Annotated in this window: 79 protein-coding genes, 16 tRNA genes and 1 pseudogene (1 of these 96 running past the window's edge); 12 read left to right on the top strand and 84 right to left on the bottom strand. The window is 50.0% G+C overall.

Annotation, left to right across the window (positions count from 1 at the left end):
- The 4 genes from AC0YNW_RS21110 to AC0YNW_RS21095 form a co-directional block, all read right to left on the bottom strand.
- Positions 1-159, bottom strand: the beginning of a protein-coding gene (locus tag AC0YNW_RS21110; protein ID WP_475833639.1) for a disulfide oxidoreductase. Its footprint begins 294 nt before the window's first position; 159 of the gene's 453 nt are visible here — the first part of the coding sequence; its start codon is at positions 157-159; its stop codon lies beyond the left edge, outside the window.
- A 9-nt stretch (positions 160-168) separates the two neighbouring features.
- Positions 169-489 (bottom strand): c-type cytochrome, encoded by a 321-nt coding sequence (locus tag AC0YNW_RS21105; protein ID WP_475833638.1) that lies wholly within the window; start codon positions 487-489, stop codon positions 169-171.
- A 169-nt stretch (positions 490-658) separates the two neighbouring features.
- Positions 659-1,993 carry a sensor histidine kinase gene (locus AC0YNW_RS21100; RefSeq protein ID WP_475833637.1) on the bottom strand — a complete coding sequence of 445 codons (1,335 nt, stop codon included), beginning with the start codon at positions 1,991-1,993 and terminating at the stop codon, positions 659-661.
- Between the two features lies 1 nt (position 1,994).
- The gene (locus tag AC0YNW_RS21095) at positions 1,995-2,681 is read right to left on the bottom strand and encodes a response regulator transcription factor (protein ID WP_475833636.1); all 687 of its coding nucleotides are present in this window, start codon (positions 2,679-2,681) and stop codon (positions 1,995-1,997) included.
- Positions 2,682-2,858: 177 nt separating this feature from the next.
- Between AC0YNW_RS21095 and AC0YNW_RS21090 the strand changes: the two genes are divergently transcribed.
- Both AC0YNW_RS21090 and AC0YNW_RS21085 read left to right on the top strand, forming a co-directional pair.
- Positions 2,859-3,890: a DJ-1/PfpI family protein gene (locus AC0YNW_RS21090; protein ID WP_475833635.1), complete on the top strand. Its 1,032-nt coding sequence runs from the start codon at positions 2,859-2,861 to the stop codon at positions 3,888-3,890.
- A gap of 43 nt (positions 3,891-3,933) precedes the next feature.
- Positions 3,934-4,599 (top strand): DUF2306 domain-containing protein, encoded by a 666-nt coding sequence (locus tag AC0YNW_RS21085; RefSeq protein WP_475833634.1) that lies wholly within the window; start codon positions 3,934-3,936, stop codon positions 4,597-4,599.
- 68 nt (positions 4,600-4,667) lie between these two features.
- Here the strand turns inward: AC0YNW_RS21085 and AC0YNW_RS21080 are convergent, their stop codons facing one another.
- On the bottom strand, positions 4,668-4,973 hold the full coding sequence (locus AC0YNW_RS21080) for a Dabb family protein (protein ID WP_475833633.1): 306 nt from the start codon (positions 4,971-4,973) through the stop codon (positions 4,668-4,670).
- Between the two features lie 175 nt (positions 4,974-5,148).
- On the opposite strand from AC0YNW_RS21080, the gene AC0YNW_RS21075 reads away from it, so the two are divergent.
- From AC0YNW_RS21075 to AC0YNW_RS21060, 4 genes are all read left to right on the top strand, one after another.
- Positions 5,149-6,060: an SDR family oxidoreductase gene (locus tag AC0YNW_RS21075; protein ID WP_475833632.1), complete on the top strand. Its 912-nt coding sequence runs from the start codon at positions 5,149-5,151 to the stop codon at positions 6,058-6,060.
- Between the two features lie 125 nt (positions 6,061-6,185).
- A complete protein-coding gene (locus AC0YNW_RS21070; RefSeq protein WP_475833631.1) occupies positions 6,186-6,611 on the top strand; it encodes a MarR family winged helix-turn-helix transcriptional regulator in 426 nt (141 codons plus the stop codon).
- Positions 6,612-6,801: 190 nt separating this feature from the next.
- Positions 6,802-8,178 (top strand): MFS transporter, encoded by a 1,377-nt coding sequence (locus AC0YNW_RS21065; RefSeq protein WP_475833630.1) that lies wholly within the window; start codon positions 6,802-6,804, stop codon positions 8,176-8,178.
- Between the two features lie 285 nt (positions 8,179-8,463).
- Positions 8,464-9,450, top strand: coding sequence for a helix-turn-helix transcriptional regulator (locus AC0YNW_RS21060; RefSeq protein ID WP_475833629.1), 987 nt, complete (start codon positions 8,464-8,466; stop codon positions 9,448-9,450).
- Positions 9,451-9,520: 70 nt separating this feature from the next.
- Here the strand turns inward: AC0YNW_RS21060 and AC0YNW_RS21055 are convergent, their stop codons facing one another.
- From AC0YNW_RS21055 to AC0YNW_RS21030, 6 genes are all read right to left on the bottom strand, one after another.
- Positions 9,521-10,303, bottom strand: coding sequence for an ABC transporter ATP-binding protein (locus tag AC0YNW_RS21055; RefSeq protein ID WP_475833628.1), 783 nt, complete (start codon positions 10,301-10,303; stop codon positions 9,521-9,523).
- Between the two features lies 1 nt (position 10,304).
- Positions 10,305-11,396, bottom strand: coding sequence for a FecCD family ABC transporter permease (locus tag AC0YNW_RS21050; RefSeq protein ID WP_475833627.1), 1,092 nt, complete (start codon positions 11,394-11,396; stop codon positions 10,305-10,307).
- On the bottom strand, positions 11,365-12,399 hold the full coding sequence (locus AC0YNW_RS21045; RefSeq protein ID WP_475833626.1) for an ABC transporter substrate-binding protein: 1,035 nt from the start codon (positions 12,397-12,399) through the stop codon (positions 11,365-11,367). Before AC0YNW_RS21045 ends, AC0YNW_RS21050 begins: the two co-directional genes overlap by 32 nt.
- 206 nt (positions 12,400-12,605) lie before the next feature.
- Positions 12,606-14,045, bottom strand: coding sequence for an MFS transporter (locus AC0YNW_RS21040; protein WP_475833625.1), 1,440 nt, complete (start codon positions 14,043-14,045; stop codon positions 12,606-12,608).
- A 326-nt stretch (positions 14,046-14,371) separates the two neighbouring features.
- Positions 14,372-15,874, bottom strand: a complete 1,503-nt coding sequence (locus AC0YNW_RS21035) for a sensor histidine kinase (protein ID WP_475833624.1) — start codon at positions 15,872-15,874, stop codon at positions 14,372-14,374.
- On the bottom strand, positions 15,871-16,542 hold the full coding sequence (locus AC0YNW_RS21030; RefSeq protein WP_475833623.1) for a response regulator transcription factor: 672 nt from the start codon (positions 16,540-16,542) through the stop codon (positions 15,871-15,873). The genes AC0YNW_RS21035 and AC0YNW_RS21030 overlap by 4 nt, the downstream gene beginning before the upstream one ends.
- Positions 16,543-16,692: 150 nt before the next feature.
- Here AC0YNW_RS21030 and AC0YNW_RS21025 point away from each other — a divergent pair, with 150 nt between their 5' ends.
- The 4 genes from AC0YNW_RS21025 to AC0YNW_RS21010 all read left to right on the top strand — a co-directional run bounded on the left by AC0YNW_RS21025 (position 16,693) and on the right by AC0YNW_RS21010 (position 21,131).
- Positions 16,693-17,562: a carbohydrate ABC transporter permease gene (locus AC0YNW_RS21025; RefSeq protein ID WP_387476831.1), complete on the top strand. Its 870-nt coding sequence runs from the start codon at positions 16,693-16,695 to the stop codon at positions 17,560-17,562.
- A gap of 148 nt (positions 17,563-17,710) precedes the next feature.
- Positions 17,711-18,499, top strand: a complete 789-nt coding sequence (locus tag AC0YNW_RS21020; RefSeq protein WP_475833743.1) for a carbohydrate ABC transporter permease — start codon at positions 17,711-17,713, stop codon at positions 18,497-18,499.
- An 86-nt stretch (positions 18,500-18,585) separates the two neighbouring features.
- Positions 18,586-19,710, top strand: a complete 1,125-nt coding sequence (locus tag AC0YNW_RS21015; RefSeq protein ID WP_475833622.1) for an efflux RND transporter periplasmic adaptor subunit — start codon at positions 18,586-18,588, stop codon at positions 19,708-19,710.
- A gap of 44 nt (positions 19,711-19,754) precedes the next feature.
- A complete protein-coding gene (locus AC0YNW_RS21010; protein ID WP_475833621.1) occupies positions 19,755-21,131 on the top strand; it encodes an ABC transporter substrate-binding protein in 1,377 nt (458 codons plus the stop codon).
- A 75-nt stretch (positions 21,132-21,206) separates the two neighbouring features.
- Here AC0YNW_RS21010 and AC0YNW_RS21005 read toward each other — a convergent pair whose 3' ends face one another.
- The 35 genes from AC0YNW_RS21005 to AC0YNW_RS20835 all read right to left on the bottom strand — a co-directional run bounded on the left by AC0YNW_RS21005 (position 21,207) and on the right by AC0YNW_RS20835 (position 79,513).
- Positions 21,207-26,495 carry an endo-1,4-beta-xylanase gene (locus AC0YNW_RS21005; RefSeq protein WP_475833620.1) on the bottom strand — a complete coding sequence of 1,763 codons (5,289 nt, stop codon included), beginning with the start codon at positions 26,493-26,495 and terminating at the stop codon, positions 21,207-21,209.
- A gap of 146 nt (positions 26,496-26,641) precedes the next feature.
- Positions 26,642-28,294, bottom strand: coding sequence for an extracellular solute-binding protein (locus tag AC0YNW_RS21000; RefSeq protein ID WP_475833619.1), 1,653 nt, complete (start codon positions 28,292-28,294; stop codon positions 26,642-26,644).
- Between the two features lie 32 nt (positions 28,295-28,326).
- Complete coding sequence (locus tag AC0YNW_RS20995) at positions 28,327-29,217, bottom strand: carbohydrate ABC transporter permease (protein WP_475833618.1); 891 nt, start codon at positions 29,215-29,217, stop codon at positions 28,327-28,329.
- A gap of 34 nt (positions 29,218-29,251) precedes the next feature.
- Positions 29,252-30,178, bottom strand: coding sequence for an ABC transporter permease (locus AC0YNW_RS20990; protein ID WP_475833617.1), 927 nt, complete (start codon positions 30,176-30,178; stop codon positions 29,252-29,254).
- A gap of 138 nt (positions 30,179-30,316) precedes the next feature.
- Positions 30,317-31,312: an N-acetylglucosamine kinase gene (locus tag AC0YNW_RS20985; RefSeq protein ID WP_475833616.1), complete on the bottom strand. Its 996-nt coding sequence runs from the start codon at positions 31,310-31,312 to the stop codon at positions 30,317-30,319.
- A 26-nt stretch (positions 31,313-31,338) separates the two neighbouring features.
- A complete protein-coding gene (locus AC0YNW_RS20980; RefSeq protein ID WP_475833615.1) occupies positions 31,339-32,334 on the bottom strand; it encodes a LacI family DNA-binding transcriptional regulator in 996 nt (331 codons plus the stop codon).
- Positions 32,335-32,824: 490 nt separating this feature from the next.
- Complete coding sequence (locus tag AC0YNW_RS20975; RefSeq protein ID WP_475833614.1) at positions 32,825-33,154, bottom strand: metal-sensitive transcriptional regulator; 330 nt, start codon at positions 33,152-33,154, stop codon at positions 32,825-32,827.
- Positions 33,155-33,334: 180 nt separating this feature from the next.
- Entirely contained in the window at positions 33,335-33,439 is a 105-nt protein-coding gene (locus tag AC0YNW_RS20970) for a thioredoxin domain-containing protein (RefSeq protein ID WP_475833613.1), read from the bottom strand.
- A gap of 48 nt (positions 33,440-33,487) precedes the next feature.
- The gene (locus AC0YNW_RS20965; protein ID WP_475833612.1) at positions 33,488-34,108 is read right to left on the bottom strand and encodes a nitrite reductase; all 621 of its coding nucleotides are present in this window, start codon (positions 34,106-34,108) and stop codon (positions 33,488-33,490) included.
- Between the two features lie 185 nt (positions 34,109-34,293).
- Positions 34,294-35,025 (bottom strand): glutamine amidotransferase, encoded by a 732-nt coding sequence (locus AC0YNW_RS20960; protein WP_475833611.1) that lies wholly within the window; start codon positions 35,023-35,025, stop codon positions 34,294-34,296.
- Between the two features lie 67 nt (positions 35,026-35,092).
- On the bottom strand, positions 35,093-36,403 hold the full coding sequence (locus AC0YNW_RS20955; protein ID WP_475833610.1) for an ArgE/DapE family deacylase: 1,311 nt from the start codon (positions 36,401-36,403) through the stop codon (positions 35,093-35,095).
- Between the two features lie 90 nt (positions 36,404-36,493).
- A complete protein-coding gene (locus AC0YNW_RS20950) occupies positions 36,494-37,003 on the bottom strand; it encodes an ureidoglycolate lyase (protein ID WP_475833609.1) in 510 nt (169 codons plus the stop codon).
- A gap of 28 nt (positions 37,004-37,031) precedes the next feature.
- A complete protein-coding gene (locus tag AC0YNW_RS20945) occupies positions 37,032-38,063 on the bottom strand; it encodes an autoinducer 2 ABC transporter substrate-binding protein (RefSeq protein ID WP_475833608.1) in 1,032 nt (343 codons plus the stop codon).
- A 5-nt stretch (positions 38,064-38,068) separates the two neighbouring features.
- Positions 38,069-39,013, bottom strand: coding sequence for an ABC transporter permease (locus tag AC0YNW_RS20940; RefSeq protein ID WP_387476858.1), 945 nt, complete (start codon positions 39,011-39,013; stop codon positions 38,069-38,071).
- Entirely contained in the window at positions 39,010-39,972 is a 963-nt protein-coding gene (locus tag AC0YNW_RS20935) for an ABC transporter permease (RefSeq protein ID WP_475833607.1), read from the bottom strand. The genes AC0YNW_RS20940 and AC0YNW_RS20935 overlap by 4 nt, the downstream gene beginning before the upstream one ends.
- On the bottom strand, positions 39,969-41,480 hold the full coding sequence (locus tag AC0YNW_RS20930; protein WP_475833606.1) for a sugar ABC transporter ATP-binding protein: 1,512 nt from the start codon (positions 41,478-41,480) through the stop codon (positions 39,969-39,971). The genes AC0YNW_RS20935 and AC0YNW_RS20930 overlap by 4 nt, the downstream gene beginning before the upstream one ends.
- A 155-nt stretch (positions 41,481-41,635) precedes the next feature.
- Positions 41,636-42,544 carry a ribokinase gene (rbsK, locus tag AC0YNW_RS20925; RefSeq protein WP_475833605.1) on the bottom strand — a complete coding sequence of 303 codons (909 nt, stop codon included), beginning with the start codon at positions 42,542-42,544 and terminating at the stop codon, positions 41,636-41,638.
- 16 nt (positions 42,545-42,560) lie between these two features.
- Entirely contained in the window at positions 42,561-43,583 is a 1,023-nt protein-coding gene (locus tag AC0YNW_RS20920; RefSeq protein ID WP_387476866.1) for a LacI family DNA-binding transcriptional regulator, read from the bottom strand.
- A 551-nt stretch (positions 43,584-44,134) separates the two neighbouring features.
- Entirely contained in the window at positions 44,135-44,761 is a 627-nt protein-coding gene (locus AC0YNW_RS20915; RefSeq protein ID WP_475833604.1) for a suppressor of fused domain protein, read from the bottom strand.
- Positions 44,761-45,048 carry a hypothetical protein gene (locus AC0YNW_RS20910; RefSeq protein WP_475833603.1) on the bottom strand — a complete coding sequence of 96 codons (288 nt, stop codon included), beginning with the start codon at positions 45,046-45,048 and terminating at the stop codon, positions 44,761-44,763. The genes AC0YNW_RS20915 and AC0YNW_RS20910 overlap by 1 nt, the downstream gene beginning before the upstream one ends.
- 301 nt (positions 45,049-45,349) lie before the next feature.
- A complete protein-coding gene (locus tag AC0YNW_RS20905; RefSeq protein ID WP_475833602.1) occupies positions 45,350-46,744 on the bottom strand; it encodes a hypothetical protein in 1,395 nt (464 codons plus the stop codon).
- A gap of 401 nt (positions 46,745-47,145) precedes the next feature.
- Entirely contained in the window at positions 47,146-48,036 is an 891-nt protein-coding gene (locus tag AC0YNW_RS20900; protein ID WP_475833601.1) for an alpha/beta fold hydrolase, read from the bottom strand.
- Positions 48,037-48,255: 219 nt separating this feature from the next.
- Complete coding sequence (locus tag AC0YNW_RS20895) at positions 48,256-48,864, bottom strand: DUF2239 family protein (protein WP_475833600.1); 609 nt, start codon at positions 48,862-48,864, stop codon at positions 48,256-48,258.
- Positions 48,865-49,430: 566 nt separating this feature from the next.
- Positions 49,431-55,121: an amino acid adenylation domain-containing protein gene (locus tag AC0YNW_RS20890; RefSeq protein WP_475833599.1), complete on the bottom strand. Its 5,691-nt coding sequence runs from the start codon at positions 55,119-55,121 to the stop codon at positions 49,431-49,433.
- Between the two features lie 29 nt (positions 55,122-55,150).
- Complete coding sequence (locus tag AC0YNW_RS20885; protein ID WP_475833598.1) at positions 55,151-55,897, bottom strand: VOC family protein; 747 nt, start codon at positions 55,895-55,897, stop codon at positions 55,151-55,153.
- Entirely contained in the window at positions 55,860-58,247 is a 2,388-nt protein-coding gene (locus AC0YNW_RS20880) for a Gfo/Idh/MocA family oxidoreductase (protein ID WP_475833597.1), read from the bottom strand. The genes AC0YNW_RS20885 and AC0YNW_RS20880 overlap by 38 nt, the downstream gene beginning before the upstream one ends.
- Positions 58,228-59,391 (bottom strand): saccharopine dehydrogenase family protein, encoded by a 1,164-nt coding sequence (locus AC0YNW_RS20875; RefSeq protein ID WP_475833596.1) that lies wholly within the window; start codon positions 59,389-59,391, stop codon positions 58,228-58,230. Before AC0YNW_RS20875 ends, AC0YNW_RS20880 begins: the two co-directional genes overlap by 20 nt.
- 20 nt (positions 59,392-59,411) lie before the next feature.
- Positions 59,412-68,702 (bottom strand): amino acid adenylation domain-containing protein, encoded by a 9,291-nt coding sequence (locus AC0YNW_RS20870; protein WP_475833595.1) that lies wholly within the window; start codon positions 68,700-68,702, stop codon positions 59,412-59,414.
- Positions 68,703-68,738: 36 nt separating this feature from the next.
- Entirely contained in the window at positions 68,739-71,744 is a 3,006-nt protein-coding gene (locus AC0YNW_RS20865; protein WP_475833594.1) for a salicylate synthase, read from the bottom strand.
- A gap of 71 nt (positions 71,745-71,815) precedes the next feature.
- A complete protein-coding gene (locus tag AC0YNW_RS20860) occupies positions 71,816-73,228 on the bottom strand; it encodes an MATE family efflux transporter (protein ID WP_475833593.1) in 1,413 nt (470 codons plus the stop codon).
- Positions 73,225-74,979, bottom strand: a complete 1,755-nt coding sequence (locus AC0YNW_RS20855) for an ABC transporter ATP-binding protein (protein WP_475833592.1) — start codon at positions 74,977-74,979, stop codon at positions 73,225-73,227. Before AC0YNW_RS20855 ends, AC0YNW_RS20860 begins: the two co-directional genes overlap by 4 nt.
- Positions 74,976-76,685 carry an ABC transporter ATP-binding protein gene (locus tag AC0YNW_RS20850; RefSeq protein ID WP_475833742.1) on the bottom strand — a complete coding sequence of 570 codons (1,710 nt, stop codon included), beginning with the start codon at positions 76,683-76,685 and terminating at the stop codon, positions 74,976-74,978. Before AC0YNW_RS20850 ends, AC0YNW_RS20855 begins: the two co-directional genes overlap by 4 nt.
- A gap of 55 nt (positions 76,686-76,740) precedes the next feature.
- On the bottom strand, positions 76,741-78,222 hold the full coding sequence (locus tag AC0YNW_RS20845; protein WP_475833591.1) for an ABC transporter ATP-binding protein: 1,482 nt from the start codon (positions 78,220-78,222) through the stop codon (positions 76,741-76,743).
- Positions 78,219-78,896 carry an energy-coupling factor transporter transmembrane component T family protein gene (locus tag AC0YNW_RS20840; protein ID WP_475833590.1) on the bottom strand — a complete coding sequence of 226 codons (678 nt, stop codon included), beginning with the start codon at positions 78,894-78,896 and terminating at the stop codon, positions 78,219-78,221. Before AC0YNW_RS20840 ends, AC0YNW_RS20845 begins: the two co-directional genes overlap by 4 nt.
- The gene (locus tag AC0YNW_RS20835) at positions 78,896-79,513 is read right to left on the bottom strand and encodes an MptD family putative ECF transporter S component (RefSeq protein WP_475833589.1); all 618 of its coding nucleotides are present in this window, start codon (positions 79,511-79,513) and stop codon (positions 78,896-78,898) included. Before AC0YNW_RS20835 ends, AC0YNW_RS20840 begins: the two co-directional genes overlap by 1 nt.
- 246 nt (positions 79,514-79,759) lie before the next feature.
- Here AC0YNW_RS20835 and AC0YNW_RS20830 point away from each other — a divergent pair, with 246 nt between their 5' ends.
- Positions 79,760-80,758 (top strand): AraC family transcriptional regulator, encoded by a 999-nt coding sequence (locus AC0YNW_RS20830; RefSeq protein WP_475833588.1) that lies wholly within the window; start codon positions 79,760-79,762, stop codon positions 80,756-80,758.
- Positions 80,758-81,528, top strand: coding sequence for a thioesterase II family protein (locus AC0YNW_RS20825; RefSeq protein ID WP_475833587.1), 771 nt, complete (start codon positions 80,758-80,760; stop codon positions 81,526-81,528). Before AC0YNW_RS20830 ends, AC0YNW_RS20825 begins: the two co-directional genes overlap by 1 nt.
- A 143-nt stretch (positions 81,529-81,671) precedes the next feature.
- On the opposite strand, the gene AC0YNW_RS20820 is transcribed toward AC0YNW_RS20825, so the two are convergent.
- From AC0YNW_RS20820 to AC0YNW_RS20635, 38 genes and pseudogenes are all read right to left on the bottom strand, one after another.
- Positions 81,672-83,114 (bottom strand): DHA2 family efflux MFS transporter permease subunit, encoded by a 1,443-nt coding sequence (locus AC0YNW_RS20820; protein ID WP_475833586.1) that lies wholly within the window; start codon positions 83,112-83,114, stop codon positions 81,672-81,674.
- A 421-nt stretch (positions 83,115-83,535) separates the two neighbouring features.
- The gene (locus AC0YNW_RS20815) at positions 83,536-85,272 is read right to left on the bottom strand and encodes an ABC transporter ATP-binding protein (protein ID WP_475833585.1); all 1,737 of its coding nucleotides are present in this window, start codon (positions 85,270-85,272) and stop codon (positions 83,536-83,538) included.
- Positions 85,241-87,076 (bottom strand): ABC transporter ATP-binding protein, encoded by a 1,836-nt coding sequence (locus AC0YNW_RS20810; RefSeq protein WP_475833584.1) that lies wholly within the window; start codon positions 87,074-87,076, stop codon positions 85,241-85,243. The genes AC0YNW_RS20815 and AC0YNW_RS20810 overlap by 32 nt, the downstream gene beginning before the upstream one ends.
- Positions 87,077-87,098: 22 nt before the next feature.
- Positions 87,099-88,088 (bottom strand): ABC transporter substrate-binding protein, encoded by a 990-nt coding sequence (locus AC0YNW_RS20805; protein ID WP_475833583.1) that lies wholly within the window; start codon positions 88,086-88,088, stop codon positions 87,099-87,101.
- Positions 88,089-88,135: 47 nt separating this feature from the next.
- Positions 88,136-89,101, bottom strand: a complete 966-nt coding sequence (locus tag AC0YNW_RS20800; protein ID WP_475833582.1) for an ABC transporter substrate-binding protein — start codon at positions 89,099-89,101, stop codon at positions 88,136-88,138.
- A 241-nt stretch (positions 89,102-89,342) separates the two neighbouring features.
- Entirely contained in the window at positions 89,343-90,296 is a 954-nt protein-coding gene (locus AC0YNW_RS20795; RefSeq protein WP_475833581.1) for a helix-turn-helix transcriptional regulator, read from the bottom strand.
- 208 nt (positions 90,297-90,504) lie between these two features.
- A complete protein-coding gene (gene glf / locus AC0YNW_RS20790) occupies positions 90,505-91,614 on the bottom strand; it encodes a UDP-galactopyranose mutase (RefSeq protein WP_475833580.1) in 1,110 nt (369 codons plus the stop codon).
- Positions 91,614-92,630: a glycosyltransferase family 2 protein gene (locus tag AC0YNW_RS20785; RefSeq protein WP_475833579.1), complete on the bottom strand. Its 1,017-nt coding sequence runs from the start codon at positions 92,628-92,630 to the stop codon at positions 91,614-91,616. The genes glf and AC0YNW_RS20785 overlap by 1 nt, the downstream gene beginning before the upstream one ends.
- A 17-nt stretch (positions 92,631-92,647) precedes the next feature.
- On the bottom strand, positions 92,648-93,280 hold the full coding sequence (locus tag AC0YNW_RS20780) for a hypothetical protein (RefSeq protein WP_475833578.1): 633 nt from the start codon (positions 93,278-93,280) through the stop codon (positions 92,648-92,650).
- A gap of 5 nt (positions 93,281-93,285) precedes the next feature.
- A complete protein-coding gene (locus tag AC0YNW_RS20775; protein ID WP_475833741.1) occupies positions 93,286-95,703 on the bottom strand; it encodes a beta-glucosidase in 2,418 nt (805 codons plus the stop codon).
- A gap of 148 nt (positions 95,704-95,851) precedes the next feature.
- A complete protein-coding gene (locus AC0YNW_RS20770; RefSeq protein ID WP_475833577.1) occupies positions 95,852-98,740 on the bottom strand; it encodes a glycoside hydrolase family 3 protein in 2,889 nt (962 codons plus the stop codon).
- 294 nt (positions 98,741-99,034) lie between these two features.
- A complete protein-coding gene (locus AC0YNW_RS20765) occupies positions 99,035-100,357 on the bottom strand; it encodes an ATP-binding protein (protein ID WP_475833576.1) in 1,323 nt (440 codons plus the stop codon).
- A complete protein-coding gene (locus AC0YNW_RS20760) occupies positions 100,354-101,064 on the bottom strand; it encodes a LytR/AlgR family response regulator transcription factor (protein WP_475833575.1) in 711 nt (236 codons plus the stop codon). The genes AC0YNW_RS20765 and AC0YNW_RS20760 overlap by 4 nt, the downstream gene beginning before the upstream one ends.
- A 565-nt stretch (positions 101,065-101,629) precedes the next feature.
- Positions 101,630-102,079: an SHOCT domain-containing protein gene (locus tag AC0YNW_RS20755; RefSeq protein ID WP_387476891.1), complete on the bottom strand. Its 450-nt coding sequence runs from the start codon at positions 102,077-102,079 to the stop codon at positions 101,630-101,632.
- A 942-nt stretch (positions 102,080-103,021) separates the two neighbouring features.
- Positions 103,022-104,746 (bottom strand): ABC transporter ATP-binding protein, encoded by a 1,725-nt coding sequence (locus AC0YNW_RS20750; RefSeq protein ID WP_475833574.1) that lies wholly within the window; start codon positions 104,744-104,746, stop codon positions 103,022-103,024.
- Entirely contained in the window at positions 104,743-105,600 is an 858-nt protein-coding gene (locus tag AC0YNW_RS20745) for an ABC transporter ATP-binding protein (RefSeq protein WP_475833573.1), read from the bottom strand. Before AC0YNW_RS20745 ends, AC0YNW_RS20750 begins: the two co-directional genes overlap by 4 nt.
- Before the next feature lie 9 nt (positions 105,601-105,609).
- Positions 105,610-106,623 carry a FecCD family ABC transporter permease gene (locus AC0YNW_RS20740; protein WP_475833572.1) on the bottom strand — a complete coding sequence of 338 codons (1,014 nt, stop codon included), beginning with the start codon at positions 106,621-106,623 and terminating at the stop codon, positions 105,610-105,612.
- Positions 106,620-107,645: a FecCD family ABC transporter permease gene (locus AC0YNW_RS20735; protein WP_475833571.1), complete on the bottom strand. Its 1,026-nt coding sequence runs from the start codon at positions 107,643-107,645 to the stop codon at positions 106,620-106,622. The genes AC0YNW_RS20740 and AC0YNW_RS20735 overlap by 4 nt, the downstream gene beginning before the upstream one ends.
- Before the next feature lie 25 nt (positions 107,646-107,670).
- The gene (locus tag AC0YNW_RS20730) at positions 107,671-109,638 is read right to left on the bottom strand and encodes a helix-turn-helix domain-containing protein (RefSeq protein ID WP_475833570.1); all 1,968 of its coding nucleotides are present in this window, start codon (positions 109,636-109,638) and stop codon (positions 107,671-107,673) included.
- Positions 109,639-109,912: 274 nt separating this feature from the next.
- Complete coding sequence (locus AC0YNW_RS20725; RefSeq protein ID WP_475833569.1) at positions 109,913-111,520, bottom strand: helix-turn-helix domain-containing protein; 1,608 nt, start codon at positions 111,518-111,520, stop codon at positions 109,913-109,915.
- A 22-nt stretch (positions 111,521-111,542) separates the two neighbouring features.
- Complete coding sequence (locus AC0YNW_RS20720) at positions 111,543-112,517, bottom strand: ABC transporter substrate-binding protein (RefSeq protein WP_475833568.1); 975 nt, start codon at positions 112,515-112,517, stop codon at positions 111,543-111,545.
- A gap of 332 nt (positions 112,518-112,849) precedes the next feature.
- Positions 112,850-113,004, bottom strand: a pseudogene (locus AC0YNW_RS20715) (IS256 family transposase); the annotation flags it as partial.
- A gap of 638 nt (positions 113,005-113,642) precedes the next feature.
- Positions 113,643-113,724 (bottom strand) — tRNA-Leu (locus AC0YNW_RS20710).
- 35 nt (positions 113,725-113,759) lie between these two features.
- A tRNA-Arg gene (locus AC0YNW_RS20705) sits at positions 113,760-113,836 on the bottom strand.
- A 14-nt stretch (positions 113,837-113,850) separates the two neighbouring features.
- Positions 113,851-113,924: transfer RNA gene (locus AC0YNW_RS20700), tRNA-Cys, on the bottom strand.
- Positions 113,925-113,932: 8 nt separating this feature from the next.
- Positions 113,933-114,007: transfer RNA gene (locus AC0YNW_RS20695), tRNA-Gly, on the bottom strand.
- A 6-nt stretch (positions 114,008-114,013) separates the two neighbouring features.
- Positions 114,014-114,088 (bottom strand) — tRNA-Gln (locus AC0YNW_RS20690).
- A 31-nt stretch (positions 114,089-114,119) separates the two neighbouring features.
- Positions 114,120-114,195 (bottom strand) — tRNA-His (locus AC0YNW_RS20685).
- Between the two features lie 20 nt (positions 114,196-114,215).
- Positions 114,216-114,289 (bottom strand) — tRNA-Trp (locus AC0YNW_RS20680).
- 7 nt (positions 114,290-114,296) lie between these two features.
- Positions 114,297-114,380: transfer RNA gene (locus tag AC0YNW_RS20675), tRNA-Tyr, on the bottom strand.
- Positions 114,381-114,383: 3 nt separating this feature from the next.
- Positions 114,384-114,459 (bottom strand) — tRNA-Thr (locus tag AC0YNW_RS20670).
- Between the two features lie 19 nt (positions 114,460-114,478).
- Positions 114,479-114,554: transfer RNA gene (locus AC0YNW_RS20665), tRNA-Phe, on the bottom strand.
- A gap of 14 nt (positions 114,555-114,568) precedes the next feature.
- A tRNA-Asp gene (locus AC0YNW_RS20660) sits at positions 114,569-114,645 on the bottom strand.
- Between the two features lie 35 nt (positions 114,646-114,680).
- Positions 114,681-114,757 (bottom strand) — tRNA-Met (locus AC0YNW_RS20655).
- Between the two features lie 16 nt (positions 114,758-114,773).
- Positions 114,774-114,849 (bottom strand) — tRNA-Val (locus AC0YNW_RS20650).
- Between the two features lie 66 nt (positions 114,850-114,915).
- Positions 114,916-114,990, bottom strand: a tRNA-Glu gene (locus AC0YNW_RS20645).
- 4 nt (positions 114,991-114,994) lie between these two features.
- Positions 114,995-115,085: transfer RNA gene (locus AC0YNW_RS20640), tRNA-Ser, on the bottom strand.
- A gap of 3 nt (positions 115,086-115,088) precedes the next feature.
- A tRNA-Asn gene (locus tag AC0YNW_RS20635) sits at positions 115,089-115,164 on the bottom strand.
- Between the last annotated feature and the right edge of the window lie 179 nt (positions 115,165-115,343).

The following is a 115,343-nucleotide window of genomic DNA, read 5'->3' as shown; positions in this document are numbered from 1 at the left end:
CAAAAAAAGCGGATACATAAAGATGCGCTGATACCAACACAGCTCGCAAGGCACAAAATGCCACACCTCACTCAAAAACAGGCTCCCGCTGGTGGCAAACGCAGACACCAGCCAAGCGAAAAACAGCCATGCACCCGTCTTGCTTAATCCCAAGCTCATTCCTCCCTTCTACCGCTGCCCGGACAGCCATAATGCGATAGAGGCAATCTCCTCCTCGGTGAGCCGCTTGCCGTAAGCCGGCATGCCGCCCTTCCCATCATGAATGACTTGAATCAGCTCATCCTGGCTCAGCCGGCTCCCTACTTTCTGCAGATTAGGACCAACTCTGCCTTGCAGCTGATCGCCGTGGCAAGACAAGCAATTTTGTTTGTAGATGGCCGGAACAGCCATCTCACGGGACGCTCCTTCTGGCTTGGCGCTTGTGCAACCTGCCAGACAGACCGCCGCTGCCAGCAGTCCGAACAGCCACCCTGACCTATGAAGTTTCATCGCTTCCTCCTGCGCTGTATTTTGCCTATACGGCTTACTTTCTACCTCTTATTTTCACTCACTTGTTCTTAATTTGATATAGCTCCTTGTAGCTATGAGAGCTTCTCCCATCCAGATAAAAAAACCGTCACGCCAGATCAAGGCGTAACGGGATGCTGAATTAAACTTCTTATAAACTCGTAGCATATGCTGGAAGCCAGCCTGTCAACTGTGCTCCGCCGTCTGTGTGGTTACTGACCGCAAGCTCGCCTCCATGCCTCCTGACAATACGCTGAGCGATCGTTAATCCTAGTCCGCTGCCCCCTGTGGAACGACTTCTGGACGTTTCTCCCCGGTAGAGAGGCTCGAAAGCGCGCTGCAACTCATCCTCTGAGAATCCTGGACCTGTATCGCGAATAGCGAAGATCACGCGATGCTCCTCTTGGCCGCAATGAACAGCAATATGGCCCCCGGAGAGCGTGTGTCTGACGGCATTGTCCAGCAGATTACTGATCGCACGCTCCAGCAAGTGCGCATCTCCGCTTACGATACATCCCTCCGGCAATTCACTGGTGAAGGAAATATCCTTATGCCGGGCCGCCGGACTTACGCTATCCAACGACTTCTGAATGACAGACGCCAGATCAGCAGATTCCCGCTTCAGCGACGTCTCCGCATACTCCATCTTCGTAAAGGTAAACAGATCCTCCACCAGCCGGTCCAGCTGCGCCGACTTATCCTTGCAGACCGCCAAATAATGCGCTGCTTTCTCCGGCGACTTGGCAATTCCCTGCTCCAATCCTTCAAGATATCCCCGCAAGGCGAACAAGGGCGTTCGCAAATCATGCGCAACCGCGGCTATGACAAATCGTCTTTCTTCCTCCAGCTCCGCTTGCTTCCGGTAAGCAGCCTGCATGCCCTTCACCATCACGTCAAAGCCGTCGCGGACCTCGGCGATTTCCGTCATTCTCGTCCGCGGCAGCCGAACATCCCAATTCCCGTCCGCAATTTGTCTGGCGGCAGCGCTCATCTTCTCCAGCGGCCTTAAGAGAAATCTTCTCATCTCTATGCCGATGATGAAAAATGCGAGCAGCAAGCCCGCCACGGCTGACATCGCCGGTATCTGGTTCGTTCTTGGGAGATAGATAATAGCTTTGCCAATGGGCAGCCCGTCCTCCATGATCGTGTACCGTTCTGTCGAAGCCAGCGAGCCTCGGCGCTCCGGGTTCGAGCGGTAGATGTCGCTGCCAGTTGCTGCTTGAAGGGTCACATCCATTCTCGTATCCTTCAACTGATTAGTAAGCCGGCTTTGCCAGTCGGCATCCGTCCACTTGGCTGAGCCTGCTTCGATGAAGGCCACTACTTCGCCCAGCTGTCTTTGCAGCGCTTCATCCTGCTGGCGGCTATTCATGAAGCTGAGCGACTGATTTTCCAGGAAATAAGCTGTTACATATAAGATCCAAGGCAATAAGAGCAGGAGGAAAAAGCACAGCACCAGGAATGAGCGAATGCGAAGTGTCTTCATATTACCCTCCTTCAAAGCGGTACCCTATTCCCCATACGTTGACCAGCAGCTGAGGCTGATTCGGATCAGCCTCAATCTTCTCGCGCAGCCGGCTGAGATGCACCCGGATCGTATGCTTGTCGCCTACCCCGTCCCAAAACTTGTCGAGCAACTGTTCATACGAAAAAACTTGACGGGGATGCTCGGCGAACAATCGAAGCAATTCGTACTCCTTGGGGGTAAGCACCGCTTTCTCCCCCTCTATGATCACTTCTCTTGCCGTCAAATTCATGCGGAGCCGCCCATACTCCAGGATGCTCTCGGCCGCTGATGGCCGGGATGCCGTTCGCCGCAGCACCGCTTTCACCCTGGCGACAATTTCGCCGGGCGAAGCAGTCTTGACGATATAATCGTCCCCGCCCAGCGTAAGCCCCCGAATCTTGTCCACGTCGTCGCTGCGGGCGCTCAGGAACAGAATCGGCACATCGCTGTCCTTTCTGAGCCGGCGGCATAGCTCGAATCCGTTTTCGCCCGGCATCATAATATCAAGAACGATGCAATCAACCGCATGCTGCTGAAACAAGCCCCAGGCTTGATCAGCATCGCAAGCGGTCAACACATGGAATTCTTCATTTTCCAAAAAATCTCTAAGCAATTCTACGATACTCCGGTCATCATCTACGACGAGAATCGTCTGCGCCTCAGCCATGCATATCCCACCTTCTTCACTTAGTTTAACATCTTTACGAACCGCGCAATCCACTCACCGCATATTGTGATGCTTTGTTGATCATTTCGTGACCTTTTTGACGCTTGGATTGAGAGAATCATTTGGTAAGTTATTAGCAGCAATAACGGAAGTGAAGTTCAAAAGGAGGTTTTGTGCATGAAAAATGTTCAAATTGTCTTATTCGATGGATTCGATTTGCTGGATGCTCTGGCTCCTTATGAGGTATTTTACGCGGCTGCTATGTATGCCGATAATGCGATTCGCGTAGAGCTGGTTACGGCCGAGGGAGCAAGAATGGTAGCCAGCGGCACCAATGGGCTGCGGATAGAAGCGACCGGGGTCTTGAACCCGGAGCAAGCGGATATCATTCTTGTTCCTGGCGCCTCGGGCCAGGTAGAAGGGGACGGTCCCGATACGATCCCAGCCATCTTGAATCGGGCTATGCAGACAGGCCTGACAAGTAAAGTCGAGCAGGCGCTCCGGCAGCCGGACACCATCGTCGTTACCGTTTGCGGCGGCTCGCTCCTCCTAGCGATGGGCGGCTTGCTGGAGGGCAGAATGGCAGTAACCCACCATATGGGCATGGAGGTGCTGGGTGCGACAGGCGCCGTTCCTGTTCAGGCCCGTGTCGTGGATGACGGCAATCTGATTACTGGCGGCGGCGTGACTTCCGGGCTCGATGTTGCGCTGTATACAGTAGAGCGGGAGCTTGGGCCGCGCATCGCGCATGCGGTTGAGCAGCTGTTCGAATATGAACGCCGGGGAACGGCATGGAGGAATACCGGAATGTCGCCAGCAAAGCAAGCCCCAAGCGAGGAGAACGCGAGCATTCAAGAGTCTGATATGGCGGTACAGAAAGAAGTGATCGATCAAGAGCCCTCGCAAGCCTCTTCGTTCGACGGAGAATGGGATACGACGATTGCCACTCCGGTAGGCAAGCTTCAGGTCAGACTATCTATTGCCTCTAGCAACGACTTCATCCGGGGAAAGGCAATCCAAGGCGATGAGACAGTGGAATTTATCGACCCTGTGCTGCACGGCAACAAGCTGGCGTGGTCGCTTCGCATTACGAAGCCTATGCGCTTAAATCTCAGGTTCGAAGTCGAGACGGCCGGCAACCAGATGACCGGGGTCGCCAAGGCTGGCATTCTGCCCGCTTCCAAACTAACAGGAGAGCGAATTTCTTAGTCTCGACCATGATTGGATTTGCTAGGGGGGTTATGAATCGAATATGAAAAAACGACTATCGCTATACGGCCTATTGGCTGCCGTCAGCATCGTATTTATCCTTTATGCGCTGGCCAAAAATTATTGGATCGACCCTGAGGCGGGCAGCTTTCTCAGCTATAAAACCGAGCTTAAGCGCGAGCTGAATCTTCCCGTCTGGCTGAACGTGATGTACTTTCATGTCGCCTTTGCATGTATCGCCATGGCTTCGGGTCTCATCAACTTTTCTGCGCGCTTTCTGCTGCTTTACCGCAAGCTTCACCGCATGAACGGCTACCTGTACATCGTATCCGTCCTGATCGTTGTAATTACTTCCGGTTATATGGCTCCTTACGCCACGGGAGGGAAAATAAGCAGCATGGGCTTCAATCTGCTCAATATCATATGGCCGATTATTACGATTACTGCGCTCGTACAAATTAAGAAAAAACAAATGATCAAGCATCGGAACTGGATGATTCGCAGTTATGCCTTCTGTTTTACCAACATGCTGATTCATCTTATTGCCGTACTGTTCCATCAAGGATTCGGGTTCTTGTACCCGGAAAGCTACATCATTGGCGTATACGGCTCTATCGCGCTTCTGCTGATTATCCCGGAAGTCATCATTCGAATCATAGGCCAGCACATCCCTGGCAAGCCGTCCCGTCCGAACATCGCCAAGAGATGACGAATGCCGCGCGTGCTGGCATTAAAATAAATCAGCCCTTCACCAGTCTAGGTGGAGGGCTGCATTCGTTATTTCTGGTGAAGCACGAGGTCGATCTCCTGGAAGCGGTTAACCTGCTTCAACCATCGCTCCTGCACATATTGAACATGGACCGGATGATTATTATAGCGCTCATAGGCTTGTCCATCTGCAAATACCATAGAGAAGCCGTAATCGAAATCAGCTTTCGGACTCACCTGGCGAAAAACTTCAAACTGCTCTACACCAGGGATCGCAGCCAGTTCTTCCTTGCTCGTTCGCAAAAACAGCTCTGCCTCTTCATTGTCCTTGCCCGAATGCAGCGAAAACACAACCATATGCTTAATCGCACTCATGATTCTTCTCCTCCCTATTTACCCTAGGTACTGCCTGCTTGATTGCATCATTGTACCATCCCACCAAGCATCCCCATAAGCGCTGATTATGCAAAATAATTATGCATATATGACATAAGCTGTCGTATTACCGGCTTTATAATGAGGCAGTATACGAAGAAAGGAGCTGAAGAATATGAAACCTTTATCTGGAAAAGTAGCTCTCGTGGCCGGAGGAACACGCGGCGCGGGCAGAGGTATTGCCATTGAACTGGGTGCCGCTGGTGCAACAGTCTACGTTACGGGCCGAACCACACGGGCGGAGCGCTCGGAATACAATCGGCATGAGACTATTGAAGAAACGGCGGAGCTGATCGAACAGGCTGGCGGCACCGGCATCGCTGTACGGGTCGATCATCTTGACCCGCTTCAGGTAGAAGCATTAGTCGCTCGGATTGAACGCGAGCAAGGTCAGCTGGACATCTTGGTCAATGATATCTGGGGCGGCGAATATATGGTGGAATGGAATGTTCCTGTCTGGGAGCATTCGTTGGAAGGCGGCATGCGCATGCTGCGGCTGTCGATCGACACCCATATTATTACGAGCCGTTACGCGCTGCCCCTCTTGATCCGCAAGCCGGGCGGGTTGGTCGTCGAGGTGACAGACGGTACTCAATCCTATAACGATGCCAATTACCGGCTGTCCCTCTATTATGATCTAGCCAAGACATCGATTCTGCGGCTGGCTAAGTCTTTGGCACATGAGCTCGCTCCGCATCAATGTACAGCGCTTGCCGTTACACCCGGCTGGCTGCGCTCCGAAATTATGCTTGAGGTCTATGGCGTTACCGAAGACAGTTGGCAGGCTGCGCTTGAACGGGAGCCGCACTTCGCCATCTCGGAAACGCCTCGCTATATCGGCCGCGGCATCGCCGCCTTAGCGGGCGACCCGGATGTATCTCGCTGGAATGGGCTATCGACATCCAGCGGCGAGCTTGCCAAGCTATACGGTATTCATGATCTGGACGGCTCGCAGCCTGATGCCTGGCGCTACATTACAGAAGTGCAGGACGCCGGTAAACCGGCGAATGTAACGGGATACCGTTAAATCTTTAATGGTCGGCAGCAGGCTTGGAGACATGACGAACACTTTGAGCCTGTTGACAGCCATCATAATCATAAATATAATAGTCGCAACAACTATAATCATGTCTATTATAAAGGAGCTTCCCCTTGGAATTAGAAAAGTATATCGGCGTCAATGTGCAGCGTGCGGCCCTGAAGCTGAATAACTATTATCAGAAAGTCGTCAATCCATTCGATATTACCGTGGATCAATGGGAGATCCTTGTCGTTCTGTGGGAGAAGGAAGGCATTACCCAGAAGGAGCTTGCGGAGCGGCTCCATAAGGATCAGACCAATGTGGCTCGCATGCTGTTCAAGCTGGAGAAGAAAAGCTTTATTTATCGGGTGACGCATGAAACGGATCGCAGGTCCCTGCGTGTCTACCTGACCGCCAAAGGCAAGGAAGTGAAAGAAGCCATCCTCGCACCTTCCATTGAGGCATACCAAAAAACAATTGAAGGCTTGACGGAGGAAGAAGTTGAGACGTTCCGAAGGGTTCTCTCCGTCATGTACAACAATGTGAAAGACCTATGAATCGGGCTTAAAGGGAGGAGGTAAGCATGCCGAGCGGATACGCAACCATTAGAGGGACAGATCAAATAGTTGCTTCGACCATTATCATCAAAACAAGTTATTCACTTGTTCATTATCTAAGGGCTTATTACACAGCCCACATACTTGCTAGAACAATTAATGTCATAGCAAGTAAGAAGGAGGAAACAAAATGACTGCCGCAAAAAAAGAAAACGGGATTTTTGATGCCCCGTACCGAGCTTTAACCATTGGCATTATACTTGCTGTCATGACCGTCGCTTTTGAGGGTTTGGCTATTACGACGATTGCGCCTAGCATAGCCCAGAAGCTGGAGGGCCTTCACTTGTACGGCTGGATATTCAGCGCCTTTCTGCTGGCGCAAATCGTGGGAACGATGATGATCGGACAGCGAATCAGCAGCAACGGCGTGTTTGCCTCATTTGTCATATCGATTCTCATCTTCTTAGTCGGCCTTATTATTGCAGCTGTATCTATGAGTATGTTCATGCTTATTGCAGGGAGAGTGCTGCAGGGATTCGGCGCAGGCGCAATTGTTACTTGCGTCTATTACATCATCACATTAAGGTATCCGGATCATCTGAGAACTAAAATTTTGGCTATGTTTTCCGCTGCCTATATTTTGCCCGCGCTTATAGGGCCTTATATTGCCGGATTGCTCACAGAGTATTTCTCCTGGAGAGTGGTGTTTTGGCTGGTGCTGCCTTTCATTGGACTCGCTGTCATTCTCACGCTTCCCGCTTTCCGCAAATTCTCGACAAAAGAAAAAGGCAGCGCAAGCAAATTCAGCCGTAAAGAAGGTCTCGCTATTCTGCTTGCAATCGGAACCGGAATGCTGCTTAGCGGACTTGGCATGATTACGGAATGGAAAGGAATTGCGCTGACCTTAGCCGGTATTCTGATCATGATTATCCCCCTGCGGACACTGCTGCCTGAAGGAACATTTCACGCAAGAAAAGGTCTTCCTGCCACGATATTGTCCAGAGGATTATTTGTCGCCTGTTATAACGCTACCGAGAGCTACGTCGTACTCGCGTTAACGGATGTGAAGAAGCTGCCTGCCGACCTGGCAGGACTCATCGTCGCTGCTGGCGCATTAAGCTGGTCAGCGGCAGCCTGGCTCCAGTCGAAGCTCGATGCCAAGGATCAAGGCCAAGGACGTCAAAGACGTGTGATGGCCGGAATCGGCTTTATGATCATCGGGGTTGTTGCAGTCATCCTGTCAGTCAGTCTGCCCGGAGGCGGAATTGTATTTGCGGTGCTGTCCCAAATCTTCACTGGATTCGGCATCGGCCTCGCACACCCGACTACAGGGGCAATTGCCTTGCAGCATGCGAAGGCGGGCAAAGAAGGGGAGGTATCGGCCAGCCTTCAATTCACAGATGCCTTCAGTCCCGGCTTGAGCATCGGAATCGGCGGTGCTTTCATTGCCATCAGCCATACGCTGAATTGGGGACTGCTGACCGGTATTATCCTCGCCTTGTCGCTGCAGCTGCTCTTTGCTGTCATCAGCTTTTTGATTTCTTTTCGCATCAAGCAAGCCGTATAGCATTAACATCGTGTCGGGGCTTCTCTGTCCCATCAACGGAAAGGCCGGTCCGCGCTTGGACCGGCCTTTCCGTCTAATTCAATTACTTGGAAGCAATTCCCCAATCGCTTGTTTCCTGCTGCAGCGACCACATCCGGCATACAGGCCGCCCACCACCATTAACTGACTTCAGTCCTTATTATTTGTCATCATACCTTAATTGAGAATAGTTATCAATAGATGCCATTTTTATATGCTAGAATATGAGACAAGCTAATCAAGTACGGCTCTTGGAGGGATTGCACCATGAACTTAAACGTGACTAAGATCCACGATCTATTTGATCAATTTACAACCATGATAGATGGGAACGTTCAACAAAATAAGTGGGATCAGCATCTTGCTATTCCTTCGCATATAGGCAAAGGAATGATAACAAGAACCCAGATTCGTCCAGGGATGGAGATTATGATAACGGATATTACATTCGAGCAAGATATGATCCTCCATATCCAAGAATCCTGTCAGTTATTTGAATTAAGTTATTGTGTAAGCGGCGAGATCAATTGCGAGTGGAGCGGTAAAACAAGTCAGACCATTACGCATACAGGCAATGTTCTCTTTCTTGAGGATGTTCAAGTTTGTGAAGCGAAAAAGGCCGGCATTCGCAATCACCTTCTGGAAGTAAGATTCTCGCCTGAAGAATTACTGCGCTACGCTGAGGATATAACGGAAGAACGAAAAATGGAAACATGGCTTAAACATCACCGTGGAAATATTGATCCTTATCCGAACACTCCAGCTATCTTTAAATGTGTCTCTGACATGCTTCATTGTGCGCATCTTGGAGCGATGAAAAGGTTATACATGGAAAGCAAGGCGCTTGAATTTATCGCCTTGTTCGGTGAATCGGACGGGTACGGTTCTGTTGGCGGAAACATGCTGCTTCGTCACAGTGATATTTCCAAGCTGCAACATGCTCATGAGTTAGTTCAAATCCACTTCGAACAGCCTTTATCTATACGAGAGTTGTCCAAGCAAATTGGAATGAATGAATTTAAGCTCAAAAAGGGCTTTCGCGAATTGTTTGGCATGACCATTTTTGAACTCGTGCGTAAAAAAAGAATGGAGAAAGCGATTTGGTACCTGGAAGTGGCGCATTTGAATATCGGTGAAACTGCTGCTTCGGTTGGCTACAGCAACGCCAGCAATTTTACAACGAACTTCCGCAAACATTATGGTTGTAATCCAAGCGATTATATCAATCGCATGAGTCGATATAACCGAATTTAAGGCATAACAGAGAAAAACGACTTGCCATGTAATGCTCCCATGTCAAGTCGTTCCTCTAACACGTTCCGTTTTACTTGATCATTGCCTCGGGCGATTGCAGATAAGCAATGGCCAAATCCCCCGTAACGGGATTGGAGTAAACCTCGCAATCAATTTCATAAACCTGTCGAATAAGCTCATTCGTTAAAATGTCCTTAGGTTTTCCAGAGGCCAGGACTTTCCCTTGCTTGACCACATAGAGAATATCGCAATACACGGATGCCATAGAAAGATCATGCAGAGCTGCAAGAACGCCAATGTTTAGCGATTTCACTACAGTAAGGATTTGAAGCTGATATTTAATATCCAAATGGTTGGTCGGCTCGTCCAGAATTAAAAATCTGGGCTGCTGCGCGATTGCTCTAGCCAGTATCACTCGCTGTTTTTCACCGCCCGATAACGTCAAGTAGCTCCTGTCGGCATACTCCGTCAAATGAACCCTTGCCAATGCATCTGCGACAATCTGATAATCCTGCTCATTGTCTGATTCCATCAGGTGCTTATGCGGCGTTCGTCCCATCATTACCATCTCATGAACGGTAAAATCAAAGCTTAATTCATTGAATTGACCCACCACGCCCATATCCTTGGAGATCATACGCGCCGACGATTTCAAAACATCCTTGTCCCCCAAGAAGACAAACCCCTTTTGAGGCTTAATGACTTTATACATACTTTTCAACAAAGTAGACTTTCCGCATCCATTGGGACCAATGATTCCGACAAACTGTCCCTGCTTCACTTTAATACTAATGTCTTTCACAATATCCGTACCCGAAAAGGTGACTGAGATGTGATCTGCTGTCAGATTCAATTTATTTCCCTCCGAATCCGTAGCTTTTTTTAATCAACATATACATAAACACCGGTGCGCCCAAAAGTGAGGTTACGATTCCAATTGGCAGCTCTCCATTGGGAATGATAATTCGAGCGAATACATCTGTCCATATCATGAATAAGGAGCCAAAGAGAATCGAAACAGGTACAAGCCGCTTATGGTTCGAGCCCACAACACTACGCACCATATGAGGAACAATCAGTCCCACAAAACCGATAATTCCGCAAGTGGAAACAAGAACACCGGTAACAATGGCTGAGATGATCATATACATTCGTCTATAATGATTTAAGTTAATCCCTAGCGTAACCGCTGTTTCCTCTCCCATTAGCATCGTATTCATAGTCCGATGTTGAAATAGAAAGAAGATCACGGACGCAAGAACGATTGCCGCAACAATCGGGAGTGTCTTCCACTCCGCAGCTGCCAGACTTCCCATTGTCCAGAAGGAAATGGAGCGAATGCCTTCAGCATTTTTGGCAAAATAAATAATGAAGTTAGACAAAGCGCCGCACAGGGCATTAATGACCGTCCCTGCTAAAATCAATTTAACAGAAGCTGCTTTTCCACCCATACTTGCAAGACCCAGAACAAGTGCTGACGCCACTAATGCACCGATAAATGCCCAAGAAGCAACGCCAAGTTCTCCAATCATCCCCCCGACGCCAAAACCTATCAAAATGGCGAACGTCGCTCCCAATGCAGCGCCGGAAGATATGCCGAGTATAAAGGGATCAGCAAGAGGGTTTTGAACAGATGCCTGCATAACGGTTCCACAAAGCGCCAATCCCGCACCGACGATCATCGCCAGCAATACTCTTGGAAAACGAATCTGCCAAATGACATCCAGAAACATTCCGTTTGCGTCAGCGGTACTACGTTCGGTTTGCATTCCTGTAATTTGCTCGACCAAAATCCAAAACGATTGTCTGAACGGGATGGATACTTGTCCGATGGATACCGATATGACAACGGATGCTCCTACCGCAACAACCAACGCAAACACCAATGCAGAGAATAGGGAACGTTTTTGCATATTATTCGCCTGTAAACCATTCAGGTTGAACATAATTAGCAACATCCCAATACAGCTCAGAAAGTCCAAGACTTCCCCGAACAGCAGTTGTATATTCGACGACCTTCACGTTTCCAGTCTTAATCGCTGTCGCATTTTTCAACTTTGGATTGAGCAGATATTTGTTAATCAATGCTTCACTGTCTGATTTCTGGAACCCGGTAATAATAATTTTATCGGGATTAATGGAAAGAATAGATTCCTCGGACATCTCTACATACGTTTCCTCTGATACCTTGATATACTCACCACCTGCACCTTCAATCATTTCATCTATGAGACAAAGAGTTGGACCATAGTAATAAGTGGTTTCTCCGCTGGTACCAAGCAGCAACACTTTAGGCTTATCCTTCACCTGTGCTGCCTTTTTCTGAATTTCACGGATCTGATCCTTCTGTGTATTCACAAAAGCACTCGTCTTTTCTTCAATATCGAGTAGGTTCCCGAGGTTCGTAATATCATCGAAAAAACTGTCGATCGTACGCCCGATGGTATAGTTAATACCGCTTAACACCGGAATCCCTCGTTCATTCCAAAAAGAAATATTTCCAATACGTTCCTTCTGGAAGGCGGAAGACATTGAAATAATCAAATCCGGCTCCAGCTCCAGAATGGATTCCTTTGAAGGCCACATATCCGTAATGATTGGAAGCTGTTTGATTTGTTCTTCATATTCAGAGAATGATTTGTCCAGATAAGCGACTCCCACTATTCGTTTTTCTTCTCCAAAGGCTAGCATCCACTCCGCAAAACCTTGGCCGATCACAACGATGCGTTGCGGTTCTTTTTCAATGGTCTGCTGCATTTCATTCCCTTCGTCATCATAAATCGATAGGGTCAGCGGGTAATGACTATCCTTCATAACGTTGCTCTGAGTTGCCTCAGGACGATTCTGATTCGTGGCTTTTGGTTCAACTGTTTTTTGAGAGCAAGCAGATAACACCAATAAACATAGGATTACGTTCATAAAAGCAAAGCCATTTTTCTTAAACCACATAAAATCTTCCTCCTATTTTCGGACCACTATATTTTTAAATGTTTTGTCGTTTACCTAGGGCGTGTCTGAGAACTCAGAGGGCAGCAAATTTTGCCGAATTTTCGTTCCATGCAAGGCGCGTTTGTGAAGGCGTACCGGGGGTACGTCAAGCAAACGGAACGAAGCAGGGGGCGAAAAGGCGGTGAAAGGTGCCACTGAACGGGTTTTCAGACACGACCTAGAAAGCTAAGGCAAACAAAAGCAGCCAGAGCCAGTCCCCCGCATGCTAATAATGAGACGGCAAATGCTCTTACATAATCGGACAGGATAGCGCTATCCAAAGACTGCCGCAGCGCAGCAGAAAACAAAATACTGATCAACGTTACGCCAAGCGAATTGGCCAAGTACATTACGGTATTAAACAATCCCGATCCTGTTCCTGCATCCTTCACCGGCAACGCACCAAGCACAACGTGGGTAAGAGGTGTTGTGACCAATCCGAGCCCCATTCCATATGCAAGAAAAAGTGCAATGTAGGGAATGTGCAGGAGATGAACCGCATCGATTTGCAACAAGAAAATAAATAAAAAGCAGCAGCTTGCCACTACCAATGCGCCCATTTTCAGTACAACCATTCCCCATTTTCCAACAACTCGCGATGAGACCAGAGACATTAGGAAGAAACCAATGCCAAGAGGCAGAAAAGCGTAACTCGTCGCTTGAGCATCAAAGTGCAAGCCGAACTGCAAATAGTACGTCAAAATAAAAAAGAAAGAGAACATGCTAAGATAAATCAAGATCGCGGAAAAAATCCCCATTCGAAATACACGTTGTTTGAAAATCGTCAAATCGATAAGCTGTGTGCTATTACGCTTTTTTAGGTGCAATTCAATTGCCATGAATCCCAAAAGGAACAGCAACGAAAGAACCAGACACCCCCAAATCCAAGGCGGCCATCCGTGTTTTTGTCCTTCCGACAATGGATACACAAGCAGGAACAGCCCACTCATAAGAAGGATTGTTCCTAGCCAATCGATCTTCTGTGCCCGATTGCCTCGCGATTCCGAAAGCAGCGGCAAGCACAGAAGGACAAGAATGCCGAAGGGAACGTTAAAAAAGAATACCGTTCTCCATCCCAGGTCCAATACGTTCCAATTAACGAGAAGACCCCCCAGTGTAAGTCCGAAAGCAAATCCGAATCCTAGCAATGAGCCATAAATACTGAAGACGATCCCCTTTTCCTGTGGCAAAAAATTAATCTGCATCATGGACAGCACCTGCGGCTGTATAAGCGCAGCGGCAAACCCTTGCACGATCCGAATCGCAATTAGAAAAGTGGGACTCGTAGTCAAGCCTGCCAGTATAGCCATAAGAGTAAATCCACTCACGCCAATCAAGAGTATCCGTTTTCTTCCATAGATATCACCAAGTTTCCCACTGAAAACAAGCGCGACAGCCAAACTGAGTGAAAAGCTAGTTACAATAAGTTGAGCATCAGAAAAACTGGCATTCAGACTATACTGTATCGATGGCAACGCAACTTGAATCATGTAGGTGTTCAATGAATTAAGCAATATGGGAAGAAGAATGACCCCCAGCGCATACCAACGGCGCGGATCTGCCTGATGCTCCAATCTTTCGTCTGTTTTTAACGCATGATTAGGCATTCTTATCTCCTCCTTTACCGCTGCTGCGATTAACTCGCCTTAATTCTCCTGATTGGATATACTCTTTTCTTTTATAATCACTCCTCTGCTCGTCTGTCTCATCCGGATTACAGCTATGCTTAACCGAAGTGTTATTGATAATTATTATCAATGATAACTATTATCAATAATTTCGTTTTTTTTATCTACCTGCTGCGGGATATCTACTCCCTATTAAGGGAATAAACCGCATGATGTACACATCGGGAACGAAGAGCTTTAATAAGTATTAAAAATAAAAAAAGCTCATTAGATAATTATCTAATGAACCCTAATCAGCATAGCTTTTATTCGCTTGGCGACGCGATAGGCAACGTAAAAGCCAGCATAACGCCGCCGTCTATATTGGAAATCAAGTAGCGGCTCCCATGCCGATCGAGTAAATGCTTGACAATGGACAGGCCAATGCCGTTGCCGTCATCCACACGGCTGCCAGAGGCATCTGCGCGATAAAAAGCATCCCACACATGGCGTATATGCTCTTTTTCAATTGGAGCTCCTTCATTCAACACTTCAATCAGAACGCAATTGGATTCAGCCCCGCTGCGCACCCGAAGCTCAATACTCCCTCCCTCCGGCGTGTGGCGGATCGCATTGGTCAGTAAGTTGGTCATGATTTGCTCCAGGCGGTGCGGATCGGAACGCACCATGACCTCATTCTCCGCCAACCACTCCAATTTCAGCATCCGGTCTGAAGCAAGCGGTTCTACCGATTGCAGCACATATTCCAATGAGGAGCGGAGCGGTACTTTACTCCACCGGAAATTGAAGTGACCGCTCTCGAGCTGGGACAAATCCAATAAATCCTTCACAAGGCGGGTAAGCCGCTCCGCCTCATTCATAATAACCGAGGCGTATTTGTTCCGTTTCGCTTCTTGGCCTACATTGTCACGAAGCATCTCCGCATAACCATGAATCAGACTGACAGGCGTCTTCAGCTCATGGGACACGTTGGCGACGAACCGCTTTCGCAGCAGCTCCAGCCCCTTTTCCTTATCAATATCTTGCTGCAGCTGTTCGTTAGCCGCTTGCAGCTCGCCCATTGTGCCGTTCAGCTTGGTGGCTAAATAATCAAAGGTGGTCGCCAGTTCTCCAATTTCATCATTGCGCTTGATCTTGGTGCGTGCGGAGAAATCCAGACGCACAAGCCTCTTCGCCATCTCGTTCAACTGCACGAGCGGACGAGAAATGACGCGTGTGAACAGCAATGCAAAACCGAGCAGCGGGATAACCGCAGCAAGGAAAAAATAGATGTAGAACGTTCCCAGCAAAGAAGCTGCATCGGTCACAGGCTGCGGCGAAGAGAAGGTATACATGTACTGCTGCACACCTCCTGCCTCGGAAAGTGGCGCCAATGCTGCCCAACAATTGTCGTGGCCTTCATCGCCCTCCACCTTCAGAAACATGACAGCCGTACCGTCCCGAGATTGCTGCTCCTTCAATTCACTCAGTTGAGGAGTAAAACAATTCATATTAGGAGGAGCGGTTCCATCAGGCCAATTGCTCAGCACTACGGATGCCCTGTCAACCTGGGTTTCGATGACCGTCCATGAATAGTGATCCCCGTCAAACTTGGCCATGCGCTTCAGCATATCATTGGGAGACTTCATCTCCATAATCTCCTTATACATGCTTGCAAAGTCCCGCTCCAGCTTCGCCGCCCTCATCTTCAGCGAATAGTCCTCGAAAAAAAACAATTGCAAGACCATGAACAACGCTGTGAATGCCAGAAAACCGCCGGCCGTAATCCAATATACTTTTTTCGCCAGACTCGAACGATGTGTTTTCATCGATATTTATACCCGTTTCCTCTCACGGTGACGATACGGCCCGCATCTTCGCCTAACTTGCGGCGCAGCCGCTTAATATGCGTGTCTACCGTTCGCGCGTCCCCGAAGTAGTCCATCCCCCATACCCGATCTAAAATCGTGTCGCGAGTAAGCACCTGATTAGGATGGACGGCCAAGCAGCGAAACAGCTCAAATTCTTTTGAAGTTAACGGGAACGCTCTTCCATTCTTATACACTTCACGCGCAATTTCGTCCATAACCAATTCGTCGCTGACGCTCTGCCCGTCCTCCATTTCATGTCTCCGGCGGTTGAGCAGCACGCGGATTTTGGCCGACAGAACCTTCAGACTGAACGGTTTCGTCACGTAATCATCAGCGCCGTAGCTGTAACCAGTCAGTTCGTCCTCTTCCTCCGCCTTGGCTGTCAGCATGACAATCACAACATCGGATAAGGTCCGAATTTCCTCGCAGACTTCAAATCCGTTTTTTCCCGGCATCATCACATCAAGGATAACCAAATCTATCGGCTTGCTTTCTATCATTTGAACTGCGTCCTCTCCTGTCGCAGCATGAACGATAACGTAGCCTTCGCACTCCAAATAATCGGCAATCATTTCACGCAGCAGCCGTTCATCATCAACAACAAGTATTGTGTGGTTTATCCTCACCCTCCACCTTTCCTGTTACCTGTTCTTAGATCGTACTCATCTGCTTCCCCTGTCAATTATGCGCTCCGCAAGTTGTCACATGGATGACACAAAGGAGAAGTAAGATTATTCTGCGCGCTGGAATTTATCAATCATTATGGAGGATGCGATATGAGATTGCAACATATGCTGCGCCGCGATGGGGCTGTCGCATTAGGTTTTTTGGCGCCTAGTCTACTTGGCTTTTCGCTCTTCTATCTCATCCCTTTTGCGATCGGAGCCGTCTACTCTGTCCAAGACGGATCACAGGGCGGTCACTTTGTAGGACTGGCCAATTATGCCGATTTGCTGAGCAGCGGATCGTTCCGCAAAGCGACATGGAATACGCTCTGGTTCACAGCAGTCAGCGTTCCTGTCATGATCATCTGCTCGCTGCTAATCGCTATGGCGCTGAATCGGCATGTATACTTTCGAAGCGGACTTCGGATGTCCTATGTTTTGCCGCTTGTCGTGCCGGTCGCCTCTGTGGTTCTCGTCTGGCAAATCCTGTTCGACTGGAACGGAGGACTTAATCAACTGCTTGCCTTTTTCGGTGTAGATCGCGTGGATTGGCTCAATTCAGGCTGGGCCAGAGGAGTTGTGCTGTTTCTCTATATTTGGAAAAACACTGGTTACAATGTGATCTTATTCCTCGCCGGCTTGCAGCAAATTCCTGCAGACTACTATGAAGTTGCCAGTTTGGAGGGCGCGTCCAAAATGCGCCAGTTTTCGATTACACTGGTCTATCTCGTTCCCACCATGTTTTTTGTGGTTATTATGTCGATTATGCAATCTTTCAAAGTTTTCCGCGAGGTCTACCTGCTCTCGGGCGATTATCCGCATGACAGCATCTATATGCTGCAGCACTATATGAACAATATGTTTTTCTCGTTGGATATCCAGAAGCTGACCTCTGCAGCAATATTGATGGTCGCTGCCATCTGGCTCATCGTCGCTGTGTTGTTCCGGGGAGAGAAATGGTTCCGCAGCTTCATGGAATAAGAAATCAGCAGACATGCAAAGGAGGTGAGAAACATTGAATGCCATTCAAGTGCAATCCAGTGATGCCGCTCAGACAGAAGGAAAGAGGCTTCAGCTCAAAACCGTAGCGAACACGGTCATTCTTGCTCTGTTCGCCCTCCTCTTCCTGATGCCGGTCATCTTGACAGCTATCAATTCCATCATGACCGAGCAGGAGATTCAACAAAATAACGCTGCACTTGGCGTATTGGATGCCCATGCTTTCGTCAATTTGAAATGGATTCCGGACATGGTCTCTCTGGAGCAATACAAAACCATTCTGCTGGGCAGCCCGCACTTTTTGCGTATGTTCTGGAATTCAGTACTGCTGGTTGTGCCCATGATTATCGGACAAGCCATCGTGGCCAGCCTGGCGGCATACGCCTTCACCAAGCTGCGCTTCCGGGGACGAGACGCATTGTTCTACGTGTATCTGCTGACTATGCTGATGCCGTTCCAGGTGACGATGGTTCCCAACTATATCGTGGCCGACTGGTTGGGGTGGATTAATTCCCCCGCCTCGATTATTGGGCCGGGCATCTTTGCCGCGTTCGGGGTTTTTCTGATGAGACAATTCCTGATGAACATTCCGTACGCCTATATCGAAGCAGGGAAAATAGACGGAGCCGGACATCTCCGCATTTTCATATCCATCCTTCTGCCCATGATCAAGCCTGGCGTGGCTGCCTTGCTGCTGCTCTTATTCGTCGATTACTGGAACATGGTCGAGCAGCCGCTTATTTTTTTGCATGACGCGGTCAAACAACCGCTCTCCGTATACTTGTCCCGCTTGCGGGGCGACTTTATCGGCATCGCCTTTGCTGCTTCCATGATCTATATGGCGCCGATGATTCTTATCTTTCTAAATGCGGAGCCCTACTTTATCAGAGGCGTGCAATTGTCCGGCATAAAGGGCTGACGGACTTAACCGGCAGGAAACGGACGACTTATTGCACATAGAGCTGATCATCATTAAATCATAACCTTGCCGAGGAGGGAACGTCATTGGATAGCAAAGCGATTGAGGGGCGCATGCGGCGGATTTTGCTTATCTTGTTTGTCATCGCCCTCATTTTGCTGACATTATTCAGCAATACCCTTCTGAGCTTCAGACTCCCCGCTGTCGTAACTGCCGCACCTAGCACAGAGCGGCTGAAGATATCCATTGAGGGGGAAGGGAAGCTTCGTATCGCGGACCCGATCGAAGTGAAAAACAAAAACGGCTTGAAGCTTGCACGCCTTGCGGTGAAAGAAGGAGCCCGCGTCCAAAAAGGAGACATTATCGCAGAATATAACACCGAGACGCTGGAGCGCCAGATCAGAGATGCAGAAACCCAATTGCAAAAGAGCAAACTTCAAGCCGGCCAACTGGAGGAACAATTTATACAAGCCAATATCAGCGGGGATGAGCTGCAGTTACGCGAAGCGAAACGGGCTATGGAGCTCGACCGCATCGACCAACAGCTTCAAAGCCAGAAGCTTGCGGATATGAGACAGGATTTAAACGAGCAGAGATATGAACGGGCATCTACTGAGGGGATTGTTGCTGAGGTGAAGGCTTCCACCGAGGATATGCCGTCCCCCGGTGCGACGGTTGTCGTACTGATGAAAGAAGATGAGGGCTATGAGTTTTCCTTTACAATTCCTGAGCACAAAGCCGGCTGGCTGGAAGAAGGAGAGTCCGTTGATGTGCAGCTAGGCGGAGAGAAGAACAGCAGCATTAGCGGTGTCATTCACTCACTGGACATTGGAGACTCAGGGACTCCTTCACCGGGGACAAGCCCAGCAGAAGCGGCTGTTGCTGTCACGATTCGGGTCCCAGCGGCAGCGCAGGACATTAAACTGGAATCGGGCTTGAAAGCCAAGGTCTCCATTGAAAAGACATCGGAACAATCAGGTTTTCTGGTTCAGACCAAGTGGCTGAATCAAGACATGGAGGGCACTTTCCTTTACCTGGTCAAAGAGACGCTTGGAGCCTTCGGCAATGAATACATCGTCTATAAGACAACCGTCAACGTGCTGGCCGATTCCGGAGACTATTCACTCGTCCAGGGCCTTACCTCCAAGGACAACATCATTATTGAAACGAGCGAGCCTCTGAAAGAAGGCAATCGAGTCCGCGTCAAATAGCAGTTGACGCAATGATCACATATGCAGGAGGAGAATCCATAAGTATGAGAATGAATAAGAGAACCTTCACCCTTAGTGTTATAAGTGTATTTACGATCTTGACGTTAATACTGTCTGCTTGCGACGGAGATGCCAAGGAAACCGGCGAAAAAACCTCAGGCAAAAAGCAAGTCGTAATGGCGACCATGAGTGAAAACCGCTTCCTCGAATTCGCCAAGGAGAAATACGAAGCACTGCATCCCGATATTGAAATTGTCTACAAGGTATATCAAGAGCTGGATTTTAGAGATCAGGGAAACACCGGAGTCGTATCCATGCCGACGAAAGAAGACCAGGAGAAATATATATCAACCATCAATACGGAGCTAATGTCGGGGGCTGGTCCGGATATCCTGGATACATCAGATTTGCCCGTCAACAGGTACAAGGATAAAAAGATGCTCGTCAACTTCTACGACATGATGGATCAGGATCAAAGCTTCAAAAAAGCGGATTACTTCCAAAATATATGGAGCAGCACAGAGCTGGATAGCGGCCTCTATTCCTTTCCTATCGATTTTCATTTGGAAATGCTTAATGCCAACAGCGAGTTGCTGGAGCAGGGCGGAGTACAGCTTCAAGAGCCGCTGTCATGGGACGATGTCCTGGCTGCAACGGAGAAGGTAAGGGAGGCTGTGAGCAACGATGTTTCCGCCATTAGCGGCAGCTTTGCCCCTGAGCACTTGGCAAGTGAACTGGTCAGTCAATATTATTCTCAATTGGTGGATGCCAAAAATAAAAAAGCCCACTTCGATTCCGAAGACTCCCGCCGCTTAATCCTTAAAGTTAAGGAGATGTTCGATAAAGGCCTCACATGGACGGGTATATCCGACAGTGGAGATATGGGGGACATTCAAAAACGGATCGAACTTACCATTTTTACGAGACACTTTTTTATGAGCCCGGTAGACTTCGCTACAAGCGATACCTTGTACAGACAGCCCTCTCTTGATGGCAACAATGATGAGCTATCCTTTGGGACATCGCTGAACCTGGGGCTTAACGCGAACTCCGCCAATAAACAAGAAGCTTGGGATTTCTTGAAATTCCTCGTTTCCGAGGAAATGCAGCAATCGCCCGCAAGAATGGGCCTGCCAATCAACAAGCTGGTATATAACGAAATGTTCGATGGAATGGTAGATGAAGTCAAGAAAAGCGGAAGTGTAACAACACCTCATGGAGAACGGCAAGTTACCATGACAGCGGAGCAATTGGAGAGCTTACGCTCTCTGGGCGAGAAAGCAAATCAGAAATCGTCGGGAGATCCTAAAATATTGGATATCTTCCGAACGGAAATCCAACCTTATTTTGTCGGTCAGAAGTCACTGGAGAGTGCCCTCAGCAGTATCCAGAGCAAAGTGACCACTTACCTGAACGAATAACCACTTAAGCTATTAACCAGCTGGCGCCGATACTCTATCAGCGTCAGCTGGTTTAATATTGTTCATGATAGAAGATTAAATAATCGATAAGATAACTTTTACGGCATCGGCCCTTGTAGCCGCATCAAGAGGTGCGAAGCGTTTATTCGTCTTACCGGTCATAACCTCTGCTTTTTGCAGAGCTGCAGCGTACTCCTTTGCCCAGCCTGGGATTTGTGCATCATCCGCAAACTCCATTTGACTCTGAGCTCCGGGAAGCTTCAACACCCTAACGACAATAGCGGCTAGCTCTATTCTTGTCAACGGATCATTCGGCCGCAAATTGCCATCCCTATATCCCGTAATCCAACCTTGTTTAACGGCGATCGCTATGGAAGCCTGCGCCCACTTGCCTATTGATGCTTGATCCGCAAATACAACGCTATTACCGCTTCCCTCACTGGCATTATGGATACCAACAGCTTCCTTTGTTCCAGCAACCTCAACAGCTCCAACAGCCGCATTAGTCTTCGCAGCTCCGTTTAGCGCCTGAACAAGCATATGAATAAACTCTGCGCGGCTTACATTGCGGTCCGGCTGAAAGCTGCCGTCCTCATACCCTTTTACGAATCCTTTTCTGACAGCAAGTTCGATCTCTTGTTTAGCCCAATGGTTATGGATATCTGTAAATTCGACCGTCGGAGCACGATCCTCCGCCAATACGGCAAAATATCCCCATTGCTCCGTATGTGCGGTCACATAGCCGTCTACAAGCTGCGAGCCTGCAAGCTTTTCCCAGCTGCCGCTAGTTTGATTATAAAAGTAAATAGCAGCTTCCTGTCCTTCCTTCAGTCGTTTGACATCTCCCTTTATTTTAATGGCAGTCGGCTTGGCGAATGGCTTTGCTGCAAGATGCGCCAGTTCAAATACAGGCGATAAGCTGCCGCCCTTCCAATTAGCCAGCAGCTGCTTCGCTTCCGCCTCAGGCACCTCTCTTAATTTTAAGCTCCAATTGGATGGCTGTGCGTTGTCGGATACAACCGCTTCAAAACGGTCCCCAAGCTTCAATTCTCCTCCTTCATTAGAAGAAAAGCTTCGCTCTGCCGACATTTCATTTGCGTTGTTGCCATTGTTATTCCCCGATCCGCCCGGATTTGGATGAGGATGAACGGGCGGCTTCGGCTCCTTAAGCGACTCTACTAAGGCATCATAGGCTGGCTTTGCCGCATAATTCTCATCAAAAATAAGTCCGTTGCCATAATCGCCATACGAATGATGAGGCTGCAGGGACGAATACCGGTCTGTAAAGCCCCACATCGATAATGCGCCAAACTTCACGCCTCCGACATTAAACTTTTTCACCATATCCGCGATGGAGCCAAAATATTCGCCTTGCTCTTGAAGCGTTTCCTCATTCACCGCTTTATGAATATTCATATCCAGCTCGGATACGCGAACCTCGATTCCCAAATGAGCAAATTTAGTCGCTGTTGCTTTAAATTCCTCCGCACTGACCGGATCCCACTCATCCGTCAAATCCTCATGCATCTGGAAGCCAACGCCATGAATCGGTACGCCGCGCTGCTTCAGTCCCTTCACCAATTCGTATACAGCGTTGCTTTTAATATTATTTTCTTCAATCCAATATTCATTAATATAAAGCTTAGCAGCCGGATTGGCGGCATGCGCGGCGCGCAGCGCAATCTCGATATATTCCTCGCCGAGCCTGTCATACCAGATCGAAGGACGGATGGAAGGATCGTCATTCATGCCGGCAAGCGGTTCATTAATAATGTCCCAGCTCATAATTTTCGGATAGCGGCCTACAACTGTTGCGATATGCTCCTCCAAAATCGTTTTCAGCTCGCTATCGCTGAAATCCCCTTCTGTCACCCATCTCGGCACAGCTTCGCTCCATGCCATTGTATGTCCGTGAACCTTCATATTGTTCAGCTCGGCATATTCCATCAAAGCATCCATCTCGGCAAAAGCATACTGATTCCGCTGCGGATGTATAAATTGAAATTTCATGTCATTTTCCGGAGTAATCATATTGAACTCGCGGCCCAATAGTTCGGCATATTGCGGATCGCTTATTAGCGCATTGACAGATACTGCCGTACCAATCGATAAGTGCGGGTAGTTTTGCTCTGCCAAGCTGCGCAGTGATTGCGCTTTGCTTTCGGATTTTTTAAACTGCTGATCCATCACCTCGACGGTTGAGGACTCGTTTGAAGCCTTTACATAAATCGCTTGAATGATAAATGACTTGCCGACGGCAGCATTTGCGCCAAAATACGCTTTTCCGCTTTCAAATACACCCGGATCATCAAGCTGGCCCATTTTATTTTTATTGAGGTAAAATTCCAGCTTGCCCTTGTTTCTCGCCAGGGAAACCATAACCTCTCCCGACCCGCCATAGTTGAACTGGACGGTTTCCGGAATAGAGGATTCGCCGTCATATACGCTTACGTTCAGCTTGCCATTGTAAAGCTCCATGCTGACATATTTGCCTTCTTCCCGCCATTCATCCTGAATGACCGGCAATGTTCCATACAGCTGTACGGATGCCTGCGCCTGTTGCGAGGCTAGCAGCGAAAAATCTACAATAAAATCACCGTCAACGCTCAGCTGAGGTCCTTTCAAATGAATAGGAGGGTTGGCGACGGCAGGCTGTGACGGATGATTGCCAAGCGGAACGATGCCACGGCCCATTCCCTGTATAATGACTTGATTGCCAGACGCGACAGCGCCGGAAAATAGATTCCAATTGTGACCTTTTAGCACGTTATAACCCTCAGTTCTACCCGAGACTTCGGCTTTATCTGAACGATTGCCCGCCAAATCTACTGCTCTAATTTCAAAGTGATAGGAGGTGTTCGACGCAAGTCCCTCCAGAACAGCCCTTGTACCGGGAATAAACACTGTGGTTTGCCCATATGTCACTTCGTAACCTTTTACCGCGATATTATCGCTCGATGCCGACCAGGTCAGAACAATGGAATCGCCTGTTACTTCTTCGACCTGCAGCAAGCCCGGAACGGTAGGCTTCTCGGTATCACTTCCTTCATACACCTCAACCCGATCGATAATCGTTTGATTCGCATCCGATGACCCTGGGTTGCTTAATGCAAGACCTGCAAGCACCTTATCCGCCATCTCTATTTCCCGTTCGCTAACTTTCGTCCATTCGGTTCCGTTGTCGGATATAAATCCGATAAACAGATCGCCTGAGCGAACGATTTTCACCCACTTTGGCAAATTCGCATCCCTCGTGGCATCAGCTGTACTGCCGTCGGTCTGATTGCGGTATTGGAAGCTTGCCACATTAGGCGTCATCATCATATCGGCATGCTTGGCATTCTCTGCAAGCGACTCCCTTATCATCACGCCGGCCTTCGCCCATTCGCTCACCTGAACCATACTATGAACTCTTGCTGAAATATAACCATCGCCTTCGAGCGATTGATAGATATAGTGCAGCGAGTCGCTTTCGCCCCAAATATCCGTCTCTATGCTTTTTAATGTAAAAGCCTTCGAAGTCCCATCATAGCTGGAGCTGCTTCCTTGATTCGCCTCTCCTCCGATATTGGCCGCTTGCCATGGCGATGGCATATTTGGACCTCCCGCTCCGGGCTCTTCTCCCTCTTCAAGCACCTGGACCTCTTGGAATGTAGCCTTGTTATCCAATGATGATCCCGGGTTGCTGACGGCAAGTCCGATATACACCTGCTCGCTCATCGGTATTGTGATACTGCCGATAGTGTGCCAATCTGCCCCATCCTCCGAGATAAAGCCGGTAAAATTGTCGCCCTCGCGACTCAGCTTCACCCAAAGGGGAACCTCAGCATCAGCAGTCTGATCGGCCATGCTTCCGCGCGTATGCTCCCTGTACTGAAAAGTAGCCCCATTCTCAGGCGTAATCATCATATCGGCATGCTTCGCTTCGCGGTCAAGCGACTCCCGGATCATAACGCCCGCTTTTGCCCATTCGCTCATCTGTTCCATAGTTCCAACCTTGGCGATGATCTCAGCGTCGCCTTCGATTTGCCGATAGATGTAATTCTGCGTGTCCATATTGCCCCAAATGTCAGAAGAAAGACTGCTGATTTCAAACTGTTCCAAAGTCTCATCATAATTAGCCGTTCCAGGTTTCAAGCCGATATTTCTGGCTTTCCAGCCATCAGGCAGCTCCGCTTCATAATCCTGCTCAACCGGCGGCTCCCAGCCCGCTTCCGGCCACTGCCTTCTTTCATTAATTTTGACTAACTCCGCCTCAGGCCAAGTATTGTAGGCAAAGAAGGACAAGCGTTGTACATTCGGATAGTTTTCCCGAATCCCTTTGTATACCTGCTGATACTCGTCATCGCTCCAATCGTTGTCCAGTGTGGCAACGATATCTACCTCTTCGCCGCTAACCCGATCCGCTGTATCCTTTAATATGCCGTACTCATCGCTATAAACCCAATCCGCCGCAAAGCCCCAGTCATCGAAATAAGCCATTGGAGCGATAAAGTCAATATGTGCTTTGAACTTCTCCGCATCTTGTCCCACTTCCACAAATTCAGGCGGCAAGATGTACACGCCAAGCTTCATATTCGGTTTAGTAGAGCTTGTAATGTCATTGCGAATATCCCCTACATAATTTCCAATCTGCTCCGTTCTCCATTCGTTCCATTCATCACGCTGTGCGGAAGCTTCGTCGAAATGAATAGTCAGGGGGGAATAGCCAAATTCCGCCTCAAACTTCCCTATCGTATAATCGCTAACATCCATGTTGTAGTCATCAAAGCGTATCCAATCCAGCACAACGCCATCTACATCGTAATTTTCGATAACCTCATTAATAATAGAACGTTCATACGCCTGCACTTCATGGTGGATCGGATTGATGAAATATTCGGAACCGTTCGAGCCGGTGAACGGAACCTGCGTTCCGTCTACCCAAGCATACATTTGCCAATCCGGATGCGCCGTAAATGCCGCCTGATCATGGAACTGCGGAATCCAGGCATGCACCTTGATCCCTTTGCTATGAGCGGCATCGATAACATGTTGCAGCGCGTCAAAGCTTTCGTAGCCGGCCGCTATCGGAGCAATGGAGCTTTCATAAAACACTTGTCCGGACGGAACTTCGTCATCTTCATCCTGCTTTACACTCATGCTGATCACGGTAACGTTATATTGATCTGCCATGTCTACGAATGCCTGGACATCCGCAGCATTTTTAAACTGATTGACGGTTCTCACAATAAGCTCCGTCTCAAATGGCGCGTTCTCAGGCTCCTCAGCCTGCGCCGCACTTGCGCCGCCCAGTCCAAGCGTTGTAACGACCATGCTGAACACCAGCAGAAGAGACAATCTTGCTCTTACCTTTGCCAACATAATAGATACCTCCGTCTATCGTTTTTTTTGCAAAAAAATATACATCTGGCGCGCACTTTACCTCCAAAAGTCTACAGTCTTATCCTCTCGTTGTAAGCTGTATAACCTGATAAGCAAAGCACGCGCGCACATGTATGAGCCAGTCCTTAATGTCCCCTATTAATTTTCTCTACGTTCGCCTGCCACTTCTCCGTTCTGAACTCCAGCAGCTTGGCCATGCCCGCTTTTTCAGAATCTTTTTTGGCCTGCTCCATGACGGCTTTTACTTCATCTGCCGTTTTGGCAAGAAGCATCTTCGCAAAAGACACGGTATAAATGTCATGAATATTTTGCGAGATTACGCCAATCTCGGAATCTGGCAGCGGCTCGGTATTGACGAACTCTGTAATGTCTTTGGAAGTCGCCCAAGTAACGGTGGATTGCGCGATCGTCTCCCATGATTGTTGCGACTTCGAAAGCGAAGACTCCAGACTCATTTTTGCTGTGTCGATAAAGCTGGTGTTGCCCGCCCAGTTGAAATCCTCGAACTTTCTCATTTTTTCCGTGCGTTCGTTAGCATCGACTGTCGTGTAGGTTTCATTCGGAACGGGCGAACCGTCTTCATTCTCTTCGTCCCAGTACAAGCCTTTAGGACCAAAGAACAACACCTTCTGGCCTTCGGGTCCCGTAATCCAATCATAGTAAGCAAAGATCGCTTCCGGATCTTTCGCCTCGGTTGTAATAACGTTGACATTCCAGCCCAGGCTTTCAAAGCCGCTGACAAAAACATTATCCTTATTCAACCCGGCTTTGCGAATCGGCCAAATAATTTCATAGCCGCTGTCTGGATTGGAGGCTGTCAGCGCGCGGTGCCCTTCCGCGCCATAGGTTGTAATATTGGACTCGATCATCACGGCAACGCGGCTTGTATTTACTTTTTCCTTCACTGCATCCTGCGTCTGCTGCAGGGCGTCCTGCGTAATCAGCCTCTCTCTAAACAGCTTGTTGATATACAGCATCAGCTCTTCAAAAGCGCTATCCTCGTATATCGATACAAGCCGGTTGCCATCCGGGTAGCCCATTAAGCTAATATTTTGGCTCGTGGAATCCTCTTTGAATCCGCCGTACATCACTTCCAGCCCTGCGCCTTTCTCTCCAACCTCGAGCGGCACCACATTCGGATATTTATCTCTTACTTGAATCAAATAAGCATAGAGATCATCGAAGGTTTCCAATGCTGGTCTGCCTAGCTCATTATATATATCTTTATTGACCATCCAGCCGCCGTTGCCGAATGTTCCTGAAGTATACCAATTCGGAATTTGATAGATCTTCCCGTCATCCGAGCGAAGAAGATTCATCGTGGATTCCTTCACATACTTTTTGAAATTCGGATATTTATCATAATAGTCATCAAGCGCAACCAGCTTGCCTGCCTTCACCAGGCGCTCAACCACAGCCCCCCGGTCTGTGAAAATAACATCCGGCAAATCATTGCCGACAATCATGGTATTCAGCTTTTCTTCAGCGGCACCGCCCGATTGTATAGGCTGAACCGTAACTTTGCGGTTATCCTGAATCCACTTCGTAGCTTCGTTGTCCCCCCATGGGGCCGTTGTCAACCAATCATAGTGCCCATAGAAAGAGAAGGTCACCGGCTTAATGCCGTCCACGCCACTCTCTTCAGTTCCCTCTCCAGTTGCATTCGAGCTGCTTGGACCCGGGCTGTTCGTCCCGCCCTCGCCCGCATTGGAGCAAGCGGCAAGAAAAATAAGCAGCGCCATGCTCGCAAGCGAAAGCCATCTCCACCTTATGTTCATCTTTTCCCCTACTTTCTTTTATTATATTGAAACTACTCCTTCATCGACCCGATCAATACTCCTTTTACAAAATACTTTTGTAAAAACGGATAGGTCAAAATAATAGGAATAGTAGCAACCATCATTGTCGCCATCGTGAGCGATTTCGTCGTAACCGTCCGATTGCGGTTCATATGCTCCTGCGCGATTGCGTTGGCTGATGACATCTCCGTCATAATGTTGGAGTTCATAATTTGCCTCAGCAAGGTTTGAATCGGCAGCAGTTCATCCTTCGACACATAGATCGCTCCGGTAAACCAGTCATTCCAATGCCCGACAGCTGTGAACAGTGAGATTGTCGCCAGCACCGGACCGGAGATCGGCACAACGATGCGGAAAAAGATGCCGTAATTGCTGCATCCGTCTATCTTCGCCGACTCCTCCAAGCCATCGGGAAGCGCGGAGAAGAAGGTGCGGATCACGATCATATGGTAGACGCTGATCAGGCCGGGAATAATATAGACCCACAACGTATTGATCATTCCGAGCGAGCGTACCAGCATGAACGTCGGAATCAATCCGCCGCTGAAAAACATCGTTGCAATAAAGAAAACCATATACTGCTTGCGCATCAGAAGCATTTTTTTCGACATGCCGTAAGCGAGCAGCGCCGTCAAAGAAACCGACAATACCGTTCCGCTGACCGTTCTAATAATGGATATCCAAAAGGAATGAATTAATCGGTGATCTCCAAATACAATGCCATAGTTCTCGAGCGTAAAAGCTCTTGGCCAAAACGTTACTCCGCCCAGTGAGGTATCGCTTCCCAGGTTGAACGATATGACGAGCGAGTTCCAAAAAGGATACAGCATCACGATCCCGAGCAAAGTCAGCACCGTATAGATAAAGCGTTGCAGGATTTTATCACCGAGACTAAGCCTCATATTTCATCACCCCAACTATGTCGTCGAATATCGCTTACCACAAGCTCACGCCCGCTCTTCTTGCCAATCTGTTCGCCACAATGAGCAAAGTGACGCTGATTACAGCTTTAAACAATCCGACGGCAGTCGCATACGAGAAGCGCGATTTCAAAATGCCTACGCGATATACATAAGTGTCAATAACATCAGAGTAATCTCGCAAAATCGGATTGGTAGCCAGCAGCAGGATATCCTCAAAGCCCGCACTCAATAGATTGCCGATTGCAAGGATCATAAATATGATAATGACCGGCGCGATGCTGGGCAGCGTGATCAGATAAATTTGCTTAAAACGGCTCGCCCCGTCGATGGAAGCGGCTTCATAAAGCGTAGGATCTACGCCGGCTATCGCGGCAAGATAGACAATGCTCGCAAAGCCAATCTCCTTCCATACATTAACGCTCACTAATATCGTCCAAAAGTATTCAGGTATCGCCAAAAAGTTTATAGGATGCTCTATAAGATTAAGCTTTTGAAGTACAATGTTGATCGTTCCGTTATCAACAGAGAGGAGTGAAAACACGAAACCGGACACAATCACCCAAGACAGAAAATAAGGCAAATAGCTTACCGTTTGAATAATCCTCTTGAATGCCATATGACGAACTTCATTAAGCATAAGCGCCAGCAGAATCGGAGCCGGGAAAGTGATGACGAGCTTAAAGAGACTAATCGCGATCGTATTGCGCATAATGTTCAGAAACTCCGGCGCCTGAAAGAACATCCGGAAGTTTGCCAGGCCGGCCCACTCGCTTTTCCAAATTCCCGCAAAAATATCGTATTTCTGAAAAGCCATCAATACACCGTACATCGGAATATAACTAAAGATAAAAATAAAGATAACGCCCGGAATAACCATAGACTGCAAATCCCATTGCTTCCAAAATTGTTTCAGAAAGCTCGGCTTAGGGGCTGTCTTCACTGGCGCTCATCCTCCTTGTCTGCGGAAGCAGATTCCATGAGCAGTCTGTCATCCACGTAGCAGAAGCTTAAACGCGAGAATGAAACCGTTTGCAAAAATTCTTTACAACGATGGCTATCCATAAACCGAATCATCCTTTCATTGAATATTTTGAATATTGCGAATATTATTCAACTGCGTCCGCATCAGCTGGTTCATCAGCCCCCGGGTCATCTGCAGTCCACTGCGTTCCATGGCCAGAATAACCGCCCCGATAACCGGTTCGTTTTTCAAAACCGTTAATGTGCAGTTCGCTGCCGCCTGCTTCACCTTCCGCTCGATCGCCGAGCGAATAATGCCGGCTTGATCACCTTTCGTCAGCAGACTGCCTGCAAGCACAATGTCGAACGTTTCACCGCCCATATCCAATTGGCGAATGGTTGCGGCTGCGGCAAGCCCTAGCTCCTCACCCTGCTTGACCAGCAGCCTGATCGCTGTCTCATCTCCTTCTTCAGCAGCCTGAAACAATAGTCTCGCTACGTCGACCGGCAGATGCCTGTCATGATCCAAATAATCATCCCTAAGCTCCGCTACGCTGGAGTAACCCAGCAGCTTGATCAGCTTATCCGTCAATTCTGTCGCCGTTTCCCTGCCTTCGTAAGCCCGGACTACGCTGCGAAACACTTCAACGCTCAGATCATAACCTCCGCCGAAATCGCCGAATTGATAGCCGAAGCCGCCGCATTGGAATAGCTCTCCAGCTTGATTGGTACCCGAGCAATTGACTCCTGATCCGCATATAATGACAAGTCCAAAGGGATTTTCCGTTCCTGCCCGCATCGCAATCATCGTATCGCCGGATATCTCCGTTCGCGGTAAGTTCAGACTGGCAATAATCGGGCGCAGGATGCGGTAATCGCTATCACGATCGGCGCCGGCAAGTCCAAACCAGGCATACTGAATTTGCTCTTCTGTTAATCCCGCTTCTTCCAGCGCACCCGTCACCGCTTCCTTCAAGCTTATCTCCGCCTGCGTCCGGTCTGTTTGGTGATTGCCGTTCCCTCCCCTTCCCATTCCGGCTATATCGCCGTTCTCATTTGTAATCAGCGCATAGGTTTTACTTCCACCTGCATCGACTCCCAAATAATATTTCACAGGCTGACTCACTCCTAAACATTCATTTATGATTGCTTCAAATAAGCAGTAGATTCTCGTACCAATAGCTGTGGACTAAGCTTCGTCACCGTCGGCGTTTCCATTTGCCCATTGATTTGTTCGAGCAGCAAATCCACGCCAATACTGCCCATCTGCGCTTCCGGCTGACGCACCGTCGTCAATCTCGGGAAAAACTCGGACGCTAGCTTCTGATCATCAAAGCCTACTACCGATACATCATGCGGTACCATAATGCCCTCTTCTCGCAGCGCATGAATGACACCAAGTGCGATGAAGTCATCCCCTGCGAAGATTGCTGTAGGCAGCGTATCCTCTCTAATCCACTTTTTGGCTACATCGTAGCCGCTGCTTACTGTAAAACCGCTATATTCAATCGCAAAAGGAGTTAAAGCGGCGTCAGCTAATGCCTGCACATAACCTCTCTTTCTCTCTGTTACGCTCAAAAAGATCGTTGGCCCTCCAATATGAGCAATTTTCGTATGTCCAAGATCAATCAAATGTTTAGTCGCATCGTACCCCCCTTGGAAGTTATCCACCAACACGCTGGAAACATCATCATGCTCATATTGATTATCTAGCAGAATAAACGGAATTCTCTTCTTCTTCAGCTCGGCTACATTCTGCTCCTCTTCAATGGGCGACAGCAATATGATTCCATCCACACGATCTCGCTGAAACAAGAAATTGTTGGTCTCGCCTTCGCCTTCATGCTCCGAAATAGACAGTGTCAAAAAATAACCCTGATCTGCCAGCTTGCGATTTGCAGCTTTAATCACACGATCATAGAAGGAATCGTTCAAATTTGTAATCGACATCCCAATTATGCCAGTCTTGCCGCGAACCAGGCTTTGCGCCGCTGAGTTAGGCTGATAATTCAGCTCTTCCATCGCTTTCAGCACCTTCTGCCTGTTCACTTCGCGAACGGTCGGCGAATTATTGATGACCCGCGATACGGTTACAATAGATAAACCAGATTTTTTTACCACATCATGTATGTTCATTTGGACCTCTTTCTCCAATAAAATCGTTTAGCCTTTACTTTTAAGTTTAAACGTTAAAATTCCAACGTAATGCTAGCACCCATCTCGATGGTTGTCAATTTGGAGCTGCTCATGGTACCGTTTTTGTGCCACCCCTGTCCATCTTCACACGTTTCTTATTCCAAACTCCAAAGTGTTTCACTCACTAGTCAAAAGTATAAAGGTTTAAACTTTTGACTTAAAAAAATTTATATCTGAAACTTTTAGCAAAAGCGCTGAAAACCTTGGAAACAGGTAAGGGATTTCTCAATACACGAAAATCAATCCCAATGAGGTTATACTTACTTGCTACTATTTCGCCCGGAAAAGTTTAAAGGTTTAAACTATAGGTACATATTACCACCACACCTTCTATCCGTCAATCTTATTATTGGTGGAAGCACAAATGCCGTAAAATGGCTGCCTAAAAACAAAAAAGGTGGAGAATCGGTGTGATCCCTCCCCCTTTCAGTTATTTAATTAGTTTGGTTACGGTAGTCATGAGTTCATCCAAAACTTCGCGATCGCCTTCTTGAATCCGTTCAATGACACAACTTTTTAAATGGTGTTCCAACAGTTGTTTACCCAGTCCATTCAGAGCGGATTGTATGGAAGCGATTTGATGCAGCACATCATCACAGTATGTGTCTTTTTCGATCAGTCCCTTAACCCCGCGCACTTGTCCTTCGATACGATTCAGTCGATGAATCAAACTGAGCTTTGTTTTTTCGGAATGATGACTTTTGCGCTCTGCAGAAGATGTATGGTCGATTGAGGTGGCCTCATGTGTCGTTTTATCCATTTGAATCAACTCCCTCTTAGTTAGATTAACATCGCCCACCCCCTATGTAAAGGGAGGCCAGACGTCCCCTATTTACGACTGCGCAAGCCAGCTTATTCGTAAGTTTCCTCGTACCGAAAAAGCAGCTCGACTTAAGCGTGAGCTGCTTTTCGGTGAACGACATCTATACGGAAAGCAACCTTACGCTTTATTCAACAAGCCGCTTATTTCACTGAAATTCTCTGCGAATCCGACGAACACCTTGTCGCCAATCACAATCGTCGGCACAATTTGTTTTCCAATCATGTTCCAGACTTCTTCAGATCGAATTGGCAAGGTGGCGGCTATGATTCCTTAATCTGCGATCCGTTGCAACTGCTCAAGCGAAATTCGATTCACGAATTTGCTGAACTTTTCCTTGCCTTTTGCATGCTCCTTATAAAAATCAATGATGGCCATAACAGCGGGAATAAGCTGGTCTTCCGTCATTCCTGAACGAAGCAGCTTGGCGAAGGAGGTTTTTAACCCCTTTGGTTCACCGCCAACATAAATATCAAACGTATCACGCATTTTGACAACGCCGATATCCTTAATCAGCGGTTCGCTGGTCCCTAACGCGCAACCGGCATAGCCGATTTTTAGCGGTGTAGGCGTATTGATGCCAGCTATCGCTTTATTCAAGGTTGTTGCTGTTTCAAGCCCCGCTTCTTCGGCACCCTTACAGAAATTGCAGGCAATTAGACTTTTAGTTACGAACCCCGCAGGATTCACTTCAAGACCATATCGCTCAAGTTCTTCCTTAATGGCTTCCCTTTGTTCGATCGGCACTTCTGCATAGAGCTGTTTGAAGGGGGTCATTTCCACTTTAGCATCTGTTCCTAAAAGATTGCCGATTTGCACAAGTTGGTTTGGCGTGAACAAGCTGCCGCCAAGTTGAATCACTGGGCTTATGGCTATTTTCACTTTTCCCCCCACGATTCTTCCTCTCCTCCGTTCAGACTTAACGAATCACTTTGAAAGTAGTATACCCCTCCACCCTATATATAGTCAATGCATTTTCACAATACCCCTCTACCCTATGCGAAAAACATAAAAAAAGCGCCTGCTGACATCGAGCCAGCAGGCGCCTGTTAGGGCGTATAAGAATATTTAATGCTCCATTATTTCAAATACTTGATAAGCTTGGACCAAAAGGCCGAATAGTGCTCCCAGTTCATAAACTCCAATGATCCCCAGTGCGGCGAACAATCGCTTGCAAATGCCGCGGTCTTGCCCGCTCCGTAGGTTCCGACCGTCAGAATAGCATCGCCTTCATGGCTTAGCAGTTCCTCTGCCCCCGGCTTGGCGGACAGCTTATTATACCCTAGCAGCTTAGGCCATTCTCCGAGGTCATTGACCAGCGGATGCGGCTGCGATACGAGGGGCGAGAAGCCGCTCGGCTTCTCTACCCGATCATCCTTATCCATCATGACAACCGGCAGCACATCGGCCAATATCGTATTTCGGTAATTGGCTTTTCCTTCGATTCCCATGAAGGTCAGATAACCGCCAACCATCAGCAATCCGCCTCCTTCAGCGACATATTGCTTGATTAGCTCAAGGGCGTCCGGAATGATTTGCATTTGATAGAAGGTTGGATTTTGAAGCAGGAATGTGTTGGCCCCTACGTCGCTAAGCACAATTGCATCATAGGCTTTGAGCTCTTCCAACGATTGAGGAAAACGCACCTGTACTTCATGCGCAGGCATATAGGTAACGTCGACTCCCTCCTGACGCAGACAGGACAGCAGATAGGTTGCTCCCTCCTCGTACTTGGTCGAGGTAAAGCTGTCATAACCTTTCGTATGAATCATATGCACGACCCAGGATTCGCCAACAAATAAAATTTTCATCAGTTCAAGCACCTCCGTATTTTTATATCACCAGGCCCTATACCTACGGGCTGTCTAGATTTCATTTTTACGATTCCTCGATTTCACACCAGTCCACAATCGTTTTGGCAATCATCTTGACCGCCTGAATCACTTCATCGACAGGTGTAAATTCATCGCTGTGATGGGCAAGGCTTGGGTCGCCAGGTCCAAAGTTAACGGTCGGAATGCCGACGTTCACCGGCCAGCCCATATCGGTATGGAAGCCTAGTCCTTCGATCTTCCCTTCCTCTCCAATCGCCTTCAAGGATTGGACACAGGTCTGTACAAAGGGGTGAGACACATCCGTCTCCGCACAATCGGCATCCACCAGCCATTCGATTTCCGGCATATTCTCTCGCAACCAAGGATCTGATTCCGATACCTCACGCAGAAAGTCAATCAATTCCTTCTTTACGTTGCCGCCTACAAGCTTCTCGTCACGCTCCGAAGGCAAGTATTGCGCATTAAATACGATTTCCGCCTCATTCGCGAAAGAGGTCGGATATTCCCCAGCGTTTAATTGCGCGACATGCACCTGACAAGGGATCGCCAAGTAGGGATGAGTCTTGTTCACAACCCATTGCTCATTCAAGCGGTCCAGATGCTCCAGAATATATCTCGCTTTCTTAACCGCATCCACCGCGCCGCCGTCCTGCCAATCCGCCTGCGGCATCTCAATATGACCGCTGCGGCCTTGAATCTTGATTTTGCCCCATAATATTCCCCGGCAAAGCGGGGCAATCGTTAGTGAGGTCGGTTCTGTCAAAATGCATGCATCCGCTCGATAGCCATGATGGATGAAATCAAGCGCTCCCATGCCTCCCGCTTCCTCATCGACAACCGTGCCGACGACAACCGGACCTTTAAGCTTAAACCCGCTGCGAAGAATCGCTTCGACGGCCATAATCATGGCTGCGACTCCGCCCTTCATATCAACAGTGCCCCTGCCGTACATCTTCCCGTCGATCACTTTGCCCTCGAAGGGATCGACCGTCCATTTTGAGCCTGCCATAACAACGTCAATATGACCAAACAAGAGCAGGGACTTGCCTTCCGTTCCTTTGCCAAACGTAGCTGCCAGATTGGGTCTGCCCGTAAAATCTCTTCCCGGATAATAACCCGCCATGCCTTCATATTGCTTCAGCTCATCAGCGACGGGCTCCCACATCTCAACATCTGCGCCGAGCTTCTCCAGCTTGCCGGCAAGAAATTGTTGCAGGTCCTTCTCTTTGGATGGCGCCGGCTCATCGAAGAACCAGGGATTGACACTCGGAATTTGAATAAGCTGCTGTAAAAAATGAATAATTTCATCTTGATGATTCTCGATCCATTCCATCACTCTCTGTTCTTGGTTCATCTCTCTCTCTCCTTTTTGGCAGCACTCTCCTGATACAACATGAATCCGTTGCTGTTGTAAGCAAGAGTATCAGGAGCCGTACCAGCTCGCTTATTCGAATCGAACGGTGCTACCGCCCACAAAATCAACCCACGGATTGATCATCTCATCGCCGAATTTATCCTTCTTCTTCTCAATGCCGAACAAATAGCGCGCGTCGTCCGAAGCCGGGTAGGCCGGGCTATGCCAGACCCCCCGGTTAATGACGATAGCTTGTCCGGGCTTGATTCGGAAGCACTTGACGGTGGATGGATCAGGACTTTCATCCGGATTGTCAATGTCGCCACAAATTGCTACAGGCTGTACAATCTCACGATCAAAGGTAAGCAGCAGCTCTTCACGACTGACATGCCTCTCCATGGCCGTGACGACAAATTCGCGTCGCTTGGTGATCACAAGGCCAAATCCGATGGGCTCCCATACGTCCAGCATTTGCACATAGCTCCAGCAATCCCACCCGTCGCCGGATTTGGAGGGATCAATCGCCGGCACATCCACTACTTTGCCATAGGGAGCGAAAGCCTCCTCCGTCAAGTCTTCTATCTGCACCTTATACTCCATTAAGGCCGCCTCCTTTCAGGGGGTTTTATTAGAAATCAAAGCTGTCCACATTATCGTTCGTGACTTCAAGCGTGCCAATAAAGACACTTTGTCCGTCTACCTTCACTGTCCCAATCGTCGGAATCTCCATGCCGTCCTTGATTTCCTTGCCCTGAGCCAGTTGATCCAGAATATAGACCGTTACGTAAGCCAGCTTGCCCGGGTCCCAAATAATATCCGTTTTGATCGTGCCGTTTTTGATATAATTTTTCACGAGGCTCGGCACGGCAATGCCTGTAATGGCCACTTGGTTTTTCTCCAAAGTGCCTGCCTTTACAGCTTGCTCCACTACCTCTGCAGCGGCCGGTGGTTCGCCGCCTGCAAATCCGATAATCCCTTTCAGATCAGGGTAGGTTTGAAGCAGGTTTTGCGCATTGGCATACGCCTTCTGTTGATCGTCGTCGCTCGCGACAGTCGTTACGACCTCAATATCCGGATAGTTGGCTGCAAAATAAGCTTTAGATGCATTCGATTTGGCAATCTGGTTTTGTGAGCCAAGACCAGCTACCATGAACGCGACCTGTCCTTTGCCGCCGATTTCCTCCCCGATCGTTTTGGCCAGAAGCTCTCCGATTTCCTGGTCTGTAGCCGGAGCGACATAATATTGGCGGTCTGTGTCCGGCGCGTCACTGTCCCAGGTCACAATATTGACGCCTTGGCCTGCCGCTTTTTTGAACACAGGGCCTACCGCTTTCGCATCGTTGGGCGATACGCCGATTCCGTTTACTTTGCGTGTCAGCATATCCTGAATCATATTAATTTGCTTGGAGGAATCCGCCTCAGTCGGCGCATTGAACAGAACCTTTACCTTCAAATCGGCTTCCGCCTTCTTCGCGCCTTTCTCAGCCGCCGCCCAATAAGCAGGGCCGATGGACTTTGGATTCATAAAGTACGTTCTAGTTCCCGAGGCTCCCTGGTTCGGTTGGCCTCCGTTATCCGTTTGGTTCCCGCTTGTACTTCCGCATGCTGCCAAATTCAAAGCCAATACACCCGTCAGTAACGTCAATGCCAGCTTTTTCATAGGTTTCACTCTCCATTGAATTTTTTGTTTCCTACAGCAAGCAGAAGCAATGCCCCTAATATAACTGCCTGATAAAGCACGGATACACCTAATAGATTCAATCCATTACGCAAAAACACGATAATCAGCAGCCCGACAAATGTCCCTGAAAGACTCCCCCTTCCACCAAAAATATGTGTGCCTCCTATCAAAGTCGCTGTAATAACATCCAGCTCTATATTGGTACCCGATGTCGCCTCAGCGCTTGCCAGACGCGACACCAGAAATATACCCGCCAAGGCCGAAAACAATCCGCTAAGCATAAAGAGGATAAACCGTATGCGTACGACCGAGATGCCTGAGTAGCGAACAACCTCTTCATTGTTGCCAATCCCGTACACATAGGTGCTGAATCTTGTTTTCTTCATCACGAAGCTGGCCAAGAGGAACATCACCACAAGGAAAATCGCATTAACCGGAATGCCGGCGACATATTGCTGGCCCATAAAGTAGAATGCATCCGGAAAGCCGCTAATGGGTCTGCCCTGATTGATCACGTAGACCAGACCCCGCAGCATCACGAGCATGCCAATGGTGACGACAATAGCCTGCATGCGGTGCCTTGCGATCAGATAGCCGTTAACCGCCCCGCACAGCAAGCCAGCCAGCAGCCCAATGATCACACTGATCCATATATCGAGGCCCCGCTCAAAGGCAACTCCCATACATACAGCGGAGAAAGCCAGAATAGAGCCGACTGACAGATCCATGGCACCGGATATAATAATCATGGTCATCGGAATGGCGATCAGCCCTACTTCAACCATCTGATTCAGCACATTCATAATGTTGGTGACGGTCAGGAAATAGGGAGACAAGAAGCTGAACAGGACGATGATGACGAGCAGTAGCAGCATTTGAACAATCAGCTTATTTCCTTTAAACGGGAACCGGCTTGTCCATGCACTCATACCAAATCCCCCTCTTTCCCTTTGTTTTGCCGTATGCGCTGCAGCGTATTAATGACAATTGCCAGAATAATCAGAAAACCAGTTGCGGCATCGACCCAGAACGGAGACACCTTGGATATAATGAGTCCGTTTTTGACAATACCCATAAATAGCACACCCAGCATCGTTCCGGCTACGGTACCGACTCCTCCAAATATGCTTCCTCCACCGATAAGAACGGCTGCCATGACTTCAAATGCCAAACCGCTGCCTGCTGTCGAGGCTTGTACACTGCCTACCTTGGCTGCGAAAATAACCGAGGCGATCCCGACCAGTAAGCCGGTTAATACATAAACCTTAAACTTGGTTCGGGCTACACTGATTCCCGCAAGCTTGGCTGCCGGGCCATTCCCTCCTATGGAGTAGATTCTTCGGCCCACGCGGGTGAATTTCATTAAATAGATGAAGATCGCGATCAGAATGACGGCTATTAGCAGCGGAAAGGAAATGCCGAGCAAATACCCTTGTCCGAAAAATCGAAATCCTTGCGGAAAGTTCGTCATCCAGGTTCCTCCGCTAATCCCTACCGCAATGCCCCTGAAGATGTACATGGTGGCCAAGGTGACAATGATGTCCGGTATTTTCCTCACCGCGATGAAATAGCCATTAACCATGCCGCATAGAACTCCGATGCATATCCCCATTGCGGCTGCTATCCACGGATGAATGCCATGGCTGAGAAACAACCCGACAGAAGTCGCTGTCACCGCCAGCACAGAGCCGACGGATAAATCCATGCCCCCCAGAAGAATGACCATCGTCATCCCGATCGCCACGATAAACATGGAGACATTCTGATCCAGAATCAGCCTCATATTTTCGAATTGCAAGAAGTCGGGTGAAATGATGGAGAACAACAGTATGACGAGAATGGTAAATAAGATAATAGGCGCTTCATGCACATTGAGTAGGCGTTTCATAAGTGGCCTCCTTCTGAGAGAGGGTGTGAAGCACGCTGCAGCAATTGTTCCTGGTCAGCCTCACCATGTGCAAATTCATGTACGATCATGCCTTTGTACAGCACCAGTATCCGATCACTGAGGCCAATGACCTCCGGCATTTCGGATGAAATCAGCAGGATGCTCAAGCCTTCCTCGGCCAGTTGATGAATGATATTGTAGATCTCCGCCTTCGCTCCGACATCAACTCCCCGAGTCGGCTCTTCCAGAATAAGAATATCCGGATTCGTGGCAAGCCATTTGCCAATCACGACCTTTTGCTGATTACCGCCACTCAGAAAGTCAACGCTTTGTCCGTCGCTGGGCGCTTTAATCCTCAGCTTCTCCATATACTCCTTGCTCATCCCTTTAATCCGCTCTTCGTCCAGCACCGTGTATTTGGAGAGCTGGGGCAGCATCGGGATCGACAGATTTTGCCGGATGGACATCGGTTTAATGATGCCTTGACGGTGACGATCCGGCGGAACATAGGCAATCTTCTTCGCTTTAGCCTGGCTCGGACTATTGATTCTCACCGCTGTCCCACGTATGGTGATTTCACCCGTTCCCCGCTTTAGACCGAATAATCGCTCGGCAATCGTATGCGTGCCTGAACCCGGAACACCGAACAACCCTAATATCTCTCCCTTTCGCAGCTCAAAGGATACACGATGCGCGGAATCGAGCGACAGCTGATCGACCTTCAGCACAACCTCTTGACCCTGCTTTTGCTCCCTTACCGGATATAGCTGGCCGACCTCTTTGCCCACCATCATTTGAATCAAGCTCTGTTCGGTCACCTCTTCGATCCCTCGGGTATCAATCTTGGCTCCATCCCGCAGCACCGTTACCTTATCCGCAATTTCAAATATTTCCTTCATGCGGTGGGAAACATACACAATGGCTACGCCTTGCGCCCTGAGCCGATTGACCACATCAAACATTTTTTTCACTTCGTTTTCCGGGAGTGCGGCCGACGGTTCATCCATAATGAGCACATCCGCCTTAAAAGACAGCGCTTTCGCAATCTCGATTACTTGTTGGCTATGGACTCCGAGATGCCGGACCTCCTGGCGGACATCAATTTCACCTCCTCCTATGGAATCAACCAAACGCTGCGCCTCATCATACATTTTGGACCACTGTATTCGTCCGAATCTGCCCACCATCTCAGGACGGTCGATAAATATATTTTCCGCGGCTGTCAGATTGGAGAACAAATTGAATTCCTGATGAATAATGGACACTCCTTGCCGCTGGGCGTCAAGCGGATTGCCGAATGTCACTTCTTTGTCCTTCAGTCTGATCGTCCCTTGCGTCGGTGAATATACGCCGGACAAAATTTTCATCAGCGTAGACTTTCCTGCTCCGTTCTCTCCCATTAGCGCATGAACCTCGCCCGGATACAATTCAAAGCTAACATCGGATAGCGCTTTGACCCCTGGGAACTCCTTGCTGATGCCTTCCATTTTCAAAACCGGATGTCTCATCGTTCGACCTCCTATTCACCTTACTGAGCTGCTTTTTGGATAACTTTAACAAGTCTAAGCGTTAAATCGTCAAAGTCAGAGAATGCAGGTGTCCCTTTCAAGGAAAGAAACCCCGTCTATTACCTTTTTTATCATGCCCTTATTGATCGGTTATTCTACTTTGTCAGGAACGACTGTATCTGATCATCCCTCGGAATCGAGCTCTGGGCGCCTGGCTTAGATACAGCAAGCGCCGATGCTGCTGTCGCATAGCGCAGACAATCGCGCAGCTCTGCTCCCGTGACATATTTGGCTGCGAACGCTCCAATGAAGGTGTCTCCGGCCGCTGTCGTATCCACTGCATCAACCGAAAATGCGGGAAATGTGATTAGACTTCCGGATTGGTCCATATAGATCGAGCCTTTGCTTCCTAAAGTAATAATGAGTTGAGGAATGCCGTCTTTAAGCATTATCTTCCCGGCCTCCAATGCCTGGCCGCTTCCTTCAATACGGATGCCGCTTAGCGCCTCGGCCTCGACCTCATTCAGAATGAGGAACGTGACCTTGCTCAGTTGGCTCTGGTCAAACCCGGCTATTGGAGCAGGATTCATAAATACCGGAATACGCTTCTCTGCCGCTTTATCCAGTACCCTTCCATTGGCTTCAGATGATATTTCATTTTGCAGCAAAATGAGGTCGAAACCAGAAAAGTCCAATTGATCCACCTCGTCCGCACCATATCTACCATTAGCGCCTGAGGACAAAATAATGTTGTTCTCGCCTGCTTCATCTACTGTAATCAAGGCAACCCCCGTCATACACGCCTTCTCGGCCACATAATCAAGATCAATCCTGTCTTCCGCCAATCCCTTGCGTATGTCGACGCCGAAGGAATCCGCTCCGAGTCCCCCGGCCATAGCGACCGAAGCACCCGATCGAGCGGCCGCAACCGCCTGATTAGCCCCTTTGCCTCCAATAAAGAAACGGGTCTCGTTGCCCTGCATCGTTTCGCCGGGAATCGGGTGACGCTCAACCTTTGTGACAATATCCATATTCATGCTGCCCACTACCAGGATCCTCGCCATGGCTTTCCCCCCACTACTACTCCTTCAGTCTTTTGACTGAGCCGAATTTTTTCAATTCCACATCCAATATCATTTTTTTCAGCTTCGTTCGTTCTTTAGGCTCACCCTTAATTTTTTGAATGAGCATTTCCGCTGCTTGAATTCCCATATCTCTTGTTGGTCTGCTCACCACGGTCACTCTAGGCTGCACGAACTGAGCAAGCTCGTTATCATCAAAACCAATTAAAGAAATATCCTCCCCGATCCGGAGATTCAAATCGCGTATCGCTTTAATCGCGCCTGTACAGATGACGTTGTTAGCTGCAAATATGGCTGTCGGCGGCTGCCCGGATTGCATAAGCTCCGTCGTAAACCGGTAGCCGTCCTCTTCCAGCCAATTCCCCTGCTTGTGATAGGCAGGATCGGGTGTCAGGCCGCTCTCATGCATAGCTTGACGATATCCCCAATAACGGTCCTTGCCGTCGTTAAAATCATGCGCCCCGTCTATAATAGCAATACGTTCATGACCATAGTCCACGAAGTGCTTGGTCGCTTCGTAAGCGCCGCGGAAGTTATCGATTAAGACACCATCGTGTCCGCAATCATTGATATAACGGTCGACAAGAATGGTAGGCTTGCGGATATTCCGGTAAAACTCCGCATCCTTATGCGTGCCGATTAAGATGATCCCATCCACATTTTTCCCAAGAAAGCTTTCAAAAAATTCTTCCTCTTCTGCCTCATCGCTATTCGTGGCGACGACTAGAGTAGTGAAGCCTTCCTTCTTGGCTACCTCGACCATACCGCCAATAACTGCGGTGTAGAAGGGATTCTGAATCTCCGGCACCACGACGGAGAGCATGTTGGTTTTTTTATTGACCATCGATGCAGCCATCGTATTCGGCACAAAGTTCATCTCTTCGATTATTTTGAGTATTTTCTTGCGAGTGGCTTCGCTTACGCGATCCCGTCCATTCATTACTCGGGACACCGTAGCTACAGAGACACCCGCTTGCTTGGCTACGTCTTTAATGGTGATTTCCTTGTTCGTCTTAGCCACCCCCCTTCCTTAATTTGTTGTCATAACGTTTTCTCAATATTTCCCTTTGATAATAAACGATATTAGTTCATTTTTCCACTCGCATAATGTAAACGTTTACGCAATTTCTGATTTTATTGTAGTTCATGATCAATCAGATTACAATAGGTTTTTTTCGAAAAATCAAAAAATAAAACGGTTACATGAATCACATGTAACATTATAGAGTTAGGTATATGTTTATTTAAAGATATAAATATTGATATATCATTGTATTTGCGTTAACTATTCTTACATAAAAGTAAGGTTTTCATTGGAAACAAGCAAGATCCAAGAACAATTATGCAACTTTGTTAGAAATCTAACGATCATTCACTCCTCCAAAAATGAGATTGAATAAGCCATCATTTCCTCAATTAAGACTTCAATATCTCACCATTTCTTTGTCAAAACGTTTACGCAATCCCCTCCATAATGTGCATCATACATGTACACAAAAAAAGCCTGGCGGAATCAGGAATAAAAACCTGACTGTCACCGGGCTTGTTTTAAAGATTTCCTTCCTCCGTCTCTTAAGGACGAGTTGGATCTATGATTGAATACGGAAGGTTTTCTATGTAAGCATCAAAAACATCTATGCCTTCTTGTAATACGATACGTGCTTCTTTAGAAGTGATGGGTATGACCCACAAGACACTAATGGTTTCTTCGCCTATTTTTATTTGTTCAAAATCCTCACTTTCCCCTCTTAGTTCATCAATCAATAGGGCTTTTGTCGTCCAGTTCTCTGGTGCGAGCGTGCTCTCCGTCATGACTCGTGGTACTTCCGAAGATTGTATATGTTCGATATTATGGGCAATAAGGTCGCAGAAATAGGTGAATATGCGATCAATGGTTTCTTGTCCCAAATCGGGTTTTAACGCTAGCATCCATTCCGTCTCGGTAGGTTTTCCAGATTTTCGAATGGAGTTAGATAGGCCAACTGTTGCGAATCGTGCTGGAATATGATCATTCATGGATGGGAAATAATAAATTTCAATCGTTACGCCAATCTCCGGTTTTGTCATGATGACTCTATATTCTGGCATAGACCATTCTTTCATATATAAATGAAGAATCATGGTTCTTCTGATATCGAAGTCCAGATTTTTTTCTTGGCTTGACTCTCTATTCCTTTGCATTTCCATCACCTCTTTCATCAGGAAATATCATGGTGCTTTAACTCACTCCAACCTTTATTGTCGAGTATATTTATCATTTTTGAGCCAAGACAAAGCAAAGTGTCTCCAAAAACCGAGATGTCTTCACATTCTGCGATTTCATCAACCTTCTGAAGCCTGGACTTTTCATCTGAATAATCAAGAAAAAATAAACCTTCATTCGAAGCAAAGTATAGCTTCTCTTTAAAAAACGCCATTTTGGCCAAAATCATATGGTCTTCATCATGACTGACATCTTCGAACCCGTTTGCTGCATTTCCCCGCATGATGACTCCATTGAAGCCGCACGCCCAAATGACGCCGCTTGTTGCGCATATGACACTCATGAGAATATCATCAGTGGATGCGCTGCATTCCTCCCAGGATTGACCGTTGTAGTGATATATCCTATTGCGTCCGACTGGATATAGATCTTTGGCGGAATATCCATCGATGTCAGCAATGTCATCGGCAATATGAAATGGATTTACTGCGAGTCAGCCAGCTCATCCGGCTTAGATGCAAACATAAAGTAATCGTCATCAATTGCCGCACACTTGCCCAAAGTTATTGGAGTTGCATTCATCATTACCCCACAGGACTCCCGTCTACGCTTATTTTCCGAGAAATAAATTGCTTGAATCTATCAAAATACCGTTCTGATGCCTCCCAGCGCTTGGCGTCCAAAAAAGGCATGTCCTGGCGGGCATGATGGTTAGGAGGTTGATAATGCCGAGAAATGTAGGAGTCGTTGTCCAGTGTATAGAAATAAAATGCTCCATCCGGAGTCTCGATATCAATCCGGGCAGCAAAGCAGTATCCATCCTCATCTGTATATGCATCACGACGAAAGCCGTAATATTTGGAACCGTCCCAGAAACCGTCATTCTCCTCCCCATAGGGGTCCAGCTCCTGTATGACAGGGTGCTGCAAAATGTCTTGCACATCCTTAACCTCAATATTCGGCAAATAAAGCTCGGCTACATTCACGCAAGTCAGCAGCATAATCCAATATTCAGCCAATGGCTTTGAGGTTTCTTCGTTAATATCCTCCCACTCGTCCCCTTCATCATCCGTTTTCATTAACAAGCTGATAGAATGATCGTCATCCAGCCAAATAAAGTAATGGTGCTGAGCCGTCTTGATGTAAACGCTGGGATTCCGTTTATCTCCATCAACACCCATATGCTCCCGCTGAACTTTGAAATAGGCGTCATGCTCCTCAAACTCAAAATAAGGCTGATCATCCGTCATCAAAATACACTGCGTCAATTTCAGTATGTTTTCTTCATTGATGGTGTTGTAAGTGAAATATAAATGATCTACTTTCTTTCTTTGGAGAGCTTCATTCCAATCAAGCAATGCGGATTGCCCTTTCTTAAGTACAGACACCAGCATGCCAAAAGAAAAATCGACTTCTTCTTCTTCGCTGTCCAGAAAAACATCATCAATCAATACTTTGCGAATATCGACCGGAAGCTCCTGACAGACGGCGTCCGTATCCCACACGTTTACCGCACATACGATGCTTTGCTGCCCCTCTGCTTTGAAGCGATACTCACCATCTTGGACTAAAACCTTGGCATTGAGATTGCCTTCAACAATCATCTCTCCATGGTTATAGGAGCCGCACAATATCTCTTCAACGGTTAAATTGCCCGTCACATAAATCTCTTGACCGCCTACGGCGATATTTTTAGCACTCAAGTTACCTGTCACCATAAGAGCTATGGCGCCGTCTGTTTCACTATTATAGAGGTTGTCCACTGTGAGGTTTCCATTAATAAAAAGGATGGTTACCCCTTTTTGCTGCGGGAAAGGCATATACCAATCCAGATTGAGGAACGGCAGTGTCAAATCCCCCTCATAATAAGCGACAAGGTTCTCATCGTTGAAATCCTTGTAAAACTTCGCCCACCAAGAGTTTTCAGGAAATTGATTGGCGATTTGGCTAATGGTCATAAACTGAAATTCATTTTTCATCCTTTCACTCCCCTTTCAATTTCCATTATCTTCTCATGCATCAAACTCTCATATATCAAAATGACTGTCTATTTCTACAATAATAGATTTTTCCTCTTATGAACATATTTACAAACCAGGATATCCATTAAGATTTAGTGACAAGAATCCTGGCATTGCTGGAATTCAGCTCGATAAGCAGGAGATCATATCATCTTCACCGTTGATGGCATTGACGAAAAGATGGACTTCTAATTGGTTTGGCGGAACAACTCGGTAATAAATATGCGAATTAAAGGGACTCAGACTGTTTGGAAAAATCCCAAAAGATAAGCGCCGGCTCACGATGTTATCATGAAACCGGCGCTTATTCGATCGTTTCCACATATATGTTCAAATGGAGCTGCGTTAACAAGCGCGTGTCAATTGCGACGAGCCGTTCGCTCTATGCCATCAGCGATTACTTGGTATAGTTGGTGAGGCAGGTCGTGTCCCATGCCGTCAACCAACATTAGCTCGGCGGCCGGGATGGCAGAAGCCGTGTCCTCACCACAAGCTGGGACGAACAGGGGATCGTCCATCCCTTGAATGACAAGTGCTGGTACTTTTATTGTTGCCAGCCGCGGACGACGGTCGCCGGAGACAGCGATCGCAGCAATTTGTCGTCCGACACTGCCTGGATCGTAGGCTCGCCGGACTTCCTCCAGAATGAGTGCCCGATAAGCGTCTTCTTCGAACGGATAGCCAGTGCCGGCGATGCGTTTGGCAAAAGAAAGACTTTGCGCCAAAAATCCTGCTTCATCCTCAAAGGGGTTCGGCGCCGGTCTAGTCATCATCTCCATGACAGCCGGGGAAGCTTGCGGAAGGGTAGGATTACCGGAGCTAGACATAATGGAGGTGAGTGATAAAACCCGTTCAGGGTACTCACTGGCTGCAATCTGGGCGATCATTCCACCCATCGACCTGCCAACAAAATGTGCCCGGTCAATTGAAAGGGCGTCGAGCAGTCCGATAGCGTCGTTGGACATGTCATCGAGAGTGTAAGGGATGTCCGGTCGCTGTCCTGACATGAGAGCAGTCGCCAGTGCGTCAAAATCCAGCGCCCTATACTGGCTAAAGTGTGTCGAGCAACCTACGTCGCGATTGTCAAAGCGGATTACCCGAAAGCCCCGCGCTGCTAATATCCGACAAAACGGTTCCGTCCATCGAATCATCTGGGTTCCAAGCCCGGCGATTAGGATAATAGCCTCATCATTTTCGTTACCGAAACTGTCATAGGCCAACTCAACGCCGTTAACTTTCAGAATATTCATGTTTATGTTCTCCTCCAATTCATTCGGTATCGGAAGTTCTGCCATATGCAGAAGACGTGAATCTTCGACTCCTGTAGTCCGATGCCCAATACCGGCCTAGTAGTCTTGATGACTTGAAAAAGCAAGAAACGACTTCGCGCTGCTCATTCAAGCTCTGTCATAGCGGCCCCATTCGTAGTTCCTTTTTTAATTCTTCACGCCTCCAAATGCTTTCATTCATCAGTTTTCTTCAGGGAATGCATTAACGGCTAGTCTCTTGACATGGTTTCTGATATCAGGTGCCCAGTCATCGATGAAGTGGTAAAACCGATTCATATCACCAGCATACAGTGCCCGCAGAGCTTCCTCGTATTGATGGAAGTTCCCGGCCATAGCTGTCATAAAGTTAAATGTTGCTTCTTGTGACTCTCGGATATTACTCTGTTTTTCTCCAGCACGGCGAGCCTCATCAATGAGTTTTCGTAATGTTACCGACGCCCCTCCAGGTTGACTCTTAAGCCATTCCCAATGCCGTGGCAATAACGTAACCTCACCGGAAACAACCCCCAGCTTGGGTCGACCGACACGCCTTGTAGGCTGATGATTCACTTCCTTACCGGATAAGTCACCGAACTGTTCTCCTAATCGTTTGAGCACATCATCTGTATTCCCACGAAAATCAACATCTATTTGCTTCCCTGTGGAATCGTCAAATAAAAGCAACTGTGTGAGGTCTCTGACATCCAAAGCATCCTTCACCGTAGTAACAACGTGCTGTAACGAACCACTGGCGACAACTTCTACACCCACAAATGCCGTGCAATAAAAGCTCGATAGGCTATTACTCATGCTGACCTCCTCTCTGATTGTCTCACCTATTATACCCGGGTAAAAATAAATAATCAATATTACCCGGGTAAAACAATTTTCTCGTTCGTTATGAGGGAATAATGCAAAAAGATAAGAAAAACCGCGCTGTTGAAACGCTGCATCTTCATTTCTGCCAATTCTACGCTTCTAACGCCGCCTCGCCATGTCTGCTAGTGTTGCTTTATGTTGTGCATGTTGTGTATTGTCACAAAACTGCCAGTAGCTTAATTTAATAACGCAGCGGCGGGTCACTTCACAACGAGGCGATTTTCTTATCGTAAAATCAACATCAGGATTTAACATAGCCGAATATAAAAAAGTTCATTAGATGTACATCTAATGAACTTTGCGATCATAATCCTTTGCCTAGGATGATTGGGATTGATTGTCAGCAGGAATTGATCTGACTACAACCTACACGGATTCCAACTCGGCTTTTAGCTGCAGGTTTGATCTATTAAAAAGGTCAAAGGGCAGAACAATCTCTGCCCTTTCTTGGCTACTTTCCCGACGTAACGCTCAAAAAACTGCTGCCTTAGTCCATTCTATTTCGCGGCAAGCGGCGCCAACACAAGCTTCGCCAACTGAGCTGCATGAGCTTCCTCCTCCATACAGCTGAAATGATTGCCGTCTATTTCCGTAACCTCGAAATCGCCAATACAAAGCTCCTGCCAAAAATCGAGCGTCATTTGCTGAGTGCCCGGCAAAAAGGTGAACGGCTCCTTGGCCAGCAGGAACCGGATATCGCCGACATAAGGCGGCGGAGTGAACTGCGCCGCTTTGAAGCTCTGGCGATAAAGCTTGAACAGCCCCTCAGCCATTTCGACAGGCATCCTTTCACCGGTCGTCGGTGCTGCCGCATCCACATAAGCGGTGAAGCGTTCCCTCAGGCTGAGAGCGGACAACGTGCGGAACAACTGTCCGACCCGATCCAGCCCCTCGTCTCCGCCAAGCCTGCATGCGGAGCCCTCTGGAATCGCACAGTTGTTATGCTCATAAATATGGAGCAGCCCGCGCATCAATTCCTCTGGATGAACATCGCCAAAGTCCAACCCGGTAAATGAAATATTCAAGTTAGGCGCAAACAGCGATTCAATGACAAGTTCATCATGAATGGCAAAGCGCACGGGATGGCTGTCGATCAGAACCAGATCGGCTACACGCACTCCTTTTTCCACCAAGCGCCGCGCTACCTCAACTGCAATCAGCCCTCCAAGACAGTATCCGATGAGCTGCATTTCCCGATGCCCCGTATCCATCAGCCGCTCAGCATAATCTTCAGCAATTTGTTCAATCAGCTCTGAGGGCTCATGCGCACAAAATCGCTCCGCATCCGCAACCGTTATGCCGATTATCGCTCCGGCCTCCTGCGCCTTCATATGTTCAAGCAGGAAACGGAAGCAGTTCATTGTCCCGAGCCCGGCATGGAAAACAATGCGCAGCGGTCCGGTCTCCCCGCCTCCGTACGGCGTCAGCACCGCGTTGCTGATTCTGCCCGATTCGGCGTAGGCAACCGGATCAGCCTGTCCGGTAAAACCTGCTTCCCCCACAAGGCGGGGATTGCCTGGCAGCCGCTCCGGCTCTATCTCCTGACTGCGCCTGCGGATAAACGCCGCAAGTGCCGCAATCGTCGGATGATTGAGCATATGCCGAAGCAGCGTGTCAAACGGAATAGCCGCATACCGACCTTCCGCAGCCAGAGCATCGCGCAGTTTGCCTGCTACCTGGGCCATAATAAGCGAATCGGCCCCATATGCGTAGAAGCTTGACGTCCTGCCTACGGCGGGCACGCCAAGCGCATCCGCCCATAGTGCGGAGAGCTGTGCCTCAAGCTCATCGGAGGTTGGCGCTTCGGCTTCCGCTGCAACGTATTCTGCGGCCGTCTTGGGCCGCCAGCCTGCCAGCTCGCGGCGGTCCACCTTGCCGTTCACCGTCAGCGGGAGCGCATCGGCAATTTGCAGATGGGACGGCAGCATGGCCGGCGGGAGCCGCTGTGCTAGAAAATCGCTCAGTTCCTCCGCCGTCACGGCAGCTCTATCCTGCTTGAAGCGCCGGGCATACAGATGGAAGCCAAGCGCTTCAAGACGATCGCCCTCCTTGGGCAGCATCAATACCCCTTCGTCTCCGTAATCTTCCAGCAGGCGCAGCCACTCGTCGCGCCCCAGATAGGACGAACGCTCACGCAGCTTGTCACCCGGCTCCATCATCATGAAGGCCTGCGAGATCAAAATCCAGGCGTGCTCGCCGGTCGGCTCGGTAAAGACAAACCAGCCGCCAGGACAGATCAACTCCGCCACCCGCCTCATGCTTGCCGGAATATCCTTGGCATTCTCCAGCACACCGGCCGCAAGTACAACATCGAAGCTGTTCGGAGCAAAGCCTTGCTCGCGGCAGTCCCGATCAATATCAAGCAGGCCGAAGCGCATGCCCGAATGGCTTCCGAAGCGCCTTTTCGCGCCGGGAATAAAAAAGGGAGAGATATCGGTAAACGTATACTCCGCATCGATGCCTTCAAGAGCCGCGAGCGCATGCTCCGTCGTCGCGCCTGTTCCGGCGCCGATCTCCAACACCCGCAGCGTACGGTCCGGATATTCTCCGGCAATCCGCTGCAACAGGCTGCTGATCCCGCGATTAAGATAGCCCGCCATCAGGTGGTCAACGTACAGGGAGCGGACAACATCATCCCGTCCTTCCGGGAACAGCAGCCCGACCGGGTCCTGCTTCCCAAGCAGCAGCTCCGGCAGTCTGTCCGCGCTGCTCCGCACATAAGCAACGAAGCCCGCCGAGCTCAGCTTGCCTGTCCATGCCGCTTCCGCCTGCCGCCACTGATCGGCCAGCCGTTCCGGATTCGGTTTGTACAAGCTGCTGTACTGCCGTTCGCCATGAACGGCGAGTTGCCCGGCTTCCTTCAGCCGCGCCGCCCAGCGCCGCACAAGCCAATGATGCGCCGGGGCGATGCCAGACCGCAGCAGCCATGCCTCCAGATCCGCCGGCTCCCCGCCGGAAAATAAGCCCAGCGCATGCAGCGCTCCCAGCATTGAGCCGTATACGGCTTGATCCAGTTTTTGAACCGCAGCCGCCAGCTCAGCTCCATCCAGCGCAGCAGCGGCGGAATCCGCTAAGCTGGCGATGCCTTCCGTCAATCTTGCAAAAGATTCTTGATTAGACCTTAAGTGAACAGCCGGCTCAACGACAGCTATCAGCGATTTGTCTTCTCCCGCTCCGTCAATGACGACGGCGGCCGCACCTACAGCAGGATGCTTGGACAATACGGCTTCGATCTCTCCAAGCTCAATCCGGTGTCCTCTGATTTTCACCTGATGATCATTACGACCAAGAAACTCAAGCTCCCCGCCGGGCATATAGCGGCCCAAATCACCGGTGCGATAGATACGCTGCCCATCCTCCGGATGAAAAATGAAACGGTCGGCTGTTTTTTCACGATCGCCCAAATATCCCTCGGCCAAGCCGCTGCCGCCAATATACAATTCGCCTGGCGTCCATACCGGACAGTCGCGCATTCGTTCGTCCAGCACCCGAAAGCTTTGATTTGCCAACGGTTTGCCATAAGGAATACTCTCCCAATCCGGCTGGAGCCCTTGGTACACATGGCAGTTCGACCAGATCGCCGCCTCCGTTGCGCCTCCAAGCGCAACGATCTGCACAGACGGCAAACGCAGCCGCAAGTTATCCGGCAATGACAGCGGAATCCAGTCACCGGACAGCAGCGCCAAACGTAGATTGGGCAGTCGCAGATTCGGCTCTGTCTGTAAATAGCTCATCAGCATCTGCATCAGAGCAGGCGCGGTATTCCAAATCGTAACATCATGCCGCACGATGCATTGCGCCCACTGCGACGGATCGGCTATGCCTTCTTCCGGCGGATACACAAGAGCTCCCCCAACAGACAACGGTCCGAACAGATCAAAGACGGACAAGTCGAAGCCGAGTTGCGACAGAGCAAGCACACGGTCGTTCTCGCCGATTGCAAAACGGCGATTGATGTCCGTTATGGTGTTGGCAGCAGCGTGGTGGCTGACGACGACTCCCTTTGGTTCCCCGGTGGAACCAGAAGTATAAATGACGTAAGCAGGCAGATCGGGATCAAGGTGAATACTCCCCTCGCCTGCCAGCGTCACATCCGAATGCGGCTCCAACCAGTCAACCGCAATGGCGGATACGCTCTCCGGCCATTGCAGATCCATTTGCGAGTGTGTCAGCACGATTCGGATACCGGCCTGCTTCAGCATGGCCCAGTGTCGCAGCTCCGGTTGCCTTGTATCCAGCGGCACGTAGACGGCGCCCGCCAGCATCGCACCGAGCACCGCCGCCGCCTGATGGATGCTTTTATCCATCACAATCGCCACGCGCTCTCCCGCAGCGCATCCGTACGTCTTTAACTGCTCCGCCACCGCCGCTGCAAGCTCCGTCAGTTCCCGGTACGTTACCGTCTCCCCGCCTTCGATTATCGCAATGCGTTCCGGCGCCATTCGGGCCTGCTCCAGCACCGTCTCATGCAGCTGCCGCTCCGGCAAAGGCTGCCGCACGGCATTCGCCTGCCGCCTCTCCTCCAGCTGCCACTGCGGCAATTCCACCGCTTCGACCGCATTCATAAGGTGATCACTGTGCGCGAGCTCACGCAGCAGCTTGCTGAAGCTGTCAAACATATCATCGATCATGCCGTCCGGAAACACGCCCTCGCGCACATCCCAATTAACCTGCAAGCCGTAACAATTGTCCATCGCTTGGCAATCTATGAATACCTGCGGCGTTTGACTGATGCCATATTCGCCGATTACGCCTTCCAGACGCCCTTCTTCCCCGCTTTCCACCAAGCCGATGGAGCTGGTGAACACGATCGGCATCAACGCGGCTTCCCTGCCCTGACGGCGGGCCATTTCCCGCATCACCTCAACCCCGGTGAACAAGCGATGATCCAGATCCGTGAACAATTGCTTTTGCAGCGCTTTCGCTTGTTCCACAAACGGCTTGCCTTCGCCCCATTCAACCGCAAGCAGGTTAACCGCCGTGAAGTCACCGACGATCTGCGGAATTTGCGGATGAAGCGGCTGCCGGTTAAGCATGGTCAAGTTGAGACAAAATGAACGGCCGCGGCTCCATCGCTCCAGCACGGCTGCGTAGGCGGTCATGACGGCGGCGGTCGGTGTCAGCCCCTGCTTCTGCACCCGCCGCTTCAGCATCGCCCACTCCTGCGCATCCAACTTTAGAAAACGACGCCGGAAGCGAGCCACTGCTTCATTGCCCTGCCGCTTGATCAGCGGCAAGTCGGGTGCGGACGGGAGCCCGTCCACACGCTCCAGCCAGTAAGCCCGATTCCGCGCATAGGCTGGGGAATCGCGCAAAGAACGCTCCGCAAGCACATAGTCGCGGAAACTCAGCTCAAGCTCGGGCAGCCCTTCCGCAGCTTCTCCCAGAGCTGCTGCCGCTTCTACAAGAGGAGCTGCAGCAACGGGCCACCGCTCACCCTGCTTGTAAATCACCTCGAACTCGGCCAGCAGCTGCCAAATACTCATCCAATCCGCGATCAAAAAATCCATGGATAAATGCAAAATCGCGTCATTCCCCGTATGGGTCACGGCCAGGTCAAACAAGGGCCACTTGGCGGCATCATAAATGCGATGGCCCATATCCTCGCGAATGGCATCCAGATGCTTGGCCGACTGGCCCTTATCCTCAAAGGCGCCAATATCCGCATAGCGCACCTTCAGCGGCGGAACGCTTTCGCTTACACGCTGCTGACCGTTTTCATCTATAGTCGCCCTGAGCATGTCATGGCGAAGCACCAGCCGGTTCCAGGCCGCCTCCGTTCGCGCTGCATCAAGCTGCGGGTAACACACCTCCAAATAGACATGGCAGGCAACACCCCCATAATCAAACAACCGCTGGCGGCCAAGCAGATAGGCTGACTGCACATCAGTGAGCGGAAATGGCTCAAATCGGGCCGTATGATCCGCGTTAATGGATGCCGGGCCCCCATGGACAACTGCTGTCGCCAAGCTTTCTGCTTCAGTTGCTGAAGCCGCTGCGGCCTCGGCGCGCAAAACCTCAATAATCTCCGATTTATACTGCCTGAGCAAATTTTTGTGTCTATCCGTCAATTGTCCTTTGGGCGCACGGAATCGCAGGCCCCCCTGTTCCTCCCACACCGTCACCCCGTCCAGGCGCAGCTGTTCCAACTGCTCTGCCGCCTGCAACGATAATGGTTGCGACATCATAATCCCTCCTCTTCCCCGTTTGACAGAAGTTACTTTCGAATCGCCTCTTGTCCCGCCGGCTTCAATACGGCACCATGCATCCGGCTGGCATCCAGCGTATCTTGAAGGCCGGAAAGCCCTACCTCGAGCACCTTCGTCTGCGGTGCGTCTGCGAATCGGAGCCATTTATCCCCGGCGGCAAGCAGCTGCATGGCCGGCAAATGCTCGGCGGCCACGCCCATCCGCACCCATTCGATGCCGGTTGCCCCATTCGGATGCCGGATATTTTCCGGCCGTTGGGGCGGATCATAGACAGACACAACAAAGGGAAGACCCAGCGGCTCTGTTGCAAACAGGCTGTATTTCACCTTGGTACGGTCCGGACGCGTCCGGCTCCCGTGAATCAGCCGTGAAGTTGCAACACCCGCCTCACGCAGAGATTGCCGGATGGCTGCCAGTTGCTCCACGCGCCCTGCATGCTGCGGTTGCCCGTATACAGCTGCCCGCTCATCCGGCTCCAGCGCCACATCGCACCAGCCTTCCTCCGATTTGGCCCAGTAGGCCCAGCGCCTGCCGGCAGACTGTCCGAAAATCAGGCCAAGCGGCGGAATGAAAAACGTCAACGATTTCGGAATTTGAAACAGCTCAATAAACGGTCCTTCCTCAAACCAGATCAAAGCGTTAAGAGCACGCTCCGGCGCACTCCCCCACTGGACATGAAAACCAAGCGCTTCATAATTCCGCACGACTTCCGCAATATCATCCACCCTGCACAAAATGTGGCTGCACTTCAGCATCGGATCCCTTCCTCGCCAAAAAAAGTTTTTGCCCCAGCTGAGCGAGCGCATGCCGCTCATCAGGCAGCAACGTCACATGAAGGTCCGCTTTGCGGAATACCTCCAGCCACTGCTCCACAGACATGAACGTCGTATCTGAATTTTTCCGGTCATCATCCGGCATTGTCATCATAAAAGCTTGCGAGATCAGCATTTCCGTATACTCCCCCGTAGGCTCCGTAATCAGCAGCCAGCCGCCTGGAGCGAGACAGTCCGCCATCTCACGGACGACGGCGTCTGTATCGCGGGCATTGTTGAGCATGCCGGCGGCGATGACTACATCGGCGCAGGAGGCGGCAAGACCCTGCTCAGCTAGATTTAGGTCGATATCGGCAAGCTGATAGTTCATCCACGGGCAATGCTTGTACCGTTCCCGGGCTGCGGAGACGAAAAAACGCGATATGTCGGTAAAGGTATATTCAACCCGCAAGCATTCGGCTACAACAGGCTGGAGCACACGCACAACTTCATCGGTCGTTGCGCCTGTGCCTGCTCCGAGTTCCAATATCCGCAGTACCGGCGCGTTGGCTGGATCGGATGCAACGCCGGCCTGTTCCCGCTTCCGCACGGACAAGCCTAGCACTGCACCCGCCACCGCCTTGTTCAAGTAGCGCGCCATGACCGTATCGCGGTAAAGAGCGCTGGCAACCTCCATCCGCCCTTCAGGGAATAACAAATGCGCCGCTTGCTGTTCATCCCGCAGCAGCTCGGGCAGCCGCCGTGCATTGGCGATGAAATAGTCTGTTATGCTGCGGGGACCAAGTTTATTTTCCCACGCGGCAGCCGCCTCCTCCCAGCACACGTCGACCCGGGCCTTGTCCGCCATTTCGGCGCTGGCATAACGGTCTCCGCGCCGCTTCACATACCCCCGTTCGGCCAGCAGCCGCAACCATCGCTTGACAAGATGGTGATGGCGCGGTGCCGCTTGGACAACGGCGCAAATCTCTTCATCCCGCCGAAGCCCGCCACCGGCCGGCAGCCCTCCAAGCGACTGCAGTGTATACAGCATCGACAGCAGCGACGCGCGGTCAAGCCGCTCTGCGCAATGTCTGACCTGCTGCGCGGTCAAATGGCGAATTTCCGCCTCAGCGTCTGCCATGTGCTTCAATATCGGACTTGCCGACGTTTCACCTTTTGGCGATCCGGCCGGTGTGCCGAGATCGCGGGGCGCTGTCTCTGCCGCTCCCGCATTGCCGGCGGCATCCGGTACCGCCGGCGCTTCTACTCCCGCCAGCGCTGCCGCCTCTTGCAGCTTGCTCACCGGAAACGGCTGATAATCTTGCTGTGGCCGCAGCATAGGGTAGCCGAGCGCCTGGGTCAGCTCCTGCCACTGGCGGGCGCACAGCAGATCCTGCTGCGCCTTTGCAGCGGAAGTATCCACTCCAAGCCATCTGTCCCGCACTTCCAGCAAGTCTTTACCTATCGCTGCAGTCCATTGTGCCAGCATAATATCGCGGTAGCTGGCCGAATCCGGCGTGCCAAGCATCTCCGCGCTGTGTTCCCTCATGCGGGGCTCCGCCAGCAGCTCAGCCGGCAAATCGGGCACATCCGGCACGTGAAGGCGAGGATGCCACAGCACGGGGCCGTGGGTGTCCACCAGAGACAGCCTGCCGCCGCTCGTGCCGATCGTGATGCTGTGAAGCAAATGCAGATGATTATCCGTATCATCCGGGTCCACCTCGTTATGCGCCCGCAGCGTAATCGGAACGCCGCCGAGCAGACCGCTTACCAGTTGAAACGGCCCCTCGTCCTTGATAACATGATTGATTTTCCACGGACGTATCGAAGGCAATGCCTGCATCAACATATGCATCAAAGGGTACGAAACCTGTGTCGCACAAGCGGCGTCGATATACAGCGGCTTTTGCCGGGCAAGCAGCGCCTGGGCGCAAGCCGCGAAGCGGCGTACGGCCGGCAGATGCGCATATAAATCGCCAATTGCGTACTGCACGTTGTATTGTCGGGCTTTTTTCATACAGGCTGCCATATCCTTGTGGTGCACCGGATGCTCCTGAAGGACGGAAATCCCCCTCTCCAGCAGCGCAAGCGCAAGCTCGGTGCCGCTCCCGCCCATGACGGCGGAACGCAATACGACGCAAGCCAGCTCAATTCCGCCGGGGAGCTGCGCGGCGTCGGTGTATAACGGCACACCGAAACGCGCCGCGCATTGCCGCGACCGCTCGCTGCCCTTCGCCAGCAGTCCGATCAGTTCAAATTGCTCCGGCAGCGATTGGATGGCTTCCAGATAAAACTGTCCAAACCGCGATCCGCACACCAGTGTTCTAATTTTTTTAGGGACGCTGCTGTTCATGCCTGCCTCCTTCCGGTTTGAAGATGGAACAGGAAAACGCAGCATTATGCAGACGAAGCGCCTCCATCATTTCACCCGGGTTCACACCTTGCGAGGCGAAAAAACAGCCGGGCTCCGCACCGCCGCCTTTCAACACCAGTTGAGCGGCGCACGCCGCGACAATGCCGGAGAGCCGGTTCCAGTCGCCGCGATAAAGCAGCTGGCCCGAAAGCTCCAGGCTTCGGCCCTCCTTCATTCCCTTAGCCAGCAGTTCATACTGCGCATAACTCCGGCCGGAGCTTCCGTTTGTGTATCCGTCCGGGCTTCCGCTCGCAGCGTAATGCTCCGCCAACATTCGGGCGGAGGTTCTTTTTTGCTCTTCCGTCTTGTACTGCTGCAGCGCTTTGATGGTCATGAACTTGGTTAGAACGGCCCGGTCCGGATACGTATTGTAAAACCAGGCGGAACGCAGCCCATTGCGGCAGGCCATGTCCAGAAACTCAAAGCTCAGCACAGGATAAGCGTCGCGCTTGCCTGCTGGTGCGGGAAAGGCGTACGTCTGCCGGAACGGCCCGTTGATTTTGCTTGCCTCTCCATGGAGACAATAGGCCATCCCCGACCCGTTTCCCTCTTCAATACTGCACACAATGTCATAAGCCGCGTTGACGGAAAAATCACCGGCCCCTGCAAAAAACAGCTCCAACTGTTCTACCTCGTCAAAATAGGTTTGCGCGACATACGCCGGAAGCAGTTCCGTCAAGCCGGGATAGATGCCGGCCGATACGATAAATGTCAGCCCCTTGGCCGCAAGCTCCGGCAGACGCTCCTTTAGCTGCCTGTAAAGCCGCTCGTCGCCCGCGGCGTCCACATAATGCGCCGATTGCCGCAGCGCCGCAAGCGCCACCCGGTCTTTTATTTGCTTGGCAGGCCCCGCGCAATTGAGGACGACGTCACACTCGCCGCAAAAGGCAGAAATGGCTTCCTCATCAAAGACGTCCACCTTCATCACGCTAGCCGATTCCGCCAGTTCTCCGTACTGCCTGCGAAGCTTATCCGTATCCCTTCCTCCCAGCACAAGCCGGCAGTCCGAGGCGCCAAGCAGCAGTTCCGCCGCCCCGCGCCCCACTTTGCCGGAAGCCCCGAGCAAACCGATCGTTCCGGTCATTGGCAATGCCCCTTTCCGCTTCAAATAAAGCCCTCATCGTATTCGCCGTCTTCGTCCTCCGCATGGAGCTGCGATTCAAGCAGCTTGGCAAGAGCGCCGATGGTCGGCGCGTCAAGCCATTGCTGCAGCGTCACTTCCAATGTCCAACGCTCCTTCAGCAGGTTGACGCATTGAATGGCACGCAGGGAATCACCGCCCTGTACAAAAAAACTGTCGTCCAGACCAGGCTCCCGGCAGCCGAGCACCTCTTCCCACACAGCGGCAATTTGCTGCTGCAGTTCGGTTGCGGGCTTCGCTCCTGAACCCCCCGGCCGTTCCGTCGTCTCAGCATGGGCGGCAAGAGCGGCTAATGCCTTGCGGTCCACTTTGCCATTCGCGGACAAAGGCAGCTCATCCAGCTGGACATAGGCCGCCGGCACCATATATTCCGGCAACTGTCGCCGCAGCGATTCCGCCAGCCGCTTCGGCTCGAAGCAGGCCGCCGTCCCGGGCGCCTGCGCCATAAACAGCCGCTGGCCGAACACCTCTGCGGCGCGAAGGCCTTCGGGACTGCCGCCAATGACGTTAAAGCCGGCGGCCTCCAGCATCTCCTGCCACCGCTCTCCCGTCAGCAGCGGAAGATTGCTCTCCCTCCGCTCATCCGTAAAGCGGCTAAAGCCGTCCTCGAAAAAACCGACGGTCGTCAGCAGCAGGCGACTGTACCTTGTGGTTTCCGCAAATATCAGAATGCCTCCGGGCGCCAGCAACAGCCGCAAATGCTCCAAAGTCACTCCTATATTTTTGGCGCGGTGCAAAGTATTGTCCGCGACGATGACATCGTACATATGCGGTCTGTAGCCTTGGGCCAGCGGTTTCTCGTTCATATCGAACCGTCCATACTCCAAAACGTCGGCAGGCGTATGTTGTTCCCTCGCCCGTTCTGTGAAAAAATCGGACTCATCCGTATACCGATAATGTCCGCGCCCCGCTGGCAGCAGCGGCACCAGCCCTTCGGTGAAGCCGCCCGACCGTGTTCCGATCTCTAGCACACGGAGCGGTCTATCGAGCGGCTGGGCCTGCACAATGATGCGGAACAGCGGCTGCAGCAAATCGCGGCAGAATGTACCGGCAATGTTAAACGGAAGCAGCGCATCCGGCGTTGGTAAAGCTTCTTTCGTCAAAAACAGCTGCAGCGGTTCGATGCTGCCTTGCAGCAATCCGGCAATGGTTGCCCGGGATTGACGGAAAAGTTCTTGCAGCTGCTCAATTTTTTGCCGCAGCTCCGGCACGCGCTTCAGCACATCGCTAATTTGCCCGTCCAACTGTGGCCCCGTAAGCGGCTGAAGCGAACGATAGACGGCATGCGCCCCTTGCCGAAGCCAGCCCTCTTCCGTCAGCGCCTTCAGCCAGTGAATCAAGAGTGTCTCATAGCGCGGCTGTACCTGCATCAGTTGCATCAGCTCATACAGCGAATGGCTCTCCCCTTTGCATGTGAACAGGCCAAAGCCGGTAAAAACTGCGCGGATTGCGCACATGCCGGCATGATCCAGTTCCTGCAAAAATACGGTTGTCGCCTCCGCATCAACGGCGGCCAGCAGCTTACCTGCTTGCTGTCGTTCCGCCGCCGCAAGCTCCTGCCGGCAATGCCGGGCCGCATCGGCATCGGCGAGTTTCACTTCGAACAGCTCCGATGGGTGAGCAGCTTGCGGAACGACAAAACCGGTCAGCTGCTTTTCGCCCACTGCTTCTCCCGTGACAAGAACAACAGCCTCCTTCACTCCCGCCATCCTTTTTATCGCGGCTTCGATTTCTCCGAGCTCGATCCGGTGGCCGCGGATTTTGACCTGGAAGTCCTCACGCCCCAGAAACTCAAGGCAGCCGTCAGGCAAATAACGGCCGTTATCCCCCGTATCATACAATCGCTCGCCTGTCCGGGGATGGCGGATAAACCGCTCATTCGTCTTCTCCTCATCCCGCCAGTAACCTTGGGCAAGCCCGATTCCGCCAATGTACAATCCGCCTGGCACCCACACGGGACAATCCTCCATCAACTCGTTCAGCACGTAATAGCGCTGATTCGCCATCGGATAACCGTAGGGGATGCTCCTCCAGCCGGGATCAACGGCTTCAACGGTCAATAGATTAGACCAGATCGAAGCCTCGGTCGCCCCGCCGAGCCCAATCACCTTCGCACCGGAAAAATGCTTGCGAATACGGTCCGGCATGTCCAGCGGAATCCAGTCTCCGCTGAGCAGCACCAGCCGAAGCGCTTGCGGCAGCGCCTCCCCGGTTGTTTCCGGCAACCCTGCACGCCGTCCGACAATATGCTCCAGCAGCATTTGCATAAAGGCCGGAACCGTATTCCACAGCGTCACCTGCGCCCGCTCCATCCAGGCAAGCCAGCAAGCCGGATCTCTTGTTTTGTCCGCTTCGGGAATGACGACGGCCCCTCCCGCCGCGAGCGTACCGAACAAGTCGTACACCGAAAGATCGAAGTTCAAATTGGATAATGCCAGCACGCGATCCCCCGGCCCCACTTCAAATCGACGGTTAATATCAAGCACCGTATTAACCGCTCCGCGATGATCGATCATGACGCCTTTCGGCTTGCCTGTCGACCCAGAGGTATAAATGACATAAGCCAGATGCTCCGGCCGGGCCGCAGTTTCCGGGATCGCGTAGTTCCCCTGTTCCTGCCCGCCGGGCGTAAGCTCATCGACAAGCAGCCGCTCTACATCCTCCGGCCAGGCAATCCGCCCATCCATTTCAGAATGTGTCAGCACTACGGCCACCCGGCCGTCCGCAAGCAGTTCCCGGAGCCGCGGCTGCGGATGGGACGGATCAAGCGGCAAATACGCGGCGCCGGCCTTCATAATGCCGAGCGCCGCCACCGCCTGCTCCCAGCCCTTCTCCATGACTATTCCTACAAGCGTATTGGGCTGAACGCTCCTGTCACGCAGCAGCGCCGCCACCTCATTCGACAGCCGATTCAGCTCGCCGTAGGTAAGCGTACGATTCGCAGTAATAATTGCCGGCTGCTCGGGGCGCAGCTCAGCCTGCCTTACAAACAGCCCATCAAGGGTATCGGGCGATACAGGCATTTGCGTTTCGTTCGTCCGGTATCTTGGCTCAAGGCGCGGCACCTCAATAACACTGGGGCGAACCGTCCGCCATACCCCCTCATCTGCGGCCAATTGCCCAAGCAACCGGTGGTAGGCTCCAAACATATCCTCCAGCAGTCCCTCAGGAAAAAGTCCCTCCACTGCGTCCCAGATGAGCAGCAGCTGGCCGTCCTGCTCAACAACCTGATGATCGAGCCATACTTGGGGCGTCTGAGTAATGTTGTACACCAGCTTGCCCAGCCATTTTTCGCCGGAGCCGCCCTCATTCCAGTTATCAACGCCCAAGGCGCTCGTAAAGACAATCGGCATGCCGCCGCCTGTATGGCTGCCGCTGCGCTTCGCGAGCTCGCGCTGAACCTGAACGCCGCCTACGAGCGGATGGTCCAAATCTGCCCACAGCTGCTGTTGAAGGTTCCGTGCCCGGTCCATAAACGTACGGCCGGATGCCTGATTAACAGCAAGCAGTGTTAGCGAGGTGAAATCCCCTACAAGGCTTCCTACCTGCGGATGAAGCGGAAGCCGGTTGAACTGGGTTAAGTTGATCGTGAAGGCCGGACGTCTGCTCCATGCCGCAAGCGTCTCGGCATAAGCCGCCAGCAGCATACCGGACGGCGACAAGCCCGCCGTTGCCGCCCGCTTGCGAAGCCGGGCCCAGGTCTCTCCGTCCAGCCGGGCGTCGAGGCGGCAAAACCGTTGCTGCGCGATAAGCTCCGGACTTTGCGCAAGCTGCAATTCGGGAGCGGGCGGCAAAGTATCCAGACGGTCCAGCCAATACTGCATATCCCGCTCATACTGCTCACTGCCTTTAAGCTGTTCCAGCGCCAGCACATAATCGCGGAAGCTCAGCTCAAGCTCCGGCAGCAGCGCTGCGGGATTGCGATACAATCTCCCCCATTCGCTCAGCAGATGAAACATGCTCCAGCCGTCAAACAGCAAATTGTCAAAGCTGATATGCAGCCGCACCCGGTTATCTGGCAGCAGCGAAGCGCGCACTTCGTATAGCGGCCACCGGTCGGCAGCGAGCACTTGATGTGACATGTTCTCGCGGACAGCCATAAGACGGGCTTCGGCCTCCTCCGGACTCAACTCGCGCCAATCGGCCGCTTGTATCTGGTAGGCGGGCGGCTCTTGCAAAATTTGCTGCCGCTGCCCATCGGATAGCACCACAGCCCGCATCATGCCATGCTGCCGGATCAGACGCTGCCAGGCCTGCTCCATTGTCACCACATCAAGATCATAGCCTTCGATTTCAAAGTAGCAATGCGTCGATACATTGCCCAGTGCATATACGCCTTCCCGCCCCAGCCAATAAGCCTGTTGAATGTCGGTAAGCGGAAAAGGATGCGTATCCAGCCCGGCGGCAGGCACGATCTGCGGCAGAGCGGCAGCATGCCGCTCTTCTTTTTGAAGCAGCTCCTCCGTCCGCTCGGCAAGTCCGGCAACCGTCGGCGCTTCAAACAGGCTTCCAAGCGGCACCCGTACCTTAAGCCGCCTGCGTACTTCGGCGATCAGCTTTGTTGCCAGCAGCGAATCTCCGCCAAGCGAATAGAAATTTTCGTTGACACCCATTTCTTCTCTTCCAAGAATGCCACACCATATGTCGGCAAGCTCACGCTGGATCGGTGTGCGCGGCAGCCCGTCGGCAGCCGCCGGCTTTAACCCCCGCCACTCAGCAGGAGCGGGCAGCGCCTGCCGGTTCACCTTGCCGTTCGGAGTCAGCGCCAGCCGCTCTAGCGGAATCAGAGCTGCGGGGACCATATACTCCGGCAGCTTGCCGCTCAAATACCCTGCCAGCAATTCCGGGTTAAATCGCTGTGTACAGGACGGAGCCTGAGCGGCTATTACATGCATGCCATAGATACTTTCCGTCTCCTCCGGCCCGGGAAACAACATCGACTCCGCATATTGAGTCTTCAGCAGCAGCTCCCGCCACTTCGCAGGTCCCAGCAAAGGCTGCTGTACAGACAAACGCTCATCAGTAAAGTGCGTAAACCCATCCTCCAAAAAGGCGGTCGTCATTTGCTGCAGACGGCTGTTCCGGGTCATCTCAAGCGCCAGCAGCAGTCCGCCAGGAGCTAGCAGCATTCGGACATTGGCAAGCGCGGATTCGAGGTTGCGGGCGCGGTGCAATGAATCTGAAGCAAGAACGATGTCAAAGCTGTGCGCCGTATAGCCCTGTTCCAAGGGAGAGCGATCGATATCAAGCAGCCTGTACTCGATATTAGCACCGCGGATTTCAAACTGCTTTTCCAGTGTCTGAAGAAAATAAGCGGATGGATCAGTGATGGTATACGCGGCTTCATTCCCATTCTGCCGCTCTAGACATGAAAGCATGGTTTGCGTAAAACAGCCGCTTCGCGCTCCGAGCTCGACGATCCGCAGCGGCCCTTGTCCGGCATGCTGCTGCAAGACGGCCTCCAGCAGCTTCTCTGCAAGATTAAGACGCATATCCGCACCGGGCATCAGTTGCATCAGCCGATCCGGTGACAAGCCGTAATCTTCGGCAAAAAACAGCGCCAACGGTTCGGTCTTCCCCTGCAGCAATTCGGCGCTGTTGCGGCTGATCTCCAGCAAATACGGCAATATTTTCGCAAGCGTACGGTTTGGGGCAACCCATTCACCTTCGTCTTCCGGGCACTTCCGCTGCTTCGCTTGATCCTGCTCCCCTGGCTTCTGCGCCAAGTGCAGCCATTCCGCTTCTGTTGCCGGCTCTAATGAAACTGCCAGCTCTATTGCCGCCAGCTCTCCAGCCGATGCCAAATCCGGCGCTTCCAGCGATTCTGAAGCTGCCATGACGGGCTGAGCAACCAAAAATTCACCCGACTCCAGCCGTCGCAGGCAGCCGCTCGACTCCAGTTCAAGCAGCCAGCGCTCCATCATGGCACGGTATCTCGGCACAATCCGGCCTTGCTGCAAGAGCGTCTCCAACGTATGCGCCTCTCCCGGCCGCATAAAAACGCCCGTCCGTTGCAACGCGCGCAGCATATGCTGCGCGCTGAGCCGCTCTATCTGCTCCAGGAAAAGCGGAAATTCATCCGTGGCTGCCCCTTGCGCAGCAATACGATGAGCCCGTCCTTGGCCCGCTTTCATTACAGCGGCCCACAGCTCCTCCGCTTGGCCGGCATCGATAAATTGACTCTCCATCAAGGCGGATTCGCCCCCCGCCTCAGGCACGAAATAAGCAGCCAGGCGTTTCGTCCCCTGCTGCTCCGTTGCCGTTACGACGGCGTCGCGCACGCCGGGATGCTGCTTCAGTACCGTTTCGATTTCGCCAAGCTCAATGCGGTGGCCGCGGATTTTGACCTGAAAATCCTTGCGGCCCAAAAATTCAATGATACGCTCCGGCCAGTAACGCCCCAGATCGCCTGTCCGGTACCAGCGCGAGCCGCCGCGCATGACAAAACGTTCTGCGGTCAGCTCCGGGTCGCCCCGATAGCCGAGCGCAACACCGGAGCCGCCGATCCAGAGCTCGCCGGCCACCCATTCCGGACAATCTCTTCCCTTCCTGTCCACAATGCGATAGGACTGATTGGACAACGCATATCCGTACGGAATGGACGTCCAATGCTTGGGCAGCGGCAATTCCACCTCAAAGTAATTGGACCATATCGATGCTTCTGTCGCGCCGCCCATTGCGACAAGCCGGCTGTTTCCCGCTGTCTTCCGCAACCGCAGGGGCAAATCCATACCGATCCAATCGCCCGACAGAAGCGCAAGGCGCAGCATTGGCAGCGTTTGTCCCGCGCTTTCCGCTGCTACAAGCAGCATGTCCAGCAGCACCGGAACCGAGTTCCAAAGCGTCGTCTCATAGCGCAGACACTGTTCCAGCCAATAGGCTGCATCGCGGCTGTATTTCTCCGGCACAAGCACAAGCGTGCCGCCGGCGCTGAGCAAGCCGAAAATATCATACACCGACAGGTCAAAATCAAACGCGGATACGGCCAGCATTTTATCGGACGGCCCCACACTGTAACGGCGATTAATGTCTGCAAGCGTGTTCCATGCACCGGCATGGCTGATTTCAACTCCCTTAGGTTCGCCTGTTGAACCTGAGGTGAAGATGATGTACGCGGGCTGCTGCACATCGGGCAACAATGGCTCCGCAAGCGGAGGGACAGCGGCTGCAGCGGTTATATCAAGCACGCCCGCCACGCCTTCCCAGCCCGATGCGGAATGCTCGGTTTCCGGGCTGGCCAGAATGAAGCGGACATCCGCCTTCCGGTGAATCGCCATCCGTCTGGCGGGCGGCTGCTGTATACCGATCGGCACGTAGCAGGCACCGGCCGCTAATATGCCCAATACCGCCGCTATTTGGTCGGCTCCGCGCGGCAGCGATACGGCAACTGCATCTCCCGCCTCCACTCCCTGCTCACGCAAAAAGGCTGCAATCCGCAGGGCGTGCTCGGACAGCTCGCCGTATGACCAAACCGAGCCGCTTTCGATCAACGCAGGCTGCTGCGGTTGCTCGGCAGCCGCCCTGAAAAAGGGCGTATGCACGCAGCTTACCGGCTTGGCAAGCCCTTCCTTCCTGTGCACAGTATCGACAGCGCCTGCTTTGGCTGCGAGTTCCTTCTCCCACACTTCATCGGCTGAAGCATGCCAATGATTGGAAAGATCGGAGAGCCAGTCCGTCAGACGGGTGAGCGCAGCGAACATGCTGTCAATTAGTCCTTCGGGGAACAACTCGTCGACAGCATCCCATGCGAGCAGCAGTCCGCCGTCCATTTCATAGATTTGAAAATCAAGCCAAACCTGCGGAGTCTGCGAAATCATATAGGCCAGCTCGCCAAGCGTATTCCGGCACTCGTCGCTGAGCAGCGGCGTTCCCAAATTACAGGCAAACACTACCGGAGCAAAATCCCGCTCCCCCGGACGGCAATGAGCCAAATCCCTCTGCAGTTGAACACCGGAATAGGCGGCATGCGCCACATCTTCATGGAAGCGAGACTGAATTTCCTTCACGCGCTGAACAAAAGACTGCGGCGCTGCACAATCGACGGCAAGCAGCAGCAAATTGGTAAAATCGGCCACGGCCTCTTCAATTCCCGGCTCATCGCTTTGCCGGTCAAAGAGCGGGATATTAATAAGGAACCTGGAGTCGGTGCTCCAGCGGTCCAGCACTTCCGCATAGGCGGTCAGCAGCACCATAGCCGGCGTTACCCCGTTGGCTGCTGCGCGTTGTTGCAGCAATTCCCACTTGTCCGGCTCCAGCCTATATGTGCGTCTTGAAAAAACCGGCCGCTTTACGGCCTCCGGCCTCACCTTTAACGGCAGACCCGGCGCTGCCGGCAGCGCCGGGATTCGCTGCTGCCAATACGCTGCCGCTTTTTCCTTCTCTTCCGCGCGGCGCTCCCCCTCCCGCATAAGATAGGCGGCAAAGCTCCAGTTCGCCGGTGCTGCCGGTTCACTTCCCCGGGCATACGCAGCAGCCAGGTCACGCAGCAATATATGCAGGCTCTGCACATCTGCCGCGAGCAGATCAACGTCGATGTGGATGCGAGTATGGCCCTCCGGCAGCAGACTCAACGACAGAGAGAACACCTGTCCCATCTCCACATCAAGCAAGCGATGCGAAAGCCGGTTCCGTATGGCCGCCAGTTCCCGCTCCACTTCCTCCCCAGGACACAACTGCAAATCATACACTTGCAGCTCCTCTGCATAAGGCTGGGTCATCCGTTTCTGCCGCCCGTCCGGCAAATACCGCGTACGCAGACTGCCGTGATGCATCTGAACTTGCTGCCAGGCCCGCTCCAGCCGTCCAGCATCCACGCCGCTGCCATCCAGCTCCAGATATGCGTGGCAGCCCACACCGCCAAGCGGCTGATCATCACGGCGGCCGATCCAGTACGCGTGCTGCACATCGGTCAGCATAAACGGCTCATTGACCGAAAGCCGGGCTTTCGTCTCCTGCTGCACAGCTTCGCCCTGCTCCGAAGCAGCCTTTGGCGCATCCCGCCCCAGCAGCTTCCGCCAGTCGCTTAGCCGAGGCGAAGCCATCAGCTCGGCGAATGTAACGGAGCTGCCCATACGCCGCCAGCTGCTGACCATTCGCATCATTTGCAGCGAATCCAGGCCCAGCTCGATCAGATTTTGCTCATCGGCGAAATCGGCTGAGACGGGAAGCAGGCTTTGAATGTGCCGCCGCACCTCTTCATAACGCAAGTTAGGTTGACCTGTCTTTGCGGCAGCCGGTTGCAGCTTTTCTTTCATAATGTTATCTCCCCCTTTCTTTGGAAAAAAGTATATTCATTGACGCACGCCTTCCTTTCTGGCTTCCGATACGGCTATCAGCTGCGCCGAGAAGCTGCTTAGCTTCTCCTTCGTTTCCTCCAATTCCCGGGACGGTGAGGACATACTCACAACACCTGCTCCGGCCTGGAGCCAAGCCGCGCCGTTTTGCTGAAAAATCGTCCGCAGCACCAGAGCCGCATCAAGGGCGCCGCTGCTGTCAACCGTCATGACCGAGCCGCTGTACAGATTCCGGGGCTGATCTTCGATTTTGCCGATGGCTTCGATGGATTCCCTCTTCGGAATGCCCGATGCGGTCACCGCCGGGAACAGCGCTTGCAGCGCGTGCCATGGACCGCATTCTTGCTTCAGCTTGCCTCGCAGGCGTGAAGACAAATGCTGCACGGTGCCCCGGTTGGTCACAGACATAAAGTCATTGACGACGATTGTGCCCCTCTCGCATACCTGCTGCAGCTCCTCAAATGCCAGCTTGACGGATACTGCATGCTCGGCAATTTCTTTCGGATCGTTCAACAGCTCGGCCTTTAGCCTTCCTTCCTCACTGCTGTTGGCCCCGGCCGCACGCGTACCCGCTAACGGAAACGTACTCGCCCATCCATGGGCATCTACCTCGACAATGGTTTCCGGACTGAAGCCGGCGGCCTGCAAGCCCTCCAAATTCAGCAAATAAGATCTCGCCGGACAATTAACCCGCCTGCCTGCCACATAGCTAGCCACCATATCAAGCTCGCGCTCAAATGGAATCTTTCGGGACAAAATCACCTTCTGATACCGGCGCTGCCGAATATCTTCCACCGCATGCCCCACTCGCTTCATATAAGCTTCGGCATCATAACCGCCGCCTTCAGGAAATGCCTCTCTGGTCTGCTCCAGCCTGCGCGCAAGGTGCCCGCCCACATTGCCAGCGAGCAGCTGCTTCACCAACTGTTTCAGCTTCTCCAGCCGTTCCGGGGCAAGCGCCCGGAGCACTATCTCACCTTTGCGGAAACGCACCTCGGCTTCGGGAATAAACAGCTTGAGCAGGCAGGGGTCCTCATTCAGCAGCGGCAACTGCCGATAATAGCGGGCCAGTCCAAAATTTGCGATGCCATAAGCCCGCCAGTCGGCAATCTGCACCTCGGCCAACGCCCTCTGCACTCCCCCGCTCAAGTCCGTATTCGGCCAGCTCCGTGTATGCGTACCGGATTTCAGCACGATATTTTCACTGTCTACAGTCAGCAAGATATGAGCTCCTAGTCCGAGAGACAGCTCGTCTCCGTTTTCATAGAGCACATAGTCATCAAACAGACCAAAATCAATAAGCTGCGCAGCCGCAAAGTGGACGTCTCCGGCAAAAGCCAGCTTCCATTCCATATAATAAGCCGCATCACCGGCCGCTTCGCATGCAGCATTTTCTTCCTCGGCGCTCCTTGCAGCGGCCATGCGCTTCAATTTGTTTTTGTCGATCTTCCCGACGCTTGTCAGCGGCCAATAGGCCGTGCATACTATCTGGTCCGGCAATTTATAGCGGGCCACGCCTTTATCGCGGAGATAACGGTGCAATTCAACCAGACCGGGCTCCTCCGATACGGGAATAATGCAGGCACAGCTTCTCTCACCCAGCCGTTCATCCGGTAAGCCGATCAGCACGGCATCTTTGACGCCCGGATGCTCCATCATATAGGCTTCGATTTCGGCCGGGTCGATTTTTTCGCCTGCGCGGTTAATCTGCTCCTTCATCCGTCCGCCAAGCTGTATATTACCCTCCGGCGTCAGTCTCGCCCGGTCGCCGGAGCGATAATAGCCGTCTGCCGTAAAGGACTTGCGGTTTTGCTCAGGCGCTTTATAGTAGCCGGTAATGGTATAGGGACCTCGTACCATCAGTTCGCCGAACTGCCCCGGGGCAACGTCGAGCCCGTACTCATCGACGATTCTGATCTCGTCCTGTTCCGACAAAGGCTTGCCCTGACAGCCGATGATCGTTTCATCGTCGTCATCCAGCGCGGTGCAGCAAATCAGCCCTTCGGCCATGCCAAATACCTGCTGCAGCTTGCAGCCGAACTCCGGCATAATCCGCCGGGCAAGCGCCTCCTCCAGCATGGCGCCGCCGACCTGAAGCACCTCCAGGCTGGAGAGGTCGCTCGACTTGTCCCATTCCAGCTCCTCAAGCCACAGCTTTACCAAAGCCGGTACAAGCGCGGTAATGGTGACACGCTCGCGTGCGATCAGAGGGAATGCCTCGTCGCAGCTTGTCGTCGCACACATGACCACCTTGCCGCCTGCGGCAAAAGTGCCCAGCAGGCCGGGGCAGCATAACGGGAAATTGTGGGCAATCGGCAGCACAGCCAAGTAAACGCTTTGCTCCTTTATTCCGGCACGCCTCGCCGCGGCGTCGGCGTTGAACGCGTAGTCCGCATGCGTACGCGGAATAAGCTTCGGCGTGCCGGTTGTCCCGCCGGACAACAGCAGCAGCGCAGTATCCGCAGGCGAAGGTCCGCTTAGCGACACCGGCGGTTTGCCTGTATGAGCAAGGCAAATCCCGTCCGCAGCGTCCCCGTCAACAATCAGATGCTTAACGCAAGGATGGCCATTTAATAGCCGCTTAGCCATTTTGTTATAGTCAAATCCCATAAAGGTATCCGGAATAATATAAGCAACCGGCTGAGCTAGACGAAAAATCCCGTCCAGCTCCGCTTCCCTATGGGCGGGCAAGGCAAGGACGGGCAGCGCTCCGATTCGGAACAGGGCAAAACAGGCCGCCGCAAAAGCCGCGCAATTGGGAAGCTGCACAACTACGTTATCCCCCTGCTCGATGCCCAAATGAATAAAACCGGCCGCCAGCTCATCGGCTGAGCGGTCCAGTTCCACATATGAGATTCTCTTATCTCCCTCTACGATTGCGGTATTATCGCCATACCGGTTAGCCCACTCCTTCAAGTGCTGACCCAACGTCAATTGCCGATGAACGCCGGTTCGCCCCTCCCTGGCGAGGATATTGCCTTGCCCAATTTCGCTGTTTAACATATCAACCCTCCTGGTTTCATCCTGTTTCTAGTAAACTCGGATTCCCTCAGAGCATTACTGTGCAATATGTTCTATTGCGCAACAATACTTTCATCCGCCAAATACCTCTCCTGCTTGCGGAGCGTAGTGAAAGCTTTCTTGACCATGACAGCCGTCCACAGCACAATTAGCGCATCGATTGCAAGAGAACCGTAATACACGCCGGCTACGCCCATAATCTGAGGCAAAATCAGCATAACCGGCACATAAAAGACAAGTTGTCTCGCCATACCGATCAGGGCGGCCGGCTTCCCTCTGTCGATCGACGGGAAAAACGTCATCGCCATAAAAATGGCCGATAGCAGCGGCAGAATAGCCATATACAACCGAAAATAAAGCAGTTGATCGGGCGAAAACGGCTGATCCGGCATCATTAAGCCCATGACAAATTGCGGGACCGCCATCGATACAATCCAGAAAGGCAGCGTCAGCAGCAGAGAGGCAACGGTAAAGATTTTGTAGGCGCCGATCACCCGCTCTTGCCGTCCGGCTCCGTAGTTGATGCCGATGACAGGCTGCAGGGCCCGCATCAGGCCAAAGATCGGTGTAAGCAAAAACGTGAAAATACGATAAACAACGCCGTAAAAAGCGATATCCTGTACGGTACCGTAGCGGGCCAGCGCGTTAAAGACGACGATGCCTTGCACAAGGCTCATGACAACCATGATCAGGGATGACAAGCCAAGGCCCAAAATCGATTTTATAATAGCGGTATCCCAATACATGGCGCTAACCCTTGTCTTGAATGAAGAGAAGCCCCGGCCGAAATATAACCAGCCCAGCAGCGCATAAACGGACATGCCTCCGTTCGTAGCCCAAGCCGCGCCTTCAACGCCCAGATCCAGCAGCACGACCAGTACGTAATTAAAGAGCACGTCGGCAGCAAGCCCGATACCCATGATCAGAGCGGCAGCTTTCATTTTCCCTTCAGCTCTGACTATCATGTTTGTTGCGAGCCCGTAGATCCAGAATAAGGCCCCAAGGACGGTAATGCTGAAAAAACGCTCACCCAATACCAGCGCCTCTCCCTCGCCCCCCATTAATTGAATCAACTGGCCGGAAAACAGCAGTCCTCCAATCATATAGAGGGCGGTAAAAACAAGCGTAAGGCTGTTCACATGCCCCAGCAGCTTTTCCTGCTTTGCTTTGTCCTTGCCGCCGATGGCAATGCTTAGCACGGCTCCCGCTCCTACTCCGATCAGAGAGCCGATGCCGGTGCTGATCTGTGTGAGCGGATAGGCGACCGAAACGCCGGCAAGCGCCGTCTCCCCGATATAACGGCCAACGAATACAGCAGCGATGACCGCATTAAGCCCGTAAAGCACCATCGCAATAATTGCCGGCCAGGACAGGCGAATCATGACCTTCCACAAATCCCCGTTAAGAATAAATTGCTGCTCCGCTTTCTCGTTGCTCCTCTCACTCCCTGGCTCGTTTCTCTTCACAGTCCTCCCTCCTTTGCGGCAGCTATTTTCCAGCCGCTCGTTCTGCTTTGAATATCCCAAAGCTTGCCGTAGAGACCGCAATGCTGAAGCAGTTCCTCATGCCGTCCCTGACCGATCACCCGGCCTTTGTCCAGCACGATAATATTGTCCGAGCGGACGACCGTCTTGAGCCGATGGGCAATCATGACGACTGTGCGCCCCTTGACAAGGCGGCCGATGGCCCGCTGCATGTCGGCTTCATTCTCGGGATCAAGCGAGGATGTGGCCTCATCCAGCAGAATAATCGGCGCATCCTTCAATATGGCCCTGGCAATGGATATGCGCTGCTTCTCGCCGCCCGACAAGGTAGAGCCTCCTTCTCCTACAATCGTGTCGTAACCGAGCGGCAGCTTCATGATGAAATCGTGACAGCAGGCTTCCCGCGCCGCAGCTTCGATGTCCTCCTGTGAAGCGTCCTCCCGGCCATAGCGGATATTGTTGCGAATCGTATCTTGAAACAGGTAGACATCCTGAAACACCATGGAAATTTTTTTCATAAGCTGCTCAGGCTCTACCTTGCTGTGATCCATGCCGCCAAAGGTCACCTTGCCGCTTTGCGGATCGTAAAAACGTGCGATCAGACGAAGCAGCGTGCTTTTCCCGCTGCCCGAAGGACCGATGATCGCGGTCAGCGTTCCCTCCCGCATTTCTGCCGTCACGTCCTCCAGGACAGGTTGCCGGCTGTAGCCGAAGGTGACATGCTCAAAACGGATATGATGTCCCGCTCCCGCCTCCTGTTCTCCGCCCATAACGGGCTGCTCCAGCAAACTTACAATCCGCGCCCCCGCCATAGCATCATATTTGAAGGCTGGCAGACGCATAATGGCAACCGAAAGGGGGTCAAAAACACGGGTGCCGACGAGCAAAAACATCGCGAACAGCGGCACTGTCATATCACCGCCCACAATGAGAAATACTCCGACCATTGTGATGAGCGACAGACCGGTCTCCAGAAAAGCGATAGCAACGAGAAAAAATGGCCCCAGCGCCCCTTCCAGCTTGATACTCTCCCGCATATAGTTGCGGAACGCCCTTTCAAGCCTTGTGAAATTGACGCCGCGCAAATTGTACGCCTTAATCACCTTCATGCCGAGCAAATATTCATGCAGCCGATTCGACTGCATGACCCGCGCCTCGGAATGGCTTTGTCCCAGCTTGCGCTCCAGGCGGGCAACGCCCCACAAGATGAGCAGCGTGACGGGAAAACCCGCCAGCATGGCAGCCGTCAAGCGCCAGTCGATCAATACCAGTCCGGCAAATGCCATCAGCGGTATGACAATGCCGCTGACAAGCTGCGGAAGCACATGTGTCGCCGCATTTTCGGTCTGGGTAAAATCATTCATCATCGTATGGCCGAGCTCGCCGGAGTCCTTCTTGAGCAGAAAGCCAAGCGGCAGCTTGCGGATATGCTCGGCCAGCTTAATTCGCCCGTCCGCCGACGCCTCATAGGCTCCGCGAAAGACCTCCCGGTATGCCTGCCGTTCAGCAGCAAATACAAACCCCAGGAACAACAGCATTCCTCCCCAGGCAAGCCATAAGCCCTGGATCGGGAGGGCGGTCCCGCCAGCAAAGCTCTCATAAATCATTTTGACCGCCAGCGTCATGCACCCGAAGGGAAACAGATTGGCCAGGCCCGCGAGCACCGTCCAGGTTATCGGCCTCAGCATCTTCCCCGGATTGCCCGCCGTAATGGCATGCAGCCGCTTCATCATCGCGCCTGTACCTCCTCTCTTTGCTGCGTTTGATCGATTTCCCAGCCTGCTGCCATGGTATAGGCATCCCACATGCTGCGATACAGGCCTCTGCGGCCAAGCAGCTCGGCATGCGTGCCGATATCGTTGATTTCGCCTTCCTTCAGCACGATAATCCGGTTCGCCTCACAAATGGTCGTCAATCGATGGGCGATGATGAGCACCGTCTTCCCGGCAATAAGCCGCTGAAGAGCAAGCTGCATCTGGTATTCATTTTCCGGGTCGGCATAGGCTGTCGCTTCGTCGAGCACAAGAATAGGTGCATTTTTCAAAATCGCCCGCGCTACCGACACCCGCTGCTCCTCCCCGCCGGACAGATACACCCCGCCTTCGCCAATCAGCGTATCGTACCCTTGCGGCAAGTGCTCGATAAAGCTGTGGCACTGGGCTGCCCGTGCAGCGGCCTTGACCTCCTCCGCCGTCGCGGACGGACGGCCAGCCAGAATGTTGTTGTATAACGTGTCTGAGAAGAGAAAGGTGTCCTGGAACACGAATGACATTTTGTCCATCAAGTCCTCTGTTGCGATAGACCGCACATCCACTCCGCCGATGGAGATACTGCCCTGCTGGACATCCCAGAAACGCGGAATGAGCTGGGCCACAGTCGATTTGCCGGAGCCTGACGGTCCGACTAGCGCCGTGATTTCTCCCTGGCGTGCCATAAAGCTAAGTCCCCTTAGTACATTCGCGCCGCCTTCACCGCCGTATGAAAAAGCAACATTATGGAACTGCACATCATAAAAAGCTGGAGTCTGCGGCACATCCGGCTCAGCTACCGCCTGTTCCGCCAAAATACTGTCCATACGCCTGACGCCTTCGCCAATGACATTCATCGTAGAAGCCATATGGTTCAGCTTGAAAATTGGGGCGGAAATCCCCGGTGCCATCACGAGAAACAGCATCAGCGTAGCTGCAAATGCAACGCTGTCAGGCTGTCCTTCAATAAGAAACAGGCCTACCGGTAAAATAAAGGTAGCCAGCGACAGCACGATGACCTTAAATGAAACGTAGCCGTTTTGAAACTGGTCGGTATATTGGAGACTGAAATCGCGGTAGCGAACGATATCCTCATGAAATTTGCGGAAGGAGCGCACTGTCTGCCCGAAAATTTTGATGGACGGCATCCCCTTCACATACTGGATGGAGGAAGCGTTGATGTTTTCCAGCGCATCAAAATATTCCTTTAGCCCCCGCTTCGCCTTCTCCCCCGCCATCATGGAATATTGCGCCGCAAAGCCAATGATTATCGGGATCGTACAGGAAAGTGCGATCCAGATGTTCAGGAAAAACATCACCACAATGATCGCCGCAATCATCACGGCGGTGCTGATCAGATCAGGCAGCTGATGAGCGATGAACAGCTCGATTTTCTCGACATCCTGCTCCACGTTTTTTTTGATTTTGCCACTTGCGTTTTTGTTGAAATAACCAAGCGGGAGGCGACCGATATGCTCGGACAGCTTCACCCGGATGCCATATAAAATGCGGAAGGCGGCGATGTGCGACAGCATCCCTCCGACATACATCAAAAAGTAGCCGAGCAGCATGCCGCTTCCTCCGTAAATGGCCCAGCGTATCATAAACGGACCGTTTACGGCCGAAATATCCGTGGCATGACGCAGCAGTTCGCTCATCACCATGAATACCGATACGTACGGTACCAGCATCAGCATGACGCTGACCGCTGATAAAATGCCCGACCAGGCGAGCAGCGATTTTTTCTCACCGGCCAGCTCCAATAACCTGGGTATTCCCTGCTTTGCCCCTTTGCTCAATGCGGCCCTCCCCCTTTCGCTTTAATTCCAGCACGTAATCACAGGCAAGACCGATCAACAGCGGGTCATGGGTAATCAATACGACCGTTTTCCCCGACCAGGCCAGCTTTCTGACCCAAGAGACCACATGAAGCACGCCGTCGCCGTCAAGTCCGCTGGTCGGTTCATCCAGAATAATCAGCTCCGCGTCCGAGCAGTAGGCCGCCGCCATCGTTACCCGCTGCTTCTCGCCGCCGGATAGGGAGGCCGGATGCCGATCGCGCAATGCGCTCAGGCCAAACGCCTCCATGGCCGCATAAGCCTTGTCGCGCAGCGCCTCATCCAGCCGGCGTCCCAGCACCAGCTCATTGCCTACACTGTCGGCATAGAGCTGGTAATCGGCGTCCTGCATAACCAGATAGCTCATCGCGCGTCGCCGGCCGGCCGGCAATGCAATTCCGTCCTGAACAATCCTTCCGTTGCGCTGGCGCAGCAGGCCGCTTAATATTTTGCCGAGCGTCGTCTTCCCCGCTCCGTTCTCGCCCGTCAATGCGGTGACGCTGCCTCTCGGAAGCGCAAGATCGATACCGGTCATTCCTTCGTCACTGCGATTGTGGCGAAACGAGAGGCCATGACCCGTCAGAACGGGGGCTGAGTCAGCATCTTGCGACGCTTTGCCTGCCATATTGGTGTTCACCATATCGGGATGGCGCAGGCCATACGGACGCACCACTTCATAGGAAAGGGCGGCAAACTGCTGTCTCGTCCATAGTTGTGATATCCTCCCCTGCTCCATACATACAAAGGAATCAGCAATGGGCAGCAGGGCGTGCAGCCGATGCTCGCTAATGACAATCGTTGTGCCTCCCCGCTTGAGCGTGCCGAGCAGCTCGACGATCGCAGCTGTCGCCTGCTCATCCAGATTGGCGGTCGGCTCATCCAGGATAAGCAAAGGCGGCGACAGCACCGAAGCGGCGGCGATCGCCACACGCTGCTTCTGTCCGCTGGATAGCCGGGCCAGCTTTCGCTCCAGCAAATGCGTTATGCCGAGCAGCTCCGCTTGCCTTTTAACGCGCTCCATGATCAACTCCGGCGGCAGCCCCAGATTCTCTGCGGAGAAGGCAAGTTCATCCCTAACGTTGTCCATAAAAAACTGGCTGCGCGGGTCCTGAAATACAACGCCCAGCTTTCGCGTCCGTTCCTCAGGCGGCAGCGCAGCCGGATTGCTCCCGTCTACCATCACCTCTCCCGTTAATTTGCCTGGATAGCAGCCCGGCGCAAGCCCGTTCATCAGCCGTAAAATCGTGCTTTTGCCGCAGCCCGAGCGCCCGCAAAGCACAACGCACTGCCCGGGTGAGACGAACAGGGAAATATTCTGTACACCTGATTCCGACACAGAATCATCATCATCGTGACCGTACATAAATGTCACATTGCTAAGCGAAATCATAGGACACTTCCCCCTGCCGCAGTCGTCAGCGCGCCCAACAGGGCGTAAAGTCCAATCGCCGCAGCATCCATCCCCCGAAGCCCCGCCCGGTGAATAGTCGAACGGTTGTTGCTGCATTCGATTCCCCGCAGCTCAGCGGAGGAGGACAGCTCCGACGACAGCTTCAGACATCTCACCATCAATGGCACAAAATAGCACTCATATACGACCAGCGGCCGCTTCAATGGACTGTGCCAGCGCGGAAAAATACCTCTGGCCCTGATGCCGTCGCGAATCGCAAAAATCTCCATAAACAGGACTGGAAAAAATCGGATCAAAATGCACAGCATAACCGAAATCGGCTTGGGGCATTTAGCCCGTTCCAGCGCGTACATAATTCGGCTTGGAGATGTATGTACCAATACCGCGCCAATCATTGCAACCGGAATCATGCGTGAGAAAGTATACAAGATCAGACCAAAGCCGGCGGACCGGCCTGCCAGAACGTCCAGCAATGCCAATATGGCCAAGTACACCAGCACAAAATATACCGCCTGCCTCAGCATGCTGTGGCCGAGCATATATAGCGTACTGAGGCCAATCAAAGCGTGCAGCTGCCACTGATCATCTGCCAGCGCCAGAAACAGGGTAGCCGCAATTAAGATCATGACATGGGTTCTCGGATCGAGCTGCATTACACTAATTTCGCCTTTTTGACATGTTTGCGAAGCATCACACGGCCAAGCAAGCAGCCTCCTATAGCACCGACGATTGTAGTGATGCACATAATCAAAACCATATTGGGAGTCTCATAGTAGTAGAGCATATCGGCCAGCGCTTCCGGCGAATATTGCTCCTCAAGTCCGCCAACATACTTCTCTCTGAAAAAAATCAGCGGCACTATGCCGCACATCATGTAGCCGACATAGAATAGGCCGTAGGCAATCGCATTGCGCACTGGCTGTTTGTACCCCTCGCCTCCCCATACGATCAATTCACATAGCAACCCCGTTACCGCAAAGACAAGCAGATAATGAACTTGGCCGAATGCAACAAAAAACAGCCCGGAAAGCAAGGCACTGAAAAACAGAATGCCCCTTTTGTTGATTTTGCTGGCCATTACCATGTAGATCGGACCGTTGATAAGCGCAACTATACCGGTGCCAATCAAATAATTGATTGGATAGGCAAACATTCCGTTGACTGTGATTACGATCAGCATGACCACATTAAAAATGGCCAGTGTGATGAAATCCCTCATTTTCCATTTGTTCGTCGCAACATTTCCTTGAGCTTGCAGCCCTGTTTGCAAAATTTCTCCTCCTGACTACTTGTAAAATATTGACAAGTCTAATATAATCGTAATGCTTACGATTCTTTTCAATTGATAATCATTATCACTTCCATTATGATAAGTTTAAATGATTATGATTATCATTCTTACTTCGGCCTGCTCTTACTTTAATTTTTTTCAAGATACTTGGTCAATACTGTCAACCGACTATCGTCTTTTCCAGATATATTTTCGTCCGATCCTATTAATAAAGGGGGTTACGTAATGATGGATATTATGACGGAGGTGTTTCTGCCTTGCCTGGCGGAGACAGGCTTCTACCTTGATAAAAGCGGCAGGCATGGAAGCAAAGCCGGCGTTTGTTACACGCTTGCGCCCGAAAAGGGGCGCGGATATTTCTGGGCGTATTGTCATCACAATTTATTTTCTGTGTTTGTTCAGGATTTTGTGTTTCATGAAGACCTGCACCTGAAATACCTGCAGCCCGAATATATCTGCCTCAGCTGCTATGATTCCGTATCCGGCGAAGAGCTGGAGCCGAGCGGCCAGCTGACATGCAATTACGTTAAGGGACATCTGAGCGGCGGCAAGCTCTATCAAGCGGTCTATCGCAAAAATGTTCCCATTCGCTCGGTCGGAATCGTCATCATCCCCCAATACTTTGAAAGTTACATAAATGAAAAATATCCGGGGGAATACAAAGATCTTCGTACCGCTTTTACCGATGCGGAAGGCGTGGCCGATTTTCCCGAACTCGCCGTTCTTTTTCGCCAAATTCGGAACTACCGGGGCTTGGGCATATCGGCCAAGCTGTATTATGAGGGAAAGGTCGCTGAGGCATTAGCGCTTGTAGTTGAACGAAACTTGAAGACAAAAGCGGAGTATTCATCAGCATGCTTGTCCGACCAGGATTTAACCAATCTATCGGCAGTTATGTCCTATATCAACGGGAATTTTGCATCAGATATTCTCTTGAATCAACTGGCGAGAATCGCCTGCATGGGCACCACCAAGCTGAAGGCTTCATTCAAACAGCTCAATCATTGCACGATTACGGAATATATCCAGAAAACGAGAATGAATCATGCTGAAAATTTGCTCACAAACACCGATTTTAAAATCAGTCAAATTGCGTGCATGGTCGGCTACAAAAATGCCAGCCGCTTTTGCGAGCTTTTTCGTAAAAGCACCGAGCTGACGCCAAAAGATTACCGCAAAAAAATCAGGCCATACGCGCTGCTAAGTAACAATGGAGGGATATAATGATGGCTGCTGTCAAAAAAACGGCTGCTCCATGGCTGTTGTCCGAACCGTCTCCTGATGATGCTTTGCGCCTGTATTGTTTGCCGTATGCGGGCGGAGGCGCTTCCATGTACCGCGGCTGGGAGCAAGAGCTACCCGCAACTATAGGCGTGTATCCCATCCAACTGCCCGGACGGGAACACCGGAGAGCCGAGACGCCCTATACTGAAATGAGCCCGCTTGTTGAAGCCATTGGCGAAGCAATTGCCCCTTATGTGCAAACACCATTCATGTTGCTCGGGCACAGTTTGGGCGCTCGGATCGCTTTTGAGCTTGCCCACCGGCTGCGACGCAGCCCGGGGGTCCAGCCTTGCAGGCTGATCGTCTCCGGCAGCCGCGCCCCATACATCCCTGAACCAAGCCCTCTCCACAAGCTGACAGACGAAGCGTTCGTGCAGGAGCTGCGCCGTCTTTCCGGTACATCAGAAGCATTGCTCCAAAACAAGGAGCTCATGGACCTGTTTCTCCCAACCTTGCGAGCGGATTTCACGCTGGACGAGACATATATCTTTTCGGAGGAAGACAAAATGGATTGTCCCATATCGGCTTTTTGCGGCACAGATGATCCTGAAGCAAGCCGGGAAGAAATGGAGGCGTGGAGCAGCTCTACCTGCGGAGCGTTCACACTTGACATGATCGAAGGCGACCATTTTTTTGTCAAAACGAATAAAGCTCCCCTGCTGTCCACGCTGGCTGCAATCATTCGGCAGCATATGGAGTCAGAGGCATGAGCTTGCCGGTCATTACGGTCTTCAAAGCCGAGCATGCCTTCGGGAGTCCCTGCCGCCGTTCGTGCCGCCGCTAAGCAGTAACGAGATCCGCATCTGACCCGCCACCGCAGGGTAATTAATGGACGAATCCGCATTGGAATTACCTATCTAACGCGAGAGGATTTGATGAAGAAGGAAACAATTAAACCCACTGCAGCTATGATTAGAGTGAATATAAAGGAGTCTTGCACTCCGGCTGTTAATGAAGCCTCTATTGAAGAAGGGGCAGATGGATCGGTCAGATTGTTCATATAACTTTTTTGAGAAGCGGACATGATCGTAATTGCAACTGCAGTGCCAATTGCTCCCGATACTTGCTGTAATGTATTCATTAATGCAGTGCCATCCGGGTAAAGATTTTTCGGTAATTGATTGAGTCCATTTGTCTGAGCAGGCATCAACACCATCGATATACCTATAAATAGAATGGTGTGCATCACAATAACCATACTTACCGGTGTTTCAATGGTTACGTTTGACATGATCCATAACATGATGAGCATAATCGCAAATCCAGGTATAACAAGTCCTCTTGGTCCGAATTTGTCAAAGATACGACCTGTGATTGGGGACATTAATCCATTCAACACACCACCCGGCAATAAAACAAGCCCCGCAGTAAATGCAGTCAACGCTAACCCTGTTTGCAAATATAGTGGCAACAAAATCATCGTGGACAATATCACCATGAAGCAAATAAATACGACCAATAACCCAAGGGTGAACATTGGATATTTTAATACCCGTAAATCAAGCATCGGTTTATCCATTTTTAACTGTCGCAAAGTAAACAAGATCAGTGCAATAAGACCTAAAATGATCGTCGTTATTACAATCGTGCTTCCCCAGCCATTTTCACCTGCGGTGCTAAAACCATAGACGATTCCGCCAAAACCAATCGAAGATAGGAGAATAGATCGTATATCCATTTTGGGTTTCGTGATCGTCGAAACATTCTGCATATACAATATACCCGAGACTAACGCAAGAATCAGAAACGGTAAACAAACCCAAAAAATCCAATGCCAATTCAGTTTTTCGAGAATTAATCCTGAGATTGAGGGTCCTACTGCTGGAGCAAACATAATGACTAACCCTATAAGTCCCATTGTTGCACCTCTCTTGCCTACAGGGATAATCATTAAAATCGAATTAAACATCAGGGGCAACAATAATCCCGTACCGATCGCCTGAATCACTCGCGAAAACATTAATACTGCGAAGCTTGGTGCTAAAGCTGCGGCAAGCGTGCCCATAATTGAAAAAATCAATGACACAATAAATAGTTGACGTGTACTAAACCATTGGAGTAAAAGACCAGAGACAGGAACTAATATCCCCAAGGTTAATAAATATCCTGTTGTCAGCCATTGAACGGTGGAAGATTGAATTGAAAATATTTGGATTAACTCTCCAAGAGCCATATTTAAAGCCGTTTCACTGAACAATCCAATAAAACCCGCAATTAAAAAAGAAATTAATATTGGAGTCGTTTTACTCACTTTTGTTTCCTGGTCTGTTTGTTGTGCTACTACTGTTGATGACATGAATAATCCACCTCGAATTTTATTTTGTCATAAGGTTCTTGCCAACAAGACATCACGGGTAATCGCCGCAAAATCAGTGCATGGCATTGATAATGATTCTCATTATTTATGCTAGTGTAGCACGGACTAACACAAATTCAAATGCACCCATCACAAATGCGATATGAACAATTATCTAATCGAGATTTCTGACAAGGCATCTTGCTCCCGCTTTAGTGAAGGGCTCGAAGGACGCCGATGGCCATCGGATAACGCAAAGAACGTTAGCAAATGATCCGCAGCGCTTCTTTCCGGTACGTCTGCCGAGCATAGCTGGCCTGCCTCCCAGCACAAAAAAACATCCCCTGCATGCTGTTGGCGCTCCTAAATCGGGTTCGCCATCACTATGCCAGAGGATGTTTATTCATGTGCGCGAAGGCATTCAGGAAGACATCCGCCACTCGCCCGCTTCATGCTGCCGTTTCCACAGACGGGCATACAGGCCGTTCCATGATAGCAGTTCGTCATGGCGGCCTTGCTCTACGATCCGCCCGCCATCCAGTACAACAATCTGGTCGGCATGTTGTATCGTCTTCAACCGGTGAGCGATGACGATGACCGTTCGGCCTCGAACAAGCCGATCGATCGCTTGCTGAATCTCCGTTTCGTTCTCGGGATCGAGGGAAGCCGTCGCTTCATCGAGCAGTATGACCGGCGCATTTTTCAGGATTGCCCTTGCGATGGAAATTCGCTGTTTTTCTCCGCCTGACAGCGTGCTGCCGCCCTCTCCAACCGGTGTATCGTAGCCGCTGGGCAGTTTCATAATAAATTCGTGACAACAAGCGAGTCGTGCCGCTTCCTCGATTTCCTCTCGCGTTGCACCCTTTCGCCCGAAACGAATGTTGTTTGCAATCGTGTCCTGAAACAGATAGACGTCCTGAAAAACCATCGACACTTTGTGCAGCAGCGCTTCCGGTTCTAATGTGCGGATATCTTCACCGCCCATCGTCACCGTTCCCCGTTCCGGATCGTAGAAGCGGGCAATCAGCCGCAGAACGGTACTCTTGCCGCTTCCCGAAGGACCGACCAGCGCGGTGAAGGAACCGGATGGCATGCGTATGCTAACGTCCTGCAAAACCGCTTTCTCCAGATAGCCAAACGTAACCTGCTTCAATTCAAGATCATGTCCTGCAGACGGTTGCCGATCTCCTTGCATGACAGGCTCCCGCAAAAGCTGTACGATGCGTTCCCCCGCTTGCTCGTGATAGCGGAACTCCGCATAACCTACAAGCGCAGTCTGCAGCGGATCGAAGATCCGGGTGCCGATAATAAGGAACGCTACGAAAGTGGTGACATCCAAGCTTCCACCGAGCAGCAGATGAACGCCAATTATCACCATCAGGGTAAGTCCGGCCCGGATACAGGCAATTGCGCTTAGTACAATCGGTCCCAGCATCCCTTCGATTCGGATGCTCTGCCGCATCAATTCCTTAAACGAACGATCCAGCCGGGTAAAACGCTCCCCCGTCAAGTTATAGGCTTTGATGACGTGAATGCCGTTCAAGTATTCTTGCAGCCGGTTGCCGGCATCGATCTTCGCCCGCATATGCTGCGTGCCGAGTTTGCGCTGGATGCCGGAAGTCATGACCACCAGCAGAATAGCGACGGGAAGCGCCGCGAACAATGAAGACGCCATACGCCAGTCAAGGAATGACAGGCCGATCAAAGCAAGAACCGGCATGACGACAGCCCCGATCATCTGCGGCAACAGATGGGAGATGCCGTGCTCCAGCATCGTGAAATCACCCATCATCATATTGGCAAGATCGCCAGGATCGCGCCTGTTCAGATACCCTAGCGACAGCTTGCGCAAATGCTCGGCCAAGCGCGACCGTCCGTCCACCGCCGCGCTGTACGCATTGCGGTATTGGGAACGATAGGCGGGAACCTCGCAGCCGTACAAAAGAACAAGCGATACGGCCATGCCGCTGCACACCAACCAGAGCCGCCCCGTATCGAGCGGAATTTCGGGATGGACGAACGGGTCAAAGATCAGTCTCATCGCTTCTACCAGCAGCGCAAACGGAATTATGCCCGCCAAATTGGCAAGTGTCGTATACAAAACAGGTTTGATCAAAGTTCGCGGATTATCCGCCGTAATGTTGCGCAGCATGCTCATGTTCAGCCGCCACCTCCCCTTTGCCCATATGCCAGCGACCCGCTCTACAGTAGGAGCTCCACATCCGCCCATACAAGCCGTTAGACGCGATCAGTTCTTCATGCCGTCCCCGCTCAACGATTCTCCCGCTTTCCATCACGAGAATTTGCTCCGCATCCCGAATTGTGGACAGGCGATGCGCAATGACCATGACCGTCTTGTTTTTGATCAACGCTTTTAACGCCAATTGCATCTCATACTCATTCTCCGGGTCGGCGAATGCGGTCGCTTCATCGAGCACAAGCACAGGGGCGTTCTTCAGAATCGCTCTGGCCACGGCCATCCGCTGTTCCTCCCCGCCAGACAAATAGACGCCTCCTTCTCCGATCAACGTGTCATAGCGTTGCGGAAGGTTCTCGATGAATGCATGACACTGCGCCGCCTTCGCCGCGGCGAAAACTTCTTCCGGCGACGCGTCCGGCCGCCCGACCGCGATATTGTTGTATACGGTATCGTAAAACAAAAACGATTCCTGAAACACGAAACCAACGGTGTTCATCAGATCGTCGGAGACCATGTCTTGAATATCCACATCGCCGATACGAATCGCTCCCGCTTTCACATCCCAGAAACGGGGCACCAGGCTCGCCACTGTCGATTTGCCGGCTCCCGACGGACCGACGAGCGCCGTCACTTCCCCTTGGCGGGCGGTAAATGAAATGTCCGTGAGCGTGTCGGCGTTTGATGACCCCGCTCCATACGAAAAACTGACGTTATCGAAAGAAACATCAAACTCATTCGGCCGTTTCGGATGCTCCGGTTCCGGCACAGGCCGTTCAGCCAATATGCGGTCGATACGCTCCACACCTTCGTTAATATCTCTGAGCGTCGAAGTCAGGAACATGATTTTGAACATAGGAGCGGAAATGCCCGGCGCCATGACCATGAAAAACAGCAGAACGGAGGCGAAGGCGACGTTGCCTGGGTCCCGGCTCAGCAAAAACACGCCGACCGGCAAGACGAACGCGGCAAATGAGCCGAGAATGACCTTGAAGATCAAATATCCGTTTTGAAACTGATCCGTATATTTCACGCAATAATCGCGGTATTGGATCATGTCCTGATAGAATTGGCGAAACGATTGCACGGTTTGCCCAAACACCTTGATTGCCGGCATCCCCCGCACATACTGGACGGCGGAGGCATTCATCCGTTCCAGCGAATCATGATACCGCTTGACATTTTCTTTCGTTTTCGGCCCGGACATCAGCATCATCTGAACCGCAAAACCAAGGGCAATCGGCACGATGCATGCAATCGCCAGCCAAACATTGAGCGTAAGCATAACCGCGATCATCAGCAGCGTTGTCACTGCGACGTGAACGAGATCGGGCAACTGATGGGCGATAAACGTTTCGACTTTTTCCACGTTTTGTTCCAGCGTTTTCTTGACGGCTCCCGTTGAAGTACCGTTCAGCCAGCCGAGCGGCAGCTTACCGATATGTTTTGTCAGCTTGACCCGCATACCGTACAAAATCCGAAAAGCGGCGATATGGGATACCATACCGCCCGTGTACATTGTCGCCAGACTCCCGAGCAGACCGAGCAACGCAATCACGCCCCAGCGGATCATCTTGCCTCCGTCGGCCAAAACCGGTGATGCCGCATGTTCCAGCAAATCTTTTAGAATGAAATAGACAGATGCATAGGGCACCAGCATACATACTGCACTAAGTGAAGAAAGCAGTCCGGAGACAACCAACAGTCCGCGCTTTTCTCCGGCGATTTCCAACAGTCGGGATACCCCCGTTTTTTTTCGTGCCATTTTAATCCCCTCCAACCTCACCTCATTGCACCTGTTTCAGGATGTCGCCGACAAGCTGATCCAGCAGCGCTTCCTTCCCCAAGGCGAAAAATGCTTCGTTGTAGTTTTGGAGACTTGTCATGCGGTATACGTTTCCCGCTTTGACAGCAGTCAAATTACCCCAAATTCTACTTTCCTCCAGCACGTTTTGAGAGCTATCGGCAAGCAAAATCAAATGATCCGGATTAAAGGTAGACAAGCCTTCCAGACTGGTTACTTTGCCGCCCCAGGCATCTGGTTCGGGGAGACCTGGCGTACGGGGCAGCTTTAAGTCGTTGTACACGATATCGGCAATGCCGGTACTGGAGTATATGCGAATTTCTTTTTGCGTCGCTTCGATTATCGCGAACGTCTCGTCCCCGGTCATCGCTGTTATTCGCTCATGTTCTTTACGTGTCTTGGCCTCGTATGCTTGCAGCCAATCCTCCATTGCCTCCTTCTTGCCAAGCGTCTCGGCGATAAAAGCAAAACGTTCGCGAAACGCGTTAAATCCGTAGGGCACCCGTACCGTCGGAGCAATTTTCGACAACTGATCGTAGATTTTCTCCTGCGTGGGGCCGGCAAAAATGACATCTGGGTTGGCCTCCATAATCGCTTCCACATTTACGTCCGTCTGGAACCAGCCGCCGATAATGACACCTTCCTTCAGTTCTTTTTTCAGAATGGGAGTCACTTCGCCGGGATTCCCCATATCGGTGTTTCCTGTCAGCACAGGCTGAAAGCCAAGTACGAGCAGTTCTTCGGTAGAGCCAGAGATGTCCGCAATCCGCTCAGGTTTTGCGGGAATGATAACTTCGCCCTTGGCATCCTTGATCGTTCGGGTCAGTTGTTGCGAAAGCTCCTTTCCCGTCGAAGAATCGGGAACGGCTCCTTCACGTTCGCTCGTTGTATCGTGCGCTTTGCTGCATCCGAATGACAGCAATATCAGAATGAGACTTATACTCATGATCATCGCTTTTTTGAAACCCATCATATGATAACCTTCTTCGCTATTTTATGATTACATATTTGCCGACCGGGTTATTTTCCCAATGCCTTCATGATCTCCTCGATACCGTCGATCTTGGCGAGCGCCATCGGTCCGGGCAGCGAAGGATCGGCCAACTCATACAAGTGGTTGTTTTTCACTGCGTTCATGCTGTTCCACACCATGCTATCTTTCAGCGCCTCCTTGACACCGCCTTGAATCGGGTTTTGCCAATTGTTAATGACAAATAGATGATCCGGATTGAGCGCGGCCAAACTTTCGAGCGACACTTGCCCGCCTGCTCCAGCTCCGTCCACTGGCTTCAGCCCGAGCCCTTTATAAAATGGGTCAAATCGCCCATCGTTCCAGATCACAAAAGTTTCTTTGCCGCTGTACATCGTAAACATGACAGACTCCTGGCTGCGAAACGCCAACTTTTCTTTATATTCCGCAGATTTACGGTCAAACTCGGCCAGGACGCTGCTTGCTATCTCTTCCTTGCCAATCGCATCGGCAATTTGCTGCAGCGTGTCCCGCCAGTCGCCCGCTTGCGGGAACAGGACAGTCGGCGCGATTTGCGACAGCTTCTCATACTGATCCTCCATATCGTCCGCAGCGATAATAAGATCCGGCTGTGCGGCAAGCAGCTTCTCCAGATCGACCTCCATACCGAGATCCAGAATATTTTTTCCCGCGACACGTTTGCTCAAATTCGGAAAATTCTGCTCGATCGTTTCCACTCCTTGCGCGGCAATTGGATATTCATCCAGCACAGCAAGGTAGTCGACAAAGGCGATATAGGGTGCTGCAATTTTGATCGGTTTTGCTTGGACAACGGTTTCCCCCTTCAAGTGCGTGATCGTTCTGGGAAATCCGGAGACGATATTTTCTTCTTTGCTTGACGGAGGCAATTTTTCTCCTGGTTGTTCTTTTGTAACCGTTCCACCGCAACCTGCTGCCAACCACAATAACATGACTGAAATGGCGATCGATACTACCGTTTTTCGATTCTTATTCATGCTTCAATCCTTACCTTTCTATTTAGGTTTACGTTTCATTTGTCATTGCGATTAGTGAGGCCTTACAATGCGAATGAGACTCATTATCATCAAGAATACAACAATATGGAATGCAGCCTCCACCACTAGACGGAATATTTTCACGGTTACAGGGAGGAATCCATTCAACAAAAAAAACTGCTCCGAAGAACAGTTTTTCAGGTCAAAGAATGTTCAAGATTATATAGGCTGCAACACAAAACTAACGTCTGCTCAAGCTTCCGGGATTTATGCCATACTTATTCCGAAATGCCTCTGAAAAATAACTGGGATTGGAATAGCCTACCGCCAGCGATGTTTCATTGACATTCAACTCTCCTTGCTGCAACAGAAGAAAAGCCTTTTCTAACCGCTTTTCCCGCAAATAACCGAATACGGTCGTTCCGTATCGTTCTTTAAAGCCGGACTTTAATTTGTAGTCGTTCAGACCAACCATGCGGGACAGTTGGATCAGTGAGGGCGGATTTTCCATTCTCTCCAACACGATATCGCGTGCTTGATGTATTTTTTGCATTTCGGTTCTGGACAACTTCGGCAGCTTTGCATCGACAAGAAAGGATTGAAAGGCCGACATCATAAGCTCCAGCACGCTGCACTCCAATTCAAGGTTTCCTATTCCGCGCGTCTGCACAGAATGAGTCAACCGATTAATGATTACGGAAGCCGCCGGATCGATTGATTCGTGAAAGAGGCGAAATGGCTGTCGTCCCAGAAGGTTGGAGAAGTCAAGTTTCCTGATGCCCGAAACATCCTCCATATAGTGATGGAAGGTCGAGACGGGGATCCCGATCCCCAGCATCAGATAAGGCTGATTACTGGTAAATTCGAACTGCACTTTCACTTCGTCGATCAACTGAAGCGCGCACATACCCGGAACAAATTCGTATTGGTTGCGCTGAGCATGGACGACCCTTTTTCCTTGCAAACAATAGTGCAGCTCGACCATGGGCGCCCTTGTCATCAGCGGCATCATAAATTCTTTATGAAACTTCAAGTCGGAAAATACGATTTCGAAATCGGGGCGCGGAACGAAACGGCGAATGGTCCCCTCCACGATAGGTGTGTGCAGATTCATCTGTCCCGAACAGCCTGAGCTTTGCCGCGGTAACCCAAGCTCGTCGTAATAGAAATGAAAGTTTTGGTGGAAATTCCTCATATGATTTATTCTCCGTTTCGATACACGTTGTCATTGATAATCATTATCAATTATAGCATGCGCTACCCCCCTTGACTATCCGTAATCTGTTTCTTTCCGTTCGTCATGAGTGGTAAGAGTAAAGAAAAAAATGTCCTACGATCACAAATGGATCGCAAGACATTTTTCATCGACAGTCATGTGAAGCTTTGCCTGTGGACTGCATCCATTACATTCTTAAAACCTCCGCTGCCTTACGCAATGCAGTCTCCACAATTTTATCCATATTGTAATACTTGTATTCTCCTAAACGGCCTCCGAAAATCACGCTGTTCTCTTGCTCGGCCAACGTTTTATACCTTTCATATTGGGCATTGTTTTTCTCGTCATTGATGGGGTAGTAGGGTTCATCGCCCAATTTCCATTCGACGCTATATTCGCGCGTGATAATGGTTTTGTCTTGATCGCCGAAGTCAAAATGTTTATGTTCAATGATTCTAGTGTAGGGGGTCTGGCGGTCAGTGAAGTTTACGACAGCATTGCCTTGATAGTTGTCCCTATTCAAAACCTCTGTTTCGAATCGTAAACTTCTGTACTCCAACACGCCAAAACAATAGTTAAAATAAGCATCTACAGGACCCGTATACACGACCTTTTCCGCAAGACTATCCCAATACGTTTTGTTTTCCAGATAGTCCGTATCTAGTTTAACATCTATCCCTTCAATCATTCGCTCGACCATCGCGGTGTAGCCGCCCACAGGAATACCCTGATAAGGATCGTCGAAGTAATTATTGTCATAAGTAAATCGAACAGGCAATCTGCGGATAATAAAGGCCGGCAGCTCCGTACAGGGACGCCCCCATTGCTTTTCCGTGTAACCGCGAATCAGTTTTTCATAGATTTCATTGCCCACGAGGTTAATCGCCTGTTCCTCCAGATTTTGCGGGTTCTCAACATAACTTTCTTCCCGTTGCTGTTCAATGAACTTCTTGGCTTCATCCGGAGTCGTCACGCCCCATAATTTATTGAATGTATTCATATTAAAGGGCAAATTATAAATCTGGCCATAATAATTGGCTAACGGACTATTCGTATATCGATTGAAATCGGCAAATCGGTTAACAAATTGCCATACCGCGTGATTAGCCGTATGAAAAATATGCGCACCGTAGCGATGTACGTGTATATCTTCGACTTTTTCCGTATAAATGTTCCCTGCAATATGACTCCTCTTATCAAGAATGAGACAGGTTTTCCCTGCCTCATTCGCTTTGTGTGCAAACACCGCACCATAAAGACCAGCGCCAACGATTAAAAAGTCATATTTCACACTCATTAATTGAATCCTACAACTTTCTGCGATATTTTGTATGCCCCTACTGAAATGCGTCTTCCTACCCGGCCTGGCAAATGTAATAAGTGCCCCATAAGTCCGTGTCTAAAAGCACGATACATTTTAATATCCTGATTCCTGATATATTCCCAGAGTTCCTTTTTCTTCATCAAATTTTCTTTTGTACCTGAACGAATTAATAAAATGACCGAAACGACCGTTACAATTTCCAGATGATGAAGCATATACGCACGGAGCTTCGGACTTTGAATATTTGCCGATTTCATCGTTTCAATCATAAGTTTATTCACTTTAATTTGCTGGTCGATTCTTCTGATCATAATATTTTCCTGAACCGATTGACCTTCCCTGCCAATTAAGTATCTATAAAAATCTACATTCATATAGTACATTTTCTTAACATGTCCAAGCGGCTGATACACAAATAAATTATCAACATAAAAGGTATGCTTGGGAAGCTCAAGGCCGCAATCTTTAAGTATCTGCGTTCGGTAGATAACAGAGTGCATCAGAATATACTGCGCTTTGCGGAAAGTTCCAATGTCTTCCCAGGTAAAAATCTCCCCCACTGGAAGGACATTTTCATATTTCATCACTTTTTTATACTTGGCGCCTTCTTTTTCATAGACAAAATTGGTAATGATCATATCTACACACTCTGAAGCTGCATGGAAGTCAGCCAGAGTGTCTAAAATTTTGAGATAAGCTCGCGGATCTACCCAGTCATCACTATCCACGACCTTGAAATAGATCCCGGAAGCATGTCGGATACCTGTATGGATCGCCCCTCCATGCCCGCTGTTTTCCTGATGAATCGCTTTTATAATATGGGGATACTGACTTGCATAATCATCGGCAATTTGGGCCGTTTGATCGGTCGATCCGTCATTTACTATCAGTATCTCAACGCGTTCCCCGCCAGATAACAAGGACTCGATGCAATACCTCATATAATCTTGCGAATTATAGCAAGGAATGATGACTGATAATAATTTCATTGCAAACCCTACTTTCATTAAGCTGATTGTTCACGCTTCTGTTTGAATATGATTTTGAAGATCGGGAAAAAGACCCAGAACGAAATGGCGCTGTTAATAATCATTGTGATCACATCTGCGATGGTTTCCCCGATCCCTCCCATTCCCCAGGTGTTGATAAACAAGTTGTAAACAGGCGTTTTATAAAACCCTTGAGCTGCAGCCGCGCCAATCGTAATTACAATATAAGCAACCACATACCAAAAAGCACTAATCCAAATATTGGAGTTAGACTTAAAGGTAATGCTTCTCTGAGCAAAAAAATTAATGATTTGTGCAATTCCGATTGTGACTTGAACAGCTAAGAAATAGGCAAGCCCGCCTCCGCCTCCCGCTGCAAGCGAACCCGCTGCATAATCAAATACATAATAGTCACTTCCATCGAAGTTTTGACCAAAAAACAGCACTTGAAAATTCGTGCTTACCAAAGAAGTTTGGGAAAAGACTCTCTTAAATAGAGGCATTAACACAAACTGCAATAGGGTTATTCCATTACTCAACATAAAGAATACTAGAAATTGAGCGGTATTGGGATGCTTATTTTTGTAGCTATGCCATAATCCTATAATCTTCGAGCTATTTTTACGATCTGCTAATTTTTCGTTTTCCATACGACTCAAGCCTCCTTCCCCGTCTGCTGCAGGTTTTGGTTCGTCTTTGAGAGCTTTGCCTTCTTCCTCTTCTCCCGCATGACATGACGCAGGCCTCTAATAAACTGACCATTGACCATCATCAGAATGCCGTCCAGCATACGCATATTGATGACGCCGCCAGTCATTCTCGCGACACCTCGAAAGGGCATATGATAGACCGACATGATGATCAGATTGGCAGTGCTTCTTTTCCCTATTTTCTTAAGAAACCAATGCGAGAAATGGATGAGCTTAAAAGCAAATCTTGCCGCTATTCCCCTCGCATACTGGCACTGGGCAATCGTATCATTATAGCCAAGTGGCTGTGTTCGATCCCATTTGGCTTCCGGCACCTTAACCCCTAGCAAATTTTCAAATTCCTCTTGGCTTACATCATTTGCTTTGCCGGAATAATAGGATGGTAGTTTCGTTTTATCGTACGGAAGAGGGGCTCCCGTACCTTCTATGCTAACGACATCTCTCAATCGGATATCAGCACTTGATGCGCCGATCATAATATTATAATCAGCAGCCTCAACTTCCCAACGATTGCTCTTTATATTAAAGTAACGGAAGGTTTTATCATCAAAAGGGATGTAGACAGTCTTGGTCTCACCTGGATTAATGGGAATCTTAACAAATCCTTTTAATTCTTTTTTGGGCCTAAAGATATCTTTGGATCTGCACCTCACATAGAGCTGAGCGATCTCCATTCCCGGCCTGTCCCCGCTATTCGTAATGTTAAAGGTTACGCCCTCCTTATTGACCTCCATTCCGGAATACTCATAGGTGGTGTAACTAAGTCCGAACCCGAACGGGAATCGTACATCTACTTCATTTGTATCGAAATAACGATAGCCTATATACAATCCTTCCCGGTACTCTACGCTGTTTTCTTTGCCGGGAAATTGATGAAAAGAAGGTGTATCCTCATAGTTAAGCGGGTAGGTTTCCGCCAGCTTCCCGGAAGGATTTACATGGCCCGTCAATACCCTTAATATTGCTTTTGCTCCTGCTTGTCCTGCCAGATAGCCGTGTACCAGCCCTTTTACCTTCTGAATCCATGGCATTTCCACAGCCGCCCCGCAAGAAAGAACCGCGACAATATTGGGATTCACTTGATACAAAGCTTCTATAAGCTCAATCTGGTTCTGTGGAAGCCTCATATCCTGCCGGTCTAATCCTTCAGCTTCGGTTGCTTCGTCCAAACCTATATATAGGAGAACGGTGTCAGCTTCTTTGGCAAGCGCACACGCTCTGTCGATTTTTTTACGATTCTTTTTGCCGTACCGTTCGAATCCCGCTTCAAACCCGATACTGACGAGCCCCGATTCCTTTAGACCATTTAATGTATTGTCCAATATGGCAGGGTTTACGATGGAGGATCCTGCTCCTTGGTATCGTGGTTCTCTAGCAAATTCTCCAATAATGGCAACCTTGTTCGGTGTCAGCGGTAATATATTTCCTTCATTCTTAAGCAATACAATGGATTCTTCAGCGGCCTCCTGCGCGGCCTTGTGATGCTCTCGCATGTCTGTCCCTTTAGGAGGGCTTTGGAATGCTGCCTCTGTTGTAAAAATAAGCTCCAGCAATCTGTCTACGCACTCATCTAACACTTCTTCTTTTAGTCTTCCGCTTTTGATCGCTTGAATAATTTCCTCATTGGTCTCACCGTTAGTAGTCGGCATTTCAAGTTCATTACCGGCAAGCAGTCCTGCTACACGCTCATTGCTTCCGCCCCAGTCCGTGACGACAACACCGTCGAAATTCCATTCACTCCGCAAAATCTCCCTCATGAGATGCAAGCTTTCATTCGTATAGTAACCATTCAACCTATTGTAAGCAGACATGACCGTTTTGCTTTCGCCTTCTTTTATAGCTATTTCAAAGGCTGTTAAGTAGATTTCTCTTAATGTTCTTTCATCGACTACGGTATCGATGACCATCCGTCTTTCTTCCTGATTATTGACAGCAAAATGCTTCACACAGGCAGCAATCCCATGAGATTGAATACCTCGAATGTAGCCGGCGGCCATTTTACCAGCAAGATAAGGATCTTCGCTAAAATACTCGAAATTTCTTCCCGCTAAAGGATTGCGCTTCATATTAATTCCTGGTCCCAGCAAGACATTCACTTTTTGCGATACAGCCTCTGCACCGAGATACTGTCCGATTCTCTCACCCAATTCTATATTCCAGCTATTGGCCACTGTTGCAGCTGTCGGAAAACAAGTGGCTGGAATACTTTCATTCAGTCCAAGATGATCTGCGGCGGCGGCTTGCTTCCTGATGCCATGCGGCCCATCGGCGAGAAAAATGCTTGGAATGCCCAGCCGTTCGATATTTTTGGTTTGCCAGAAGTCTTTTCCTGACATTAAAGAGGCCTTCTCCTCCAACGTCATCTTTTGTATGATTTCTCCGTATTTCATCGTTTCAGTTTCACTCCATAGGTTTAGGAATAGAGCAGTCCGAGTCTATAACAGACTGTTAGACTGCTCTATTACCCTTTTTATATTCATGTTGTTTCTGCTAGCAATCCTGGTCTGACCGTTACACTAGGACATCTTCTGTCTTTTGTGATTCAATCATTTTGTTGGAGATTCTCCGGTACTTTCTGAAAGTCAGCAGCTCCATAAGGATGAAGATGCATGCTGCCACAATATTTATAATAATCGCAGCCACTTTCCATGCAGGCATACCCTGAGCAAGGGCATTCTCACTATAGGCACGGCTGTTGACTACCGTGTATAGAATGTTTTTAGAAGCCTGACGCATGGCCAGCACAGAAGTAGCGCTTTCCGTATCATCAACCACATTTCCGCCATTCTCATACGGAATCAGCGAGAAATCTCCGCCATTCCGAATAAACAGGTCTGCATCCATATAACCAAACCCTACAAAGTAATCCGTTATGACCATGCCTCTGAATCCCCATTCATCACGCAGAACCGTGTTCAGCAGAGCGCTCGAAGCTCCCGCCCATTCTGAACCGATATAGTTATAAGCCGACATGATGGCTGTTGACTTTCCTTCTTTTACGGCCATTTCAAAAGGCTTTAGATAAATCTCGCGTATAGCCTGCTCATTAGACCATGTTGTGAGCATGCTAAATCGATTAATTTCCTGATCATTAAGCGCAAAATGCTTGAGGTACGTATACACGCCATATTTACTTGCACCTTTTACAGCATTAGCTGCCATTTTTCCAGAAAGGAATCCGTCCTCGGAATAATATTCAAAGTTGCGTCCTGCAAAGGCCGACCGATGCATGTTCATTGCGGGTGCATACCATCCGGATACGCCCATATCCTCTGCCATTTCTCCTATGCTTTCCCCAAAGGCCATCGCCATGTCTTCATTCCAGCTGTTCGACATTAAGACAGCGGAAGGAAATCCAATTGAACCGATGCCTGTAAAATTGTTATTGATGGAAGCAGGTCCATCCAGGTCAGTCGTAGCGACCTTTCCTACCGATTTTGCCGCTGATGTTTGATACCCTCCGTATGCGATGAGCGATACCATTTCATTGATCGTCAACTGATCCAACAAAGGCTCCCACGCTTCATCGTCATAGGACAGCCCTCTCATTTCAACCAGCTTCACCCCATTATCGGCCCCAGTGACAGGCATAACATCGGCGTCATTATTGTAATCAGCCGGGTTATAGTTGGTATCATTCTTGAAATTCGCCTTTGCATCTTCACTCATGTTCATGGATACAGGAGCTGCGATTGCCTCCTTATAATTCGCAAAACCATCTTGACGAGATAAATAAGCAATATCTCCTTCAGCAAAGTCGAACTGATTAACGGCTGCGACATGATCGCTGCTTCGCTTGTTGTCTTCCCCATAAACAATAGTCTCATCTATAGTTAAGGTCTGTTCATCTATGATGGTATGCGAGTCGGATCTTAGAGAAATGCGATAATCCCCCTTCTCCAATACCCATGCCCCTGCACCATACGTATCATAGGAAGCGATATCTTCCTTTTTGAAAGACAGTGAGATGTTCTGGGAAGCTCCCGCTTCCAGTAAATCCGTTTTATCAAAGGCAACCAGATTGACTGCCGCCTTTTCAATCCCCCCATTGGTATATGGCGGTGTATAATAAAGCTCCACGACTTCCTTGCCTGCTGCGGTACCCGTATTGGTAACCGTCACTTCTACCGTAACATTGCCTTGCCCATCTTCTTGCATGCCGCGCATTTCCTGTTTGAACGTTGTATAGGACTTGCCATAGCCGAACGGGTACAGCACCGTATGGTCATAATCAATTAACCCTTCTTCAGCAGCCGTTTCGTAGAAACGGTACCCCACATAGATGCCTTCCACATAATTCACAAAGGTTGGGAGACCGCTTGTATATTTCGACTCCAGTTTAAACTCATCTGCATTTTTGAATTCAAAATGCCCAATGTTTTGATAGGTAGGGGTCGAAGTCAAGTCATAAACAAACGTATCCGAAGTTTTCCCAGACGGATTGACAACGCCGCTTATAACCTTACCCAGAGCATTGAATCCGGTTTGGCCTGCTCCTGGTGTCCAGAGTATACTCTTGATTTGCTTGTACTCCTCGGTGAAGCCAAGCTCAAACGCATTCGCTCCGTTATAAACGACGACAACCTTGTCAAAGTTGGATGTGACCAAATCAATCAGGTTGCGTTCGCTTCTGCTTAGCTCCAGATAATGTTCCCCATCCTCAAAATCACCGTAGGAATCAGAATTATTGTGGTACGTAATTTTGCTCATATCTGTAGGGATATCCGCGCCTTCTCCTCCTATGCGAGAAACCACTACTACCGCTGTATCAGAAAACGCCTTCGCCTTATTTATCATTTCAGCCGAGTAATTCGCTACAGGCGGTTCCGGTAAGGTCCAATCCTGCTCAAACATACCTACTACCGGACGTTTATCTCTATACCCGGTATAAAATTCGGTAAGCTCTGTGTTGAGATTAAATCCTGCACTCATTAGACCGTCGAGCAAAGATACGGTAGGATGCACGCCAGAAAGCGCTCCTGATCCCGTGCCTCCGTAGACAGGATTGGTAGATGACCATCCGAACACATTAATATTTGAACCGCTTTCAAGCGGCAGCAGACTATTCTCATTGGCAAGCAAGACAATACCCTCTGCTGCAATTTCTTCACTCAGCGCTTCCGCTCGTGCTCCTGCTTCTTCGCTAATTGTGCCTCTGCCACTGGCCAGGGTAAGCATGGTGGACATAGGACCAAAACAGACCAAATTCGCAATCGTTACAAATGCAACGAATACCGCGATGCCCGACTGACTTCGCACCATATATTTTTTATGCTTTGAGAGTTTTTTTACGGCTATTATCAGGATAAGAGCAATAAGCAGTATAATGCCAAACCCAATCAAGTACCACTTCATAAGATTTAAGATATTGATTACGTCTTGAATGTTAATCTCCAACATTCGAAATTCCTCCCTAGTTTCATGTGAGCTGCAGTAGATGTATCTCTGTCTTGTGAAACTCCCCCTGGCCATCACCACACTTTGATGAAATAAAAAAGCGCACTCCCCACTTCTAGCCTCTTATCCTAATTCCAAGCTATCTTAGCATACGAATAAAGTTGTCCAGCCCTTCTTGCACAAACGGTACGTATTCCTTCATAAACTGCTTTTCATCCCCTAAAAAATGGTTTGGATTAACGAGAGACAATAAATAAGGCCCGGGTCTGCTATTTAGCATACCCAAGCCCATTCAACTCATTTCTCTTCCTTGCTATTCAATAACGGCATCAGAATCTGCAGCTCAAACCAATTATCTTTCTGAGTCACATGTACGACTCCGCCATACTTCTGTACCGCATATCGAATACTCTTGAGCCCATAACCATGATGGTATGCATCCTGTTTGGTCGAAGCCGGTAACCCCTCTTCTAACTGAAGCTCGCCTTCATAATAATTTTCAAAGCGAATCATCATAAAACCTTTCTGGGCAAATAGGGAAACGTGTATTAATCTTTTCTCTTCATCTTCTATTTGTTGCTCATATTCGATTGCGTTGTCCAAAGCATTGCCGAAGATGGTACAGATATCGATCACATCCATACCGCTTAGCAAAGAACCGTCCGCTACACATGTGAACGTAATTCCGTACTTCATGCCATACATATGTTTACTTGCAAGCAACGTATCCAGCACATGGTGGCCTGTCCTATTCTGTGCTTCATAATGTTTGATTTCATTTTCTATCTGCGTCAAATATGCATTTCGCTTATCTGGATCTTCTTCCGCTCGAAGCGCAATGATCTGATTTTTCAAATCGTGGTACTTATAATTAATCATTTCTATACTTTCTTTGGATTGCTGGTACTGTATATATTGATTTTGAAGAATGTATTGCACGGCCTTTAATTCATGACTTATCCTTAATTCCTTAAGCAGGATATGGTAAGCAAACAGGATTGTGAATCCGCCTAGATCAACTAATGTTCGGATATTGATAATTTCCTTGGTATATTGCCCGCTGAAAGGCGTATGCGCGGTAACAAAGCTTAGATTGCTAATACCGAAAACCGCCGCTCCTATCAAAACCGTTGACCATAATTCACGGTGCCGAATATTTAATTTTCCTTCAACCAGTATGTGGCGTCTTTCAAGCAGCCAATACAGCAAAAAGGAAATGCCATACACGGATACTAATAGGAGCAGCTCTACTACCAAGTCACTATTCCTCTCGTTCATAAAAAAGAAATTCACTTGCCACTCCAACGATGCAATTAACTCCGCTGCAACAAATGCCCTTACGGTATAATAGCCTGCTTCAAGAGCAGTTACAGCACAGCAGGTATAAATATGTATAAATATCAATCCAATTGCTATGATCATACACGGAATCCAAAATACTAGCGGCAAATCTTTGGTTGTTACCAAAAAAACGGACTGTACAACCAGCGCAGCACCGCTAAAGGCAACGAGCTTCCAGCCAGACAGCCTTCTTTTTAAAACTAAGATAAATACGATGCAGGCCAACCACTCCGCTAATGCCGTATAAAGTCTCGGTATATCCGGGAGAATATCATTCATTTCATGACCTCACCCCAATACTGGGATAACGCTTCCATAAAAGTCTTTCGCTTTCTGCGGCTTATAAACAGCTTTTCTCCATTGACCAGAACATAATTATCGTATATTCCTTCTACATGCTCCAGATTAATCAAAAATCCCTTATGCCCGCGAAAGAAATGATAGTCAGCTAATTGAATCTCCAGCTCCTTCACTGTGCCGGTTGCTATAAATTCTCCTTTATTCGTACGAAAAATAAGATCATGGCCTTGGCTTTCCACATAGTACACATCAGAAATTTTCAGACGCGTCACTCCGCTTTTTGCCCGTATCGTAATATAACGTACTTCTCTTCTCTTCATTCTTTCGATCGCTCGCTTCAAACGCTGGGAAAAGGAAAAATAGTTTACGGGTTTCAAAATATAATCTAACGCATCCACCTCATAACCTTTGATCGCATATTGCGCCATATTTGTTATAAAAACAATAATGACTTCGGAATCCAATTTCCGAATTTCTTCTGCGGCAGACATCCCGTTCATAAAACGCATTTGTACATCCATTAGAATCATATCAAATTGCGCTTTATAATTTTCAACGATTTCGTCGCCATCCGAGTATATCTCTATGTCCATGGCTTCGCCAATTTCTTTCTCAAGCCTTTTAAGATATTCGGTCAATTTGGTTTGGTAGATACTCTCGTCTTCAACAATTGCTACTCGTATCAATCATTAGGCCTCCTCAGGTAATTTCTCCTCGCTAGTTCATCTTTGATATCCTGAGCTCTCTTAAACTCAGTATAGAGGTATTAACCGCAAAGGCATAGTGGATAAGCAGGTGCTTGCCGTGCGACTTAGAGCAATGCTTCATGCTATACAGGACGAACAAGCATCTGAAAGAGCATGTGAAGCAACCGGTCACCTATTAACATTTTAAAAATATCCCTATTGTATTCTTGTTATGCCAGAACTCCGCATCTAGCGAATGTTCCTCAAATCATTTTAGGACATTTAAGATCCAGTAAATTATAACATGCACCAACTCGTTCATCATCGAGGAAGTTAATGAACTGCTGAGCTCGTTAAGGGAGGAGCGAGCTTGCCATTGTGAAGTAAGCAGGATGAAATGATCAGCAATAGATTTACGATGAGCGGAGCCCTCACCATATAAAAAAAGCTCATTAGAGTATATCTCTAATGAACTATCTTTGGTATTCTCTTCCCTTCATCCTTATGTACGCAAACGATTATCACGCTTTACTCGACTTGTCTGTTTTTGCCTAACATAGACTCCTTACAATCCTAATAATTGCTTTTTCTTTGCATCAAATTCTTCTTGGGTGATAATATCAGATTCTAGTAGTTCTTTGTATTTCTTTATTTCGTCAGCCGTGGAAAGCGAAGTAACACCATTCGGCTTTGAATGGACAATAGCCATTTGCTTTTCGACAAGTGCTTTGAACTCAGAAGCTTTTTTTCCACCAAATGGTGAAATAAGAAGAGCATTCTCATCTCTTACGCTTTTGAATGCATTTTTCATTTCAGAACTGCCCGTACTAAAATGAATAACCCCGGAACCAGAAATCACAGAGGCTTTTCTTACGGTTACCCCGCTAAGATGCTGTAAAAAAATTGTTTTATCACCATGATTACCAATAAGTTTAGATCCTTGAATAACTACCCTGTCTTCGTAAAGAAATGCTACTCCCGATGAACCCTTAAATTTTGCGATTGGTTTATTCATTCGTATCTCTCCTTATTTTATAATTGTATTTCCAAGTCATCCACCGCACAGAACTGGGCATAGTTTGCTCCATATTTGAACCCTTATTTATCCTTATGTAATTCTGCTAGCATTAGATATTAAAGAGCTCTTCTTCTCATTTTTGGTTTTTAAGAGCAAAAACACATAGAACAATAATTTACTACTGTTTAATGGATTTCCTTTATAAGGAATTAGACTTCTATAATGCTTACATACCACCGTTGGTTTTTTGCTGCAAGCAGCGTATACACATACTTTACCAATGTTCTGCATGTTTTTCAATTGTAATTTATAAACACTAAAATATTCATACAATCAATTTGATATATAAGTTTTTATATCCTATGAGTTTCATTTTTTAGGCATAGCTTTACCCTTATTCACATTTAAAACTCTTACACAACATGTTCTTGATAAACCCATAAAAAAGCATAGGCCGGAAATAAAAACTATTTATTATGAGAAAATGCCCAATAGAGAACATCTCTAATGAACTATCGGTACCGGTGGGAGACTCGAACCTCCACGGGTCTCCCTGTTCGATTTTGAGTCGCATCGGCAATTCGGAAACGAGTGGAATCCAGGTCAAATAAGACAAATTAAAAACCCGTGCAAAGCCTTGTAAAATCAAGGTTTTGTGCGGGTTTTCATGTTTTTATCAAGTCCCGTAAGGGCTCGCGGCAATAACCTATAAGAAGCCATGTTTAGACGGAGCGACGCTCCAGGAAGGGTAATAACTATGTATAAGACGACCGTCATCACCATTGCAAACCAAAAAGGAGGAACAACAAAACCTCTACTGCCTACAATCTAGCTTTCGCTTTATTTAATGAAGGAAAAAAAGTGCTGCTTGTCTATTTCGATTCTCAAGGCAATCTGTCACAATCGTTAGATTATATCATTCAGTCCTCTTCGTTACGGTCAAGAGGCTTGCGTCGCATACAATCGTGCATAAATGCCGCCGCTGCGCAGCAGTTCCTCATGCGTACCCCTCTCGGCAATCTCTGTCCCCTCCAGCACGACGATCTGGTCGGCATGACGGATGGTCGATAGCCGATGAGCAATCACCAGTGTTGTGCGATCCTTAGATATGTCGTCGAGGGCCTGCTGGATCTCTTGCTCCGTCTTGGTATCCAGCGCCGATGTCGCTTCATCCAGAATGAGGATCGGTGCATTGCGCAAAATTGCCCGTGCTATCGAGAGCCGCTGTTTCTGCCCTCCGGACAGACGCACACCCCGTTCACCAATCACCGTATCGTAGCCTTGCTCCATCTGTGCTATAAAATCATGCGCTTTAGCCGCTTTCGCTGCAGCGATCACATCTTGCGAGGTCGCATCCTTCCAGCCATAAGCGATATTGTCATACACCGAGCCATCAAACAGGAAGGTATCCTGCAGCACCATCGAGATATTGTCACGCAGGCTGGAGATTGTCACATCACGAATATCGATGCCATCCACTCGAATCGAACCGGCCTGCGGGTCGTAGAATCGGTTAACGAGACTGGCCCATGTCGTCTTTCCTACGCCGGTTGTGCCTACAAGCGCCACCGTCTTTCCAGGTTCAATGGTCAGGTTCAGTCCCTCTAGTACAGGCGTACCATCTTGATAAGCGAATGTGACATCTTGAAAGGAGATCTGTCCTTGTACACGCGGCAAACGGACTGCGTTTCGCTTCTCCTGTACGTCCTCCTCTTCTTCCAGCACCTCATATACCCGTTTAAGACCAGCGGAGGCTCGACCGGCCATTTCCACCAAGCCGGAAAAGGACTTTACCGGTTGATAAAACATACCCAGGTAGGCGATGAATCCGATGATATCAGCAATGCTTACCTCGTTAGTTGCCATCAATCTGCCGCCCAGTATCACGACAAGCACGGTACCCAGCGCGGTCACAAATGCCAACAACGGCACAGAGGTTTCATAGAACAGACTGGCGCGCAAATAGGTCTTCGTATGTTTCACAGCCAGACGAGAAATGTTGCCCCGCTCCTCCTCCTGCCGATTGAAAATTTGGATTTCTTTCATGCCCGACAAGTTTTCCTGCACCTTGCCAGCGATTTCTCCCCGCGCCTTGGAATTCTCTCCCCACAGCGGCGACAAGCGCTTGCTTTGCCACACCGTGATCGCAAGCAGCAACGGAATCGTGATCAGGCTGATCAGTGCCAGCTTTACATTGATCGTCAAGAGCAGGATGCCTACTCCGATAAAGGTCAGTCCGTTGATGATAAATTCAGGAATGGCATGGGCAATGAAAATTTCCGCTTCCATCGCATCATTTACAACGCGCCCTGTCAAGTCACCCGTCCGGTTTCGATGGAAATAGCGCAAGCTCATCTGCTGATATTTACTATACAATCTTGTTCGTAAATCCGCCACATAGTGAAGTGCGGCGTAGTGGTTCATATAGCCTGAAAGTGATGTTCCGATGGCCTGCAGACAGGTGGCTCCAAGCAGCAACAAACCAATCTTCAGCGCTTCTGCGGCAAACTGACTGCTGCCTTCGGTCGCTAATTGTGTCAGCGAGCGGAGCGCCCAGGGCAAATAAAACCCGGCAATCGTGGCTATCAAGATACCGGCAAATCCAATGCCTAGCTGCAACCAATATTTCCGTGCGCCCAGCAGGACACGCCATGCGGTTTTCATGTGGCAACCGCCTCCTTCTGTTCCTTAGCTTTTAGGAATCCTTGATCCGCTCCTTGTTCTCTGCGCTTATCACGCAATATCTCATACGTCACATACACCGGTCGCCCCGTTCGCGGTTCCAGCATAATCTCGGCATCAATGGCAAACACCTCACGCAGCGTCCGTACTGTCATTACTTGCTCTGCCGAGCCATGCTCCATCACCTGGCCCTCACGAATTGCTACCATATAGTCGGAGAAGCGCGCTGCCAGATTCAGGTCATGCAGCACCATCACAATCGTCACCTGCTGACTGCGATTCAGTTCATAGAGCAGCTCCAGCACTTCAAGCTGATGCGCCAGGTCCAGATAGGTGGTGGGTTCATCCAGCAGGATCAGATCGGTCTGCTGAGCGAGCGCCATCGCAATCCATACGCGCTGACGTTGGCCGCCAGAGAGCGTATCGACCTCCCGATGCTCAAACGCTGTAAGCTGTGTAACCGATAGGGCCCAGGCGACTATTTGTTTATCCTCTTTGGAGAGCTTGCCGAAGCCCCGTTGATGAGGGAAACGCCCATAGGAGACTAATTGACTGACCGTCAAACCGCTCGGTGCAGTCGGCGTCTGCGGCAGAATCGCCATCTGCTTAGCCACTTCCTTAGTGGGCAGTGTGCGGATATCGGCACCATTCAGATAAACCGTGCCATTCTTCGTATTGAGCAGCCGGCCGACTGCCTTTAGTACGGTTGATTTGCCGCATCCATTGGGACCAATAATCGAGGTAATCTGTCCACGCGGAATCTGCAAATCCAGTTCTTTTACGATAAGTGTGTCATTATAGGCAATATCGATTTGCTGCGCTGTAATACTTTCCATGACGTCCTCCTATTTGGCCTTCGCTAGTAAATAAAGAAAGTACGGGACACTGATGACCGTAATGACGATTCCCGTCGGCACATCTCCCGCCAGGCTAACCGTGCGCGTAATCGTGTCAGCCAGCACCACGACTAATCCCCCGCATAGGCTTGCAGCCGGAACGAGCAATTTGTGATCGGGCCCGACGAGTTTTCTAGCCATATGCGGAGCGATCAAGCCAACAAAGAAGAAGCTTCCGCCCACGGCAACACTGCCAGAGGATAAAGCAACAGCAGCGATCGATAACCCCAAAAACTGCCTCTTCACGGCAAGACCCAGACCTTCTGCCGTCTGATTGCCCAGATGGAGGGTGTTCAGCATACGAGCTTTATAGAAAATATAGCCGAGTAAAATCAAGACCCATGGTGCCAGTACGGAAATATAACTCCAATTATCGCCCCATAAGCTCCCCGCCAGCCAGTGCAGCATGAAGTTCATCTGCGAATCATCCAGCTTGAGTGTCAGGAAGGTGGTCAGCGCCCCATACCCGCTTCCGAGCGCGACCCCGGTTAAGATCAAACCGATTGGCGAGATGTCTCGCCCACGGCGATACGATAATAAGAAGATCAATCCCGCCGCCAACAGTCCTCCAACAAAGGCCAGCAGTGGCAGGGCAATAAAGGAGCTCTTTCCTGTCGATGCGATGAATACGACGAAGAACAGGACAAACAATCCCGATCCCGAACTAATCCCCAGTGTCCCCGGACTCGCCATGTCATTGCGCAGCAAACTCTGCATCACGACCCCAGCCGCTCCCATTCCCACTCCTACTAAGATCGACAGTACGATTCGTGGCAGGCGAAAATCGAACACGATCAGATTTTGCTTGTCGGTACCATTTCCCAGGAGAACGTTCAACACTTCTAGCGGTGAAAGATTCATCTTGCCAGAATTCATGCTAATGACAGCAAACATAAGGATGAGCACCATAAGCACTACATTGACGATGATGCCCCGTTGCACCGTATAACGCTGCTTGATCATTCAAATTCCCTCCTTTGTCTGCGAGCCAGGAAGAGAAAGTACGGCACACCAATGATAGAAAATATAATGCCAATCGGTGTTTCGAACGGCTTATTGATCAAGCGGCCTATCAGATCGGCCGATACGGTCAGCAACGCACCATATAGCGCAGCAGCCGGAATAATGTAGCGATAGTCGACACCGACCATATATCGCACAATATGCGGGGTAATCAGACCAACAAAACCGACCGGGCCAACCACGACTACAGCCAATCCAGTCAGCACGAGCACAATAATCGTCGATAACCCCTTGACCAGTCCGCTGCGAATACCGAGTCCGCTTGCCACATCATCCCCCAAACTGAGCAGTGTAACGGAAGGAGATAGCGCCAACGCCAGCAGTACACCACCAACAAATAGCGGAGAGATAATCAGCAATTCCCCCCACTTGGTCCCCGCTGTACTGCCTGCCGTCCAGAATGCCAATGCTCGACCCAGGTTGTAATTGATCGCCAGATACTGACTGAGTGCGCCAAACAGCATAGAGATGGACAGTCCTGCCAGTACCAGCCGCTGAGGCGTCATCCCGCGCTTGCCCAGTGACGCGATGAAGTAGGTCATCCCGGTCGCGAGCGCTGCTCCCAGACAAGCAAACAGCATCATCCCCCCATACGAAGAACCCGGCAGAAAGGCCAGACAGAACGCAATCGCGAATGCTGCCCCAGAGCTGATCCCCATTAGCCCGGAGTCAGCCAGCGGATTGCGCGTTGTCCCCTGCATGATGGCACCGCATACCGCAAGACTGCACCCGACGATCAGATCGGCTACGGTACGCGGAAGACGTAGGGTTTGAATAACTTGATGATCAGTGAGCGTTGGATCAAATCGGAAAATAGCCTCCCATACAGTCGCTAACCTCATGTCGGCGGCGCCGAAGATAATCGACGCCGCCGACATGAGAACCGTTAATCCAAGCCCTACCACCATGTACATGGTGAAGTTTATCGCCCCACGGCGTTTTTGTTCAGGCTTGTTTTTCATCGCCTTTTCCTTTCCGTTAGAACACTTATTTAGCTAATGCCAGCAAGTGATTGACAATATGATCAATCAAGGCACTGGAAGTAATGATATCCGTGGACCAAGATAACGTGTTATCAACCGTTATAATCCGATTATGCTGCACAGCAGGTACCGATTTCCAAATCGGATTATCAACAGGAACTTCCGTATCCCCTAAGGAGAGCACATAATCTCCTATGTAAGCGGCCAAGACCTCCATAGAGACTTCTCCCCAATATTTATCTGCATCAATAATATCAGTTTGAACTTTTGATGGTGCCTTCATTTGAAGTTGATTATAAACGAGTTCGCCAACCGCATGCTTGGCTCCAGCGATGTAGTTACTTTTATCGCTGTATTCTCCCATAGTAACCGTCACGTCTGAAAGACCTGCATTCTGCAAGGCTTGCTTCGCTTCTTCGATTTTTTCGGAATAAGTATTCAAAACAGCCTTAGCCTCTTCCTGCTTGTTCAAAACATTGCCAATAAAATGTATCCGCTCTTCTGTAGTCATATCACCATAAGGGACATAAATGGTAGGCGCAATCTTGGATAAATCTTCATAATTTTCATCGCCCCATGCTAAAATGATCAGATCAGGCTCAAGAGACATGACATCTTCCGGCTCCATAGCTATTTTAGTGGAGGTTGTAATCTGGTTAGCAAAAACAGCCTCTTTCTCGCCCCTTGCCACTCTCGCCACACCTAGAGGAGTTACACCTAGAGCCACCACATCACCAATCAAATAATCAACTATAACACGCTGAGGGTTGTTAGGCACCTCAACATCACCCTTTACTGTGGATATCGTTCTGGTCTGCGAGACTTCTGAAGCTTTCGTCTCCGATGTTTCCGGTTGTGTCGTCTGTTGTGTCTGCGCAGGCACAGGATTCACCGTTCCTCCGTTATTCGCTGGCGTCCCCGACGTACATGCCGACAACAGCAGCATCATGCTCATCGCCGCCGCCAAGATCATTTCTTTACTTCTTACTTGTCCAAACATGCTTGATTCCTCTTCTCTATAAGACTTGACTAGACCCGCTAGTTCCCTCTCATTGTAAAGAAAATGAGAATCATTATCAATACCATCAACCTGCATGGATAGTGCGTTTATTTTCCGATAATCACTTGGCGTCATCTTGCAATACTTCTTAAACATCCGAAACAGGTTTTTCTCATCTGCAAAACCAGATCCTGTTGCGATCTCTTTAATGGTTGCTTCTGTATGCTTCAAGTCATGACAAGCAGCTTCAATCCTTCTCTGAATGAGGTACTCCTGTAAGCTCATCCCTTCCTTCTTTTTGAACAGCCGCGTCAATTGCCCACCGCTGATCCCAAACATATCGGCTATTTCTTGAAACATAACCGGCTCCCTGTAATGTTTATTGAGATATATCTTGGCAGTACAGGCCGGATCTGGCTGGAGATACCGAATCTCACCACGCTCAAACTCTCTGTACACCCCATGAATCAATTGATATAGAAAGCTTTTGGCCTGCAGCTTATCCATCGCCTTGCCGCGGTTCCAGCCATTCATCATCTGTTGAAACCAATCGAGCAGCAATATAGGATTACTTGGCGTATAACCAAACTGTTGAACAAATGGATTCACTTGCTCCAGTAATTGCTTCAGGCTCTTCTTGAAAAAAACAGGTAATTCTGCTTTATAAAACACCATAAAGGTCTTTACAGGCTCCCCTTTAGGCGAAATACTGAGCAAGCTCCCCTTCCCTCCGTGAACTAAACCGAAGCGATCCATTCCAAATATGGTTTCATTCAGTTGAATTTGCGCTTCTCCTCCATATGTATAGATAAGCATGCTGCTAGGCATTTTATATTGCTCCAACGGGTATTGGGACGCTACATTCTGAAAGCGTACATCTATTAATGTAATGATCGAACGTGTCCAAATGCTGGCCATCGTATCGATCATCTCCGGTGTAAATACCTGGCTTGCCTCTGCTTCATCGTGCATGTATCCGCACTCCCTTATCCCACTTTTTTCTATTTTATAAAACATCCATAAATTGATTTTGATTATCAATATCATAATGCATTACGTAAGTATATCATCATTAAGTGACATTGGGGAGCAAATAACGGACGTTATGCTTTTCATCATCTTTAAAGTCTGATTTCAATCGAAGTTATTGTTTATGCTCATTTGGAGTACAAGTCGAAGATATCATCGGCTAATGCTAGGAGTGAGGTTTTGTATCCAAATAAAAAAGGCTCATTAGATATGATATCTAATGAGGCATTTGTTGTTTAGTATGAGATTCCAATGATTGCAATTGCCAATATAAAGAAGTTGCGTCTATGCTGTACCAATCGGGCTCAAGAGAATGAATCTTGTTCTGGGTAATCGCGGGCAAAACGTCCTTGTATGCCATTTTCAGTCGGTTTAACGTTTCGAGTGCAGTCTCATCCTGAACAATGATGAATATAGAATCAGCTGCAAATGCAAGAAACGCCTCGAATTGGACCGGCATGGAGCCCCGCCGCTTATCCTCCGCGCTCCAGTTCTGAAACCAGGATGGCATTTCATAACCAAGCACCTCATAAAATGTTGGGAAGATATTCGGTGCAAATACCCTGATTTCATCCTTCCACATATAAAAGACAGCCGCTGTTTCCCGGGGCCAGTTCTGACTCAATGCTGCGAGCTTTCGGGACACCTCTTCTCTTCTTAATTCATATCGCTCCAGCAACTGCCGTTTCTCCTTCTCCCTGCCTAATATTTGGCTAAGCATATTTAAATGATAAAACGGACCGATACCCTCCCACTCCACGGTAACGGTGGGCGATATTTTGGACAATATATCGATCAGTTCGGCACTCATATAATCGCCTGCCACAATCAGATCCGGCTTCATGGAAGCGATTGTTCCGGCGACCGTCTCGAAAGCGTGATCCAGGGTCTGGACTCCGTTCATATAGTTGCGGAACGGACCTAAGAGACCATTCGTCATGATCCCGAAAGGCTTGATACCCAGCGCAAACAAGTCGCCAGCACATTGCAGTGCAATAATACGCGGGGAATGACGCCAATTCGTCATATATCCCGACGGAGACATGCCCGTCTTTTCTTTGAACCGTTTGCTGTAATAATCGGGATCGGCATAGCCGACTCCCCGTGCAACATCCGTCAGCTTGCCTCCTGAAGAGACAAGCTGACGGACAGATTGGCGAATACGTAACTCAGTCAAGTAATCGACAGGACTCTTGTCCGTCAGCTCAGTAAATATTCTCGTATAGTGCCTGGTGCTGATATTACATGAGCAAGCCAAGTTTTCTATCCGCAGCACGTCTTTGTAATGTTCATGAATATAATCGAGAGTTCCCTCCACAAGTTTCCGTATACTCTTGCGGTGATTGTCGGAAGCATAGTTGTGTTTCAGAACGGCAAGCAGCAAACGCTCAAATCGCACATGCCGCTCGAATTGCTCCAACGGGTCTTCCGTAAGCTGATTTCCCTTCAAATCCTGCAGCTCGACGGCTACCTCCACATCAGGAGGCGCCTCTGCGAAGCCTTCATACGGGAACCGAGCCGTTGGAGCGGATAATGTGCCGATTTCGTTAAAAGCGGCCAGCATCATTTGCAACTGCTCTGCTTCTCCGGCTCGGATTGTGATCAGCGAGAAAGAAGGAGCAATAAAAATCGCTCCTTCTTTCAGCGCATACCATTTGCTATCGAGTGTCAGGCGGCCGTTCCCTCCGTAACAGACGATCAGACAGCACCCCTCAAGCAGCTCGGGATCGCTGGAACTGCCAGCGGCTAAAGAAAAGCTTCTGATTTCTCTCATCCGGTATAGCGGATATTCCATAATTTTGTCTTCAAACCGATCACTTAGCAACGGAAAGCCTCCTTACCTGTCTCTATTCGGTCAGTACTTCGACGGCATTCTGAAGCTGCCATTCCAACAATACCGGTTCAAAGCTGTACCAGTTCGGATCAAGCAAATAAACTTTGCCCTCCTTGAATGCCGGCAATGTTTTCAACACGCTTCTCTGCATCTCCTCTACTAACTCTGCACCAAACGTTTGCTCAGCAATAATGAATATCCGGTCAGCAGCATAATCGGCCACGACCTCACGTGAAATCGTTTCCGATGCAAAGTCTTTGTCCTGACTTAACCGTTCTTTCATCTTCTCCGTCGGCTCGAATCCTATATCGTCAAATAGAGTGGAAATGACCTGTGGAGCCAGCAAGTTGATGGAAGTTCCCCATGCATAAAATACGGAAGCCGTCTCACCGGGCTTGATATGGTCCGAAAGACGATCTTTCGTCTGCTGTACAAGCTCTTGATACGATTCGAGCCAAGCCCGCTCTTCCTCATGCCTGTCTAGCAAGTCTGCAAGCGCCGTTAAGCGATTCATATTGTTCGTCTCCGACCATTTAAGCAGAACGACCGGTGCAATTTTCTCAAATGCCTCCAACTGTTCGGGCGTCAAATAATTTGCTGCAATAATGAGATCCGGCTCAAGCTCAAGCGACTTCTCCAGGCTCGCCGGATATCCGATATCTTCCACGCCGTCCATCAATTCAAGGAATGGAGGATTGAAGAAACGCGGTGCCGTTCCTACCGGTTTAATGCCGAGTGCTGATAAATATCCTGTAAATTCTAAAGAAACAATCCGTTGCGGATGGGTGGGAACCTCTACTTCCCTGCCGGTCGGATCCGTGAACACTTTTGCAGCAGGCTCTGCAGGCTCGGTAATATCGACTGCAGTATTCGTCTTAGCCGGAGCAGATGCGGACTGATTCTGTCCAGTCCCTGTGCATCCGGCAATCCACACCATAAGACTAAGAATAACGCCTAGTTTAACAATAAGATGATCCGTTCGTTTCATGTTCTTCCCCCTAATTAATAACGATTATCATTATCATTATAAATTCTATTCTATCATTTAACAACGGAGTAATCCGACAACATAGCATCCCATTTCATCGTCTTCTGTCCGAAAAGTCCGACGGCTAACATTAATGCTCATCTTGACTACAGTTCAAAGATTTCGTCTTCACAGGTCATGAGCAACACTTTGTAAATCCCAATTATGCAAAAAGCTCCTGAATCGTCACAAGGACAAATTCAAGAGCCTGTTCTTTGTTAAAGTAGTGCGGTCGAGAGGACTCCAACCTCGGTGGGGAGACCGGAGTTTATTTGTAACTCGTTGGAGTGAAGATAGTGCTCATCGAACATTTCGATCAGCTTCTTCTTAACTTCAGTACCGAATCTGGGTGTGACGCATTCTGCATACATTTCGTTTTACTCAATACTTTGTAAATGACCTTCTCAGCCGTATCCATGTTCGTCAAACTATTCATGGACTTGAATCGAAGATGCAAGCCCACTTTTGCCTTTGTAATCGAACGATTTACTTCTGGCTGTAATCAACCAGTGGCAGGTTGAATCGCCATGATCGGTTAGAGAGATTATGATACTTCTGTCTGGCAAGCGTCACTGCATTGGAGGTAGCCCTCTCAGACGAGGGGGAACTTCGATTAACATCGAGGTTATGATGTCGTTTACCAACGGCAGCTTGGAACAGATCTTTCAACAAAGGAGGTTGGGTTCCTTTGAGGACTATCCTCCTCTTTTCTACCGCTCTCGATCCGTTCTACCTCCCCGAGCTTCTTTACATACCTCAATATAGATGAAAGAAAATAAGTCATGGCAGACATTAACTCAGAACCGACTATCATCCCTGATGCTTATGCCCTTCTATTTCTGAATTGTCCGGATGTCGTTATAGTAGTCCGGTATCATGATCTTCGTCATAGCTACGCCATACTGCTTTTAAGCAATGGTGTAAGTATGAAGGAATTTCAGGAGTGATTAGGCCACAGTGATTCCTCCAACACAACTAATATTTACTCTCACCTAGAATTCAGTTCAAAAGTATCTGAGTGGAGTAATAAAAACATAAAAAAAGCTCATTAGATATCATATCTAATGAACCATTTGTTTTTTAGTATGGTGCCGGTGAGAGGACTCGAACCTCCACGGTTTCCCTCACGATTTTGAGTCGCGCGCGTCTGCCATTCCGCCACACCGGCACATGATATAAGATTGCTTTTGTTTAAAAATAAAATGGCGCGGCCTAAGAGATTCGAACTCCTGACCTTTTGATTCGTAGTCAAACGCTCTATCCAGCTGAGCTAAGGCCGCACACTATGGGGTTGTGGAGGCGCCACCCAGACTCGAACTGGGGGTAGAGCTTTTGCAGAGCTCTGCCTTACCACTTGGCTATGGCGCCAAAAAAAATGGAGCGGAAGACGGGAATCGAACCCGCGACCCTCGCCTTGGCAAGGCGATGCTCTACCGCTGAGCCACTTCCGCATGTAATGGCTGGGGATTCAGGGATCGAACCTGAGAATGACGGAGTCAAAGTCCGTTGCCTTACCGCTTGGCTAATCCCCAACAACATATTCAGTTTCAAGTAAGGTGTAAATGGGGCGACCGAGGGGAATTGAACCCCCGAATGTCGGATCCACAAACCGATGCGTTAACCACTTCGCCACGACCGCCATGGAACACCTTATGAAATTGGCAGGGGCAGCAGGAATTGAACCCACACCAAAGGTTTTGGAGACCTTTGTTCTACCTTTAAACTATGCCCCTAGGTAAATGGTGGAGGATGATGGATTTGAACCACCGAACCCGAAGGAAGAGATTTACAGTCTCCCGCGTTTGGCCACTTCGCTAATCCTCCATGTGGTGCCGTCGAGAGGACTTGAACCCCCAACCTACTGATTACAAGTCAGTTGCTCTACCAGTTGAGCTACAACGGCATATTCAATTATTGAAAAATGGTGGCTCGGGACGGAATCGAACCGCCGACACGAGGATTTTCAGTCCTCTGCTCTACCGACTGAGCTACCGAGCCTGATGATGTTATAATGGCGGAGCTGACGGGATTCGAACCCGCGGTCTCCTGCGTGACAGGCAGGCATGTTAGGCCTCTACACCACAGCTCCACATCATATGTACCCGGATGTCTCCGTTGGTAATTTGGTTGCGGGGGCAGGATTTGAACCTGCGGCCTTCGGGTTATGAGCCCGACGAGCTACCGGGCTGCTCCACCCCGCGTCATTAAAAGCAATTATGGTGGAGGATGACGGGATCGAACCGCCGACCCTCTGCTTGTAAGGCAGATGCTCTCCCAGCTGAGCTAATCCTCCATGTTGAGCGACTTTTATATCTTATCACATATCTCTATAAGATTGCAAGTCCTTTTTGAAAAAAGTTGGTGACCCGTAGGGGATTCGAACCCCTGTTACCTCCGTGAAAGGGAGGTGTCTTAACCCCTTGACCAACGGGCCTTACTGGCAGAGAGGAAGGGATTCGAACCCTCGATACGCGATTAACGTATACACGATTTCCAATCGTGCTCCTTCGACCACTCGGACACCTCTCTGTATGGCTCCCCGAACAGGACTCGAACCTGTGACAACTCGATTAACAGTCGAGTGCTCTACCAACTGAGCTATCAGGGAATATGCTGTTTTTCGATGATTATGCTTCCTGAATGGCTTCAGAAAAGACAGAACCATGAACTTCAAGGTTTGCACCTTGAAAACTGGATACGAAAGTAACTGTTGAATCATCCTTAGCAGTAGGATAAGCCCTCGACCGATTAGTATTCGTCAGCTCCACACATTGCTGTGCTTCCACC

This window comes from Paenibacillus sp. J31R120 (assembly GCF_056269225.1).
Note: the sequence above shows the minus strand (reverse complement) of the source record. Positions and strands in the feature narration are given on the sequence as shown.

What these genes read in the sequence shown, in the direction of transcription:
- AC0YNW_RS21105 (WP_475833638.1), bottom strand. Translation starts at nt 489, where the DNA reads ATGAAACTTCATAGGTCAGGGTGGCTGTTCGGACTGCTGGCAGCGGCG.
- AC0YNW_RS21100 (WP_475833637.1), bottom strand. Translation starts at nt 1,993, where the DNA reads ATGAAGACACTTCGCATTCGCTCATTCCTGGTGCTGTGCTTTTTCCTC.
- AC0YNW_RS21095 (WP_475833636.1), bottom strand. Translation starts at nt 2,681, where the DNA reads ATGGCTGAGGCGCAGACGATTCTCGTCGTAGATGATGACCGGAGTATC.
- AC0YNW_RS21090 (WP_475833635.1), top strand. Translation starts at nt 2,859, where the DNA reads ATGAAAAATGTTCAAATTGTCTTATTCGATGGATTCGATTTGCTGGAT.
- AC0YNW_RS21085 (WP_475833634.1), top strand. Translation starts at nt 3,934, where the DNA reads ATGAAAAAACGACTATCGCTATACGGCCTATTGGCTGCCGTCAGCATC.
- AC0YNW_RS21080 (WP_475833633.1), bottom strand. Translation starts at nt 4,973, where the DNA reads ATGAGTGCGATTAAGCATATGGTTGTGTTTTCGCTGCATTCGGGCAAG.
- AC0YNW_RS21075 (WP_475833632.1), top strand. Translation starts at nt 5,149, where the DNA reads ATGAAACCTTTATCTGGAAAAGTAGCTCTCGTGGCCGGAGGAACACGC.
- AC0YNW_RS21065 (WP_475833630.1), top strand. Translation starts at nt 6,802, where the DNA reads ATGACTGCCGCAAAAAAAGAAAACGGGATTTTTGATGCCCCGTACCGA.
- AC0YNW_RS21060 (WP_475833629.1), top strand. Translation starts at nt 8,464, where the DNA reads ATGAACTTAAACGTGACTAAGATCCACGATCTATTTGATCAATTTACA.
- AC0YNW_RS21050 (WP_475833627.1), bottom strand. Translation starts at nt 11,396, where the DNA reads ATGTTCAACCTGAATGGTTTACAGGCGAATAATATGCAAAAACGTTCC.
- AC0YNW_RS21045 (WP_475833626.1), bottom strand. Translation starts at nt 12,399, where the DNA reads ATGTGGTTTAAGAAAAATGGCTTTGCTTTTATGAACGTAATCCTATGT.
- AC0YNW_RS21040 (WP_475833625.1), bottom strand. Translation starts at nt 14,045, where the DNA reads ATGCCTAATCATGCGTTAAAAACAGACGAAAGATTGGAGCATCAGGCA.
- AC0YNW_RS21035 (WP_475833624.1), bottom strand. Translation starts at nt 15,874, where the DNA reads ATGAAAACACATCGTTCGAGTCTGGCGAAAAAAGTATATTGGATTACG.
- AC0YNW_RS21025 (WP_387476831.1), top strand. Translation starts at nt 16,693, where the DNA reads ATGAGATTGCAACATATGCTGCGCCGCGATGGGGCTGTCGCATTAGGT.
- AC0YNW_RS21020 (WP_475833743.1), top strand. Translation starts at nt 17,711, where the DNA reads ATGCCGGTCATCTTGACAGCTATCAATTCCATCATGACCGAGCAGGAG.
- AC0YNW_RS21010 (WP_475833621.1), top strand. Translation starts at nt 19,755, where the DNA reads ATGAGAATGAATAAGAGAACCTTCACCCTTAGTGTTATAAGTGTATTT.
- AC0YNW_RS21005 (WP_475833620.1), bottom strand. Translation starts at nt 26,495, where the DNA reads ATGTTGGCAAAGGTAAGAGCAAGATTGTCTCTTCTGCTGGTGTTCAGC.
- AC0YNW_RS21000 (WP_475833619.1), bottom strand. Translation starts at nt 28,294, where the DNA reads ATGAACATAAGGTGGAGATGGCTTTCGCTTGCGAGCATGGCGCTGCTT.
- AC0YNW_RS20995 (WP_475833618.1), bottom strand. Translation starts at nt 29,217, where the DNA reads ATGAGGCTTAGTCTCGGTGATAAAATCCTGCAACGCTTTATCTATACG.
- AC0YNW_RS20980 (WP_475833615.1), bottom strand. Translation starts at nt 32,334, where the DNA reads ATGAACATACATGATGTGGTAAAAAAATCTGGTTTATCTATTGTAACC.
- AC0YNW_RS20975 (WP_475833614.1), bottom strand. Translation starts at nt 33,154, where the DNA reads ATGGATAAAACGACACATGAGGCCACCTCAATCGACCATACATCTTCT.
- AC0YNW_RS20970 (WP_475833613.1), bottom strand. Translation starts at nt 33,439, where the DNA reads ATGATTGGAAAACAAATTGTGCCGACGATTGTGATTGGCGACAAGGTG.
- AC0YNW_RS20960 (WP_475833611.1), bottom strand. Translation starts at nt 35,025, where the DNA reads ATGAAAATTTTATTTGTTGGCGAATCCTGGGTCGTGCATATGATTCAT.
- AC0YNW_RS20955 (WP_475833610.1), bottom strand. Translation starts at nt 36,403, where the DNA reads ATGAACCAAGAACAGAGAGTGATGGAATGGATCGAGAATCATCAAGAT.
- AC0YNW_RS20950 (WP_475833609.1), bottom strand. Translation starts at nt 37,003, where the DNA reads ATGGAGTATAAGGTGCAGATAGAAGACTTGACGGAGGAGGCTTTCGCT.
- AC0YNW_RS20945 (WP_475833608.1), bottom strand. Translation starts at nt 38,063, where the DNA reads ATGAAAAAGCTGGCATTGACGTTACTGACGGGTGTATTGGCTTTGAAT.
- AC0YNW_RS20940 (WP_387476858.1), bottom strand. Translation starts at nt 39,013, where the DNA reads ATGAGTGCATGGACAAGCCGGTTCCCGTTTAAAGGAAATAAGCTGATT.
- AC0YNW_RS20935 (WP_475833607.1), bottom strand. Translation starts at nt 39,972, where the DNA reads ATGAAACGCCTACTCAATGTGCATGAAGCGCCTATTATCTTATTTACC.
- AC0YNW_RS20930 (WP_475833606.1), bottom strand. Translation starts at nt 41,480, where the DNA reads ATGAGACATCCGGTTTTGAAAATGGAAGGCATCAGCAAGGAGTTCCCA.
- rbsK (WP_475833605.1), bottom strand. Translation starts at nt 42,544, where the DNA reads ATGGCGAGGATCCTGGTAGTGGGCAGCATGAATATGGATATTGTCACA.
- AC0YNW_RS20915 (WP_475833604.1), bottom strand. Translation starts at nt 44,761, where the DNA reads ATGAAAGAGGTGATGGAAATGCAAAGGAATAGAGAGTCAAGCCAAGAA.
- AC0YNW_RS20910 (WP_475833603.1), bottom strand. Translation starts at nt 45,048, where the DNA reads ATGCGGGGAAATGCAGCAAACGGGTTCGAAGATGTCAGTCATGATGAA.
- AC0YNW_RS20905 (WP_475833602.1), bottom strand. Translation starts at nt 46,744, where the DNA reads ATGAAAAATGAATTTCAGTTTATGACCATTAGCCAAATCGCCAATCAA.
- AC0YNW_RS20900 (WP_475833601.1), bottom strand. Translation starts at nt 48,036, where the DNA reads ATGAATATTCTGAAAGTTAACGGCGTTGAGTTGGCCTATGACAGTTTC.
- AC0YNW_RS20895 (WP_475833600.1), bottom strand. Translation starts at nt 48,864, where the DNA reads ATGAGTAATAGCCTATCGAGCTTTTATTGCACGGCATTTGTGGGTGTA.
- AC0YNW_RS20890 (WP_475833599.1), bottom strand. Translation starts at nt 55,121, where the DNA reads ATGATGTCGCAACCATTATCGTTGCAGGCGGCAGAGCAGTTGGAACAG.
- AC0YNW_RS20885 (WP_475833598.1), bottom strand. Translation starts at nt 55,897, where the DNA reads ATGCTGAAGTGCAGCCACATTTTGTGCAGGGTGGATGATATTGCGGAA.
- AC0YNW_RS20880 (WP_475833597.1), bottom strand. Translation starts at nt 58,247, where the DNA reads ATGAACAGCAGCGTCCCTAAAAAAATTAGAACACTGGTGTGCGGATCG.
- AC0YNW_RS20875 (WP_475833596.1), bottom strand. Translation starts at nt 59,391, where the DNA reads ATGACCGGAACGATCGGTTTGCTCGGGGCTTCCGGCAAAGTGGGGCGC.
- AC0YNW_RS20870 (WP_475833595.1), bottom strand. Translation starts at nt 68,702, where the DNA reads ATGAAAGAAAAGCTGCAACCGGCTGCCGCAAAGACAGGTCAACCTAAC.
- AC0YNW_RS20865 (WP_475833594.1), bottom strand. Translation starts at nt 71,744, where the DNA reads ATGTTAAACAGCGAAATTGGGCAAGGCAATATCCTCGCCAGGGAGGGG.
- AC0YNW_RS20855 (WP_475833592.1), bottom strand. Translation starts at nt 74,979, where the DNA reads ATGATGAAGCGGCTGCATGCCATTACGGCGGGCAATCCGGGGAAGATG.
- AC0YNW_RS20850 (WP_475833742.1), bottom strand. Translation starts at nt 76,685, where the DNA reads ATGCTGGTACCGTACGTATCGGTATTCATGGTGATGAGCGAACTGCTG.
- AC0YNW_RS20845 (WP_475833591.1), bottom strand. Translation starts at nt 78,222, where the DNA reads ATGATTTCGCTTAGCAATGTGACATTTATGTACGGTCACGATGATGAT.
- AC0YNW_RS20840 (WP_475833590.1), bottom strand. Translation starts at nt 78,896, where the DNA reads ATGCAGCTCGATCCGAGAACCCATGTCATGATCTTAATTGCGGCTACC.
- AC0YNW_RS20830 (WP_475833588.1), top strand. Translation starts at nt 79,760, where the DNA reads ATGATGGATATTATGACGGAGGTGTTTCTGCCTTGCCTGGCGGAGACA.
- AC0YNW_RS20825 (WP_475833587.1), top strand. Translation starts at nt 80,758, where the DNA reads ATGATGGCTGCTGTCAAAAAAACGGCTGCTCCATGGCTGTTGTCCGAA.
- AC0YNW_RS20820 (WP_475833586.1), bottom strand. Translation starts at nt 83,114, where the DNA reads ATGTCATCAACAGTAGTAGCACAACAAACAGACCAGGAAACAAAAGTG.
- AC0YNW_RS20815 (WP_475833585.1), bottom strand. Translation starts at nt 85,272, where the DNA reads ATGAGCATGCTGCGCAACATTACGGCGGATAATCCGCGAACTTTGATC.
- AC0YNW_RS20810 (WP_475833584.1), bottom strand. Translation starts at nt 87,076, where the DNA reads ATGGCACGAAAAAAAACGGGGGTATCCCGACTGTTGGAAATCGCCGGA.
- AC0YNW_RS20805 (WP_475833583.1), bottom strand. Translation starts at nt 88,088, where the DNA reads ATGATGGGTTTCAAAAAAGCGATGATCATGAGTATAAGTCTCATTCTG.
- AC0YNW_RS20800 (WP_475833582.1), bottom strand. Translation starts at nt 89,101, where the DNA reads ATGAATAAGAATCGAAAAACGGTAGTATCGATCGCCATTTCAGTCATG.
- AC0YNW_RS20795 (WP_475833581.1), bottom strand. Translation starts at nt 90,296, where the DNA reads ATGAGGAATTTCCACCAAAACTTTCATTTCTATTACGACGAGCTTGGG.
- glf (WP_475833580.1), bottom strand. Translation starts at nt 91,614, where the DNA reads ATGAGTGTGAAATATGACTTTTTAATCGTTGGCGCTGGTCTTTATGGT.
- AC0YNW_RS20785 (WP_475833579.1), bottom strand. Translation starts at nt 92,630, where the DNA reads ATGAAATTATTATCAGTCATCATTCCTTGCTATAATTCGCAAGATTAT.
- AC0YNW_RS20780 (WP_475833578.1), bottom strand. Translation starts at nt 93,280, where the DNA reads ATGGAAAACGAAAAATTAGCAGATCGTAAAAATAGCTCGAAGATTATA.
- AC0YNW_RS20775 (WP_475833741.1), bottom strand. Translation starts at nt 95,703, where the DNA reads ATGACGTTGGAGGAGAAGGCCTCTTTAATGTCAGGAAAAGACTTCTGG.
- AC0YNW_RS20770 (WP_475833577.1), bottom strand. Translation starts at nt 98,740, where the DNA reads ATGTTGGAGATTAACATTCAAGACGTAATCAATATCTTAAATCTTATG.
- AC0YNW_RS20765 (WP_475833576.1), bottom strand. Translation starts at nt 100,357, where the DNA reads ATGAATGATATTCTCCCGGATATACCGAGACTTTATACGGCATTAGCG.
- AC0YNW_RS20755 (WP_387476891.1), bottom strand. Translation starts at nt 102,079, where the DNA reads ATGAATAAACCAATCGCAAAATTTAAGGGTTCATCGGGAGTAGCATTT.
- AC0YNW_RS20750 (WP_475833574.1), bottom strand. Translation starts at nt 104,746, where the DNA reads ATGAAAACCGCATGGCGTGTCCTGCTGGGCGCACGGAAATATTGGTTG.
- AC0YNW_RS20745 (WP_475833573.1), bottom strand. Translation starts at nt 105,600, where the DNA reads ATGGAAAGTATTACAGCGCAGCAAATCGATATTGCCTATAATGACACA.
- AC0YNW_RS20740 (WP_475833572.1), bottom strand. Translation starts at nt 106,623, where the DNA reads ATGATCAAGCAGCGTTATACGGTGCAACGGGGCATCATCGTCAATGTA.
- AC0YNW_RS20735 (WP_475833571.1), bottom strand. Translation starts at nt 107,645, where the DNA reads ATGAAAAACAAGCCTGAACAAAAACGCCGTGGGGCGATAAACTTCACC.
- AC0YNW_RS20730 (WP_475833570.1), bottom strand. Translation starts at nt 109,638, where the DNA reads ATGCACGATGAAGCAGAGGCAAGCCAGGTATTTACACCGGAGATGATC.
- AC0YNW_RS20720 (WP_475833568.1), bottom strand. Translation starts at nt 112,517, where the DNA reads ATGAAACGAACGGATCATCTTATTGTTAAACTAGGCGTTATTCTTAGT.